General features: G+C 55.2%; 99 protein-coding genes, 7 tRNA genes, 1 other RNA gene and 3 pseudogenes (2 of these 110 only partly in view). 37 read left to right on the forward strand and 73 right to left on the reverse strand.

What is annotated here, in order from left to right:
* On the reverse strand, positions 1-209 hold the start of the coding sequence (gene pdxB / locus ACMGGH_RS21630; protein ID WP_232948394.1) for a 4-phosphoerythronate dehydrogenase PdxB. It extends 928 nt beyond the left edge of the window; the window shows 209 of its 1137 coding nt (coding positions 1-209); its start codon is at positions 207-209; its stop codon lies off the left edge, out of view.
* 113 nt (positions 210-322) lie between these two features.
* On the opposite strand from pdxB, the gene flk reads away from it, so the two are divergent.
* Entirely contained in the window at positions 323-1327 is a 1005-nt protein-coding gene (gene flk, locus ACMGGH_RS21635) for a flagella biosynthesis regulator Flk (protein WP_192971254.1), read from the forward strand.
* An 80-nt stretch (positions 1328-1407) separates the two neighbouring features.
* On the opposite strand, the gene ACMGGH_RS21640 is transcribed toward flk, so the two are convergent.
* Both ACMGGH_RS21640 and fabB read right to left on the reverse strand, forming a co-directional pair.
* The gene (locus ACMGGH_RS21640) at positions 1408-2586 is read right to left on the reverse strand and encodes an MFS transporter (protein ID WP_232948393.1); all 1179 of its coding nucleotides are present in this window, start codon (positions 2584-2586) and stop codon (positions 1408-1410) included.
* 67 nt (positions 2587-2653) lie between these two features.
* Positions 2654-3871 carry a beta-ketoacyl-ACP synthase I gene (gene fabB, locus ACMGGH_RS21645; protein ID WP_023336433.1) on the reverse strand — a complete coding sequence of 406 codons (1218 nt, stop codon included), beginning with the start codon at positions 3869-3871 and terminating at the stop codon, positions 2654-2656.
* 158 nt (positions 3872-4029) lie between these two features.
* Here fabB and mnmC point away from each other — a divergent pair, with 158 nt between their 5' ends.
* Positions 4030-6027, forward strand: a complete 1998-nt coding sequence (gene mnmC, locus ACMGGH_RS21650) for a bifunctional tRNA (5-methylaminomethyl-2-thiouridine)(34)-methyltransferase MnmD/FAD-dependent 5-carboxymethylaminomethyl-2-thiouridine(34) oxidoreductase MnmC (RefSeq protein ID WP_232948392.1) — start codon at positions 4030-4032, stop codon at positions 6025-6027.
* 90 nt (positions 6028-6117) lie between these two features.
* Here mnmC and ACMGGH_RS21655 read toward each other — a convergent pair.
* From ACMGGH_RS21655 to prmB, 7 genes and pseudogenes are all read right to left on the reverse strand, one after another.
* Positions 6118-7260, reverse strand: a pseudogene (locus ACMGGH_RS21655) (IS481 family transposase).
* Between the two features lie 119 nt (positions 7261-7379).
* A complete protein-coding gene (locus ACMGGH_RS21660; protein WP_028013966.1) occupies positions 7380-7655 on the reverse strand; it encodes a YfcL family protein in 276 nt (91 codons plus the stop codon).
* 13 nt (positions 7656-7668) lie between these two features.
* Positions 7669-8214, reverse strand: a complete 546-nt coding sequence (locus tag ACMGGH_RS21665) for an elongation factor P hydroxylase (RefSeq protein WP_045259677.1) — start codon at positions 8212-8214, stop codon at positions 7669-7671.
* Positions 8214-9023 (reverse strand): sulfite exporter TauE/SafE family protein, encoded by an 810-nt coding sequence (locus tag ACMGGH_RS21670; RefSeq protein ID WP_041908882.1) that lies wholly within the window; start codon positions 9021-9023, stop codon positions 8214-8216. The genes ACMGGH_RS21665 and ACMGGH_RS21670 overlap by 1 nt, the downstream gene beginning before the upstream one ends.
* The gene (gene mepA, locus ACMGGH_RS21675) at positions 9023-9847 is read right to left on the reverse strand and encodes a penicillin-insensitive murein endopeptidase (protein WP_232948887.1); all 825 of its coding nucleotides are present in this window, start codon (positions 9845-9847) and stop codon (positions 9023-9025) included. Before mepA ends, ACMGGH_RS21670 begins: the two co-directional genes overlap by 1 nt.
* Before the next feature lie 2 nt (positions 9848-9849).
* Positions 9850-10935, reverse strand: a complete 1086-nt coding sequence (gene aroC, locus ACMGGH_RS21680; protein ID WP_028013970.1) for a chorismate synthase — start codon at positions 10933-10935, stop codon at positions 9850-9852.
* Between the two features lie 60 nt (positions 10936-10995).
* A complete protein-coding gene (prmB, locus tag ACMGGH_RS21685) occupies positions 10996-11928 on the reverse strand; it encodes a 50S ribosomal protein L3 N(5)-glutamine methyltransferase (protein ID WP_023312578.1) in 933 nt (310 codons plus the stop codon).
* Positions 11929-12073: 145 nt separating this feature from the next.
* On the opposite strand from prmB, the gene smrB reads away from it, so the two are divergent.
* Entirely contained in the window at positions 12074-12625 is a 552-nt protein-coding gene (smrB, locus tag ACMGGH_RS21690) for an endonuclease SmrB (RefSeq protein ID WP_232948888.1), read from the forward strand.
* A gap of 46 nt (positions 12626-12671) precedes the next feature.
* Here smrB and sixA read toward each other — a convergent pair whose 3' ends face one another.
* The 4 genes from sixA to ACMGGH_RS21710 form a co-directional block, all read right to left on the reverse strand.
* Positions 12672-13157: a phosphohistidine phosphatase SixA gene (sixA, locus tag ACMGGH_RS21695; protein ID WP_003861375.1), complete on the reverse strand. Its 486-nt coding sequence runs from the start codon at positions 13155-13157 to the stop codon at positions 12672-12674.
* A gap of 209 nt (positions 13158-13366) precedes the next feature.
* Complete coding sequence (fadJ, locus tag ACMGGH_RS21700; RefSeq protein ID WP_047364131.1) at positions 13367-15514, reverse strand: fatty acid oxidation complex subunit alpha FadJ; 2148 nt, start codon at positions 15512-15514, stop codon at positions 13367-13369.
* A complete protein-coding gene (gene fadI, locus ACMGGH_RS21705) occupies positions 15514-16824 on the reverse strand; it encodes an acetyl-CoA C-acyltransferase FadI (RefSeq protein ID WP_126345370.1) in 1311 nt (436 codons plus the stop codon). Before fadI ends, fadJ begins: the two co-directional genes overlap by 1 nt.
* A 246-nt stretch (positions 16825-17070) precedes the next feature.
* Positions 17071-17355: a YfcZ/YiiS family protein gene (locus ACMGGH_RS21710; protein ID WP_028013973.1), complete on the reverse strand. Its 285-nt coding sequence runs from the start codon at positions 17353-17355 to the stop codon at positions 17071-17073.
* Positions 17356-17727: 372 nt separating this feature from the next.
* Here ACMGGH_RS21710 and fadL point away from each other — a divergent pair, with 372 nt between their 5' ends.
* Entirely contained in the window at positions 17728-19008 is a 1281-nt protein-coding gene (gene fadL, locus ACMGGH_RS21715) for a long-chain fatty acid transporter FadL (protein WP_041908871.1), read from the forward strand.
* 44 nt (positions 19009-19052) lie between these two features.
* On the opposite strand, the gene mlaA is transcribed toward fadL, so the two are convergent.
* The gene (gene mlaA, locus ACMGGH_RS21720) at positions 19053-19805 is read right to left on the reverse strand and encodes a phospholipid-binding lipoprotein MlaA (protein WP_041908870.1); all 753 of its coding nucleotides are present in this window, start codon (positions 19803-19805) and stop codon (positions 19053-19055) included.
* A gap of 315 nt (positions 19806-20120) precedes the next feature.
* Between mlaA and ACMGGH_RS21725 the strand changes: the two genes are divergently transcribed.
* Positions 20121-21050, forward strand: coding sequence for a formate/nitrite transporter family protein (locus tag ACMGGH_RS21725; RefSeq protein ID WP_041908869.1), 930 nt, complete (start codon positions 20121-20123; stop codon positions 21048-21050).
* 75 nt (positions 21051-21125) lie between these two features.
* Positions 21126-21197, forward strand: a tRNA-Arg gene (locus ACMGGH_RS21730).
* 51 nt (positions 21198-21248) lie between these two features.
* On the opposite strand, the gene ACMGGH_RS21735 is transcribed toward ACMGGH_RS21730, so the two are convergent.
* The 27 genes and pseudogenes from ACMGGH_RS21735 to tssB all read right to left on the reverse strand — a co-directional run bounded on the left by ACMGGH_RS21735 (position 21249) and on the right by tssB (position 53256).
* Complete coding sequence (locus tag ACMGGH_RS21735) at positions 21249-22583, reverse strand: VasL domain-containing protein (RefSeq protein WP_232948889.1); 1335 nt, start codon at positions 22581-22583, stop codon at positions 21249-21251.
* Positions 22584-22627: 44 nt separating this feature from the next.
* Positions 22628-23872: a GIY-YIG nuclease family protein gene (locus tag ACMGGH_RS21740; RefSeq protein ID WP_048959653.1), complete on the reverse strand. Its 1245-nt coding sequence runs from the start codon at positions 23870-23872 to the stop codon at positions 22628-22630.
* A gap of 75 nt (positions 23873-23947) precedes the next feature.
* A complete protein-coding gene (locus ACMGGH_RS21745) occupies positions 23948-24346 on the reverse strand; it encodes a hypothetical protein (RefSeq protein WP_167401636.1) in 399 nt (132 codons plus the stop codon).
* 65 nt (positions 24347-24411) lie between these two features.
* Positions 24412-24882 carry a hypothetical protein gene (locus ACMGGH_RS21750; protein ID WP_232948890.1) on the reverse strand — a complete coding sequence of 157 codons (471 nt, stop codon included), beginning with the start codon at positions 24880-24882 and terminating at the stop codon, positions 24412-24414.
* 14 nt (positions 24883-24896) lie between these two features.
* Complete coding sequence (gene tssE, locus ACMGGH_RS21755; RefSeq protein ID WP_048959654.1) at positions 24897-25352, reverse strand: type VI secretion system baseplate subunit TssE; 456 nt, start codon at positions 25350-25352, stop codon at positions 24897-24899.
* Positions 25352-25897, reverse strand: a complete 546-nt coding sequence (gene tssJ, locus ACMGGH_RS21760) for a type VI secretion system lipoprotein TssJ (protein WP_063437052.1) — start codon at positions 25895-25897, stop codon at positions 25352-25354. Before tssJ ends, tssE begins: the two co-directional genes overlap by 1 nt.
* Positions 25875-26960, reverse strand: a complete 1086-nt coding sequence (gene tssG / locus ACMGGH_RS21765) for a type VI secretion system baseplate subunit TssG (RefSeq protein WP_063155677.1) — start codon at positions 26958-26960, stop codon at positions 25875-25877. The genes tssJ and tssG overlap by 23 nt, the downstream gene beginning before the upstream one ends.
* Positions 26924-28678, reverse strand: a complete 1755-nt coding sequence (gene tssF / locus ACMGGH_RS21770) for a type VI secretion system baseplate subunit TssF (protein ID WP_063437050.1) — start codon at positions 28676-28678, stop codon at positions 26924-26926. The genes tssG and tssF overlap by 37 nt, the downstream gene beginning before the upstream one ends.
* 84 nt (positions 28679-28762) lie before the next feature.
* Complete coding sequence (locus tag ACMGGH_RS21775; protein WP_100169918.1) at positions 28763-29014, reverse strand: hypothetical protein; 252 nt, start codon at positions 29012-29014, stop codon at positions 28763-28765.
* Positions 29015-29319: 305 nt separating this feature from the next.
* Positions 29320-29577 (reverse strand): annotated as a pseudogene (locus ACMGGH_RS21780) (PAAR domain-containing protein); the annotation flags it as partial.
* A 53-nt stretch (positions 29578-29630) separates the two neighbouring features.
* Positions 29631-31232: a type VI secretion system protein TssA gene (tssA, locus tag ACMGGH_RS21785; protein WP_232948891.1), complete on the reverse strand. Its 1602-nt coding sequence runs from the start codon at positions 31230-31232 to the stop codon at positions 29631-29633.
* Positions 31232-34414: an ImcF-related family protein gene (locus ACMGGH_RS21790; protein WP_416172906.1), complete on the reverse strand. Its 3183-nt coding sequence runs from the start codon at positions 34412-34414 to the stop codon at positions 31232-31234. The genes tssA and ACMGGH_RS21790 overlap by 1 nt, the downstream gene beginning before the upstream one ends.
* Before the next feature lie 388 nt (positions 34415-34802).
* The gene (locus ACMGGH_RS21795; RefSeq protein ID WP_193066313.1) at positions 34803-36014 is read right to left on the reverse strand and encodes a hypothetical protein; all 1212 of its coding nucleotides are present in this window, start codon (positions 36012-36014) and stop codon (positions 34803-34805) included.
* The gene (locus tag ACMGGH_RS21800) at positions 36014-36280 is read right to left on the reverse strand and encodes a PAAR domain-containing protein (RefSeq protein WP_232948893.1); all 267 of its coding nucleotides are present in this window, start codon (positions 36278-36280) and stop codon (positions 36014-36016) included. The genes ACMGGH_RS21795 and ACMGGH_RS21800 overlap by 1 nt, the downstream gene beginning before the upstream one ends.
* Positions 36281-36282: 2 nt before the next feature.
* Entirely contained in the window at positions 36283-37260 is a 978-nt protein-coding gene (locus ACMGGH_RS21805) for a DUF6708 domain-containing protein (protein WP_232948894.1), read from the reverse strand.
* 58 nt (positions 37261-37318) lie between these two features.
* The gene (locus tag ACMGGH_RS21810; RefSeq protein WP_232948895.1) at positions 37319-38296 is read right to left on the reverse strand and encodes a DUF6708 domain-containing protein; all 978 of its coding nucleotides are present in this window, start codon (positions 38294-38296) and stop codon (positions 37319-37321) included.
* Between the two features lies 1 nt (position 38297).
* Positions 38298-40883: a T6SS effector BTH_I2691 family protein gene (locus tag ACMGGH_RS21815; protein ID WP_420299201.1), complete on the reverse strand. Its 2586-nt coding sequence runs from the start codon at positions 40881-40883 to the stop codon at positions 38298-38300.
* A 1-nt stretch (position 40884) separates the two neighbouring features.
* On the reverse strand, positions 40885-41745 hold the full coding sequence (locus tag ACMGGH_RS21820; protein WP_232948897.1) for a DUF4123 domain-containing protein: 861 nt from the start codon (positions 41743-41745) through the stop codon (positions 40885-40887).
* Positions 41746-41754: 9 nt separating this feature from the next.
* A complete protein-coding gene (locus tag ACMGGH_RS21825; RefSeq protein WP_416172907.1) occupies positions 41755-42411 on the reverse strand; it encodes a DUF2345 domain-containing protein in 657 nt (218 codons plus the stop codon).
* Positions 42408-44127 (reverse strand): annotated as a pseudogene (gene vgrG, locus ACMGGH_RS21830) (type VI secretion system tip protein VgrG); the annotation flags it as partial. The gene ACMGGH_RS21825 and the pseudogene vgrG, both read right to left, overlap by 4 nt.
* Positions 44124-46778 carry a type VI secretion system ATPase TssH gene (gene tssH, locus ACMGGH_RS21835; RefSeq protein WP_232948899.1) on the reverse strand — a complete coding sequence of 885 codons (2655 nt, stop codon included), beginning with the start codon at positions 46776-46778 and terminating at the stop codon, positions 44124-44126. The pseudogene vgrG and the gene tssH, both read right to left, overlap by 4 nt.
* Before the next feature lie 159 nt (positions 46779-46937).
* Positions 46938-47429, reverse strand: a complete 492-nt coding sequence (gene hcp / locus ACMGGH_RS21840; RefSeq protein ID WP_028019678.1) for a type VI secretion system effector Hcp — start codon at positions 47427-47429, stop codon at positions 46938-46940.
* A gap of 5 nt (positions 47430-47434) precedes the next feature.
* The gene (locus ACMGGH_RS21845; RefSeq protein WP_048959739.1) at positions 47435-49141 is read right to left on the reverse strand and encodes an OmpA family protein; all 1707 of its coding nucleotides are present in this window, start codon (positions 49139-49141) and stop codon (positions 47435-47437) included.
* Entirely contained in the window at positions 49138-49827 is a 690-nt protein-coding gene (gene tssL, locus ACMGGH_RS21850; RefSeq protein WP_041908837.1) for a type VI secretion system protein TssL, short form, read from the reverse strand. Before tssL ends, ACMGGH_RS21845 begins: the two co-directional genes overlap by 4 nt.
* Positions 49824-51164: a type VI secretion system baseplate subunit TssK gene (tssK, locus tag ACMGGH_RS21855; RefSeq protein WP_232948901.1), complete on the reverse strand. Its 1341-nt coding sequence runs from the start codon at positions 51162-51164 to the stop codon at positions 49824-49826. Before tssK ends, tssL begins: the two co-directional genes overlap by 4 nt.
* A 17-nt stretch (positions 51165-51181) precedes the next feature.
* The gene (gene tssC, locus ACMGGH_RS21860; RefSeq protein ID WP_047368046.1) at positions 51182-52726 is read right to left on the reverse strand and encodes a type VI secretion system contractile sheath large subunit; all 1545 of its coding nucleotides are present in this window, start codon (positions 52724-52726) and stop codon (positions 51182-51184) included.
* 32 nt (positions 52727-52758) lie between these two features.
* Positions 52759-53256, reverse strand: coding sequence for a type VI secretion system contractile sheath small subunit (gene tssB / locus ACMGGH_RS21865; protein ID WP_041908834.1), 498 nt, complete (start codon positions 53254-53256; stop codon positions 52759-52761).
* Positions 53257-54048: 792 nt separating this feature from the next.
* Between tssB and lpxP the strand changes: the two genes are divergently transcribed.
* Positions 54049-54969 (forward strand): kdo(2)-lipid IV(A) palmitoleoyltransferase, encoded by a 921-nt coding sequence (gene lpxP / locus ACMGGH_RS21870; RefSeq protein WP_100169914.1) that lies wholly within the window; start codon positions 54049-54051, stop codon positions 54967-54969.
* 358 nt (positions 54970-55327) lie between these two features.
* Complete coding sequence (ypdK, locus tag ACMGGH_RS21875; RefSeq protein ID WP_099458937.1) at positions 55328-55399, forward strand: membrane protein YpdK; 72 nt, start codon at positions 55328-55330, stop codon at positions 55397-55399.
* 50 nt (positions 55400-55449) lie between these two features.
* On the opposite strand, the gene alaC is transcribed toward ypdK, so the two are convergent.
* Complete coding sequence (gene alaC / locus ACMGGH_RS21880; protein ID WP_028013978.1) at positions 55450-56688, reverse strand: alanine transaminase; 1239 nt, start codon at positions 56686-56688, stop codon at positions 55450-55452.
* A gap of 386 nt (positions 56689-57074) precedes the next feature.
* Here alaC and ACMGGH_RS21885 point away from each other — a divergent pair, with 386 nt between their 5' ends.
* Both ACMGGH_RS21885 and ACMGGH_RS21890 read left to right on the forward strand, forming a co-directional pair.
* On the forward strand, positions 57075-58781 hold the full coding sequence (locus ACMGGH_RS21885) for a LytS/YhcK type 5TM receptor domain-containing protein (protein ID WP_420299202.1): 1707 nt from the start codon (positions 57075-57077) through the stop codon (positions 58779-58781).
* A 1-nt stretch (position 58782) separates the two neighbouring features.
* A complete protein-coding gene (locus tag ACMGGH_RS21890; RefSeq protein ID WP_028013980.1) occupies positions 58783-59514 on the forward strand; it encodes a LytR/AlgR family response regulator transcription factor in 732 nt (243 codons plus the stop codon).
* Positions 59515-59552: 38 nt separating this feature from the next.
* Here the strand turns inward: ACMGGH_RS21890 and glk are convergent, their stop codons facing one another.
* Positions 59553-60518 carry a glucokinase gene (gene glk / locus ACMGGH_RS21895; RefSeq protein WP_028013981.1) on the reverse strand — a complete coding sequence of 322 codons (966 nt, stop codon included), beginning with the start codon at positions 60516-60518 and terminating at the stop codon, positions 59553-59555.
* 205 nt (positions 60519-60723) lie between these two features.
* On the opposite strand from glk, the gene ACMGGH_RS21900 reads away from it, so the two are divergent.
* On the forward strand, positions 60724-61959 hold the full coding sequence (locus tag ACMGGH_RS21900; RefSeq protein WP_041908826.1) for an ion channel protein: 1236 nt from the start codon (positions 60724-60726) through the stop codon (positions 61957-61959).
* Here ACMGGH_RS21900 and ipdC read toward each other — a convergent pair whose 3' ends face one another.
* Complete coding sequence (gene ipdC, locus ACMGGH_RS21905) at positions 61960-63618, reverse strand: indolepyruvate decarboxylase (protein WP_126300778.1); 1659 nt, start codon at positions 63616-63618, stop codon at positions 61960-61962.
* Positions 63619-63803: 185 nt separating this feature from the next.
* On the opposite strand from ipdC, the gene mgrA reads away from it, so the two are divergent.
* Both mgrA and ACMGGH_RS21915 read left to right on the forward strand, forming a co-directional pair.
* Positions 63804-64802: an L-glyceraldehyde 3-phosphate reductase gene (gene mgrA / locus ACMGGH_RS21910; protein ID WP_028013984.1), complete on the forward strand. Its 999-nt coding sequence runs from the start codon at positions 63804-63806 to the stop codon at positions 64800-64802.
* A 127-nt stretch (positions 64803-64929) separates the two neighbouring features.
* Positions 64930-65286 (forward strand): DUF2502 domain-containing protein, encoded by a 357-nt coding sequence (locus tag ACMGGH_RS21915; RefSeq protein WP_049138779.1) that lies wholly within the window; start codon positions 64930-64932, stop codon positions 65284-65286.
* 32 nt (positions 65287-65318) lie between these two features.
* Here ACMGGH_RS21915 and ACMGGH_RS21920 read toward each other — a convergent pair whose 3' ends face one another.
* On the reverse strand, positions 65319-66557 hold the full coding sequence (locus tag ACMGGH_RS21920) for an Nramp family divalent metal transporter (RefSeq protein WP_232948902.1): 1239 nt from the start codon (positions 66555-66557) through the stop codon (positions 65319-65321).
* Positions 66558-66903: 346 nt separating this feature from the next.
* On the opposite strand from ACMGGH_RS21920, the gene ACMGGH_RS21925 reads away from it, so the two are divergent.
* The gene (locus ACMGGH_RS21925; protein WP_008501591.1) at positions 66904-68091 is read left to right on the forward strand and encodes a NupC/NupG family nucleoside CNT transporter; all 1188 of its coding nucleotides are present in this window, start codon (positions 66904-66906) and stop codon (positions 68089-68091) included.
* A gap of 43 nt (positions 68092-68134) precedes the next feature.
* Here ACMGGH_RS21925 and ACMGGH_RS21930 read toward each other — a convergent pair whose 3' ends face one another.
* From ACMGGH_RS21930 to ACMGGH_RS21940, 3 genes are all read right to left on the reverse strand, one after another.
* Positions 68135-70324, reverse strand: a complete 2190-nt coding sequence (locus ACMGGH_RS21930) for an EAL domain-containing protein (protein ID WP_232948903.1) — start codon at positions 70322-70324, stop codon at positions 68135-68137.
* 214 nt (positions 70325-70538) lie between these two features.
* A tRNA-Ala gene (locus ACMGGH_RS21935) sits at positions 70539-70614 on the reverse strand.
* Between the two features lie 41 nt (positions 70615-70655).
* A tRNA-Ala gene (locus ACMGGH_RS21940) sits at positions 70656-70731 on the reverse strand.
* A gap of 217 nt (positions 70732-70948) precedes the next feature.
* Here ACMGGH_RS21940 and ACMGGH_RS21945 point away from each other — a divergent pair.
* Both ACMGGH_RS21945 and ACMGGH_RS21950 read left to right on the forward strand, forming a co-directional pair.
* The gene (locus ACMGGH_RS21945; RefSeq protein ID WP_028013988.1) at positions 70949-71311 is read left to right on the forward strand and encodes a YfeC-like transcriptional regulator; all 363 of its coding nucleotides are present in this window, start codon (positions 70949-70951) and stop codon (positions 71309-71311) included.
* A gap of 1 nt (position 71312) precedes the next feature.
* Positions 71313-71696 carry a YfeC-like transcriptional regulator gene (locus ACMGGH_RS21950; RefSeq protein ID WP_032644902.1) on the forward strand — a complete coding sequence of 128 codons (384 nt, stop codon included), beginning with the start codon at positions 71313-71315 and terminating at the stop codon, positions 71694-71696.
* Positions 71697-71748: 52 nt separating this feature from the next.
* On the opposite strand, the gene gltX is transcribed toward ACMGGH_RS21950, so the two are convergent.
* On the reverse strand, positions 71749-73164 hold the full coding sequence (gene gltX, locus ACMGGH_RS21955; protein WP_045631029.1) for a glutamate--tRNA ligase: 1416 nt from the start codon (positions 73162-73164) through the stop codon (positions 71749-71751).
* Between the two features lie 258 nt (positions 73165-73422).
* Here gltX and ACMGGH_RS21960 point away from each other — a divergent pair.
* The 6 genes from ACMGGH_RS21960 (at position 73423) to ACMGGH_RS21985 (ending at position 74419) form a co-directional block, all read left to right on the forward strand.
* Positions 73423-73498: transfer RNA gene (locus tag ACMGGH_RS21960), tRNA-Val, on the forward strand.
* A 41-nt stretch (positions 73499-73539) separates the two neighbouring features.
* Positions 73540-73615, forward strand: a tRNA-Val gene (locus ACMGGH_RS21965).
* Between the two features lie 29 nt (positions 73616-73644).
* Positions 73645-73720, forward strand: a tRNA-Val gene (locus tag ACMGGH_RS21970).
* 4 nt (positions 73721-73724) lie between these two features.
* Positions 73725-73800: transfer RNA gene (locus ACMGGH_RS21975), tRNA-Lys, on the forward strand.
* A 26-nt stretch (positions 73801-73826) separates the two neighbouring features.
* Positions 73827-73955, forward strand: a non-coding RNA gene (locus tag ACMGGH_RS21980) — RtT sRNA.
* Positions 73956-74080: 125 nt separating this feature from the next.
* Positions 74081-74419, forward strand: a complete 339-nt coding sequence (locus tag ACMGGH_RS21985) for a FlxA-like family protein (protein ID WP_232948904.1) — start codon at positions 74081-74083, stop codon at positions 74417-74419.
* Here ACMGGH_RS21985 and ACMGGH_RS21990 read toward each other — a convergent pair.
* Positions 74416-75351, reverse strand: a complete 936-nt coding sequence (locus ACMGGH_RS21990; RefSeq protein ID WP_041908810.1) for a LysR family transcriptional regulator — start codon at positions 75349-75351, stop codon at positions 74416-74418. The genes ACMGGH_RS21985 and ACMGGH_RS21990 overlap by 4 nt on opposite strands.
* An 89-nt stretch (positions 75352-75440) precedes the next feature.
* Between ACMGGH_RS21990 and ACMGGH_RS21995 the strand changes: the two genes are divergently transcribed.
* Positions 75441-76436 (forward strand): bile acid:sodium symporter family protein, encoded by a 996-nt coding sequence (locus tag ACMGGH_RS21995; protein WP_232948905.1) that lies wholly within the window; start codon positions 75441-75443, stop codon positions 76434-76436.
* On the opposite strand, the gene ACMGGH_RS22000 is transcribed toward ACMGGH_RS21995, so the two are convergent.
* The 3 genes from ACMGGH_RS22000 to zipA all read right to left on the reverse strand — a co-directional run bounded on the left by ACMGGH_RS22000 (position 76433) and on the right by zipA (position 79715).
* The gene (locus tag ACMGGH_RS22000; RefSeq protein ID WP_003861328.1) at positions 76433-76648 is read right to left on the reverse strand and encodes a DUF3820 family protein; all 216 of its coding nucleotides are present in this window, start codon (positions 76646-76648) and stop codon (positions 76433-76435) included. The two genes, ACMGGH_RS21995 and ACMGGH_RS22000, sit on opposite strands and share 4 nt — an antisense overlap.
* 1 nt (position 76649) lies before the next feature.
* The gene (gene ligA, locus ACMGGH_RS22005; RefSeq protein ID WP_232948906.1) at positions 76650-78665 is read right to left on the reverse strand and encodes an NAD-dependent DNA ligase LigA; all 2016 of its coding nucleotides are present in this window, start codon (positions 78663-78665) and stop codon (positions 76650-76652) included.
* Positions 78666-78737: 72 nt separating this feature from the next.
* Positions 78738-79715 carry a cell division protein ZipA gene (gene zipA / locus ACMGGH_RS22010; RefSeq protein ID WP_232948907.1) on the reverse strand — a complete coding sequence of 326 codons (978 nt, stop codon included), beginning with the start codon at positions 79713-79715 and terminating at the stop codon, positions 78738-78740.
* 230 nt (positions 79716-79945) lie between these two features.
* Here zipA and cysZ point away from each other — a divergent pair, with 230 nt between their 5' ends.
* From cysZ to crr, 5 genes are all read left to right on the forward strand, one after another.
* The gene (gene cysZ, locus ACMGGH_RS22015) at positions 79946-80707 is read left to right on the forward strand and encodes a sulfate transporter CysZ (RefSeq protein WP_028013995.1); all 762 of its coding nucleotides are present in this window, start codon (positions 79946-79948) and stop codon (positions 80705-80707) included.
* Positions 80708-80870: 163 nt separating this feature from the next.
* Complete coding sequence (gene cysK, locus ACMGGH_RS22020; protein ID WP_028013996.1) at positions 80871-81842, forward strand: cysteine synthase A; 972 nt, start codon at positions 80871-80873, stop codon at positions 81840-81842.
* Positions 81843-82159: 317 nt separating this feature from the next.
* Positions 82160-82417 carry a phosphocarrier protein Hpr gene (gene ptsH, locus ACMGGH_RS22025; RefSeq protein WP_000487600.1) on the forward strand — a complete coding sequence of 86 codons (258 nt, stop codon included), beginning with the start codon at positions 82160-82162 and terminating at the stop codon, positions 82415-82417.
* Positions 82418-82461: 44 nt separating this feature from the next.
* Positions 82462-84189: a phosphoenolpyruvate-protein phosphotransferase PtsI gene (ptsI, locus tag ACMGGH_RS22030; protein WP_008501604.1), complete on the forward strand. Its 1728-nt coding sequence runs from the start codon at positions 82462-82464 to the stop codon at positions 84187-84189.
* Between the two features lie 40 nt (positions 84190-84229).
* Positions 84230-84739, forward strand: a complete 510-nt coding sequence (gene crr, locus ACMGGH_RS22035; protein WP_003861316.1) for a PTS glucose transporter subunit IIA — start codon at positions 84230-84232, stop codon at positions 84737-84739.
* Positions 84740-84783: 44 nt separating this feature from the next.
* On the opposite strand, the gene pdxK is transcribed toward crr, so the two are convergent.
* The 10 genes from pdxK to ACMGGH_RS22085 form a co-directional block, all read right to left on the reverse strand.
* Positions 84784-85620: a pyridoxine/pyridoxal/pyridoxamine kinase gene (gene pdxK / locus ACMGGH_RS22040; RefSeq protein WP_025758776.1), complete on the reverse strand. Its 837-nt coding sequence runs from the start codon at positions 85618-85620 to the stop codon at positions 84784-84786.
* Positions 85621-85625: 5 nt separating this feature from the next.
* Positions 85626-86537 (reverse strand): cysteine synthase CysM, encoded by a 912-nt coding sequence (gene cysM, locus ACMGGH_RS22045; RefSeq protein WP_028013998.1) that lies wholly within the window; start codon positions 86535-86537, stop codon positions 85626-85628.
* Positions 86538-86604: 67 nt separating this feature from the next.
* Positions 86605-87699, reverse strand: coding sequence for a sulfate/thiosulfate ABC transporter ATP-binding protein CysA (gene cysA, locus ACMGGH_RS22050; RefSeq protein ID WP_008501607.1), 1095 nt, complete (start codon positions 87697-87699; stop codon positions 86605-86607).
* The gene (cysW, locus tag ACMGGH_RS22055; RefSeq protein ID WP_232948908.1) at positions 87689-88564 is read right to left on the reverse strand and encodes a sulfate/thiosulfate ABC transporter permease CysW; all 876 of its coding nucleotides are present in this window, start codon (positions 88562-88564) and stop codon (positions 87689-87691) included. The genes cysA and cysW overlap by 11 nt, the downstream gene beginning before the upstream one ends.
* A complete protein-coding gene (gene cysT / locus ACMGGH_RS22060; RefSeq protein ID WP_088205026.1) occupies positions 88564-89397 on the reverse strand; it encodes a sulfate/thiosulfate ABC transporter permease CysT in 834 nt (277 codons plus the stop codon). Before cysT ends, cysW begins: the two co-directional genes overlap by 1 nt.
* Complete coding sequence (locus tag ACMGGH_RS22065) at positions 89397-90410, reverse strand: sulfate ABC transporter substrate-binding protein (protein ID WP_047368059.1); 1014 nt, start codon at positions 90408-90410, stop codon at positions 89397-89399. The genes cysT and ACMGGH_RS22065 overlap by 1 nt, the downstream gene beginning before the upstream one ends.
* Positions 90411-90585: 175 nt before the next feature.
* Positions 90586-91485: a Dyp-type peroxidase gene (locus ACMGGH_RS22070; protein ID WP_420299203.1), complete on the reverse strand. Its 900-nt coding sequence runs from the start codon at positions 91483-91485 to the stop codon at positions 90586-90588.
* Positions 91486-91577: 92 nt separating this feature from the next.
* The gene (locus ACMGGH_RS22075) at positions 91578-92153 is read right to left on the reverse strand and encodes an RpoE-regulated lipoprotein (protein WP_028014004.1); all 576 of its coding nucleotides are present in this window, start codon (positions 92151-92153) and stop codon (positions 91578-91580) included.
* 63 nt (positions 92154-92216) lie between these two features.
* A complete protein-coding gene (locus ACMGGH_RS22080; RefSeq protein ID WP_041908792.1) occupies positions 92217-92666 on the reverse strand; it encodes a DUF2919 domain-containing protein in 450 nt (149 codons plus the stop codon).
* Positions 92653-93078 (reverse strand): GNAT family acetyltransferase, encoded by a 426-nt coding sequence (locus ACMGGH_RS22085; RefSeq protein ID WP_003861292.1) that lies wholly within the window; start codon positions 93076-93078, stop codon positions 92653-92655. The genes ACMGGH_RS22080 and ACMGGH_RS22085 overlap by 14 nt, the downstream gene beginning before the upstream one ends.
* 212 nt (positions 93079-93290) lie before the next feature.
* Here ACMGGH_RS22085 and amiA point away from each other — a divergent pair, with 212 nt between their 5' ends.
* The gene (gene amiA, locus ACMGGH_RS22090) at positions 93291-94166 is read left to right on the forward strand and encodes an N-acetylmuramoyl-L-alanine amidase AmiA (protein WP_232948909.1); all 876 of its coding nucleotides are present in this window, start codon (positions 93291-93293) and stop codon (positions 94164-94166) included.
* On the forward strand, positions 94166-95065 hold the full coding sequence (hemF, locus tag ACMGGH_RS22095) for an oxygen-dependent coproporphyrinogen oxidase (RefSeq protein WP_232948910.1): 900 nt from the start codon (positions 94166-94168) through the stop codon (positions 95063-95065). The genes amiA and hemF overlap by 1 nt, the downstream gene beginning before the upstream one ends.
* 64 nt (positions 95066-95129) lie before the next feature.
* On the opposite strand, the gene maeB is transcribed toward hemF, so the two are convergent.
* Positions 95130-97409, reverse strand: a complete 2280-nt coding sequence (gene maeB / locus ACMGGH_RS22100) for an NADP-dependent oxaloacetate-decarboxylating malate dehydrogenase (protein WP_028014008.1) — start codon at positions 97407-97409, stop codon at positions 95130-95132.
* Positions 97410-97655: 246 nt separating this feature from the next.
* Between maeB and tal the strand changes: the two genes are divergently transcribed.
* Entirely contained in the window at positions 97656-98606 is a 951-nt protein-coding gene (gene tal, locus ACMGGH_RS22105; protein ID WP_028014009.1) for a transaldolase, read from the forward strand.
* 19 nt (positions 98607-98625) lie between these two features.
* Complete coding sequence (tkt, locus tag ACMGGH_RS22110; RefSeq protein WP_028014010.1) at positions 98626-100614, forward strand: transketolase; 1989 nt, start codon at positions 98626-98628, stop codon at positions 100612-100614.
* 23 nt (positions 100615-100637) lie between these two features.
* Here the strand turns inward: tkt and ACMGGH_RS22115 are convergent, their stop codons facing one another.
* Together ACMGGH_RS22115 and nudK are read right to left on the reverse strand one after the other, a co-directional pair.
* On the reverse strand, positions 100638-101681 hold the full coding sequence (locus ACMGGH_RS22115; RefSeq protein ID WP_041908786.1) for a DUF1176 domain-containing protein: 1044 nt from the start codon (positions 101679-101681) through the stop codon (positions 100638-100640).
* Between the two features lie 109 nt (positions 101682-101790).
* Positions 101791-102381: a GDP-mannose pyrophosphatase NudK gene (nudK, locus tag ACMGGH_RS22120; RefSeq protein ID WP_041908784.1), complete on the reverse strand. Its 591-nt coding sequence runs from the start codon at positions 102379-102381 to the stop codon at positions 101791-101793.
* 236 nt (positions 102382-102617) lie between these two features.
* On the opposite strand from nudK, the gene narQ reads away from it, so the two are divergent.
* Together narQ and acrD are read left to right on the forward strand one after the other, a co-directional pair.
* Positions 102618-104312, forward strand: coding sequence for a nitrate/nitrite two-component system sensor histidine kinase NarQ (gene narQ / locus ACMGGH_RS22125; protein ID WP_232948911.1), 1695 nt, complete (start codon positions 102618-102620; stop codon positions 104310-104312).
* Positions 104313-104454: 142 nt separating this feature from the next.
* Entirely contained in the window at positions 104455-107568 is a 3114-nt protein-coding gene (acrD, locus tag ACMGGH_RS22130; RefSeq protein ID WP_045631020.1) for a multidrug efflux RND transporter permease AcrD, read from the forward strand.
* A 109-nt stretch (positions 107569-107677) separates the two neighbouring features.
* On the opposite strand, the gene ypfM is transcribed toward acrD, so the two are convergent.
* Positions 107678-107737 carry a protein YpfM gene (gene ypfM / locus ACMGGH_RS22135; protein WP_015572204.1) on the reverse strand — a complete coding sequence of 20 codons (60 nt, stop codon included), beginning with the start codon at positions 107735-107737 and terminating at the stop codon, positions 107678-107680.
* Positions 107738-108124: 387 nt separating this feature from the next.
* On the opposite strand from ypfM, the gene ACMGGH_RS22140 reads away from it, so the two are divergent.
* Genes ACMGGH_RS22140 through ACMGGH_RS22150 form a run of 3 tightly spaced genes read left to right on the forward strand, consistent with a single transcriptional unit; the run spans position 108125 to position 109834 of the window.
* Positions 108125-108481, forward strand: a complete 357-nt coding sequence (locus ACMGGH_RS22140; RefSeq protein WP_045261161.1) for an ArsC family reductase — start codon at positions 108125-108127, stop codon at positions 108479-108481.
* A gap of 3 nt (positions 108482-108484) precedes the next feature.
* A complete protein-coding gene (gene dapE, locus ACMGGH_RS22145) occupies positions 108485-109612 on the forward strand; it encodes a succinyl-diaminopimelate desuccinylase (protein ID WP_028014016.1) in 1128 nt (375 codons plus the stop codon).
* Between the two features lie 24 nt (positions 109613-109636).
* The gene (locus tag ACMGGH_RS22150; protein WP_013098222.1) at positions 109637-109834 is read left to right on the forward strand and encodes a YpfN family protein; all 198 of its coding nucleotides are present in this window, start codon (positions 109637-109639) and stop codon (positions 109832-109834) included.
* Positions 109835-109872: 38 nt separating this feature from the next.
* Here the strand turns inward: ACMGGH_RS22150 and ypfH are convergent, their stop codons facing one another.
* The 5 genes from ypfH to bamC all read right to left on the reverse strand — a co-directional run.
* A complete protein-coding gene (gene ypfH, locus ACMGGH_RS22155) occupies positions 109873-110568 on the reverse strand; it encodes an esterase (protein WP_232948912.1) in 696 nt (231 codons plus the stop codon).
* Between the two features lie 73 nt (positions 110569-110641).
* The gene (locus ACMGGH_RS22160) at positions 110642-112588 is read right to left on the reverse strand and encodes a tRNA(Met) cytidine acetyltransferase TmcA (protein ID WP_420299213.1); all 1947 of its coding nucleotides are present in this window, start codon (positions 112586-112588) and stop codon (positions 110642-110644) included.
* Complete coding sequence (locus ACMGGH_RS22165) at positions 112588-113454, reverse strand: neutral zinc metallopeptidase (protein ID WP_028014019.1); 867 nt, start codon at positions 113452-113454, stop codon at positions 112588-112590. The genes ACMGGH_RS22160 and ACMGGH_RS22165 overlap by 1 nt, the downstream gene beginning before the upstream one ends.
* Positions 113455-113574: 120 nt before the next feature.
* Complete coding sequence (purC, locus tag ACMGGH_RS22170) at positions 113575-114288, reverse strand: phosphoribosylaminoimidazolesuccinocarboxamide synthase (protein ID WP_023332985.1); 714 nt, start codon at positions 114286-114288, stop codon at positions 113575-113577.
* A 109-nt stretch (positions 114289-114397) separates the two neighbouring features.
* Positions 114398-115343: the 3' portion of an outer membrane protein assembly factor BamC gene (bamC, locus tag ACMGGH_RS22175; RefSeq protein WP_028014020.1), read on the reverse strand. 89 nt of this gene lie beyond the right edge of the window; the window shows 946 of its 1035 coding nt (coding positions 90-1035); its start codon lies off the right edge, out of view; it ends in the stop codon at positions 114398-114400.

Raw genomic sequence — 115343 nt, forward strand, 5'->3', positions numbered from 1 at the left:
TCGGTCCCTGCCGTTGCGGTTCCGACAAACTTAATCGCTTTACCGGCAAGCAACGCCTCATTTACTTTGGTCACCGAGCGCACCATCAGCGCGTCTGCGTCATCCAGTTCGTTAACCGGGATCGGGCGACCAGGGACAGCCTTAACGTCGCCGAGGCGGCTAAACAGCTCGTGGGCATAAGGCATATTTTCATCAACGAGGATTTTCACGTCTGAGTACCTGTTTGAGAGGAAGAAAACCTGCCAAGTGTGCCATAATCTGGCCGCCAGGCATATACGTATGCCGGGTTTACGCTGAGTTTTGACTTTAAGGATTTTTGACGATGCAGCCCATTTCAGGTACGCCGCCACGCCCTCCGGGTGAAGGCCCTGTCACGCCAAACGTTGCCGGTGAACAGCCACTATCCACGCAACAGCGCACCGTGCTGGAGCGACTGATCACGCGCCTGATAGCGCTGACTTCGCAGCAAAACGCGGAAGTCTGGGCCGGGGTAAAGCATGATTTAGGCGTGAGGAACGACGCACCGCTGCAGTCGCGCCATTTCCCTGCCGCCGAGCAAAATCTCAACCAGCGTATTACGACCGCGCAGCAGAACCACACCACGCGTCAGATTGTCACGCAGTTGACCGAGCTGCTGGGCCAGGGAAATAACCGTCAGGCTGTCAGTGACTTTATCCGTCAGCAGTATGGCCAGACCGCCCTGAGCCAGCTGACGCCAGACCAGCTTAAAACCGTGCTGACGCTGTTGCAGAACAATCAGTTGTCTATTCCGCAGCCTCAGGTGCGCCCCTCAACCGAGCGCCCGCTGCAGCCTGCCGAGCACAACACGCTGAACCAGATGGTGACCAAACTGGCCGCCGCCACCGGCGAGTCGACGAAGCTTATCTGGCAATCCATGCTGGAACTGTCCGGCGTGAAGGCGGGCGAGCTGATTCCGGCCAAACAGTTTACCCATCTGGTGACCTGGCTCCAGGCGCGCCAGACGCTCAGCACCCAGAGCGCCCCTACCCTGCATACCGTTCAGGCGGCGCTTAAACAGCCGCTGGAACCGCACGAGTTCGAGGTGATTCGGGATTACGCCCAGCAGAACTGGCAGGCCACGCCGCAAACGGTACTGACCACCGCGCAGGTGCAGGATCTGCTGAATCAGATCTTTGTTCGCCGCGCCGAGCGGGAAGGCGGCGTGCCGGAGGTAAGAAACGTTCAGCCGATCTACAGCCCGCTGTTTGCGCCCGTTGTGGAGACGTTCAGAACGCTCTCTGCCCGTCCGGGATTAATGTTGATTGCATTATTGATTGCGCTGGCGATTTTCTGGCTGGTTGCCTGAGGATTTGCCCGGTGGCGCTACGCTTACAGCGGCTCGAACCGTAGGCCGGGTAAGGCGCAGCCGCCCCCCGGCGACAACAGTTAATTTCTGCGAAACGCCACCAGCGTCACCACGATCCCCACCACCGCAGAAACCGCGCCGGCCAGGAAGACGGACGGGTAGCCAAACGAGGTGGCTAACAGACCCGCCAGCGGCCCGGTTACGCCGTATGAGATATCCTGAAACGCCGCATAGCCGCCCAGCGCCGTACCGCGGACCTGCGGCGCCACGCGCTTAACCACCTCAACGCCCAGCGCCGGGAAGATCAGCGAGCAGCCGCAGCCGGTTAACGCCGCACCCAGCAGCGCAACGGAGGCGACCGGCGCCTGCCAGAGCAGCACCAGCCCAACGGTTTCAATCACCAGCGACGCCACCGCCACCTTCACGCCGCCAAAGCGATCCGGCATCCAGCCGAACAGGACACGCATCAGGACAAACGCGCCGCCAAAGGCCGTCAGCGTAAAGCCCGCCATTGCCCAGCCGCGGCTCATGAAATAGAGGGAGACGAAGGTGCCAATCACCGCGAAGCCTACTCCCTGAAGCGCCAGCCCCAGCCCTGGCTGCCAGATTTGCCCCACCACGCTCCACAGCGAAGGACGTTCGCCTTTATGGGCGGGCACCTTGCGTACCGAACCGTTAAAAGCCCACGCCAGCAGCGGTAATACTATGGTGGTTGCTGCCAGTACCGCAAAACCAAACTGGCTGTGGATCAGCAAACCCAGCGGCGCGCCTGCAGCCAGTGCGCCATAAATCGCCATCCCGTTCCATGACATCACTTTGCCGGAGCGCGCAGGCCCCACCAGCCCCATCCCCCAGGTCAGGGTGCCGGTCAGCAGCTGGCTTTCACCGAAGCCAAGGATTAAACGGCCCACCACCAGCAGCGCAAATTTATACGCGGCGTCGACCGGCAGGAGAGCGGCCAGCAGCCACGCGCCCCCCGCCAGACTGCAGGCAAACATGCCCTGCAGCGCCGAGCGTTTTGCACCGTGCTGATCGGCCAGCCGTCCTGCGTAGCCGCGGGTTAATACCGTGGCTAAAAACTGAATGCCCACAGCAATGCCGACCATAGTGTTGCCATAGCCGAGTTCCTGATGAACGAACAGCGGGATCACCGGCAGCGGCAGGCCAACGGTCATGTAGGTCAGGAATACCGCAAAGGCGATGCGGAAAAGAGAAAGGTTCCCGGAAGGAGTGCCCTTCTCGGGGGTAACAGCCTTCATGCATAACTCCGTGTTCAGGCATAAAAAAGGGAGCCTTCCGGCTCCCTTCCATTATACATTCAAACGCTTATGCTTTCAGCTTGCGCATAACGAGTGTGGCGTTGGTGCCGCCGAAGCCGAAGCTGTTGGACATCACGGTGGTCAGCGTCGCTTCCGTTGGTTTGGTCACGATGTTCAGGCCAGCCGCCTGCTCGTCCATCTCGTCGATGTTGATGCTTGGGGCGATAAAGCCGTTTTCCAGCATCAGCAGAGAGTAGATCGCTTCCTGCACGCCCGCCGCACCCAGAGAGTGACCGGTCATGGCTTTGGTGGCAGAGATAGCCGGGCTGTTGTCGCCGAACACTTCACGGATCGCACCCAGCTCTTTCACGTCACCTACCGGAGTAGAGGTACCGTGGGAGTTCAGGTAGTCGATTGGGGTATCAACACCGTGCATCGCCATCTTCATGCAGCGCACCGCGCCTTCGCCGGACGGAGCAACCATGTCGGCGCCGTCGGACGTTGCGCCGTAGCCCACGATCTCAGCGTAGATGTGCGCGCCGCGCGCCAGCGCGTGCTCCAGCTCTTCAACCACAACCATACCGCCGCCGCCCGCGATGACGAAACCGTCACGGTGCGCGTCATAAGTACGGGAGGCTTTGTCTGGGGTTTCGTTGTACTTGGTGGACAGTGCGCCCATCGCGTCGAACTCACAGGCCATTTCCCAGCCCAGCTCTTCGCCGCCGCCAGCAAATACGATGTCCTGTTTGCCCAGCTGGATCTGCTCAACCGCGTTGCCGATACAGTGTGCGGAAGTCGCACACGCGGAGCTGATGGAGTAGTTCACACCGTGAATTTTGAACGGGGTCGCCAGGCACGCGGAAACCGCAGAACCCATGGCTTTAGTCACCACGTACGGACCTACCGCTTTCAGACCACGCGGGCTGCGCATGGCGTCAGCACCGAATACCTGCGCTTTAGAGGAACCGCCGGAACCGGCAATCAGGCCCACGCGCGGGTTGTTCTGATAAACCTCTTCGCTCAGGCCGGAATCTTTGATCGCTTCCTGCATGGAGAGATAAGCATAAATAGAGGCATCGTTCATGAAACGAACCACTTTACGGTCAATCAAACCGGTGGTGTCCAGTTTGACGTTACCCCATACGTGGCTACGCATACCTGAATCTTTAAACTCTTCAGAGAAAGTGATCCCGGAGCGTCCTTCACGCAGAGATGCCAGGACTTCCTGCTGGTTATTACCGATGCTGGAAACAATGCCCAGGCCAGTAATCACTGCACGTTTCATTCAATACCTCTGTAAGTCGCACTATAAAAAGTTTCGAGTCGCACAATAGCGTACACTTGTACGCCGAACAAGTCCGATCAGACATTTTCTGCGGAAATTTGCACCGATGGACTCACATCGTTAAGATCGTGCCACTGCCTGTCAGACGAGTAACTTACGTGAAACAAAACGCTATACAACCCGCCAACCTCGAATTCAACGCTGAGGGTACACCTGTTTCCCGAGATTTTGATGACGTCTATTTTTCTAATGATAACGGACTCGAAGAAACCCGCTATGTTTTCCTCGAGGGAAACCAGCTCAGCGCCCGCTTCCCTGCGCACCCGCGCAGTCTGTTCGTTGTTGCGGAAAGCGGCTTCGGAACCGGACTAAATTTTCTGACTCTCTGGCAGGCGTTCGATCGATTTCGCGCTGCACACCCCGAGGCTACGCTACAAAGATTACATTTCATCAGTTTCGAAAAATTTCCGCTTACCGCGCACGATCTGCGGCTCGCCCACCAGCGCTGGCCGGAGCTTGCAGCCTGGGCGGAGCAGCTTCAGGCGCAGTGGCCGCCGCATATCGGCGGCTGCCACCGTCTGATTCTGGACGGCGGACGGGTGACGCTGGATTTATGGCTAGGCGACATTAACGACCTGACCGATACGCTTGACGACGCGATGAACCAGACGGTGGACGCGTGGTTCCTTGACGGCTTTGCGCCCGCCAAGAACCCGGACATGTGGAGCCAGCATCTGTTTAGCGCGATGGCCAGGCTGGCGCGTCCCGGCGCAACGCTCGCCACCTTTACCTCGGCCGGCTTTGTTCGCCGCGGCCTGCAGGACGCGGGCTTTACCATGCAGAAGACCAAAGGCTTTGGCCGCAAGCGCGACATGCTGGTCGGCACGATGGAACGGACGCTGGACATTCCCGCTCGGGCTCCCTGGTTTGCGCGCAGCGCCAGCGCATCGCGCGAAGTGGCGATCGTTGGCGGAGGGATCGCCAGCGCCCTGCTCTCTCTCGCGCTGCTGCACCGGGGCTGGCAGGTGACGCTCTACTGCGCTGACGAGGCACCAGCCAGCGGCGCGTCCGGTAACCGCCAGGGCGCGCTTTACCCGCTTTTAAGCGCGCACGACCCGGCCCTGTTCCAGTTTTTCCCCGCGGCCTTTACCTTCGCCCGTCGCCTGTACGACGCGCTGCCAGTGGCATTCGACCACGACTGGTGTGGCGTGACGCAGCTCGGCTGGGATGAAAAGAGCCAGCAAAAAATCGCCCAGATGCTGTCGCTGGGTCTGCCGGAGGAGATTGCCCGCGCGGTCAGTGCGCAAGAGGTGGCAGACACCGCGGGCGTGGAAACCGGCTGTGGCGGCATTCAATATCCGCTCGGCGGCTGGCTGTGCCCGGCTGAACTGACCGCGGCGGCGATTAGCCTGGCGCAGTCACGCGGGCTGAGGGTGCATTATGCTCATAAGGTTGAATCGCTTAGCCGGTCAGAACGGTGGACTCTGCATTTTGCTGATGGCAAAGCGGCACACCATGCCAGCGTTGTGCTGGCAAACGGACATAACATCAGCCAGTTTATCCAGACCGAGACGTTGCCGGTTTATCCGGTCGGCGGCCAGGTAAGCCATATCCCGACCGCGCCCGAACTGAGCAAGCTGCGCCAGGTGCTGTGCTATGACGGCTATCTGACGCCACAAAATCCGTCTAACGGACATCACTGCATCGGCGCCAGCTACCATCGTGGCGAAGCGGATATGCGCTACAGCGAAGCGGATCAGCAGCAAAACCGCCAGCGCCTGATTGACTGCTTCCCGGACGCGGCGTGGGCGAAAGAGGTTGACGTGAGCGAGGGCGAAGCGCGCTGCGGCGTGCGCTGCGCGACCCGCGATCATCTGCCGATGGCGGGAAACGTGCCGGACTACGACACGACGCTTGAGGCCTATCAGGATCTGGCAGAAAACAAGGAAACGGCGCTAAGTGCCCCGGTTTATCCGGAACTGTTCATGCTGGGCGGATTAGGATCGCGAGGATTGTGCTCCGCGCCGCTGCTGGCTGAAACGTTAGCCGCGCAAATGAGTAATGAGCCTGTTCCGCTGGACAGAACCACGCTTGCGGGGCTGAACCCGAATCGACTGTGGGTACGGAAACTGCTGAAGGGGAAAATGGTTAAGTAGGGTGCGGTCTGGTGCCCTCACCCCGGCCCTCTCCCTGTGTACAGTCCGGGGACATGGTAGACAGGTGTTCGGGGACATGGTGAACACTTTTTAACATCCTTTACCCATGGTGATCGACTTTTTCTTCAGGTCGATCACCCCCACTTTCGTGCTGTACCACCACACTTCATAGCAGCCGTCATCCTACGTCTCCCTCAGCCCGACCCGTTCTCCCCTGAACGCCTTGCCTGCGCTCAGACTGACACCCTGTATGCTCAGCTTTCCGCTGACATCCACTTTCCTGACCTTCACCCCTTCATCGTATTCAGGTGGCGTTACGCTGCCGCTGTACTGCCGGGCAGACGGCTGATAACGCGAGGCCGGTACCGCCATATCCAGCGCCTCGTGCGGGCGTTCAAGGTTGTACACCGTGCGCCAGTGATCAAAAGCGCGTTGCAGCTCTCCGCTGTCCGCGAACCATTTTCCCTGCAGCAGTTCCGCCTTCAGGCTGCGGTGAAAACGCTCCAGCTTGCCCTGCGTCTGCGGATGATAAGGCCGGGAGTGCCCCACCCGGATACCGTGGCGCATCAGCCACAGCTCCAGCGCCGTCCAGGTGCCGGTGGTGTCGCCCCACGGTGAGCCGTTGTCCATCGTCATCCTGTCTGGCAGGCCGTAGCGTTCAAACGCGCTGACCAGCTGCTGCTGCACGGTCTCGCGCCGTTCATCGGTACAGTGCGCCAGGCACAGGGAAAAACGGGAGTGGTCGTCCAGCAGGGTGAGCGGATGGCAGCGGCCACCGCCAAAGGGAAAGTGGCCCTTAAAATCCATCTGCCAGAGCCGGTTCGGCGCGTCATGTTCGAAGCGTCCCGTAGCCGGAACGCCCGGTGATGCGCCCGGCAGCAGACCGTGACGGGCCATCAGATTATGGACGGTGCTGAAGGCGGGCATACGGTGCCCCTGGTCTTCAAGCCAGCGCTTAATCTTGCGGGCGCCCCAGCGTTGATGACGGTCATGCGCCATGCGCAGCAGGGCCGTGATGTCGTCAGATGAGCGGTTCGGGGAATGATGAGGTGCGCGGGAGCGGTCCTGAAGACCGGAGGCACCTTCCTCAGCCCAGCGCTGAAGCCACTTGTAGCCGGTGGCAGGAGAAATGCCGAACTGACGGCAGAGGAAACGGATGTTCGCCCCGTCCTGCGAGGCGAACAGCACAAACTCGGTACGTAATGACATGGTATCTCTCGCATCCCAGGGCATAAGCGACTCCATAAACGGGTTCTTATGCCTCAGTTGTAAGTGTCTACCATGTCCCCGAACAAGTGTTCACTATGTCCCCGGACCGTACACCCTGTGGGAGAGGGAGATGACGCACTTACTTAGCGTTTAGCCTGCTGGAATAAATTGTCCCACATCCCCAGCACCAGAGACTGGTCGCGCGGAGAGAGCTCCCCGGCCAGAATGGCTTTTTCCAGGCTGCGCGTGACTTCAGCGTGAACGGCGTCGGCAGAGTGATCGTCACCTGCTTCCAGCTCGGCTACCGCCAGCGTCAGGTGACCACGCAGATAACCGCTGGCGAACAGCTCATCATCACTGGCGTGTTCCACCATGTCATCAATTAACGCCAGAATGCGTGATTCAAATTCTGCGATCATCTTCTTTCCTCTGTTAAAGATCTTCCGGCCAAGGGAAGCATTCCGCCGTGATCTCCGGCGTGTGGTAATAATTCTGTAAAGCCTCGATCAGGCGCGCCGGACGTTCCGGGATGCCTTTCTCAAGATACTCCATCACCTGCGCATGCACGCGGCGCTGGAAGACGATACGGTCTGGCTCAAAGTCACCTTCAAGGTTGTCACAGCTCACGTTGAACGGGAAACCCGCCGCCACGCAGAACAGCCATTCCAGCGCCTGCGGCTTCACTTCCACGTCCTCAAACTGGCCCTGGGTGGCGGCGTCGCGCCCGTCCGGACAGTACCAGTAACCGAAGTCCACCAGCTCGCGACGCGCTTTCCCCGCGATGCACCAGTGCGAAATCTCGTGCAAACCGCTGGCGTAAAAGCCGTGGGCAAAGACGATGCGGTTGTACGGAACCTCTGCATCAGCAGGAAGATAGATCGGTTCGTCGTCGCCTTTAATCAGACGGGTATTAAAATCATCAGCAAAACAGCTATCGAAGATCTCAATCAGCTGTTCGTATTTATGCGTACTGTTCATTAGTTCATCCCCAACCAGGTGAGGATCTCCTGTCCATGGCTGTCATAAAGAAGTTTGGCGCTCATCACCGCCGAGACGACAACAATCATCGGGCGGATCAGCTTTTGCCCTTTGCTTAATACCAGACGCGAGCCTGCGCGCGCGCCCAAAAACTGCCCTGCCATCATCACAAACCCGGTTGCCCAGATAACCTTGCCGCCAATGATAAACAGCAGCAGGCCGCCGACGTTCGAGGTCGCATTCAGCACCTTGGCGTGGGCGGTGGATTTGGCGAGGTTAAAGCCGGCTAGCGTCACGAACGCCAGCGCGTAAAACGAGCCTGCCCCCGGGCCAAAGAAGCCGTCGTAAAAGCCGACGCAGCCACCGGCAATCAGCGCAAATGGCAGGCCGTGCAGCCGCCGCGCCCGGTCTTCCTCACCGAGCTTAGGCATCAGCAGGAAATAGAGACCGATGCAGATAACCAGAATCGGCAGGATCTGGCGCAAAATATCCGACTGCACGTGCTGCACCAGCAGCGCTCCCGACGTTGAGCCGATAAAGGTCATCAGGATATTGAGCTTCTGGTCGGCGAGATTCACCACCTTGCGGCGGATAAAATAGAGCGACGCCGAAAGCGAGCCGCCGCAGGCCTGCAGCTTATTGGTGGCAAGCGCCTGCGCCGGGCTCATGCCCGCCGCCAGCAGCGCGGGCACGGTTAACAGCCCGCCGCCGCCCGCGAGTGCATCGATAAAACCGGCCAACATGGCCACAAAGAACAGCACCACCAGCAGCAGCGGTGACACCATAAACAGATCGACGAAGTTATCCATTAAAGTACATGCTCATCCAGTAGCGCCTGGCAGGAAGGCGGCAACGGAGGCGGTGTCTTCTTCTCAGGCTTAGAGGTTCCAGGTTTTGCCGGCTCAAACCAGCTTTGCAGTTCGTAACCACAGCCATCACCTGGCGGAGGTAACGGCTGATCTTCACATTCCAGGCTGTTCGCCGGGCAGCGCAGACGAACGTGCATATGCGCACGATGCTGGAACCACGGGCGCACTTTGCGCAGCCAGTCGCGATCCGTCCCCGCATCCAGGCAAAGCTGCTGCTTGATCGCCGGGTTCACAAAGATCCGCGTGACGTCGTTATCTTCTGCCGCCAGCTTGATCATACTGGAAACCTCCCGCGTCCACAGCGAGGGCACCACGCTTTTGCCGTCGCGCGACACCAGATCCAGCGCCTGCGGTTTTAGCAGCTGCGAAGACGTCCAGCGCGTTTTCGGCAGCTGCAGGAAGATGTCGACATCCAGCCCGGTCTGGTGGCTGGCGTGCCCGCCGTTAAAGCGGCCACCGGCAGGCATCCCCATATCGCCAATCAGCATCGTCCCCAGCCCCAGGTTATGCACCTGGTTCCCCAGTCGCTGAATGAACAGCACCAGATCAGGGTGGCCGAAGTAACGACGCTGGTCGGTACGCATCACCTGATAGGTATCTGATTGCAGCGGCAACTCCTGCGCACCCACGATACAGCCGTTAGAGAAGGCGCCGATGGACTGCGCGCTTCCCGCCACCGGATGGGTGATTTTTTGCCACGGCGTGGCGGCCAGACTGGCTCCACTGGCCAGCAGCGCCAGCAGAGCAATTGCGGTTTTTTTCATGTTTACCAGCGTGGAATGGTGGTCGTCACGTCCGCGTTCTGCGCGCGCTGGCGCAGGAAGTGATCCATCAGCACGATCGCCAGCATCGCTTCCGCGATCGGCACCGCGCGGATCCCCACGCACGGATCGTGACGACCTTTGGTGATCATCTCAACTTCTTCGCCTGAGCGGTTAATCGTGTGGCCCGGCACGGTGATGCTTGAGGTCGGCTTCAGCGCGATGTTGGCAATAATCTGCTGTCCACTGCTGATACCGCCGAGAATGCCGCCCGCATGGTTGCTCTGGAAGCCCGCTTTCGTGATTTCGTCGCGGTTCTGGCTGCCGCGAAGCGCCACCACGTCGAAGCCGTCGCCAATCTCGACGCCCTTCACCGCGTTGATGCTCATCAGCGCGTGGGCGATATCGGCGTCGAGACGGTCAAATACCGGCTCGCCCCAGCCAGCCGGGACGCCATCTGCCACCACGGTGACTTTCGCGCCAATGGAGTCGCCCTCTTTTTTCAGGCCGCGCATCAGTTCGTCCAGGGCGTCAAGCTTATCCGCATCGGCGCAGAAGAACGGGTTTTGCTCGACCTGATCCCAGTCCTTGATCGCCAGCGGAATGTCGCCCATCTGGGTCAGACAGCCGCGAATGACGATGCCAAATTTCTGCTGCAAATACTTTTTAGCAATCGCGCCAGCGGCCACGCGCATCGCGGTTTCACGCGCGGAAGAGCGTCCGCCGCCGCGATAGTCGCGAAAGCCGTACTTTTGCTCGTAGGTGTAGTCGGCATGGCCCGGGCGGAACACGTCCTTGATAGCACCGTAGTCCTGAGAGCGCTGATCGGTGTTTTCAATCAGCAGACCAATGCTGGTGCCGGTGGTGCGGCCTTCAAAAACGCCGGAGAGAATTTTGACCTGGTCCGGCTCGCGACGCTGCGTGGTGTAGCGAGAGGTGCCCGGACGACGGCGGTCAAGGTCGTGCTGTAAATCTGCTTCGGTCAGTTCGATGCCTGGCGGTACGCCATCAACGATACAGCCCAGCGCCAGCCCGTGCGACTCGCCAAAGGTGGTCACGCGGAATAACTGTCCAATACTGTTTCCTGCCATCACGGCTCCGATGTTGTTGTTTGTGTTTGAGCGTTGTGAAACGGGCCGAAGCCCGCTGGATTAATCTTTATAGATGCTGAAATGCTCGCGCGCGTCGAGCAGCTGCGCTTTGGTCAGCATAAAGACGCCGTCACCGCCGTTGTCGAACTCAAGCCAGGTGAACGGCACATCCGGGTACTGCTCTATCAGATGTACCATGCTGTTGCCCACTTCACAAATCAGAACGCCGTCATCGGTCAGGTAATCCGGCGCGCAGGCCAGAATGCGGCGGGTCAGCTTCAGGCCGTCCGAGCCTGACGCCAGGCCCAGCTCCGGCTCGTGACGATATTCGTTCGGCAGATCGGACATGTCTTCTGCATCGACGTACGGCGGGTTAGTGACGATCAGATCGTACTGCAGCGTCGGCAGGTCGCGGAACAGGTCAGAGCGGATTGGCGTGACGTGATGGATCAGGCCGTGCTCTTCAATGTTGTGTTCGGTCACGGCCAGCGCGTCGGTGGAGATATCGACGGCGTCCACTTCCGCTTCAGGGAAAGCGTAGGCGCAGGCAATAGCGATGCAGCCGCTGCCGGTGCACATATCGAGAATGTGCTGCGGCTGATGGTTAATCAGGCCTTCAAAGTGGTTGTTGATTAGCTCACCAATCGGCGAGCGCGGTACCAGCACGCGTTCATCAACGTAAAACTCGTGGCCGCAGAACCAGGCTTTGTTGGTCAGGTAAGCCACCGGAATGCGCTCGTTTACGCGACGGATCACGCGCTCAACGATGCGGTGTTTTTCGCTGGAGGTCAGGCGCGCGGTGCGCATGTCTTCCGGAATGTCCAGCGGCAGGTAAAGAGACGGCAGCACCAGCTGAACGGCCTCGTCCCACGGGTTATCGGTACCGTGACCGTACCAGATATTAGCGGCGCTGAAGCGGCTAACCGACCAGCGCAACATGTCCTGTATGGTATGCAGCTCGTTTACTGCTTCATCGACAAATATTTTATCCACTCTTTCCTCCAGGGCATGCTCGCATAATTTTCGGCGGCTAGTTTGCCATGAAGACGGCGATAAATCAGCAATGACGCGTACCGCTTGAGGTTAAAAAATGCGTTTAGTCGGGTACACTATCGGAAATACGAGATGAGAATGACGAATGAAAAAGAAAACATCGCTCAGCGAGGAGGATCAGGCTCTCTTCCGCCAGCTGATGACCGGGACGCGTAAAATCGCGCAGGACACGATTGTCCACCGTCCGCAGCGTAAAAAAATCAGCGAAGTCCCGGTCAAACGGCTGCTCCAGGAGCAGGCGGATAACAGCCACTATTTTTCAGATGAATTTCAGCCTCTGCTCAATACGCAAGGGGCTGTGAAGTACGTGCGCGAAGACGTCAGCCATTTTGAGCTGAAAAAGTTACGACGCGGAGATTATTCGCCGGAGCTGTTTCTCGATCTGCACGGCTTAACCCGGATGCAGGCGAAACAGGAGCTGGGGGCGTTGATTGCCGCCTGTCGCCGCGAACATGTTTTTTGCGCCTGCGTGATGCACGGCCACGGTAAACACATTCTGAAGCAACAGACGCCGCTGTGGCTGGCTCAGCACCCGCACGTGATGGCGTTTCATCAGGCACCGAAAGAGTACGGCGGCGATGCCGCATTGCTGGTGTTGATTGAAGTTGAGGAGTGGCAGCCGCCAGAATTGCCCTGACAGAAGGGCGGGAAACACGTAGTACCCCGCCCTGTCACACGTCACGTCAGATGGCTTTTGCCATCTTCAGGTTGCACGGGCTCATTTGCCAGTTGAAGACCCCTTTGCCGGTTTCGTCGAGAGTGACGTTGGCAATGGCGGAAGTGGTGAACATTGGCGGCGTTTCGCCCGGGCACAGCTCAGATACCAGATAGCCGACCAGCGGCAGGTGGGAAATGACCAGTGCGGAAGCGACACCTTCATTGCACAGCGCCTGAAGGTAAGCGCTGACAAGACCGACATCGCCGCATGGCGTCAGCTCAGGGAGAACGTCCACGCTGGATGGCAGGTTCATACACTCCCCTACCACGTCCAGCGTCTGTTCTGCACGCAGGAACGGACTCACCAGAACGCGTTCAATGTCCACTTTTTGACCTTTAAGCCACGTCGCCATTTGACGGGATTCGTCACAGCCACAGACGGTTAAAGGACGTACTGAGTCACTGGCGGCATCGAGTGCCGCGTCGCCGTGACGCATGATAAAAACTTGCATATTGCACCGCTTTTGTTAACCAGAATCACCGGCGTTAACTACCCGCGATTAATGCTCTGAGGTAGAAAACCCGATGGCCGGGCATTGTGCCTGATCCATTCGGTGAATGAAACGCTGTTTTTTACCTCAATGGCGTAAGTATAGTCAATCTCTGTTTACAAAATCGCCAGAACAGGTTCATTCACCTCAGGATTTACCCTTCTTTGACTTCAGTTTACGAAATCAGTTTCCCTTGCAGGCCAGAATGTCTGGCCCCGCTCCGCCATCTGCAATAATTCGTCACACGGTGTGAACCGCGGACCGTATTGCGAGGCCAGACGTTGCAAAATGACAACCACTTCACCCGCACCGAGCGTATCCATGTAACGGAACGGGCCGCCAAGGAACGGCGGGAAACCAATACCAAATACCGCGCCGATGTCGCCATCGCGTGCGCTCTTGATCACCTGTTCACCAAAGCAGCGCGCCGCTTCATTGAGCATCATCATCACGCAACGTTCTGCGCACTGAACGGCAGACAGTCTTCCCTGACCGGTGGCCGAAATAAGCCCATAAACCGAAGGGTCGACCTGTTTCTTGCTTTTACGCCCTTTCGCGCCGTAAAGATAGAAACCGCGTTCATTTTTTCTGCCTTTGCGATCGTCCTTCAAAATTGCAGAAACAATGTTTGCAGGCGGGGTAAAACGATCGCCATAAGCCGCTTCCAGCACAGGTATAATTTTAGTGCCGGTGTCTATTCCCACCTCATCCAAAAGTTGGATTGGACCGACGGGGAAGCCAAACTTTACGAGCGCCTCGTCGACGTGCTCGATTTTCTCCCCTTCCGTCAGCAGCCGCATCGCTTCGTTGATATAGGGTGCCAGAATACGGTTGACGTAGAAGCCAGCCTTGTCCGCGACCACAATCGGGGTTTTACCCTGTTTTTTCGCCAGCTTCACCACGGTGGCGATGGTCTGCGGGCTGGTCGTGGCGTGCGGGATCACCTCCACCAGCGGCATTTTTTCGACCGGACTGAAAAAGTGCAGACCAATGACCTGCTCCGGACGAGCAGCTTTCGCCGCGATATCGCCAATCGGTAAAGACGAGGTGTTTGAGGCAAAAATAGTGTGCGGCGCGCAATGCTGCTCTACGTCAGCCACCATCTGCTGCTTAAGCGCCAGGTCTTCGAATACGGCTTCAATCACCAGGTCCCGGTGTGCAAAACCGCTGTAATCCGTCGTGCCGGAGATCGTCGCCAGGGTTTTATCACGCTCGCTTGCCTTGATATGGCGGCGTTTGACCTTCCGATCAAGGTTCTGCCAGCTGTACTGCAGCGCGTGGTTGATGCCCTTTGCGCTGATGTCTTTGATACGCACGGGCAATTTGCCTTTGCTGGCGGTAACAAACGCGATTCCGCCGCCCATCAGCCCACCGCCCAGCACGCCAACGGCGCGCAGCGGAGCAGGCTCTGCCTCGCTGCCCGGATCTTTTTTCACCTCAGTACTGGCGAAGAAGATGCTGCGCAGCGCCTGCGACTGCGGCGTCATCGCCAGTTCACCAAAGGCTTTGGCCTCAGCGGCATAGCCGCTGCTGCTGCCCTGCGACAACCCGGTTTCCATCACTTCCAGAATGCGCTTTGCCGCCGGATAGTTGCCTTTGGTTTTTTGCTCGGTTTTTTTGCCTACCATGTTGAACAGGAGCGCGCGCCCCAGTGGCCCTGCCAGCACGCGCTCGCGTACAGGGAGAGGACGTTTTGTCTGACGTCCCTTCAGCGCCAGCTCAACGGCAGCGTCCAGTAAAATGGTGTGCGGAACGACGTCGTCAACCAACCCCACTTTCAGTGCCTGACGGGGGCGTAGCTGCTTGCCGGTTAAGATCATCTCCAGGGCGGTGCTAACCCCAACCAGACGCGGCAGACGCTGTGTTCCACCCGATCCCGGCAGCAGGCCTAACTGCACTTCTGGCAACCCTAAAACGGTTTTCGGATCGTCAGTGCAGATACGGCTGTGACAGGCCAGCGCCAGCTCCAGCCCGCCGCCCAGGCAGGCACCGTGGATCGCGGCAATAACCGGAATCGGCAGAGCATTGATTTCAGCCATCACCTGCTGTCCCTGACGCGCCAGATCTTCAGCTTCCTGCGCGCTTTTCGCTCGGGCGATCATGTTGATATCGGCCCCGGCAATAAAGTTATCCGGCTTAGCCGAGATAAAGACCAGACCACGAATCGCTTTATTTTCGCGGATCTGCTTAAGCATGGCGCGAACCTGAGTGCCGAATTCAGCCTTCAGGGTATTCATCTTTTCATCAGGCACATCAATAGTGATAACCGCGACGTTATCGAGGCGAACTGTCAGATTAAATGCAGATGGCATATCCATTATTCAGCCTCCAGAACCATTGCTGCGCCAAGGCCGCCCGCCGCGCAGGCGGTGACGAGACCAAACCCACCGCCGCGGCGACGGAGTTCGTGTAGTGTCTGGGTGATCATTCGCGCGCCCGTGGCCGCAAACGGATGGCCGTAGGCGATCGACCCACCCAGCACGTTGAATTTGCTCTGATCCACTTCGCCGGTGGCATGGGCGCGGCCCAGCACGTCGCGTGCAAAACGCTCGCTTGCCAGCAGCTGCACGTTTGCCAGGGTTTGCGCGGCAAAGGCTTCGTGCATATCAATCAGGGTTAAATCCGCCAGGGTTAGCCCCGCGCGATCCAGCGCCAGCGGCGTGGACCACGCCGGACCTAACAGCATGTCCTGCCAGACATCAATGGCGGTAAAGGCATAGCTGCGCAAATAGCCCAGCGGCGTGATGCCCAGCTCTTTTGCACGCGACTCCGTCATCAGGATCACCGCAGCAGCACCATCGGTCAGCGGCGTACTGTTGGCCGCCGTCACGGTGCCGTGCTTGCGGTCAAACGCCGGGCGCAGTTTGGCGTAATCCGCCAGCGTCGAGGTGCCACGAATATTGTTGTCTTCAGTAAGAGGCTCTCGATAGGGAGGCGTGTAGGCGGTCATGACCTCGTCGGTGAGTTTGCCCTCCGACCAGGCTTTCGCTGCCAGCTGATGCGAGCGATGCGCCAGCGCATCCTGCTGCTCGCGGGTGATGCCGTAGGTTTTGGCCATCTGCTCGGCGGTATCGCCCATTCGCAGGCCAGTCGAATATTCCGCGACGGCAGGTGGCACGGGCAAGAGATCGCGCAGGCGTAAACGCGAGAAGAGTTTGAGCTTCGCACCGGTGGTGCGGGCTTTATTAGCATCCACCAGAATGCGGGCCAGCTTTTTACTGACTCCAATCGGCAGTACGGAGGAAGAATCGGCGCCACCTGCGATCCCGGCGCGAATGGTGCCCGCCATCAGACTTTCCGCCACGTTTGCTACCGCCTGGAAGCTGGTCGCGCACGCGCGGCTAACGCTGTAGGCATCGGTATGAACGTTCATGCCGGTACCGAGAACAATCTCACGCGCAATGTTAGGGGCTTCAGGCATCTGCACCACCTGGCCGAAGACCAGCTGTTCGATGACCTCAGGCGGAATTTCGCTGCGAGCCAGCATCTCCCCCACTACCATTTTCCCCAGATCGACAGCCGGTATACCGTGAAACGCCGTCGCCTGACGTGCAAACGGCGTACGCAGACCGCTGACAATGGCAATGCGGTCACCTTGTCGGGTGATTAGCGGTAATGCCTGACTCATAACCTTCCCCTGTGAAAAATTTTACATGACTATAAAGTGGTCTGACCTGATAACAGTCTTAACCATTTTTTTACATTCAGCCAATCGGGGAAGCTTAAAAATGCGAGGTAAAACACAGAGAAGAAAAAGAAAATGCCCCTGCATGGCAGAGGCAATTGTGCGGTTTGTTGCCGGGTGGCGACGGTGCCTTACCCGGCCTACACGATCGTAGGCCCGTGCAAGCGAAGCGCCGCCGGGCAAAAAGGATTAACGCAGACCGAGCTGGAAAATCAGCGTTTCAGCTTCGCAGGCAAACACAAAATCGATATCCAGCTTCACGCCGCCGTCCACTTCTGTGAAGGTAGATTTGATTTCACACGGATCGGACTCCACATCACGCGCGCGCTTGCTCAGCGCGGCCAGCGTTTCTTCGGCTTCGGCGCGGTTGGTGAACACACGGCTGTAAGACGCGGTGCAATCGGTGTTGTCCATGATGGTGCCAACATCCATACAGCAGCAAACCGGGGTTTCATCAGCACTGCATTTACTCATAGCTCAATTTCCTCTGTATTCGCGCAGCGCGCGAGATAAACACGATGCTGATATTTTACGCCCCAGCGCTGGCTCTCTCCAGCCGTTAATGGCGCAAAATCGGATAAGTGACCGATATCACACTAAAAAATGATCTAAAACAAAAACCACCCTTTTGGGTGAGCCGCGATGGTCACAATTTTGCCAACCAGATCTCGTTTCAAGAAACATGTTTGAAAATATTAATAAACAAACTTGCAACATTCAGGCTGGTCGGACCTATACTCTGGCCACTGGTCTGATTTGTCTGTCATACCTCAGACCCTACACTTCGCGCTCCTGTTACGGTATGTAACAATTATTGAATAAAAATAACTCAATGAGGTTATGGTCATGAGCCAGAAAACCCTGTTCAACAAGACTGCGCTGGCAGTCGCAGTGGCAATCGTCTCTACTTCCGCCTGGTCAGCGGGCTTTCAGCTAAACGAATTTTCTTCCTCTGGCCTTGGCCGCGCGTATTCAGGGGAAGGTGCAATCGCTGATGATGCGGGTAACGCAAGCCGTAACCCTGCATTAATCATGATGTTCGATCGCCCGACCTTCTCTGCTGGTGCGGTGTATATCGATCCTGATGTCAACATTTCCGGCACGTCACCTTCTGGTGCGAGCCTGAAAGCAGATAACATTGCGCCAACGGCGTGGGTACCTAACCTGCACTTCGTTGCACCAATCAATGAACAATTTGGCTGGGGCGCATCCGTCACGTCTAACTATGGCCTTGCTACCGAGTTCAATAACAACTACCCGGCAGGCGAATACGGCGGTAAAACAGACCTGACAACGCTAAACCTGAACCTGAGCGGTGCTTATCGTCTGAACGACAGCTGGAGCTTCGGTCTGGGCTTTGATGCCGTCTACGCCGATGCAAAAATTGAGCGTTACGCCGGTGAACAAACGGCTCGCCTGCCGAAAAACAGCAACAAAATTGCCAGCCTGAAGGGCGATGAGTGGGGCTATGGCTGGAACGCCGGTATTCTGTACGAGCTGGACAAAAACAACCGCTGGGGCCTGACCTATCGTTCCGAAGTAAAAATTGACTTCGACGGTGATTACAAGAGCGGCATCCTGACGCCGGTCAACAGCCTGGTCCCTGGTGCGGGTACCACTATCCCGTGGGGGACTTCCGGTCAAACTGTCCCTGGCTCACTGTCACTGCATCTGCCAGAAATGTGGGAAGTCTCGGGTTACAACCGCGTAGCGCCACAGTGGGCTATTCACTATAGCCTGGCCTATACCAGCTGGAGCCAGTTCCAGGAGCTGAAAGCGACCGGCACCAACGGTCAAACGCTGTTCTATAAGGACGAGAGCTTCCACGACGCCTATCGCATTGCGTTGGGTACCACCTATTATATGGATGATAACTGGACATTCCGTACCGGTATCGCATTCGATGACAGCCCGGTACCGGCTGATAAGCGCTCCATTTCCATTCCGGATCAGGACCGCTTCTGGGTGAGTGCTGGTGCAACCTACGCGTTCAACGAGAATGCTTCTGTCGATGCGGGCGTATCTTATATGCATGGCCAGAAAGTGACCTTCAAGGAAGGCCCGTACGAATTTACCTCTGAAGGTAAAGCCTGGCTGTTCGGTACTAACTTCAACTACGCGTTCTAATCGCGCAGGGATCAAAAAAGGTGAGCGTTGCTCACCTTTTTTATTTATTCCGAATCAATATCTTTGAGTTCGTTTTCAATTGCCTTCGCGTTTGGATTATCTTCCGGCTTCAGCTTGCCGCCGTTGGCGATAAAGTCATGATTCTGGAAGTACGCTTCACGCACCATAATGTACGGATCGGACGACTGGCGCAGCAGACCGTCTGAATCAAGCAGTTGCGCACGGGTTTCAATCCCTTCCACCGTCCATTTACCCACCGACAGCGGCCAGGTCAGCCACGACAGAACCGGATACAGCGTATCGACCATATCGCCGCCATCATCACGCACGGTGAAGCTGCCATAGAACGGCAGATGGACGTAAGGACCGTAACCGACACCATAATGCCCCAGCGTACTGCCGAAACGGTGCGGCTGTTCACGCTGCAGTTTCGGGTTTGCCATACCTGCAACATCGATAAAACCACCCATACCCAGCAGGGAGTTCAGGAAGAAGCGCGTAAAGTGCACCATCCCCTGATACGGATCGCCCTGCAGGAAATAGTTGACCATCACCGCAGGCTCTTCGAGGTTGCTGGTAAAATTGCTTAACCCATTACGCGCGGGCTGTGGAACATAATCGCGCCATGCTACTGCCACCGGGCGAACCACATACGGGTCCAGCACGTTGTAGTTGAAGCTATACATAGAGCGGTTAAATCCTTCGAGAGGATCGGAGCGTCCCGTTTGCTCCCCGGAGCTGGCGCAGCCCACAAGCATCGTCGCGCCCAGCGCAAGCGCCGACAGCCGAAGTTTCATAAATATCTCCCTGTTCAGTATGGCTATCGTTGATTGCCATCCGTAACGGAGCATCTGGCGCTCCGTCTGAAAACGTGCAAGTGATTGTAACAGCACGTTTACCGATGTCTATGAGTACAGTTACGGGCAGTAATCACCATGACTCTGATCTCAGCATAGCCTGACTTTTGGAATTCGTTTCGCTGGCAATTTTATAATGTCTTTGAACAAGATGTATCACCTTTGTTGTCATTCCCGCCAATTTAAGAGCATCCCCACAGGCATCCCGATAAAAGCCGCTACGCTTAAAAGAAAGATCAACCTCCGGGAGCAGATATGAAAGAAGTGGGTGAAGACAAAATTGGCGAAAGTAATGAGGAACATGAAATTGAAAGCGAGGAGAAAGCGCGCGGTGAGGAGATAGAGATTGATGAGGATCGCCTCCCCTCCCGCGCGATGGCAATTCACGAACATATACGCCAGGACGGCGAAAAGGAGATGGAGCGCGATGCCATGGCCCTCTTCTGGTCAGCAATCGCGGCTGGACTGTCAATGGGCGCCTCGCTGCTTGCTAAAGGGATATTTCATGTGCAGCTGGAGGGCGTTCCTGGCGGATTTTTACTGGAGAACCTCGGCTACACCTTCGGCTTTATTATCGTCATCATGGCCCGCCAGCAGCTATTTACGGAGAACACGGTGACCGCCGTACTGCCGGTGATGCAAAACCCCACCCTCGGCAATTTTGGTTTATTGATGAGGCTCTGGAGCGTGGTTCTGCTGGGAAATATCATCGGCACGGGCATCGCGGCCTGGGCATTTGAATATATGCCGATATTTGATGAACCCACCCGGGACGCGTTTGTGAAGATCGGTATGGATGTGATGAAAAACACGCCGGTCGAAATGTTTTCTAATGCCATCATCTCTGGGTGGATTATCGCCACAATGGTGTGGATGTTCCCTTCTGCCGGTAGCGCTAAAATCGTGGTGATCATACTGATGACCTGGCTGATTGCGCTGGCGGATACCACGCATATCGTGGTCGGTACCGTTGAGATACTTTACCTGGTCTTTAATGGCACGCTTCACTGGAGCGATTTTTTCTGGCCGTTCGCCATTCCGACGCTGGCGGGGAATATCTGCGGTGGAACGTTTATCTTCGCGCTGTTAAGCCATGCCCAAATCCGTAACGACATGTCGAATAAACGCAAAGCCGAGCTTAAGGCGCAGGCAGAAAAGGATAAAGCAGCAAAAAAATCAACCTGAATGGTGACTCTTTGAGCAGTCAGGCGGCAACGCGCTTAACGCAAAGTGTAAATAACGCTATACTCGTGCCGCCTCGTCCCCTTAGTTAAATGGATATAACGAGCCCCTCCTAAGGGCTAGTTGCAGGTTCGATTCCTGCAGGGGACACTTTTATCTTCCTCTGTTTTTAACCCAAATTAGTCTGTTCGCTGCAAAAACTCATTGAGCAGAAGCATCCTGCTTTATTTGAGCATAACGCGTTGCCAGTTGCTTTAGGTGAAGCTCAAGTTGGGTCTTTTCTGCTTCAGGGAGCGCACTTCCTGCAGGATACTGCGACAGGCGCCTGAGCTGCTCTTCAGCGGGTATCGCATGGTTAAATGACTGCATAGTCGAAAAAACCACGGATTTAAGCTCACTCACGGTTATATATTTTCCCTTTTGCTCATCCAGACTACTCAGCCGATCACTCAGTTGCTGAAGCGTCATCATCCCCTGATACCAGCTGTTCATTGCGTCTACAGGCAACGCCGTCGCGTTAAACTTTTTTTGCCACTGTACTATCAGCGCTTTAGCCTCTTCGGGCCGTAATGTCTGGAGCTGCTTTAACAGCTGTAGGCTGTAGGAAATATTCCAGTCAGGAGACAGTTTATCCAGCCGTGCAAGCTGCTGCTGCGTATCTGAAATAAACGTAGACGGTAACGTTCCTCGCTGCGTTAACGCGTCTTGCTGAACAGGTGTAAGCACTTCAGGTAACGGCGCCAGCGAAGCAATGGCCTGAGTCGTTAAGGGATCGGGTCTGGACAGAAAGCCCCATCCCCACGCTACGGCGACGCAGGCCAGCAGCGCAGAACACGCCCCAGCGACAAAAGGTTTCCATGGTCTGACAGACCCGTGAGCCACCATACGGTCCTCACTCTTCGGCTCGGTTTCCTGCTGCGCAACATAGACCCATTTCACCGCTTCGATTGGCTCTGTCCTCTCCGGAGGCGATTCACTGCCGGGCCCGCTCCCATTCAAGTCTGTCATGCCTGTACTGGTTTCCAGCCTTGCTGCGCTTGAATGTATCACCATTCGTAACGTATCAAACTGGCTAAGGTGTTTGAGCTCAAGGCGCTGAAGCACCTCGCCCAGGCGTGTAAGCAACGCTTCAGCGCTATAAAGTTCGCGAAGATTACCGTTATTTAATGGAAGCATACGCATGCGCTGCTGCAGTCGCTGGCTCAGGCTGCTAAGGATTTCCATACGAACCTGCAGCGACTGCGGCCAGAGAACATCCCACTGACGACTAATCAGCGCCTCCAGGATAGCGAGCCCTTCATTCAGACCAGCTAATCCAGACAGGTGCGTACGGGCAAGGGTGTACCAGGCTGCGGTCTGCAACTCAACGCCGTTTTGCTCGAATAATGAAAGGCAGCGTTTTTCAACGTATACCCAGTTCACATCCGGGCGCGCTGGATGGCTTAGTTTATTCAATTCATTACGAAGGGAGGTATATTCCGGAAGCGTGCGCGGGTCGCCGCCGGTTTTTATTTTACGCGGGGTGATGTCATTCATGACCAGGTATTCCTTTTACTTGAGGAACTATGGCGAATTATCGTTTATGCTGCTTCGCTTTCTGCATATTCAAGACTTTGCAGATACTGTAGGGCAACAGGGTCTGCAATATATTCAACCTGACCATGGTGACGTTCTACCTCATCGATAATTTTGCTGAGCTCGACACGGAAAAACTCCTTACGCAGGTTAATTCTGTTAATCCGGTAGCTTTCCAGATGGTCATGCAGCGTCTTTTCAAGCGCGGGGGCGTCATCGCAGGAAATCATGGCGTGAACGTCAAAATCAAAAGGCACGGCGGCACCACTCAGTTCTTTTACGCGCTCCATGGGCTCCAGTCGTCGGGTCATACCGATTTTGAAGACGTTTTCACCGAAAGAGCCGATATTCGAAATCACATACACATGTCCCTGTTTTGTAAGCTGGGCCATGGATTTGGCGCGTTCATACTGCTGGTGGACGTCCTGAATTTTCTGCTCCAACTCCAGGCGCTGTCTTTCCAGTTCTTCCCTGTGAGCACCTTCAGCGGCAAGTAGAGCTTCCTCCAGTAAACGCTGTTGTTCAGCAAGGCGTTGCTCTTCCTCTTCCGCTTCGTGCTGCTGCCTGTCCAGTTCGTCCTGACGCTGCTTTTCTTCTCGCATCTGACGTTTGAGCTCGGCCTGAAATTCTTTTTCTTCCTGCGCTTTTTCCAGCAGGGCGACCTTATCCAGAAATTGCTGTTTTACGCTTTCCCAGTCGGCGTTATCCTCAAGCTCGAGAAAATTGATTTTTTCACTGATAGCTGAGTAAGCCTCTCTCTCCTTCCTGAGCTGGTCGTACTTGCTTTGCCAGTTATTTACCGTGGTGCCGGAGAGCAGTGTTTTGACTTTGAATTTATATGCTGTGTCCACAATACGCTGCAGTGCCCGAGAGGCTTTTTTTCTGGCATTGTGAAATTCCTCCCACTGACCCGAAAGCTGTTTCTTTTCCTGATACAGGCCGCGAGCCACTTCAGCACTGACCGTTTCTTCAAAGGCTTTCTCTTTCTGTGCCAGGTCAAACACGGCCCGTTCAAGCTCCGCTGTTCTATTACGGAAGCCCCGGTAAATGAAAATCCGTATTATCAATGCAACGGCTATCAGCAAGCCAAAGAACAGAGCGATTATCCCTGCTGGATTCGACACAGATTCAATAAATCGCTCATTCAAATTAATTAATGCTCTTACTGCGACATAAATACCCCACGCAATTACACCAATAATAACCAGAATAATTCCCGCGGCATTGTTATCTTTTTTTCTTCGTGCCATTTTTATTTATTTCCTTTCTTCTTGCAATCCAGTTTATTCAATCCACACCGTGGCAAAGAATCTCTTTCACATGGATTAATACTGATTCCCTGAACAAATCGGTAAATGAGTGAAGCCGGGCTTGTTTGCCATATAGAGAGGAGCGCATGTGGGCTGACGGGGTTGCGTACTGACCGGCTCGTCGCTTTCTGCCAAGGCCTGTTGCTCCTTCTTTTTCTGAGTTACCGTCTTTTTCGTCCGTGTTTTACTGGCGGGAAGGGAAGGCTTTTCCTGCTGGTGAGTTATGGCGTTACCGTACCCGGAGCAGAATCGCTTCGACTGGCTAAAACTGCCGTCGTTACAGACAAAACGACCATCCGAGGTGCAATGTGCAATTCCTCCTTTTGAACCTGAACAGGGCTGTCTTCCTCGTGCAGCCTCAGCCTGTAAGGTAAAAAACACACTCAACATTAGAAAGAGGCTGAGTTTTTTCATTATTGCTTCCATGATTGTTTCGCGGTCCAGTGCTGAGTAACTAATAAAGGGGGTGAATATTAACGCTATGGCAACAGCGCTAAAATCAGACCGAAAAAAATAGCTTCATCAAATCGTTGTCCAGACTCAGGCGATGTATCAGGGGGACTATAAGTCCAGTTACTCACTCCCCTAACCCGCATGAACAGGCGGCCTTGAGAAATAACATTTTTCCCGGAACAGAATGTTATCTCGACACAGCCAGCCACACCCTGACCATACAAAAATACCGGCATAAATTTTACTGCCCGGTTGTCATAACGCAGAACGATACCGGAAATCTCGAAAGCCCCTCCCTCCACCAGCAGGTCCGAAACGGAAGCAGAGACAGTGCTCACATTCAGTCCGGTACCTGTGAGCCACTCATCCATCTGCGTCTGAAGTTGCTCCATTCGCAGGCGAAACTCAGCTATGTCCATCTGACTCTTGCTGCAAGGCAAAGCCGGCGTAGGTTGTCTGGCCTGCAATTTTTTCAAGAACTGTGATTTTATTGACATTGTGCTAACTGACCTCATATACGCGTTGACGTGTCGAGATACTGCTGTTGCCTGAGGTGCCTCAACAGAACCCGTCCTTCGGGCATAAACTCAGTGCCATAGCGCACCAGGCCAATGCCCTTGAGTTCAGCGTCAATGGCATAGCGCAGTTCGCCTGGAACTTTTTGGTCCAGCAGAACAACATCTATCTTCTTCAGTCGAGGTTCATATTTGAGCAAGACAGTCGACAGCGTGCTCATAAGTTCATGGGCCGTCCCTGGCATACCCTGAAGGATTTTCGTCATATCGGGCAAGCCGAAGTCAGGGAGATGCGCGAGCGTGCCGGCGCGACAGTTGAGAACGCGCTGCATATTATCCAACACTGAGAGGATGACCTGATTTTCTTCACTCACCTGGTTGAGGTTGAGGCCACCGGAAAAATTTCCGGTTAGCATTTCATACAGTGAAGGCGTGTTATGTCCGTGGGGCATCAGTTGTCCTTAAGCGGTTGCAGCGTCAGATGATTCTCGCCAGCTTCCAGAGTACGCGGTTTATCCGGATCCAGGTCGCTGCGTTTAATAACCTGCTTCCAGGTGCTGTTGACCTCATCCGGATGGCGGAACAGCCCCACCACAGCCACAAACTGCGCAGCTTCTTCCATCGGCATATCAAGGCTTGCATCACCGCCTGGTTTTACCACGACATCACGGCTCGCTAGCATATCGTCTTTCAGAATGCTGCTATCATCCTGAAGCAGTTGCATATAAACCGTCTTATCAAAGATTTTTCGATCTTTAAGCTGGTAAACCCGCACCACGACTGGTTCAGAAAGCGGATTACTTTCTCGGGCATCAATGTTCAGCGCCTCACGTGCAGTGAAATCCAGATGCAGTATTTTAATCTTTTTATAGAACACAGAATTAAACGCCGATTTGGTGCCGTCGGTGACGCTCTGCGCCACGCCGCAGCCTGTCAGGCTAATCGCCATAAAAGGTATAATCCAGCGCATGGTCTTAATTAAACTTGTAGGTAACACGTCGATTTCCTTGTTGCGGTTTCGCAGGCTCCAGCCCGCGGTAATCACCCAGTTCTGTCGTAAAGGTATCGGGTATTTCATCCGAAAGAGTATCACCCTCTACTCCCAGCACACCGTTCATTCCCAGCCAGAAAGGGCTTTCGCCCAGCGGTGGAACGGCCAGCAGCCGGACTGAAGTGGTCAATGTAATTCTGGCCTTGAACCGCCAGCCCAGGTACACCCGGAGCATGACCAGGAAATCCTGATACAGCTGGCCGTCCGGCTTCCAGCCCTGCGCCTCCTGTTCGTTTTCCGTCGCGAGCGCAACCAGCAACTGGCTGCTGGCATCCATTGCTTCGTCACCCAGCGGGGTATTGCCGTCCAGTTGAAAATCGTCATCACCGTAGAAGCCCAGTTGCTGACTGACCTCCACCGGTCGAAGGCAGTATGGACTGACCTTCACGAGAGTATCCGGGGCCAGCAGTGTCACCAGGGCCTGCATCCCCTCCTGGGTTTTGCCCGGCTGCTGCAGAACCCCGAGTAACGCCAGAAAGCGGGACACCGGGGTGGCAATGTGGTTTGCGGTTCCCGGTATGCCCAGCCCTACCAGCCCCAGCAGCGACTGTGAAATGCTGTCCGTTCCCCCCGGCTCAAACGTTGCGGGATAGGAGTATTTGCGCCAGATGCGGTAAAACTGCGTCAGGATGCGATGGCTGAAGATATCCAGAAAACCCTGCAGCGCTTCATACCCTTCACGACGCTGAGTGATATCATCGAGATAGGCCGTCGGCAGAGGTGAGTCGACACCGTACATCCCCATAAAGGTTGTGCGGATGAGCGGTGGTCTGCTGTCATCATCCTCGGCATACTCGACAGCCTTTAGCTCACTGGATGGGAATCCCATCCCCGAGTGCGGTGCAAAACGTACCGGGTCATCGGCGGGATGGCTGGTCGAGCCCATCAACGGCTTACCTGGATTGCGCTTCTCCAGCAGTTGACAGAAACGGTAAAAGTTAATGCGGTGAAGATCCGCCTCCAGCCGTGGGCTCAGCCGGGAATACGGCGGTTGTGCTTCTCTTGCCATTCCAGGCGTTCTCCGGTCGGTTGCAGAATGATAATCAGGCGGTTAAACAGATAGATATCGGTGTAGAGCGCGAAGAAGCGGCTTAGCATCTCGCCGAAGAGACAGATGTCGCCACGCCCGGCAAAGCCGTAGCTGTCCAACGTCACCTCAATCTGCACCCCGCGCACCAGGTACCCCTGCTCAAAGCGTTCGGTTTCACTGTGCTTCACGTCAATGATGGCTTCCAGGCGACGGCGGTTCATCTCGCTGTCGGTCCACTCGTACAGCGCCAGGGTGCCGCGCAGCACGTCGGCATTATCCATCATCGACAGGAAGCCGCTGCCAAGATGACTCAGTACACGCCAGTGAAAGCGATCCTGCGCCGGGGGATAACAGGGCAGCGTTGGCGCACACAGGTTACGCACGGCGATACTGGCCGAGGTGGTTTTCATCACCGTATCGAGTACGGTACTCTGCAGCGCACGCCGTGGTAGCTGGCCGTTGGTGCCCGTGAGCGTCAGGGACAGACTTTCATCTTCTGGTACCGTGTGGTTATCAAACGCTTCGCCGCCCAGAATAAGCCAGGTGTTGTACAGGCCTGACGGGCCGCGCCGCACACGAGTGTGATAATAATATTCCGGGGCTTCATGACGCATCATGCCGCCTTTGTGACGGAAGCTCGAGAATGGCACGTAGGTATGCTGGCTGGATGACATCACCGAGTCCACAGAGTAAATCTCGGTATGGCCGTCCTGCACCCGCATCGGTCGCAGCATGTATTCGGTCTGCAGGGAGTTGAGCGTCAGCGGGTCAGATTCCAGCGGGAACAGGTTGATCACCGGCACACAGTTCAGGCGCAGATGCTTTTCGGTAAAGCTGAAATCATGCTCCCAGCGTTCTGCCAGCACCACGTCGATTTCAAACCAGGGGAGTTCAGCCGGAAAGACTACGGTCTCCAGCCCACGCAGGCCGGTAAACATGAATTTCTCACGGAAGGTGAAGTACTCCAGCAGCAGCTGATAGCCGCTAAAACTACTGCTCCCCTTCGGCCAAAGGTCGTCATCATCGTCAAATCCCAGCACAGCGAAATAGCCGTCAAGCGGTCTTCTGTCTATATCACCCGGCATCCGCAACCACAGGCGCGCCGTGTTCATGGTAAAGGCTTCATGCATGGCGCAGGCTAGTGGTGCGTCTGCGTTGAAGTAGAACGGGAGCTGGCTGAGATCGATACGGCTCCAGTCGGCGAGATGGCTGCAGTTAAACCGCAGGCTAATAACCGAACGCCCGTCAGGGTCAGTCGACAGGCGGACGTGCTCAAGCGACAACGGCTGGAGAGTAATCTCTTTAGTTGTGGTATACCGACAGCGCGTGCCCTTCTCACCGATCGGCCTTGAGTTCACCTCAAAGCCTTTGACGATGCGCATCTGCTCTTTCATCTCACGCCAGTCAGGGGTGAACTCCACCACCGACATCGACGGTATGGTGCGCAGGTAATGCGGCCAGAGCAGGCTGACCAGCCCTTCTGTCAGTTCAGGCAGGTCGTCATCAAGCTTTTCACGCAATCGCCCCATCAGGAAGGCAAAGCCCTCAAAAAGGCGTTCCACGTACGGGTCGCGCGCGCCAGCTTTATCGAGGTTGAGCATTGCTGCCTGCTCGGGGTGAGCGCGGGCAAATTCTTCGCCGGCTTCCAGCAAGTAGCGCATTTCAGCGTCGTAGTAACGCAGGGTTAAGTCGTCCATAGATAACCAATATGATTGAATGTTTAACAGTGTTAGGAATAAAGGGAAGCCATGACAGCCTGCAACTTATTGATATAATATCGACTAATATTTCTTGCTTACTCGCTTAAACACCATAAGAGAGATAATATAAATAACAACAAAAGCAATATTCGAAGAACCATAAAACAGCCAAACCATGGAGTAGGTTTCGTCAACCAAATAATCCAGACTTGTTCCAATTAACACGGTTTCAAAAGTGTATTTGATATCCATGAGTGAAAGGGAAAGAATTGTTGTACTGACCAGTAAAAACAAAACTACAGGCACAAAAGCTAGCAGTAGACGCTTAATCATTCTCAATTCCCTGGGATTGGCTGAATGTTGTGGGGGCATAACCGCTCGAGCCTTTTTCCTGTGAGCCCACTTCCTTTGCCTATTGCCCCGGCAGTTTCATTACCGCTGCCTGCACCTTGGGTTTCTGTCCAGAGGAAAACGCCATCACTCAGTTCATTCGGTTCTGCAATACACACTCCCGCAAGGTCATTTTGACCAGACTGGCTACTATCAATGCCAGGAGCAAATATCGTATCAGCCCGTGAGCCAGCCAGAAACGATGTCTTTCCAGCTCCTCCTGCAGTTGAAATTGTACCAGCCGAACTCTTCTCGTACGTATCATTCATCATCGACGGAATAAACTTTGCCTTACAGGGGCATGAACTGTAGCTGTCGAGAGTCCCGGCCATTCGTCTGCCGTGAATGATATCGTTATCGATGTCACCGGCTACCTTGTAAATTCCTACAAATTTACCGCAGGTTACGCCGTCCTGTTCCCGGGCAACAGGTTTACCAAACAGAGTGTGATCTTCTGCGCCCGTGATAATTCTCCCGCCGCAGGTTGTTTTGTCACCCTGCACCAGTTAAAAGCCTTTTGTTGGCATACGTTTTTCCTTTTCGCTGAATTCAGTCCTGGTTACCCGCAAAGCACCGCACTGCCTGCCGGGTCAAGCGCAATCAGACCGGCCAGAAGCTGATCCATCTCGGGCTGAAGCCGAGATTTATCGGTTTCGCTGCGGGTGGCTTTCATGCGCAGCAGTCTGAGACGGCGCGATTTGACTTCAAATAGCAGCGCTGGGGTCCACTGCGTGAGGGTGATGGACTGTGCAGCGCCATCGAGTTCCCCCAGCAGATGCAGAGCCAGTTCGTTCTTACCCTTTTGTTCCGCCACGCGGGCCATTAGCAGGCGCAGCAGCCATTTGTCTTTCGTGGAGTCGTTGCCCGGGAGAGTCTGCAGCCAGTGAAGTGTGGCATCCAGGCCATCCGTGTCCGCCTTCTCAAGCGCTTCCTGCTCGAGGGCCAGAATATCGTTGTCCGTCTCACCGTCAGTACTGACTCGCTCATCACGCCAGCCGGACATATCGTCCAGCACGCTCTGATTTATCCAGTTCAGCGTGACCTCATCAGCAAACGGCGTACCGTCATTAAAGGCCAGCGTTTCAAGCCCAGTGAGGCGGCGTAGCAATCCTTTCAGGTCAGCAGCGATGATATCAGCCAGTACATCCTGCCCCAATTTAATCAGGGCCTGGTGGATATACCACTGCAAATCCAGCCAGAGGTGGTTGGCGCCACGGGAGAAAGTGCTGTCCGCGTGCTCCAGTATCTCCAGCCAGCTCTGCTGCAGGTACAGACGTTTGAGCATGGCCCGCTGGTCAGCCCGCGGTGGTTCGATGCGCGTTTTCCCTTCTGCATCAGGAGCCGGGATAGCGCTCAGCGTGTCATGACGTAGGCTTTTCATCAGCCGGTGTGCGGCAAGCCATCCATCGGGCTGCTCACGCAGATAACCCGTCAGGGTCCGGGCCTGGGCCAGTAAATCCTGACCTGACGAAATGCGGCTCAGGACGGGCGCATCATGTTCTGTCACGTGCGATAAGATCTGTGGCTGAGACGAGTCACTGGCGTTCTGAGGAACCAAAGCATCTACGCCACCAGCCTTCATCAGGCGGGATTCCAGCGCGCTGAACAGCGCATTCAGTTCTGGCCGTGACGTTTCCGGCTCTGTCTCCAGACTGTCGCGGATGAGCAACAGCGCACCGGCAGTGCGCTGAGCATCGCTGCGCACTACTTCAGGCCAGAGGGAGAGGCTGTCGAGCAGACGAGAGCCTGCGAGCCACTCCAGCGCCGGTTTACGGCTTCGCTCCCGCTGCGGATGAAGCTGCACTCCGTAGCGCTGCAGCAATCCTGCCAGCAGTTCAAGCCCTTCGGCAAAGCCGGTTTCCCCGTCCTGGTGCAGACGCGCCCAGCAGTAATAGGTGGCAATCCGGATATCTTTGGCGGTGGTGGTCAGCAATTTTTCGGCAAGCGTACAAATCAGCCCGGTATCGATGCCGGAGAGTTTATTCACCTCCTCTCTGATACGCTGGAAATCATCGTCATAACCCGGATCTTCCCCTGTAGGATTGGTGTCGCTGACAGGAGCAAGCCAGGGCCGCCAGCTTTCTGTTCGTACCTGCGCCTTCTGTCGTAGTTCAATTTCGTCCGCCTGACAGGCGGCAACCAGATTCTGAAGAGTGCTCATTATTCGATTCCATCCATGTCACTATTTTCCGTGTTGGCCATCAGCGCCTGAGCCGTGGCCGCGCTGTCAACGCTGAAGATCTGATCCGGCAGCGTGAAGCCGTGCAGTGCCAGTAATGCCAGCGGCCCGCTGCCCAGTTGTGAACGCAGTACCCATTGCAGAGTACGACCATCCGGGGCGGTGAAACTTACCATCCACTGGCTGCGGTCAAGCTGCTGCCGCTTGCCCTGATCCAGCCAGCGAATAAAGCCCCAGGTCCCGCTGTAATCCCCAAACAGACGCGCTCCGGTGTTGACCGAGGTCCAGGTCAGCATTGTTCCTGGTTTGTATGTGTCTCCCGGCCAGCGGAAGGACTGCCAGTCGGCCATCTGGTTAAAGTAGTGCAGCTTTTGCCCATCAATGGTCAGCTGCGTCTCCACCACCTGCGGCACAGGACGCGCCTGCAGCTCAAAAGTGATGCCCTGGCTGCCATCGGTAAACAGAATGTCCGACAGCTGGCTCAGTTGGTTAATGGCCCGCAGGAAGGCCGGGTTAAAACTCAACCCCTGGCTGTTGACCTTATCCGGCACCCACTGGCTGCCCTCTTTGTGCAGCACACCGCTGAGTTCAGTCGTCAGGAAGCGTTCAATACGCCCGCTGTCCTTACGTATAAATTCGGCCAGCATGGGCAAAGAGGCATCACTCTTGTTCGCGGCGAACGGGAAGCGCCCGTCAAATGCCGTATGCCAGTTAGCCACAACTGAGCGACTCCATTTGTCATTCAGACTTGCTGCCGACGGCTGAAGCACGGTCTCCCAGGCCTGGGTCAAAGGCTGCACAAACATCGTGCTGCCAAAACCGCTCCACTCTTCGCCAAGGCTTGCCGAAATGAGGCTGCCGTACTGCTGGGTGTCGGTCAGATCCACACTTTTGCCCTGGAATACGGTTTGCGCCAGGGTCTGCATCATCTCCTGCGGGTCTGAGGCGCTGGCCACCTGCTGCAGGCGCAGGCGCACGCGGGTGATACGGGTCAGATAGGTCTGCAGGCTCAGAGAGTTGTCAGCCGACATGACGTTACTGCCGTTGTTTTTACCCAGAAGCTGAAGCAGCGGGCCGAAGGTTTCATCCAGAGGTCCCTGTGGGCCTGACGCTGACTGGTCAATCGCAGGTTTGTCTTTCCCGCCTACGAGGTCTTTAGCCGATTTGATGATTGAGTCTGAGAGGCCTTCGCTTTTCTGGCCGGTCTGCCCCTGCCAGGCGAGTGTATTCATCAGGGCAATCAGCGGCGACTGGCGGACATCGCTCATCAGCGTCAGTTGGTCGGTGACATCGGCAATATTGTTCGTTGGATTTAATCGCAGGCTGTTGAGGAAGTTCAGCCAGCTGCCGGCAAAGTCAGTAAAGTAACGCTCTGTCAGGCGCGCTTTGAGCGCTTCCGGGGAGAGATCCGCCGATATGGCTTTGCGGGAATCGCTCAATACCCAGTCAATTTCATCCTTGCGCGAGGTTGCCGCCTTCTCAATGGCCTGCTGGATACCGCCTTCCCAGGCCTGTCGGGTAAACATACCCGGCACCACTTCTTCGGTGGTGAACAGCCGACGGGCATCGGTACCGCTGGTCATGTCCTCCAGAGACACATCGGCGAAATTACGGCGTACGGATTTGAGCATGTTCTCATACAGGGTACTTTCTGCATTGCGGTGGCCAATTTGCTGCAACAGCACCTGACGGCTCTGGCTGACCAGCTGCGCGTCCGGGGTGATTTTCCACTGTGGCTGCTTTGGCAATTCGTTAATGTAGAAAGCCCATAAATCCGGCGACAGACTCTGCCATAGCCCGGTTGAGATGCCCATACGCGTCGGCTGCACGGTTTTCATCGCTTGCGCGTAAAATGCACCGTCGGCTTTATCCGGACGAACCATCATCAGCCAGGCTTTCAGCTGGTCATAACCCGGTTTCGCCAGCTGCGCCCGCTGGTCGCTGTTTGGCGCTGAACTGACCAGCGCTGTGAGCTTTTGCACCAGGGCGGCGTTCGCCGGTTCGCGTATAAGGCGGTTGTTCGCCACGCCGTACCAGGGCAGCATCGCGTTTAGCAGTTGCTGATTATGGTCAAGACCGAAGCGCTGATACCAGGGCGTGCCTTCCTGAATATTGTGCAACATGCGCCCGGCGTCGTTTCGCAGTGCATGCAGCGCCGTCAGCTGATAGTCGGATACCGAAGGATGTTCAACCAGATTGCGGGCTTTTCCTGCTACTGAGGTAATTTGTCCATAGTTCAGCATAAACGAGACCAACAGCCCCGCCCCCCAGAGACCAATGATGGCCGCCAGCGTCCAGGCGAGCGTCTGTTCCCATGCCATACCGACCCGGCGGCCGCGGATACGGGTGCAGTCGTCAACGATCCCCTGCCATGTCACCGGCAGAGTCAGGGCATGGCGTTGTGACTCTGGAACATATTTCTCAGCGTCGGCTTTTCCCCCTGACGTATCAGCAGATTTATTCTCCGGCAGGCTGAACATCAGGCCGCGCAGCGGAACGCGCTGCTGAGCGTCGGAGAGCCATGGCAGCAGTTGCTGAGCCCAGCGGGGGATACCGCCGTCTTTGAAATGCTGGCCAAGACGCAGCAGGAAATCGTGGTTGTTATTCTCCAGTATCTGGTTCACGCCCTGCGCCCGTAGTTCGGGCAGCATCATTTCAAGCTGTCGGGTAATGTCGTCGGCTCTGGCACGGATCGGGAAACTGGCCCCGACCGGCTGTTCAGTGCGTTTAGCCTGCGACCATTTACTGTCGCACAGTTGCCATAACCAAACCGGCGCGGAATAGCGCAGCAGTTCGCTGATTTTTTCAAGCCCGCGTAAATCGTTATCGCTGATTTGTGGAGTCAGATTAAGCGACTGGGGCAATACGCGTACAATACCGTCCAGCGGGCGTCCGCGGCGCAGTTTACGTAGCGCGGTGTATTTCTCTCGGTCAGGCTCAGAGGTCAGACTTCCGCCGTAAATCAGCACGGTACGGTTGCCTTCAAGCCACTGCTGCTGTTGCAGGCCTGGAATAAGCTGTTCGATCGCGGCATCATCACCAGAGATTAGCAAGAGACGGATTTTATGGTGCCAGAAGAAGGTATATCTACGGCGGAGGGAGGTTCTGAGAGTTAAATACTCATTCCAGTATGTATTATCCTTTTTCTTTTCAACCTGAGCCATTACTTCTTTTCCGGTTGAAGCAGCCTTAATAGCTTTATAGTTTTTCTCACCGAACAGGCGAGTGACAATAAAAAATAGAATAATAAATAACACCAAACCGCCAGTCAGCAACGCACAAGTAAAAAACCAATATCCTTGCTGTACAGAGCCGTCCGTCACTCCCAGCGTTTCGGGAGAGAATTCAAGTAACCAGAAAACTGTCGTTCCCACTACAAAAAGAAACAAAAGAATCAGCCATAGCTGGAACGTTGTATTTTTAAATATTGCCAAAAGACGCGTCACTTCAGTGCACTCCGATCAAAAAGCTGATGGCAGTTTTATCAGTCGTGGGAAAACTGGAACCGAAAGTAAACTCATCGGTTCACAGACAATGGATAATGCTGGTGAGTTATTTCGCTACAGGGCAAACAATCATAAACCAGGGATATTTACTTTCGTCCGGAACGTACATAACAAGCTGTGATGATTCAGACTGTCCAGCCTGGTCAGCGGCAACAGCTATCGCAAGCCAGGGTGAAACATTCCTCGTCAGTCCTGTTTTTAAATCAATATCACATGGTTGTCCGGCAACAGGAAATCGAACACCAGAGGTTGAGAGCAAGGCTGTTGCTTTATTGCTGACACCCGTGCCCGTTAACCAGATGTGTTTTATCTCTTCTGGAGCAGACTCTCCCCAGTGTAATGACTGCATAAGCGCGCTACTCATATCCTGCGTAGTCTTCATCTTTTCAGGTCTATGGACCTGAGCCACAACGTTCCGGTTTACCTCGGGTCTTTCAGGTGAACTCATCAAAAGTGCTGCCGCCGCTTCCCCGGTACCATCTATGATTTTTTCCGTAAGATTCAGAGTAATAACAAGCAGCGTCTGCATCACATCTGGTCTATCAAGCCACACATCAATCGTCTGTAATCCTTCCCCGCTGATAAAAGTAATATTGAAAGGGAAACCAATGCTGTTTTGCACTAATTGCTGTATCGCGGCGAGCTCTTCGCGTGAAAAAGATATATCCGGGCTGAACTGAAATAATACAGCAAGGGGAGAATTTTGGGGTATACGTTGAAACGCATTTTGTAGCGCAGTCTCCCTTAGCAAGGAGTTTATCCGTGCTTTTACTCTCACCAGTACAGGCAATCCCATATCGCTAAAACTGGCGTGGTGAATAAGCAACTCGCCAGTCTCGTCCACCTTTGTAGGCAATGTAATACCTTCAGGTATCTGCATCTGTTGAGAAATGGATGCAGACGAAATGACATGCGGCAGATGAACTACGTAACCTAACATACCGAGATTACGCTGACCGCACCGAATATCCTGAGCAAGATCCCACTCCCTGGCCGCATCCCAGCCATCTGCCAACCATTCTCCGGCAAGATAAATCAGCCAGCGAAACGCAAATGCAACCCCACCGATGGTCGAGGGGATTCCAAAAAAACAAAACCAGAACATAGCCGTATTAGTGGGCGAACTGGTAGGCCAGAAATAGGCTGTGATCCCCGCTCCGGCAACAATAAGTACAAACAGGAGTATCACCCAGCGCTTAAAAGAAGGTGCAGATTGTCGTTTTGCACGGGCTGGAATACAGGTAAGATCAACGGGCATTATTTACTCGTAGTCGCATTACTTAAAGAAGTAATCAGTGTGCATCCACAGGTACATTTATATCCGTGAAACGCAACTGGTACGCCATTATCTTTCATAGTTGGATGCCCTTCAGCGATAAAAGAAGGGCTGTGGCCTAATATCGGGCAACTGACAGGATCGCCTTTACGCGCCACACCAATACCGGCAAATTTCATTTTCTTTGAGCCATCCATAACCTGACCGCTCCCGGTAGTTTTATCACCGATACGAATGATACCTTTCATTTTTATTCCCTGTTATTTGCTGATGGTTTCCTGAAAAGATTCCGCCACGGATGCTCAGGATTACCAGAAGCATCGACAAGATAAGGGTCATCTTTATCAAACCGGCACAGTGACTCAATACTCTCCGGCCAGACGGGCACCCTGCTTGTCACCATCGCCAGGTAGCGCGGAACGCTGAAAATAAAGGCCAGCGCAAACAGGAGCGGAAACAGAAATAACGGTGCGCCGTTAAAGCCGGATAAAAGATAGAGCAGACCAAAGCGATAGCCTTCGCGTTTTTTTGTGATGGGCAGGCAAAAATCAACAACCCCAACGACGGACTCAGGCCCTTCCTCCATGTAACGCCGGACAAACTCCCAGTGCCTTTCAAGCTGTTTCCTGTCCGAATGCGTGGCCGGCAGACAGAAGGTGTCAATCACGGTTTCATTATCATCCGCCAGCACATGACCGCTGATGTAGTAGTCTTTGTTCGCATCTTTTCTGTGGCTCAGTCCTGTGGTGAAAAAAACGCTATCCCAGGGAACGCTGTAGGCTGAACCATTTAACCGGAATACGTGCACCAGTCTGTTTTTTCTGTCAAAGCGAATGGGGTAATGTGTCCAGGCAAACCATTCAGTTTTAAGGACTTTGAATGTCATTATTATGGTTGGAATACAAATCAAACTCATCGACAGAAACATTTTTTCACTCGTCGAGAATTCCCAATCAATATAGGGAATACTCTTAATTATCACAGTAATATAGAGCAATGAAAATCCCATAAAAGCAAATGCAGCGATTAAACTAAGAAATCCTTTTGCTGAGTAATATTTGTCAATCAACTCCAGATAGTGAGAATTTAGTGTTATCACTTTCATATCAGGAACTAAAGATTGTCCATCCATTTCAGTTGTCTGGTGTTGTTTTAGCTGATGCTCTCTCTCTTCATCATTAAGAGAACGGTTTAATTTAAACTTAGGAAAAAGACCGTAATAATCCATTTTGTTCTACACCCCGGAGCCAATTTAACCTCATCCCATTCCAGCATACCTTTCATCTTTATTCCCTGTTATTTGCTGATGGTTTCCTGAAAAGATTCCGCCACGGATGTTCAGGATTACAAGAAGCATCGACAAGATAAGGGTCATCTTTATCAACCCGGCACAGTGACTCAATACTCTCCGGCCAGACAGGCACCCTGCTTGTCACCATCGCCAGATAGCGCGGAACGCTGAAAATAAAGGCCAGCGCAAACAGGAGCGGAAACAGAAATAACGGTGCGCCGTTAAAGCCGGATAAAAGATAGAGCAGACCAAAGCGATAGCCTTCGCGTTTTTTTGTGATGGGCAGGCAAAAATCAACAACACCAACGACGGACTCAGGCCCTTCCTCCATGTAACGCCGGACAAACTCCCAGTGCCTTTCAAGCTGTTTCCTGTCCGAATGCGTGGCCGGCAGACAGAAGGTGTCAATCACGGTTTCATTATCATCCGCCAGCACATGACCGCTGATGTAGTAGTCTTTGTTCGCATCTTTTCTGTGGCTCAGTCCTGTGGTGAAAAAAACGCTATCCCAGGGAACACTGTAGGCTGAACCATTTAACCGGAATACGTGCACCAGTCTGTTCTTTCTGTCAAAGCGAATGGGGTAATGTGTCCAGGCAAACCATTCAGTTTTTAGAAGCTTGAATGAAAACAGAATGGCGGGAATCAACATTAAAGTAAAAATCAAAAGTTCTTTTTCACTTCCCGAAAACTTCCATCTGAGATAAGGAATAGTTCCAATAAGCACAACCAGGTAATATAATGTAAATGAAAAAAAACCAAACGCAGCGATTAAACTAAGAAACCCTTTTGCCGAGTAATATTTGTCAACCAACTCCAGATAGTAGGAATTTAGTGTTATCACTTTCATATCAGGAACTAAAGATTGTCCATCTAGTTCAGTTGCCTGATGTTGTTTTAGCTGATGCGTTCTCTCTTCATCACTAAGAGACCGGTTTAATTTGAACTTAGGAAAAAGACCGTAATAATCCATTTTATCCCTCCACTCCCAGAGCTAACTTAAGCTCATCCATTTCCATTTTCATGGTTGGCCATATAGGCAGTTCGGCAGCTTCTATCTGCTTATATTGTTCTTGTTTTTCACGTATTTTATCTGTATCAACAGGTATCCTTCGCCATAAGCACTGCATTAGCCATTTCTGAATATTATCGCGATTATGAAACGCCAGATATATTGCTGTGCCTATTAAAATCGCAACTGCAATAAACGTTCCTATTACAGGAAGAGAGGCAGCAACTGCAACTGCAAGCCACAAACCAGCGATCCCTGAAAGACCGTAAGCAACAGCCAGTCCGGTATGTCCTTTATTAAATTCATTAATGCTATGATATAAGTCATATCCCGCAGCAATCACTCCAGCCACCACACCCAATGCTTTCCCCACGTAGCCAACCCATCTGAGAAAGGTTTCAGAGCTGAAAACCCGGAGCCTCGACGCAGCATTGGAAAATAACCGAAATTGTTTAATACCGGTCTCGATAATGCCTAATATCGTACTTCCAAGACCTAATACGCCCGCCCAAAATCGGGAATGCGCTTCTTCCTGATCGGCAGTGAGCGTTTTTTTATTGTGAATATCAGCAGAAATAAAAAGTGCTGCAACCTGAAGAATCCCGGAACATACCCCCAATGTAAATGGCATAGCCTGTCCGGCTTTTGTGACTCCACGCTGGACAGCCCCCTTCCAGCGGCTAAATTGCTGAGCTTCAACATCTGCCGAGGTTCGAAGTAATTTACTCAATGCAATAGCACGCTCTTTGGGTGGCAGCGATGCCATCTCGTGTACTTTGTCAATATCAACCATGACCAGAAATTTTTTTGTTTCCTCAACTTCCATTGGCAACCCGTCGATTCTGAGTCGTCTCAACTCCCGTCTAACATAATGTCGTAAGCTGTCTTTATTTGCTCTGCTGTCCAGTCCGCTTTCCTTAGCCAGTTGCGTGACCACTTCAGAAACAAACTCTTTATATTTCCCTGTTTTTTCTAAAGGAACCAGTGCTTTATTTGTTATTGCACCCATCGCAACTAAACAGCCGTAGACTTTGTTTGATTCTAATGCCTGTGCGATCTGTTTTGTTAATATACCTGAAAGTAACCCAATGAATATTCCTGCCACACCGGCAGCATTATCACGCATTTTTTCGATACAATCTTTAAAGGCATCGGAGATCCCATTCCAGGGAATGGCAAACCAGTCCGAAAAGCCTTCAGTAGCTTTAGCTAACTTTTCAGCCAGAACATCCTGATTTAATATTAAAGCACGAGCCAGTATATTTGTTACATCTGTAGGTGTCCCTGACAACAAATCATTGAAATGACGAATGACCCCCACTTTGTCCTGCATCCCGGCAATGCAGTAATTCAGCGTCTGGACATATTCAATACCGCTTTTCAATTCCTGGGTATCAAAATTATGCTTAAAATATTCGAGCAATACGCTGCCCTTTATCCACTCAAGATACATTTCGGTGCGTGGACTTACGACACTGTCGTTATATTGCTGTAAAATTTTATTAAATTTCTTCTGAAAGTCAGCTACTTTTGATGGTTCATAGTATTGTTCATACTTCGCCCACTTCCTGGCTGCTTCAGACTTCATTTTTTTATCGCCGATCGAAGTGTACATATTATCCGGAACATCGCTATTCCCGGCGTAGCCAAAGGGACCATAAAGCGCCACACGCTCTTCGCTCTCACTCTTCTCTATAGAGTCCCGCTCAAACTGGCGATTCATCGATTCTTTCAAACCAGTAATTGCAGAAGCCAGAGCAAGCTCCCGTTGATATTTCGCATTTTTATAGATATTTTTTTGCAGCTCATAGTCTATAAGGGCGGAGAGATCCTGCAATACTGCAGGTGGATCCTGCAGCACTATCATTGCGCCTTTATTTGGGTAAAGCTTGTCCGCCGATTTTTTGATTAAACGGGCTTCAAATATCGTGGCCGCTTTCCAGGGGGCGCGGGACCATATTCTGGCACTGCAGCTTTCTCCTGATTTACTGTATTCCGCCACTGTTTCTGTCAGCGCTGACATTGCAATAGTCTGGTCAGCCTTGCCGCTATTAATCCAGGCATCCATGTCAAAACGTTGCATATACTGGATGCGATATGACACATCTTCATGTTTTGTGCGAACCGCAGGTGTCCATTCCACTTCGGACCAGCAGAACCAGAACACGCCGTTTTTCATACCTAAGGGCTTTACCGGTAGCGTTATCAGTGATGCACTCGCCAGTTCTTCTGGCTGAGTAACGCATGGCTTAGACTTGCCATTTGCAATATCAGGAGGCACATCTCCATTTTCAGGCAGAGGGTAATAATATCCTTCGCAAGTGACAAAATAATTTATCCAGCGGTTACCTGACTCAGACCAGATGTATAAATAGCCCTCACGCAGCAAGCGTCCCGTCCATGCAGTTTCGCCCTTTGCTACTGCAGGTAGGGTGACGCTACCTGGCAAAAGAGGTAATGCATCATCCTTTGCCACAACCGCCGGGCGAACGGGTAAAATTGGCAACCCATAGCGAATACAGAATTTACAGCCTTTTTGTGTACTCATATTAATTGTTCCATGCATTATTATAGGGCTGCATTTGGGTCATCTCCTGCCAGAGATTTTCATCCCAGTTACTGGTTACATCACGATAATAGTCAGGAGCCTGTTGGGACAGTGCCAGGAATGCAGCCATCTTCGGAGCCATCCAGAAACCTTCTGGCTGCACTAATCCATGCAGCGCAAATGCAATACGATCTTCCTGGGTCGGCAGTCCACATATCATCGCCTGCACAAGCAAAGCATCTATTTTGCGACTGCTCTCCTGGCGCTGCGCCATATCGACATTGGGTGGCAATTTTTCCAGGGCAAGGTTTATCTGCCCACAACGCTGTAATTGCGCCAGCGGAATTTCTGTTTGGTCTCCGGGCTGGCAAGAAACTCGAGCCGGGAAAGCCAGTGTGTGCCACTCTCCCTCCAGCCAGAATGTCCAGTACGGTATTTCCTGGGCGGGTAGATGGTTAAACAATTGCCATGGGCTCAACATCCAGTGCAGATGAAACAACACTCGTGGATCGTAATAACGCAGGATATGTCCCTGTTGGTTTGTATCCTTTAAAAACAGCGCATTGACCAGCAGATTACGTACAATATTTGTTGGGCGTGGGCTGGACAGTAAAAGGACACTCGTCGGCGGTGAAGTTGGATCTGCGCATCGCGAAAGGTCAGCCATCAACGTCCTCCACTCAACAGATGGAAGCCCATGCAACGGTATCAGCCACGGGTAAAGATGGGCTTGTGGTGCCAGCATCGGCGAAACCAGTTCGATAAGCGGCCAGCTTTCCGGCAGTTCTGGCACCCGCATACGGTCAATAACTGCATATTGATGGTCCGCCAATTGCAAAGGCTGCTCCAGGTAATTAATCATCAGTCGTCCTTAGCTCAACGGTATGGTCGCATCACCCTTGCCTGAAGCTTCTGAAGCCATGGATTCGCAGGCGGTAAATTTCGGATAGGGAACGTCCAGTTTCGCTGGCCCCGCATAGTCAAAATCAGCACTTTTTACTTTAAAGCAACCATTGGTGCCGTGTTCAATTTTGGCCGGTTCAATCGTCAGATAAGAACCACCGCACTGCACGGTAATTTTCTTTTTCGCCGAGATAAGGATTTCATCTTCTGTACTGGTAATGGTTAATCCTTTCGCTGCTGTAATTTCAACCCCGTCAGTTTGGGCCTGCATTTCGATTTTCCCTGCCGCCGCAATCAGTTTCATTCCCATCTCATGTGCAAACACCACCACTGCTTTTTTAGCAACTACGGCAATACGTTTTAGCGCTGATATTTCCGTATTCCCACCTGCAGTTAATATCTGATTCTGGTTAGCACTGAACTGAATATGCTGAGGCGTGGAAAGTGCAATTCCCGCTGGTGCACCCGCCACAATCACAGGCTGTTGCAGGGTATCCACACTTTGCTGTAAGAAACTTTGTTGTGTGTCATTATCCAGTGAATCGATATTTGCAGTTTCCAGGAGACTGGAGAGTGATTCAGCCAAAGACAGGGCGTCGGATAGCTGGCGCTTAACCGCTGCCATATCCAGCACCTGGCCCTGCGCCTTCGTCTGACCGTCCGCCGAAATGAATATCCCTTTCTGCGCACGGATGGCACCCCAGCTGTCCGTCCGGAGCTCAAACCCCTCACCGCGCTGCTGTTTTTCGCTGTCGACCAGGTGACCCAGATTCAGCTGGCTCTTGCCACCGTACTCCGTGCTGACCTTGATATGCTCTTTTCCGCGCTCATCATCGAGGCGGATTTTGTTGTTCGCCGGGGTGCGCAGGACGTTGCGTTTGTAATTCTGGATAGTGACGTGGTCGCCGTGCGCCGAGTCATGCAGCACGCCGGCAATGTACGGCCGGTCCGGATTGCCGTCCTCAAAGCCGACCGCTACCTCGGTGCCCGCCAGCAGCGGCAGGTGCAGGCCGTAAGTGTCCCCGGCATACGGGCGTGACTGGCGCACCCACAGGCTTTCGAATCCCGTCTCCCAGCTGTCACGATCAAACAGCATGTTGACGCGGTAGCGCCCGTCTTTATCGATATGGCCGTATGTGTCATTTTCAGTGGTACTGGTGACGCGGGCCGGCAGCGTACCGGCCATCACCGGACGTTCTCCCGGCTCGGGGCGGAAGCTGAAATCCGGGCTGTCCGGAATACCGTCAAAACGAAGGCTGAAGTCTTCATCCCGCCGCGCGTGGGTCTGCATCGCCGTGATGACCACGCCCTGCGCAAACACCTCCGCCACTTCATACCCGCCGGTGACTTTGAGCAGCATCCCCGGAGAGAGCGCCGGACTGCTGGTGATGGCCCGGGTCCGCGTCTGGCCGTTCAGGTAGCGCTCGTGCCGGATGCGGGCATAAAACGCCCCGGACTCGGGTGCCGGATTACGCTCATACGCGCTACCCGGCGTCAGATAATTGTCGGCATAGTGATACGCTTCTCCGTACGTGGTCGCGTCCCCCCGGGTGACGTCAACCAGCGTATTCATATCCTCTGTAGCCTGACGGTAGTTGTAGTCCCGGGTGCTGACCTGCTTCTGCACCACGTTGTGATGGCTCTCCATCCCCCACACCGAATCCACGCCATGCGAGTGCTGGCCTGACGGCGGCACCGACGGCAGGGTCAGGCCTTTCTCGTACCCCTGCTGGCTGTCGTAAAACTCCACCACGTCGATGTTCAGGCGCGTGTCGGTGGTGAAGCGGAACCAGATACCGACCTCACCCAGCAGGCGGGTGATGAAGTGCAGGTCATTCTCGCCGTACTGCATCACCTGCTCACGGCGCGGATACTCTTTAGTGAGCGAGAACAGAAAATCCTGGCCGCGCATACCGTGACGTTCGCGCAAGATTTTTTCCACGATTTGCGGGACCGACATGTCCTGGTAAATGGCGTTCTGGTGCGAGCGGTCGAGCAGCGCCAGGCGTGGCCGGAGCGTCAGGGCATAACGGGTTTCGTCTTTTGATGTGCTGAGGCGTTCAAAGCCGGTCACCACCCCCTGAAGGGTGCGCACGGCCTGCTGCACTCTGATGCCGTAACCCTGGTCTACCGGGGCCTGCAGCGTCAGGGAAGCCCCTTTCATCAGCATCATCTCTTTGCTGATGGCGTGGTTACCGCTGGTGAATTCAATACGGTAGCGGAACGGTGTGCTCAGGGCTTCATCGCCTTCAAACGCCAGCACGTCGAGCGCGGACTCACAGCCTTTCACCGCCAGCAGGTGGTGGTTATGGCTGAACTTTAACGGAGGATTATTACTCATGCGTCCACTCCCTCCTGAACGTCAAATTCCAGGCCAATGCCCTCTTCTTCGCTCCAGCTCAGGTGTAACGACCGTGGTTTTTGTCTGTCGGCCATACGGGTCAGCAACTGCTGGCTCAGCACCGGCAGAATTTGTTGATTCAGCAGGCTGTCGATATTGCGCGCCCCGGTATCCGGCAGCAGGCAGGCGGCGGTCAGCGCGTCATACAGGCTCTCATTAATCTGCGTGATCAGGCCGTAGTGGCGATGCAAGCGCTTGCTAACCTGTAACAGCTTCATTTCCACGATGGTACGCATGGCCGCTTCCGCCAGCGGGCGGTAAATCACGGTCTGGAAGCGGGCCAGCAACGCCGGCTGGAAGTGGTCACGCAGTATCGGGCGCAGCAGTTCGTGCAGATCGCCTTCGGTGGATTCAGGTTGTTCGTCCAGCAGCTGCATCAGGTGGTCGCTGCCGAGGTTGGAGGTCATCAGAATAACGGTGTTGCGGAAGTCGACTTCACGACCTTCACCGTCGCGCATAAAGCCGCGGTCAAACACCTGATAGAACAGGTTCATCACGTCACGGTGGGCTTTTTCGACTTCATCGAGCAGCACCACGCTGTACGGTCGCTTACGCACGGCTTCGGTGAGAATGCCGCCCTGACCGTAGCCAACGTAGCCCGGAGGGGAGCCCTTCAGCTGGGAAACAGTATGAGGCTCCTGGTACTCGGACAAGTTGATGGTAATCATTGATTTTTCACCGCCGTACATCACGTCCGCCAGAGCCAGGGCGGTTTCGGTTTTCCCCACCCCACTCGGGCCCACCAGCAGAAATACGCCCTGAGGGCCATTCTCAGATGTAAGACCCGTTTTTGCCGCACGCAGGCGCTGCGCGATGGCCGCGAGCGCCACATCCTGCCCGACCACACGTTTGCCAATTTCATCTTCCAGGGTAAGCAGTTCGGTCTGCTCATCTTTCATCAGCGATGACAGCGGAACGCCTGTCCAGTCAGCAATCACATTGGCAACGGTGCGCACATCCACATCTAGCGAGAGCAGCGGGTTGCTGTGCTGCATGCCGTGCAGTTCCTGCTGCAGCGCGTGCGTCTCGCTCTGACGGGAGATGTCCTGGCGGCTTTCCAGCAGTTGTTCGGTGAGTTTCAGTTCCTGCCCGTATTGAGTTTCAAGCTCGTCGAGAGCAACGATAAGATCGTTCTCTTCCTGCTCAATGACGGTCAGGCGTTCACCATGGCTCTGATTGCCGACAGCAATATCTTCCAGCAGTGCCTGCTTCTCCATTTCAAGAGAGGTGATCTGCGAGCGAATGCAGGTCAGCTGCTCCGGCACGGTGTCGAGGCTCATGCGGACGCGCGCTGCGGCGGTGTCGAGCAGGTCAACCGCCTTGTCCGGCAGCTGGCGGCCCGTCAGATAGCGACGAGAAAGCGTAACTGCCGCGCGCACCGCATCGTCGGTAATGTGCACGTTATGGTGCTCGGCGTAGCGGGATTTCAGACCACGGAGCATCAGACAGGCTGTGTCGTCATCCGGCTCGTCCACTTTGACCATCTGGAAGCGGCGCTCCAGTGCGGCATCGCGTTCAAAGTACTGCTTGTACTCACTCCAGGTGGTGGCCGCAATGGTACGCAGTTCACCACGCGCCAGCGCTGGTTTCAGCAGGTTCGCTGCATCGGCGCCGCCTGCCTGGTTGCCTGCGCCGATGATGGTATGCGCTTCATCAATAAACAGCAGGACCGGGGACGGTGATTGCTGCACCGCATCGATGATGTTTTTCAGCCGCTGTTCGAACTCCCCTTTCACGCCAGCACCGGCCTGCAGCAGGCCCAGGTCGAGGGTACGCAGAGTGACCGTTTTCAGGGATTCAGGCACATTACCCTCGGCAATACGCAATGCCAGACCTTCAACCAGTGCGGTTTTCCCCACGCCCGGCTCGCCGACCAGAATCGGGTTGTTTTTGCGGCGACGAGAAAGGATGTCCACCATCTGCCGGATTTCTGTGTCACGGCCAAACACAGGATCGATCTTCCCTTCCTTCGCTTTGGCGGTGACATCGAGGGTGAATTTGTCCAGCGCGTTCTGCAGTGCAGGACTCAGTTCCCCCTCTTCCATTTCCTCACCAGCCGGATGCCCGACAAACTCCACTTCACCGCCGTGGTTCTGTGACAGCTCAGCTTCGCGCTGCATTTCCGGACGCTCATCCGATTGCGCATCCAGCAACGGTCTCAGGCGCTCCAACTGGCTCTGGCCAAGCGTTAACAACGGCCAGAGGCCGTCACAACGAGCCAGTTTTGGTTTTTCCACCAGCGCCATCAGCAGATGGACGCTGCGAATGTGCTCTTCACCATTGAGTGAGGCCAGTAGCCAGGCTTGCTGCATCAGAGTCTGGATGTCTTCTGAGAGCTGGGGCCGATGGCGCACGGAGCGAGGTTGTTTATCCAGCCAGCCGAGCAGATCCTGCCAGATGCCATCCATATCCCACTCGTAGCGGCGTGCCAGCACAGTGAGATCCCCCTCGCCTTGCTCCAGCAGCTTCAGCAGCCAGTGTTCCGGTAGAATTTCGGCATGGGCACGGGTCTGGCAGAGCGATGCCGCCCCTTCCATCGCGCGGGCGCAGTAAGGGTTCAGACGACGTAACAGGATGGCTGGATTTTCCATGAGATTCTCTCTTTGTCGGTTCCTGGACACGCTACCGCCCCTCGCTGTTCACCAAAGCGCATAAGGTCAGGCAGGCAGGTTGTGTTTTCTTTGCTGAGCGCCCGCGTCTCAGGCGCTCAGCAAAAAACTGCGGGCAGGAAAAACCTGCCCGCATCAGGATTACGCGGTGGCGCGTTCGTTCCAGGAATCGGAATGAATGATGTTGCCGTCTTTGTAGGTCCAGGTGATTTTTTCGTAACGCAGCTCGATCTGCTCAAGGTGGTTATGCTTCTCGAAAGAAGGATCCTTGATGTCGTGCATTACCGGGTTCACTTTCACCACCTTGACGTTTTCAAGTTTGGTGTTGAAGTACTCCACTTCCTGGCCCGCATCGTTGATTTTGTACCACTTGAACTCAGCGGATTTCAGGGTCTGACCCGTGGTCACCGCCTTGTACAGGTACGGGCTGGAGGAGTCGATTTCCTTAGTGAACAGGAACGGCGTGTGGATACGGGTCCCGGTCAGCTTGCCGGTGTTGTTATCGGTCGGGATGTACAGGTTGTGCTGCTGTGCCACCACTTCGATGCTGCCTTCACGATCCTGAACGTCCACAGACCCTTTAATGTCCGCGCCGCCGTCGTCCTTCAGCCAAAGATAAACAGGAATTGCCATGTTAATTACTCCGTTTTATTTTCTGAGACGCCATCATCCTGCGATGACGCCGGGTGTTTGCCGGGTATCTGACAGGCATTGGCCTGCGGTACCAGACTGATTTCGACACGACGGTTGAGCGCCCGCCCTTCCGGAGTGTCGTTGGTTGCGGCAGGACGGCTTTCGCCATAGCCCTGTACCGCAAAACAGCTTTCCGGCACGTCGCCGGTGTCACGCATCCAGTTGCGTACCGCTTCGGCACGTTTAAGGGACAGCGTCTGGTTCAGTTGTGGATTGCCGGTGTTATCGGTATGCCCTGACACAACAATCAGCCAGCCCGGTTTTGCTTTGATACCGACCAGGGAATTGACCAGCAGCTTCGTCGAACCGGGTTTAAGGTCGTATCTGCCGGTATCGAACAGCGACATGCTGTCGAGGCGCACAATTTTCGGTACTGGTTTGGGCTGCGGCTGAGGTTTGGGGGGCGGAGGAACATACGAACGGATGGCCTCCAGCACCGGCATCCGGAGTCGCTCCCCCTGATAAAGCCCCAGGCCTAATCGGGCCGGTACGCCGTTACGCGCCTGGTCATCCAGCAATGCCGCATCCTTGTGCAGGACGGCAACGGCGTCGGCTTTCGGACCGTAGTCATCCATAGAAATGCGATCGTAACGGACAATATCGAAGCTCACGCGATGCAATAGCTGGCGATTATTCCAGCCACTACAAAGCAGCGCGGTGATAGCAGCCAGGGTGAAAATGCCAAGGACGCAGCGCCAGGTCCGGGCACGGGGAGTGAGTCCTCCCCCTTCCGGTAGCTGTGGCAGGATGAAATCCGGAAGTGGGGAGATCACCGTACTGTCCGTTCCCACCGGGTGCCAGCCAGACACCTGCTGCATGGCGGTATGACGCGACAACCACGCCGTCCAGGCCGATGACGCAAGGCTTCCGGCAAGAATCGGCCCCATTCCCCACAGCATTGCTGCAGGTGCAATGGCCGGAACATCAGGATTATCATCGATGAATACCGCCTGGACATGCTGATGGAACCAACTCATCAGGCTATTCATCAGCACCTGCTGCTGCATCACAGGCGCACCGCCGGTGGTGACCCATGCGGCAATTGAACAAGGCGCATTCGACTCACGCCAGACAGTCCACCCTTCACCCGGAATAGCGGCCTGCCAGAGCATGTCATCCGTCATCGCACTGCCAATCTGACCATTTAGAATCAATGGCACAGAATGTCCCGTTTCTTTACGCAACTGACTAATTTGCCAGCGCAAAGCCAACAGACGACTTGTCAGGGCTTCGCTGTCGACGTGTTTCTGCGGACAGACACTGACCATCACCGACAGCTGACGCCCCCAGTCCGGGCGCTGCAACAGTACCTGACGGGCAACCTGCTCCAGATCCTGATGATCCTCAACGCGGATCCAGCATCCCTGCGTGACGGTCAGTACCGGTGACTGTTGCGGCCAGGTCAGAGGCATATCACCACAAACCAGCACCACAGGTTGACGGTAAGTGGTTTCAGGAAGGTCATCCAGACGCAGGCTGGCGTCATGCTCCGCACGAGGTCTGGCGATATACCAGAACGCGACGATAACCCCGATCATCGCCAGCAGAACGAGCACTGAAGCCAGCCGGGATAACGGCAAAAAAGCCAGGCATACCACAGCACTTAGCAGGGCGGCCCACAGCGCAAGCCCGCGCTGTTGTACAGGACTCATTTTATGACTCCCGGCAACAGGGTCAGCAGCATCTGATCGAGCCATTGATCCAGTCCCCACCAGAGCGCGGCAAGAACAATCACGCTCAGGCCGATACGAGCGGGCCATGACGCCAGCCAGCCTCCCGTCCCCCGTCCGGTGCGACTCTCTGCCAGAACAGGGTGAGTCTGCGGATAGCTGAACGGCGTAACACGTTCATTGAGGGCGCTGACCAGCTTCTGACGCTCAGGATCGCTTAGCGAGCGGTAACTACCCAGAAAACCGAGCATCATTACCCGCTGAAAGCAGGTCAGTACGGCATTGTCTGGTGCAGGTTCACGCAGCACATCGCGCATCCTGTCACACAAGGTGTCACCGGCGTCCATCGTGCCGAGGAAGTGTCCCTGCAAAGGAATGTCATACCACTGCACACAGGCATCATCCTCTACACCGCGGCCTTTTACCGCTTCATCAAGCAATGCACATTGTGCAGTGAGGATATGCCTACAGCTGGCTTCATCGAGTTCACTCGCTTTTAGTTCACGCTGAACGCGCTCTACATCAGCGATACAGCGTTCCCATAAGACCCGACCTTCACCTTCCTGAAACAGCGGGCCATGGCGAAGGCTGATGACCTGAAGCCAGGTATCCTGCAGCAGTGCGTCAATATCAACAGGCACGGCAATGCCGCGTTTACGCTCACTCATGTTCTCAGTACCGCAAAGAGTTCAAGTTCAGGCTCACCAAGCATGCCCGGGACGTAAAACATGCATGTCCCGCTCTGGAGCATTTCGGCCGCCAAAGGATGCGAGAGGTCGAGACTGAAATACTGATTTTCCAGGCGCAGCGGAATGGCGGCTGGCACATGACGCAGCGGCATCAGCGGTACACCCACGCGGGATGAGTTGACGATCCCACGCACATGGTCAGGACTGCCCACCTTACACTGGCGCGGGAACTGTTCCTGCAACTGCGCCACCGGTATCGGCGACCTTACAGAAAGATAGTAATCCGCTCCTTCGCGCAGACGCGGGTCATGCAGGCGAGCCTGCCAGAAGTGCAATCGTGGGTCATAGTCGAGCGTCAGAGCCACCACGCGGGACGGCAGACTGGCTTCAAGCAGATCGCTAAGTAAATCAAACAACGGCGGAAATACCGCGTTGAGTTGCTCATGATGCCAGACCGGAATGGCGTTCACCTGGTGCTCCAGAGAAAATGTCAGCAAGCTCCCCGCCAGGCGAGAAAGCTCCGGATACAGACGTTCCGGCGGGCTTTGCAGGTTACGCTGAAACTGACCCAGTACGGGCTCAGCGCTATTCAGCGCGTTGAGCAGCCAGAACAGAGAGACATCAGCCACGGCAAAGTCCGCCATACGCTCATTGCTTTCGCGCCGCATTGCCATCAGACGACAGAGTCGGGCCCGTAACTGGGTCATGAGCTGTTCCAGTTGGGTTACCAACCAGGGGCTACCCTGAATGGTCAACAGAGGGGGGAGAAACGTCTCATCTAATTGCCATAACCCCTGCGAATCTTGCTGCAGGCGGGCGACCGGACAAGTCAGATAATCACTGTTGTTCTGATGGTCAAAACGCAGCGTCAGTTCCGGTTGCATCACCGCAATCTGACGGGTGTCTTCCCCAAATGCATTGCGCACATCCCGCCAGCGCTGGCGATAACGCACCGGGCGCTCGGCCACTTCATCGGGTTTAAGGCAGTTACCGCCATTCGCCCGCAGTAGCGGAAGCGCCAGCATCACCGTCACCTCCTGCGATTCACTTTCAAGCGACAACACAGGCGGCAGAGAATCTGCATTGTCTGTATCAATCAGCGTTCCGTCCTGAAAACGGATATGCAGATGACGGGCCTGGAGACGTCCAAGCTTGAGAGATTCCGGTTCGAAAGTGGCGTCAATGACCCCCCAGGGTGAGATGAGTCCCAGCCGGGCAATACATTCGGCAGACCAGGCCGCATACGCGACCTGTTGCTGAAAATGCTGGGGAGAAACCATAATGCCCCTACCCCATAACGGTTGTTCCGTTTTCATCGGCTTCCTGCCTGTTTTTACGCTTTCGCTTTCGGCATCTGGGAAACCAGCGACAGGTTGACGTCCATACCTTCCACCTGGAAGTGCGGAATCGCATACAATTTCACGCGGAAGAAGCCTGGGTTGTCCTCAATGTCTTCCACCACTACTTTCGCGTCACGCAGTGGGTGAGACGCCTGAAGTTCATCGCCCGGATCGGTCATTTCGGTCACCAGGCTGCGGACCCAGGTATTCAGTTCCAGCTCAAGCAGTCGGCGATCCTTAGTGGTTCCGATGTTTTCGCGCTGAATCAGCTTCAGGTAGTGGGCGATACGCGACAGCAGGAAGATGTACGGAAGACGCGCATTGATGCGGCTGTTCGCCGTTGCATCTGCGGTGTCATACAGCGCCGGTTTCTGCGTGGAGTTAGCCGAGAAGAAGCAGGCGTAGTCGCGGTTTTTGTAGTAGGACAAAGGAATGAAGCCCAGATTCGCGAATTCGAATTCACGGGTTTCAGGAATCATCACTTCGCTCGGGATTTTTACCTGATTGCCAGTACCGAGATCGTACAGATGGATAGGCAGGTCCTGAACCGCACCACCAGCCTGTGGCCCACGGATTTGTACACACCAGCCATTATTGATAAAGCTGCGCACCATGTTGGACGCAAAGGCAAACGATGCGTTGGTCCACAGGTATTTGTCGTGATCCGGACCTTTGACTTCTTCGACATAATTGAAGCTGCGAACCGGAACGGTATCCGGACCATACGGCAAACGTCCCAGTACGCGGGGCATCACCAGACCGATGTAGCGCGCGTCGTCCGTATCGCGGAACGATTTCCACTTGATGTACTCGGCGCGGTCAAAATAGTTACCAATATCTTTAATCGCCGCAACGTCTTCCATTGACTCCTTGAGGAAGAATTTCGGGCCTGCCGAGCCGATAAACGGCATATGTGCCGCAGCAGAGACTTTAGAGATATTGCGCAGCAGAGCGACATCCTGCGCTGAAGCGTCGAACTCGTAAGCGGAAATCAGCGCCGCAATCGGCTCGCCGCCTGGGGTATCATATTCGTCGATGTAGGTGTGTTTATACAGACCACTCTGGATCACCTCCGGACAGTCTTCAAAGTCCTGGCGCAGGTCTTCTTTAGACATACTCAGAAGCTCAATTTTCACATTCTGGCGAAAATCGGTTTTATCCACCAGCGACTTCACCCCACGCCACAGGCTCTCAACCGCCTGAAATTCATCATGGTGCATTACAGCGTCCAGCTGGCGGCTGATCTGAAAATCAAGCTCAGCGATATGGTGATCAATCAGGCTTTTATCCAGTTTTTCGACTTTCGAGCCTGCTTTGGTCAGACACTCCAGAAAGACCTGCATACCTGCAGTCAGACGTTCATCGGCGGTGGCATCCGACATTGCCTGCGCATCTTGCCAGATATCCAGCGCGCTCAGCTCAGAGACCGGGCTCAGATTGATTTTCTCAAACAGGGAAGCGTAAACCCCACCCGCTGCTGGGCGCTCCAGCACCACGCTTTCACCGCCAGTAATATTATTTTGTACAGACATGAGCATTCCTTGATTAATCCGTTAAAACAGCCTGATGGTTACGATTTTTTTGACGCCAGTGCGGATAATTCATTTCGCAACTCAGCGCTAAGCGACTGGTCAAGAACGATTTTTTCCAGCTCTTTTCGGAAAGTCTGGTTGTCCAAAAGGTTGGCTTTCAAATCACGGAGCAAGTTGCGCATCGCCAGCATCGCCTTCAGTTGCGGTATCTGAGCAGCCACCTGCTCTGGCGTGAAATCTTTCATGCTCTGGAAAGTCAGCTGAATGTTGTCCTCACCGCCATCATCAGCCAGCGTATTTTTAACGGTCAGATTAACTTTTGGGGAATATTCGGAAAGAACGCTATCAAAATTGTTCTTCGTGATATTAACCTTTTCGCGCTCAAATATTGGCGCTGTGTCCTGCCCATTACTAAAATCACCCGCAACAAGCAATTTCAATGGTAATTCCATTTTCTTGCTTGCTCCGCCAGTATGCAGGTCAAGCTTTAGGTTAATACGTGCCTTAGGCACTTCATTCTGAAAACTGTCAGCCATCTCATCATCCCTCTTTGGTTTTGCTATGCCAACTTCACGGTATCGCGTTGATGCGCAATCATAGAATAATGATCGACACAAAATCAAATACGCAGATCATTAACCCGCAGTGAGAAATTTCTTAAGAATTTTCTGCTAAACTATTATTGTGTAATGCCCTGCCAAGGCAGAAAAAGGAACTACTCTTTTCGCGCAAACCAAATATTTATATCGTTAAAAGGATCGCAACCAGTGAGATACTAATAAAAACAACTTATTTTGATTTGCATCACGACACTTTGTCAAAAAAGCATGAATTAACTGAAAGAAGCTATTGAGGGACGCAAAAAAGAAGAGACGAAAGAAGTATGAAAAGTGAATATTTTATTGATGGCATGAATAATATATAAGATTTTTCCTTATGAAAATTCTTATTTATTATATGTAGTAAAAAATTCATTTCCGGATACTTAACGAGTCGTCAATCATTAATACCGTGCTTGCTCGTGAATTGACTTTATCCTTGCACAGAGGCTTCTGCTCGTCGCGCAAGAAGGAGGGATGCTCTCAATGCGGCTGTTTATAAAATCTGTAAAATCAAACACCTCCTGGATCGTCGCTTTTTTAATCAAAAACGAGTAATAGCACATATCGTATAACGGTGTTACATTATACCGCCCACCCAACGTCAGCTATGGCCAGGTAACGCCGTAAAGATCGGTAAAGCCTGCAACCATGACCTTGTACTACGGTCTAATAGGCACGTGGTATCGCACTAAGCGTTACTTTCACCGGCTCTACATAGGTTTCTCTATTTTGTCTCAATCCAAATTTCAACGCGCGTTTTTACACCCGCGTTACTGGTTTACATGGTTTGGTCTTGGCGTTCTCTGGCTGCTGGTACAGCTCCCCTACCCTGTGCTGCGTATGCTGGGGTCGAAACTGGGCAGCGCATCCCGCTATTTCCTGAAGCGTCGCGAATCTATCGCGCGTAAAAACATCGAGCTTTGCTTTCCTCAGTACAATGCTGAAGAGCGCGAAAAACTGATCTCTGAAAACTTTAAATCCATCGGCATGGCGCTGCTTGAAACCGGCATGGCCTGGTTCTGGCCGGATGAACGCGTCCGCAAATGGTTTGATGTAGAAGGACTGGACAACCTTAAACGCGCTCAGCTGCAAAAACGCGGCGTGATGGTTGTTGGCGTGCACTTTATGTCCCTGGAGCTTGGCGGGCGCGTGATGGGCCTTTGTCAGCCAATGATGGCAACCTACAGACCGCACAACAGTGCACTGATGGAGTGGGTTCAGACGCGAGGCCGCATGCGCTCCAATAAAGCGATGATCAACCGTAACAACCTGCGCGGTATGGTTGGCGCCCTGAAGAAAGGTGAGGCCGTCTGGTTCGCTCCTGACCAGGATTACGGACGTAAAGGCAGCAGCTTTGCCCCCTTCTTTGCCGTGAAGGATGTAGCGACGACCAACGGGACTTTCGTCATTTCGCGTTTGTCAGGTGCCTCCATGCTGACCGTGACGATGGTGAGAAAAGCGGATAAGTCGGGCTACCGTCTGCACATCTCTCCGGAAATGGCTAACTATCCGGAAAACGAGTGTGAAGCGGCAGCGTTTATCAATAAGGTCATCGAAACTGAAATCATGCGCGCACCGGAGCAATATCTCTGGATGCATCGCCGTTTCAAAACGCGTCCTCTTGGCGAAGCCTCCCTCTATATTTAAGCCCTGCATGAAGGTTAGTTTCGCTAAGAAACTAACCTTTTCAATCACCTGTCATCTCACTGCAAAACCGTCTTTGATGGCGTCGCCCAAAGTGAATTTATTGCGCTGTGAAATCAAACTGTCGCCGTTCCACGACACTCGTAAGTGGCGGAAATTATTTAAAAAAATCCCTCTTGTCACCCCTCATTTTTAAGCGTACATTAGCGCCGTCTGGCACCAGGAAAGCACAGAATTCTGAGCGGGAGTCATCGGCGTAACGGGAAAATTCTCATTTCTGTTTAGCCGGGATTTCAGTTCTCTATAATCAGTTGGACTCTGTTTTTAAATGCGTACCACAAGATACGCGGAGCGATGAAACGTGAAATATTTCTTTATGGGCATTTCGGTGATCGTTTTAGTCTGGGCCGGAACCTTTGCCCTGATGATCTAGTGAGAACATGCAGTCAAAAAAACAGGAGCCATTTGGCTCCTGTTTTTTTGTCATGAGGACACGGGGTTTTCAGCAACGCTCTTTGCCGAGAGCAGGCCATCGGCCCGGAACATACTCTTGATGCCCCTCACCGCCTGACGAATACGGTCGCTGTTTTCGATTAAAGCAAAGCGCACGTGGGTGTCGCCATAATCACCAAAGCCGATGCCCGGGGACACACACACCTTCGCGTCCTGCAGCAGCTTTTTAGCGAACTCCAGCGAACCCATCGCTGCGTACGGTTCCGGAATTTTCGCCCAGACGTACATGGACGCTTTCGGCATCTCCACCATCCAGCCAGCCTCATGTAACCCTTTTACGAGTACGTCGCGGCGGCGTTTATACTGAGCCGCAATGTCGTGAACGCACTGCTGATCGCCCTCCAGAGCGGCAATAGCGGCAACCTGCAGCGGCGTGAAGGTACCGTAATCGTGATAACTCTTGATGCGCGCCAGTGCACTTACCAGCGTTTTGTTACCCACCATAAAGCCAATACGCCAGCCCGCCATGTTGTAGCTTTTCGAAAGGGTAAAGAACTCCACCGCCACGTCACGCGCGCCCGGAACCTGCATTATCGACGGGGCTTTCCAGCCGTCATAGACGATATCGGCGTAGGCTAAATCATGAACCACCAGCACGTCATAACGCTTGGCCAGAGCGACAACTTTCTCGAAGAAATCAAGCTCCACGCACTGGGCCGTTGGGTTCGACGGGAAACCGAGGATCATCATCTTGGGTTTCGGGTAGCTTTCGCGAATGGCACGTTCCAGTTCGTTAAAGAAATCGACGCCTTCCACCAGCGGAACAGAGCGCACCTGCGCCCCGGCAATCACCGCGCCGTAGATATGGATTGGGTAACTTGGATTGGGTACCAGCACCGTATCACCGTGATCCAGCGTGGCCAGCATCAGATGTGCCAGCCCTTCTTTCGAGCCGATGGTGACAATCGCCTCACTTTCAGGATCGATATCAACCTGATAACGATCCTGATACCAGCGCGAGATCGCGCGACGTAACCTGGGAATACCGCGCGAGGTTGAGTAGCCGTGCGTATCCGGGCGCTGGGCAACCGTGCAGAGCTTTTCAACGATATGCGGTGGCGTTGGGCCGTCAGGGTTACCCATGCTGAAATCGATAATATCTTCGCCGCGCCGACGCGCAGCCATCTTCAGTTCAGCAGTGATATTGAAAACATAAGGGGGGAGACGATCGATACGCGTAAAACGGCGTTCAGGACTGAATTCAGCCATAGATTCCTCAGATTAACGTTAGCGCCCGGACCGTCCGAGCGACGCTGCCACCGATGTGGCGTGCTTAGAAAATAACCTGAAAAAAATCACCCTGTCGAGAGGGAAATGAAAAAAAAGCGCCCGCGTGAAAACCGGAACACTGCAATGCCTGAAAGTGGAAGCAGGGTTCTGATATTGGCTTTCCGTTAGCAGTTATTTAACACAATGATATCAAAACAGTTACCTGGTGATTTGGCGCTGAGAAAAAATCGGGTAGCATCAATCCTCACCTGACAATCCCCTTTGTAAAATATGGTTTTTCCTCATTTGATAAACCCGACGGATAGCTGGTCAATACGCCCCAGGTTTTTTATCATGGTTCTTTCCCGTTTGCCCAGGTCTGCTCCGTGCACGAGATATTCACTATGCTGCTGGCGGTTTTTGACCGTGCGGCATTAATGCTGATTTGCCTGTTCTTCCTGATTCGCATTCGCTTGTTTCGCGAGCTTTTGCATAAATCCGCACACTCGCCGAAAGAGCTGCTGGCCGTTACCGCCATCTTTTCTCTGTTCGCACTGTTTAGCACCTGGTCCGGGGTGCCGGTAGAGGGTTCGCTGGTTAACGTGCGCATTATCGCCGTCATGTCCGGCGGAATTTTATTTGGCCCGTGGGTGGGTGTCATCACCGGCGTGATTGCCGGGACCCATCGCTACCTGATTGATATCGGTGGCGTAACGGCAGTGCCATGCTTTATCACCAGCATTATCGCCGGGGTGCTTTCCGGCTGGATCGGCCGCAAGATCCCCAAAAAACAGCGCTGGCGCGCCGGGATTGCTGCGGGCATGGTGTGCGAAACGCTGACCATGATCCTTGTCGTCGCCTGGGCCCCCACCACCGCGCTGGGGCTGGATATCGTCTCGAAAATCGGTATTCCCATGATCCTGGGCAGCGTCTGCATCGGTTTTATCGTGCTGCTGGTGCAGAGCGTTGAAGGGGAAAAAGAGGCCAGCGCCGCCCGTCAGGCCAAGCTGGCGCTGGATATTGCCAACAAAACGCTGCCGCTCTTTCGCCACGTTAACGCGGAGTCGCTGCGCCAGGTCTGCGAGATCATCCGCCACGACATTCACGCTGACGCCGTCGCCATCACCAATATCGACCACGTGCTGGCCTACGTAGGCGTCGGGGAGCACAACTATCGCGACAGTGATGACACCATTAGTCCGACCACCAGACAGGCGATTAACTACGGAAAAATCATCATTAAAAACAATGATGAAGCTCACCGAACGCCGGAAATTCACTCGATGCTGGTGATCCCGCTATGGGAAAAAGGCGTTGTGACGGGCACGCTGAAAATTTATTACTGCCACGCGCATCAGATCACCTCCACGCTGCAGGAGATGGCCATTGGCCTGTCGCAGATTATCTCTACTCAGCTTGAGGTCTCCCGGGCAGAACAGCTGCGTGAGATGGCAAATAAGGCAGAGTTGCGCGCGCTGCAGAGCAAAATTAATCCCCATTTCCTGTTTAACGCGCTCAACGCTATCTCCTCTTCCATTCGTTTGAATCCGGACACCGCGCGCCAGCTGATTTTTAACCTGTCGCGCTATCTGCGCTACAACATCGAACTGAAAGATGACGAGCAGATCGACATTAAAAAAGAGCTTTATCAGATCAAAGACTATATCGCGATTGAACAGGCGCGCTTTGGCGACAAGCTCACGGTGATTTACGATATTGATGAAGAGGTCAACTGCGTGATCCCGAGCCTGCTGATCCAGCCGCTGGTTGAAAACGCGATTGTTCACGGTATTCAGCCCTGTAAAGGCAAAGGTGTGGTCACCATCAGCATCACCGAAAGCGGCAATCGGGTGCGAATTGCGGTACGCGATACCGGCCACGGGATTGACCCAAAAGTCATTGAGCGCGTGGAGTCTAACGAGATGCCCGGGAATAAAATCGGGCTGCTGAACGTGCACCACAGAGTCAAGCTTCTCTACGGCGACGGGCTGCATATTCATCGTCTTGAACCAGGCACTGAAATCGCTTTTTACGTCCCGAATGAGCGCTCCCCTGTTCATGCGGCGACATCTTTATTACCTCAGGGTGAGTAATATGAAAGTCATCATCGTTGAAGATGAATTCCTGGCTCAACAGGAACTAACCTGGCTTATCAAAACCCACAGCCAGATGGAGATTGTGGGTACGTTTGATGATGGTCTGGACGTGCTGAAGTTTCTGCAGCATAACCGGGTTGACGCGATTTTTCTGGATATCAATATTCCCTCGCTGGACGGCGTGCTGCTGGCGCAAAATATCAATCAGTTTGCCCATAAGCCGTTTATTGTGTTCGTTACCGCATGGAAAGAGCATGCCGTAGAAGCCTTCGAGCTGGAGGCATTTGACTATATTCTGAAGCCTTACCAGGAGTCGCGAATTGTCAGCATGCTGCAAAAGCTGGAGGCCGCATGGCAGCAACAGAGCGCTCCGGCTACCGCCAGCCCGACGATACGGGAAAACGACACCATTAATCTGGTCAAAGATGAGCGCATCATCGTGACCCCGGTCAACGATATCTACTACGCCGAAGCGCACGAAAAGATGACGTTTGTCTATACGCGGCGGGAATCGTATGTCATGGCGATGAACATTACTGAATTCTGCAGCAAGCTTCCGGCAGCCCACTTTTTCCGCTGCCACCGTTCGTTTTGCGTCAATTTAAACAAGATCCGCGAGATCGAACCGTGGTTTAACAACACCTATATTTTGCGCCTGAAGGATTTGGATTTTCAGGTGCCGGTGAGCCGCAGCAAAGTGAAAGAGTTCCGCCAGCTGATGCACCTGTAACGAAAGAGCCCTCTCCCGCGGGAGAGGGTAATGATACATCAGAGGATTTGACCGAGAACCTGACGCAGATGGGCACCCGAACCCAGCAGGCCTGGGTTATCATGCACGATGAGATAAACGGGAATGTCCTGTACGTAGCTTCTGAAACGCCCTTTATCTTCAAACCCGCCGCGGAAACCGGAGGCTTTAAAGAAGTCGAGGAAGCGCGGCACGATCCCGCCCGCAATATAGACCCCGCCAAAGGTGCCCAGCGTTAGCGCCAGGTTGCCGCCGAACCGTCCCATAATAACGCAGAACAGCGAAAGAGCGCGACGGCAGTCGATGCAGCTGTCCGCCAGCGCGCGTTCAGTGACGTCTTTCGGCTGCAGGTTTTCCGGCAGACGACCGTCCGATTTCACAATCGCACGATACAGGTTCACCAGCCCCGGCCCTGACAGGACGCGCTCGGCGGAAACGTGGCCGATCTCCGCGCGTAACTCTTCGAGGATAATGCCCTCTTCTTCGCTGTTTGGCGCAAAGTCCACATGACCGCCTTCACCCGGCAGGCTCACCCAGCGCTGAGCAACATGCACCAGGTGCGACACGCCCAGGCCGGTACCGGCCCCGTAAACCGCAATCGGCTTGCCTTCGACCGGTTCAGCGCCGCCAAACTGGATCAGGTGCTCCGGCTTCAGCATCGGGATCGCCATGGACACCGCGGTGAAGTCATTGATGATTTCCAGATGCGCAAAACCGAGATTCTTTTTCATCTCTGCGATGGAGAATGCCCAGGTATGGTTGGTCATTGCGACCCAGTCGCCGGTTATCGGGCAGGCAATGGCGATGCAGCCGTCTTCGACGCTCACCTGATGCTCTTCCAGATAGACGCGAACAACGGCCTCAAGGCTTGGGTAATCCAGCCCTGAGTAGGTTTTCGCCCGGGAAATTTCACCGCTACTTACATCGCATAATGCGAGACGCGCGTTCGTGCCGCCCACATCGCCTACCAAAGCATACTTTGTCATTCTTCTACTGCTCCGCTAAAGTCAGAATAAATCTTTCGGACACTGTAAATTCAAGGCGTGATAACAACAACGACCGGAAGGTGAATGCCCGTGGATTATCGATCTTCGTCACAGAATAACTTTACCGTTTCAGCACCTTTTGCACTATTGCCATAAGGCTTAATATGCAAAGTAACGTCATTGCATTTTGTACAAGGAAATCATCATGCTCCATCCGCGAGCCAGAACCATGCTGTTGCTGGCAATTCCGGCGCTGATCATTGGCGTGGCCTCAAGCCTGGTCCTTATCGTCGTGATGAAAATCGCGTCGGTGCTGCAAACTCTCTTATGGACAGCGCTTCCGGCAAAACTGGGGGTCACCGCGGATTCTTCGGCGTGGATCATCCTGATGCTGACGTTAACCGGTATTGCGGTGGGTCTGGCGATCCGTTTCAGTCCCGGCCACGCCGGACCGGACCCGGCGCTGGAACCCCTTATTGGCGCCCCGGTTCCCCCCTCTGCACTGCCGGGGCTGATCGTCGCGTTGATCGTGGGCCTGGCGGGCGGCGTCAGCCTGGGTCCCGAGCATCCGATTATGGCGGTGAATATTGGCCTGGCGGTGTTCCTCGGCGCACGCATTCTGCCTCGCGTCGGCGCGCTGGACTGGACCATCCTCGCCTCCGCAGGCACCATCGGGGCGCTTTTTGGCACGCCTGTCGCTGCTGCCCTGATCTTTTCTCAGACGTTGGCCAGTGATAACGACGTCCCGCTCTGGGATAAGCTGTTCGCTCCGCTGATGGCCGCGGCTGCCGGCGCGCTGACGACAAGCCTGTTTTTCCATCCCCATTTTTCCCTCTCTCTGCCGCACTACGGAGAGATGCGGATTGCAGATATATTCAGCGGCGCCATCGTCGTCGCGATCGCCATCGCGCTGGGCATGGTGGCGGTATGGTGTCTTCCGCGCCTGCACCGGCTGGTGCATAAACTCAAACATCCGGTATTGATTCTGGGAACAGGGGGGCTAATCCTCGGTGTTTTAGGAGCAATTGGCGGAACGGTGACCCTGTTCAAAGGTCTGGACGAGATGCAGCAGCTGGCCTTCAGCCAGGTATTTAGCGTGTCCGATTACCTGTTGTTTGCCGTCATAAAGCTGGCGGCGCTTGTCGTTGCTGCAGCGTGCGGTTTCCGCGGCGGGCGTATCTTCCCGGCGGTGTTTGTCGGCGTGGCGCTGGGGCTGATGCTGCACGAGCATGTCGACGCGGTTCCGGCGGCGATTACCGTATCCTGCTCTATTCTGGGGCTGGTACTGGTGGTGACGCGCGATGCATGGCTGAGCCTGTTTATGGCGGCGGTGGTGGTGCCGGATTCGACGCTATTCCCGCTGCTCTGCATCGTGATGTTGCCCGCCTGGCTCCTGCTGGCGGGCAAACCGATGATGATGGCCTGGCGAAACGACAAATAATCAGGCGCTATTGCGCGCTTCCAGCGCTTTGGTGAGCGCCCCCAGCAGCGGCGGGATATCGGCTTTTGGCAGCATCACCTCAATCAGCGAGAGCCGCTCGTGGTGCGCCACTTTTTCCAGCACGTCCGCCAACTGCTCCGCTTCACTGACTTGCCAGCACTGGGCCTGAGGATCGAGGCTCAGGGCCTGCGGGATTTGCGTCCAGTTCCATAGCGCAATGTCATTGTAACGCTGTTCCGGCCCGTGAATTGCCCTTTCAACGGTGTATCCTTCGTTGTTGAGCACCAGAATGATGGGATGTTGTTTATCACGCAACATTGACCCGAGCTCCTGAATGGTCAGCTGTGCCGCGCCATCCCCCGTCAGCACAATCACCCGCCGGTTCGGGCATGCCGTTTGCGCACCGAACGCCGCGGCCAGGGTGTAGCCGATCGAGCCCCACAGCGGCTGGACGATAAAATTCACGTCGGCAGGCAAACGCAGGTCAATCGCGCCGAAGGCCGAGGTGCCCTGATCGGCCAGGATGATGTCTCCCGGGCGAATAAACGTTTGCAGCGTTTGCCAGAAATTCTCCTGCGTAAGTGAGCCGTCCGGCTGAGGGAAATTCATCGCGCTGTGCGATGCCGGAACAGGCTTATCGTGAATATGCTGTTTGCACAGCTCCAGCAGCGCTTCAATGGCCTGGGCCATCGGGATGCCGGTAAACCAGATATCGCCGACGCGGGCGGCATGAGGCTGGACTTCTATCGTCTGTGCAGGCGTTAACTGATGGGTAAACCCGGCCGTCAGAGTATCGGTAAAACGCGTGCCAATGCACAGCACCGTATCCGCCCCCTCTATCGCCTCTTTTACCGGACCGGCACTGGCCGAACCGCTGTAGGTGCCGTAAAAACCGGCGTTACGTTCGTCGAATATGCCTTTGCCCATCAGCATCGTGGCATGCGCCATCGGCACATCCTTCACCCACTTCTGCAGCGCGTTCTTCAGCCCATGGCGCAGGACAAGAAAATCCGCTAAAAGCGCGGTACGCTTACTCGCTGCCAGTTGACGCTCCGCAGCATCCCGGAACGCTTTCAGGCAGGCGCTATCGGCATGCGCATGCCGGAGCGTGAGAGCGTTTACAGGCGGCGTAGCGGCTTTTTTTGCCACGTCGGCAGGCAGCATCAGATAGCCGGGGCGACGTTCCCGGAGCATGGTCGTTAACACCCGGTCGATTTCATAACAGGCGTTTTGTTCGGTCAGGATCGCCTGTGCAACGGTGATCGGCTCGCTCATATGGTAAAAATGACGGAACTCACCATCGCCCAGCGTATGGTGCAGCAGTTCCCCCCTTTGCTGAGACGCCATCCCTGGCGCGCCAACAATATGCAGCACCGGAACGTGCTCGGCATAGCTGCCCGCAATGCCGTTCATGGCACTTAATTCGCCGACGCCAAACGTCGTCAGCAGCGCGGCGAAGCCCTTACAGCGGGCATATCCGTCAGCGGCATAAGAGGCGTTTAACTCGTTGGCACAGCCCACCCAGCAGATATCCGGGCTGTCTATTACGTGGTCGAGAAACTGCAGGTTATAGTCGCCCGGCACGCCAAACAGATGATCGGCTCCACAATCTGTAAGACGGTCCAGCAGGTAATCGGCGACGCAGTACGGGGTACGCATAAACAGGTATCCTTCTGATGTTGACCTCACTTTGAGTATTAAATAAGCGTGATGGCTGTCCAGAATTGGCGATAAGAAGGCTATGGAAAGAATGCTTTACAAAAAATGCTGGGCTATGCTGCTTTTTTTCACGTTAATGTAAACGTATACACTGATTTTTCTCTTCAGCACGAGAGGTCATACGAATGGGTTATCAGCCGGACAAAAATCGTTATCAGACAATGGAGTATCGCCGCTGTGGACAAAGCGGACTCAGGTTGCCCGCGGTCTCGCTGGGGCTGTGGCATAACTTTGGTGACGCCACGCTCATCGAAAATAGCCGTCAACTTTTACAGCGCGCGTTCGATCTGGGTATTACGCATTTCGACCTTGCCAATAACTATGGTCCCCCGCCGGGGTCCGCCGAGCGTAATTTCGGCCGTATTTTGCAGGAGGATTTCCTGCCCTGGCGCGACGAATTGATCGTCTCCACGAAAGCGGGATATACCATGTGGGACGGCCCTTACGGCGACTGGGGATCGCGTAAATATCTGCTGGCAAGCCTCGATCAAAGCCTGAAGCGCATGGGGCTGGAATATGTCGATATCTTCTATCATCACCGTCCAGACCCGGAAACACCGCTACAGGAAACCATGAAAGCGCTTGACCATCTGGTGCGCCAGGGTAAAGCCCTGTACGTCGGGTTATCCAACTATCCTGCCGAGCTGGCGCGAAAAGCGATTGATATCCTTAATGACCTGGGCACGCCCTGCCTGATCCACCAGCCGAAATACTCGATGTTCGAACGTGCGCCGGAAGAGGGTTTGCTGGATGTTCTGCAGGAAAAAGGGGTCGGCTGTATTCCCTTCTCGCCGCTGGCAGGGGGACAGTTGACCAACCGGTATCTTAACGGTATTCCCGCCGATTCCCGTGCGGCAAGCGGCAGTCAATTCCTTAACCCGGAACAGATCACCGAAGAGAAGCTTGAGAAGGTGCGCCAGCTAAACGCCCTGGCAGAAAGCCGCGGCCAGAAACTCTCGCAGATGGCGCTTGCCTGGGTATTACGCCATGAGGAGGTCACGTCGGTGCTGATCGGAGCCAGCAAAACGGCTCAGATTGATGATGCCGTGGGTATGCTGGAAAACCGCCAGTTTACCGCAGAAGAACTTTCTCTAATCGACCAGATCCTGAGCAGTTCAAAATAAAACCACTTTTAGCAAAAAGTGCTCTCCCTCGGGAATTCGGAGTTGAGGCGATGAAACGAGCCTTTACCAACTCGTAATATTGCGTTAACAGGCCCCACGAAGGCCCCGATCGTGAAGGAGAAAGAGTATGTTCAGGTCACTGATTCTTGCAGCGGTATTACTGGCTTCGGCCCCGCTCGTCGCCACTGCGGGCGAAATCACCCTGTTGCCATCAGTAAAATTACAAATTGGCGATCGTGACGACTACGGCAGATACTGGGACGGTGGCTACTGGCGCGACCGTGATTACTGGCACCGTCATTATGAATGGCGGGGTGACCGCTGGCGCAGGCACGATAACGGCCTGCATCGCGGCTGGTATAAAAACAACGCCTATGAGCGCGGCTACCGCGAAGGCTGGAAAGATCGTGACGACCGCCGCGGCGGCTGGGGTCACGGCGGAAAAGGACGCGGTGGTCACGGTCACGGTCACGGTCATCATTAATGCAAAAAGGAGCCTCCCGGCTCCTTTTTCTTTTATAGCCCCAGCGCGGTGCCAATCAACAGCCACAGATTTAGCGCTACGACGACCACCACGATGGCCCATCCGGTCCGTTTCACCAGCGTCGAGTTGACCAGTTCCCCCATCAGGGTTTTGTCGCTGGTAAAGATCAGCAGCGGCACCAGCGCCAGGGCGATACCAAAGCTCAGCAGCACCTGGCTCATCACCAGAATTCGCGTTGGATCGAGCCCCATCATAATCACGATAAACGACGGAAGCATGGTGATAAAACGACGCACCCACAATGGAATATGGAAGCGAACAAATCCCTGCATCACCACCTGCCCTGCCAGCGTCCCCACCACCGTGGAGGAGAGACCGGCGGCAACCAGGCTCAGACCAAATATCGTGGCAGCAGCATGGCTCAGTAACGGCTCGAGCGTGAGGTAAGCCTGGTCGAGATCGGCGACGCCAGTATGACCGTTAAAGTGGAAAGCGGCGGCTGCGGTGGCCATCATCGCCAGATTCACAAAACCCGCGATGGTCATGGCGATTGCCACATCCCATTTGGTTGCCGAGTAGCGTTCTTTACGCGTCCCGCCGTGCAGATGCTGGGTTAACGAGGAGTGCAAATAAATGACATGCGGCATAATGGTCGCCCCAAGGACCCCGGCGGCCAGGAAAACCGCTTCCGAGGTTGGCAGGCTTGGGATCACCATGCCTTTTGCGAGCTGCGCCAGATTCGGCTGTGAGAAAATCAGCTCGACGATGTACGCCGCAGCAACAAACAGCAGCAGGCCACCAATGACCTTCTCCAGCGGTTTTTGACCGCGACGTTGCAGCATCAGGATCAGGAATGTGGCAATCCCGGTCAGCACCGCTCCCTGTAACAGCGACACGCCCAGAATCAGCTTAAAGCCAATCGCAGCCCCGATAAATTCAGCCAGATCGGTTGCCATGGCGATAATTTCCGCCTGAACCCAGTAGAGCCACACCGCCGGACGGGGATAATGGTCGCGAATTTGCTCCGCCAGGTTTTTACCCGTGGCAATCCCCAGTTTTGCAGAGAGCATCTGAATCAGCATCGCCATCAGGTTTGCCCAGACGACCACCCACAGCAGCTTATAGCCGAAACTGGCCCCGGCCTGAATATTGGTCGCAAAATTTCCCGGATCGATATAGCCGATGGCAGCAATAAAAGCAGGTCCCATTAATGCGAACCGCAACTTGCGCGCGGCTCTACCACTGCTACCCTCTACGCGACTGTTTGTCATTATCTGCCTCTGGAAATATAGCCTTTGCTATGTTTAATGCTATCAAAATGAGAATGATTATCAAGATCATTTAGGGAGTTTCAAATGATTTCTCTGATAGCTAAGAACAATAGATGGGCAGGTGGTGCGACATCACAGAATGTGAAAATGCGCGGTCATTTGTGAAGCGTAGCACACAAACTTAACTTTTCACTCATTTACCTAACATAACAAAAATGTATTGTGGATCACTAATTTTGAGACTCGTCACAGGATGTAACTATAGTGTGTCCCTGATCTCGTTTTCTTTTCGCTTGTTACATAGAATGTGCACGAAAATTAAACCTGCCTCATATTTGGAGCAAATATGGACCGCGTCCTTCATTTTGTCCTGGCACTTGTTGTCGTTACTGCACTCGCATTGCTGGTCAGCACAGACCGCAAAAAAATTCGTATTCGTTATGTTGTCCAGCTGCTGGTCATTGAAGTTTTACTTGCGTGGTTCTTCCTGAACTCCAACGTAGGCCTCGGCTTCGTGAAAGGCTTCTCCGAAATGTTCGAAAAACTGCTCGGATTCGCCAACGAAGGGACAAACTTTGTCTTCGGTAAAATGAACGACGAAGGTCTGGCATTCTTCTTCCTGAAGGTACTGTGCCCAATCGTCTTCATCTCCGCGCTGATCGGTATTCTGCAGCACATCCGCGTTCTGCCGTTCGTTATTCGTGGCATTGGTTTCCTGTTATCCAAAGTAAACGGCATGGGCAAGCTGGAATCTTTCAACGCCGTAAGTTCCCTGATCCTCGGTCAGTCTGAGAACTTCATCGCGTATAAAGATATCCTCGGCAAAATGTCCCGTAACCGCATGTACACCATGGCGGCAACCGCGATGTCTACCGTTTCCATGTCTATCGTGGGCGCATATATGACCATGCTGGAGCCAAAATATGTGGTTGCAGCGCTGGTTCTGAATATGTTCAGCACCTTTATCGTTCTGTCGCTGATCAACCCGTATCGTGTTGACGCCAGCGAAGAGAACATCCAGATGTCTAACCTGCACGAAGGTCAGAGCTTCTTCGAAATGCTGGGTGAGTACATCCTGGCAGGTTTCAAAGTGGCGATTATCGTTGCCGCGATGCTGATCGGCTTTATCGCCCTGATCTCCGCACTGAACGCCCTGTTCGCCGCAGTGCTGGGCATCTCCTTCCAGGGCATCCTGGGCTACATCTTCTACCCTGTCGCATGGGTGATGGGTGTTCCAGCTCACGAAGCGCTGCAGGTGGGCAGTATCATGGCGACCAAGCTGGTTTCTAACGAATTCGTTGCGATGATGGATCTGCAGAAAATCGCCAGCACGCTCTCTCCACGTGCGGAAGGCATTCTGTCCGTATTCCTGGTCTCCTTCGCGAACTTCTCGTCCATCGGTATTATCGCCGGTGCGATTAAAGGCCTGAACGAAGAACAGGGTAACGTGGTTTCTCGCTTTGGCCTGAAACTGGTTTACGGCTCCACCCTGGTGAGCGTCCTGTCTGCTTCTATCGCTGCGCTGGTTCTGTAACGTTTAGCGTAAAAAAAAACCGGGAGACTTGCTCCCGGTTTTTTTATGCCCGCAATTCTTCCAGCGGTTTGGGTTTGCCTATCAGGTAGCCCTGGAGATAGTCCACGCCGAAGCGTAGCAGCATCTCCCGCTGCGCTGGCGTCTCAACATATTCGGCCACCACGCACAGTGATTTCGTCTTCGCCAGATTACATATCGACTGGACGATCATTGCGTCCATATCATCAGTACAAATATCTTTCACGAAACAGCCGTCAATTTTAATGATGTCTGCCTGCAGGCGTCTCAGACGCTCGTAGTTGGCGTAGCCGGTACCAAAATCATCGATGGCAATCCTGAAACCGTAATCCCGCAGCTGCTGAATGTTGTGGATGCTGCAGCCGGAATTGGAGAAGGCCTGCTCTTCGGTGATCTCAATCACGACAGCCTGAGGCGCAACGCCGTACCGTTCAAAGAGCGCACAAATCTCAGTCGCCACCTCATTTTGCATCAGCGTAAGCGGCATCAGATTGACAGAGAAACGGGTGCCAGCCTGCGTCGCTGGGTGATCGCGCAGCCACAGCAGTAATTTTTCCATGACGCACATATCAAACCGGTGGCTGAGGTTGAACTGGGCAATCAGGGGAATAAAGCGGTCAGGGGTGATGATCTCGCCCTCGCTCTCCATACGCGCCAGAATTTCGTAGTACCCGCTACCGTCCGCCTTCTGGATCGGCTGCGCATACAAATGGAACTGCCCCGCCTCCAGGGCGTGCTTAATCCGCGCCAGCATCAGGACACGCTCCGTTGTTTGTCCTGATGCAGCTTCCAGGCTATTCGTCAGCGCAAGAACGTTGTGCGCTCCGCAGGATTGCTCGGCCAGCCAGCTCAGTTGCCCCAGCGTGTGGTGCAGTTTCTCACCGTTTTCGACCATTCCCCAGGACGCGCCAAATTCGATATCCAGCCCGGTATTGTTCCAGAAAATCTTACGGCTGTTCAGCCGATCAACCATATGCTGGAGGCGCTCGGCCGTTTCCTGCCCAAGCAATACCAGCACCAGCTCGCTTCCCGGCAGCTGGAAAAGCGTCTCATCTTTTTGCAACAGCGGCTGGAGAGAGGACGTGATCATTCGTTTGCAGTGCACCCGCATGAGAATGCCGTAATGGCGGCTCAAAAACTCCAGATTATCCATTCTCAGGCAACACACTTTGGCATCCGGGTGGTCGAGGAGAAAATCTTCCAGCGCACGAATGTTGGGTAATCCGGTCAGCGGATCGGTGAGCGCTCTGTCCTGCCAGCCCTGCTTCAACCATTCGCTTCGCTGATAGATACGCGACATATAAAGCAGGCAGATAGCAAAAGAGATCAGTACCGACAGGATAAAGGAGAGCGAATGGCCCGACTCCACTCCGTTAAGAAAGTTGTAATTGTAGGTCAACAGCAGAAGCGCAGAGGTGGCCCACAGCAGAGAGATAAGCGCGTAGCTCAGACGGCTAATCGCTAACGTAAAGAGAATGAAAATAATCGGCATCAAATAGCCCGCAATAACAGGCGACTCAAAAGGCGCACATAAAATTGCGATGATGGCTATTAACAGCATCAGCCAGACGAATATATATAATGATTTCTTGTGTAAAAACACGGGCTTCACACTTCGCCGCCAGAACTTGATGGCATAACGAGGATTAATAATCATTCTTAACGGATAATAGAACATCATGGTAAAAATCATCGCCGCGCATATCAGGCTTTGAATATCAACAACGTTATAAATTACCGTTCCTTCGCCGAAGAAAGTTGAGATTGTGACCGGAAAATCAAAGAAATAGCCAGCGAGATACATCGACATTTTAATGCCTAGCGGCACCATAAAGCCGAGCCAAAATATGCGTAACCCAATGTGCCTGTTGGGCATACAGTAGCGCCAGCGCCGGCCCAGCAGAAGGCGCAGAACACCGCAGGCAGCGAATACGGAGAAAGTCTGACAGAACAGTAATACTGAATATTGTAGCGGTGCTAAATTAACGTTAAATATATTAGCAACCATAAAACTTATCAGAATAGGCAGAATACCGCGGCGCCCCAATAACAGCATAATCGCCAGCATAACGCTTAACGGGAGCCACGCTAAATAAACGTCGTGTTCATTAACAATTGCACGCGGGGAGAGATAACGGGAAACGGGAACCGCAATCAGACAGATCGCCAGAGCAATTATAAATATCTTTACATTATTATACGATTTTCTATTCATTAAGCTGGGGAGATTATTATCCGTTCATATCATTGACCGCATGGATAATAGGTTTATTAATTACGCGAATCAAGTTGAAGTCTATTTATAGACTGATTTATTGATTTCGGTTGAGGTGAGATATGGAAAAAAACCATTTTGGCAACAAAATACGTTTAGGGGTGTTACAAAAACATAAAAAAAACCCTCGTCCTTTGACGAGGGTTTAAAATTTTGGTGGAGCTAAGCGGGATCGAACCGCTGACCTCTTGCATGCCATGCAAGCGCTCTCCCAGCTGAGCTATAGCCCCACATGTGACTTTACTAACCACACTCTGTTGGGTTCAGAGTTTGGTGGAGCTAAGCGGGATCGAACCGCTGACCTCCTGCATGCCATGCAGGCGCTCTCCCAGCTGAGCTATAGCCCCATCGTAAAGCTGTCATGTTGACGGGCGGCATAATATGAATTCCGCCGCGGAGTGTCAACGGCAAAATCAATAGCCGCGGTTCAATCGCCGAAAAATCATGCAAATGAATCACTTTGCGAGCCTGCTCGCAGTCATGAGTTAAGCCTGTCACGTTTTCACGTAAAACGGTGCTATAAAATGAGCCGTTAATTAACCCCACGAATATTCAGGAAATTGCATGATCAAGGAACGAATGACGCCGGAAGAGTTAGCCCTGCTCACTGGCTATAGCCGACAGACCATCAATAAATGGGTACGCAAAGAGGGTTGGATAACGTCGCCCAAGCCCGGTGTCCAGGGGGGTAAAGCGCGCCTGGTGCATGTGAACGAAAAGGTGCGTGACTTTATCCGCAGCGCACGCCGGGCAACGGAAACATCCGCTATGCCTGACGGCATCAGCACTGACGGTTCGCTTCATACCCTACTCCTGACGCTGGCCAATGAAATGACGCCGGAAGAGCAGAAGCAGATGACATCGCTGCTATTGCGGGAAGGGATTACCGGTTTGTTGCAACGTTTAGGGATTCGCGACCAGAATTAATATGAAAAGACTGCGTAGCAAAATGACCACGGAAGAGCTGGCGGAGAATTTGGGTGTTGCCAGACAAACGGTAAATCGCTGGATACGGCAGCAGGGGTGGAAAACCGAAGGACTCAATGGCGTAAAAGGCGGTCGGGCGCGGCTCATTCACGTTGATGCACGCGTGAAGGAGCATATTATGAGCCTCCCGGCTATCCGTAACCGCCAGGCGGTTTATCATCTGGCTGAGGTGGCCTCATCCTACAATGAACAGCCTTCACGTCTGCGTCCGGGCATTATCGAAACGCTGGAGAGTATGACTGAGCTTGAACAGCAGCGTCTGGATACCTTACTGAAGCGCGAAGGCATACGCGGTTTTCTTGCTCGTCTGGGTATTGCCGAATAAAAGGCAAAAAAAACGGCAGGATACCCTGCCGTTTTTCTTATAGATGGCTTAATTACTGCTGATTTTCACGTTCTGCAATAAAATCCAGCGCCTTGTTGATGCGCGCCACGCTGCGTGACTTGCCGATGGCATGAACAGTCACATCCAGCGCCGGAGACTGACCCGCGCCGGTCACCGCAACGCGCAGTGGCATACCGACTTTGCCCATGCCCACTTCCAGTTCGTCTGCGGTCGCCTGAATGGCGTGATGCACATTCTCAGCGGTCCACTCGGTGAGCGCAGCCAGCTTGTCGCGCACCACTTCCAGCGGCTGACGCGCAACCGGGCGGAGGTGCTTCTTCGCGGCGTCGGCGTCGAACTCATCAAACTCTTCATAGAAGTAGCGGCAGCTTTCGGCAATTTCTTTCAGCGTTTTGCAGCGCTCGCCGAGCAGTTTTACCAGGTCCGCCAGCTCAGGGCCAGTGCGGGTATCAATGTTTGCCTGCTCAATGTGCCACTGCAGGTAAGTCGCCACATATTCCGGCGGCATGGTATTGATGTAGTGATGGTTGAGCCACAGCAGCTTGTCGGTGTTAAATGCGCTGGCAGATTTGCTCACAGAGCTCAGAGAGAACAGTTCGATCATCTCTTCGCGGCTGAAGATCTCCTGGTCGCCATGAGCCCAGCCCAGACGCACCAGATAGTTCAGCAGCGCTTCCGGCAGATAGCCGTCGTCGCGATACTGCATGACGCTGACCGCACCGTGACGTTTAGACAGCTTTTTACCGTCGTCGCCGTTGATCATGGAGACGTGCGCATAGACCGGAACAGGTGCATTCAGCGCTTTCAGGATGTTGATCTGGCGTGGGGTATTGTTGATATGGTCTTCACCACGGATAACGTGGGTAATTTCCATATCCCAGTCATCAACCACGACGCAGAAGTTATAGGTTGGGGAACCGTCGGTACGGCGTATGATCAGATCGTCCAGCTCCTGGTTGCTGAATTCGATCGGGCCACGGATCTGGTCGTCGAAAATCACCGAGCCATCCTGCGGGTTAGCAAAACGCACCACGCATGGCTCATCAGCGGCATGCTCGCTGTGGTCGTGGCGGCAGCGGCCGTCATAACGCGGTTTTTCACCGTTCGCCATCTGCTCTTCACGCAGCGCATCCAGACGCTCTTTGGAGCAGTAGCACTTATACGCCGTGCCCGCGACCAGCATCTCATCAATAACAGCGTTATAGCGGTCAAAACGTTTGGTCTGGAAATACGGGCCTTCATCCCACTGCAGGTTCAGCCAGTTCATACCATCCATAATGGCTTCAATTGCTTCCGGCGTGGAGCGCTCAAGATCGGTATCTTCTATACGCAGCACGAACTCACCTTGGTTGTGGCGTGCAAAAAGCCAGGAATAGAGAGCAGTACGAGCACCACCGACGTGCAGATAGCCTGTCGGGCTCGGCGCGAAGCGAGTTTTGATTTTCATGAAATGGCCTTACGTTATAAAGATGCCGGCAATCGGCAAATCCCGGGGAAAAAACGATGGGCAATATTCTATCACTGTGGGGGGATTCCTCAATGTCGATCCCTTTATCGTGGCGGAGTTTGCTGTTTTTGTTTAGAAATCATGCGCCACCGCCCGTTTTGCGATCGTTTTGTTTAATTTTACGACGAACGAATAAAAACTTTAGAAAATGCGTTGACTCATTTTCAACTCTCCCTATAATGCGACTCCACACAGCGGGGGTGATTAGCTCAGTTGGTAGAGCATCTCCTTTACACGGAGGGGGTCGGCGGTTCGAGCCCGTCATCACCCACCATCTACTTCGGTAGACTCGCAGTGTAGATAAGAATTGAGATTGGGCGATTAGCTCAGTTGGTAGAGCATCTCCTTTACACGGAGGGGGTCGGCGGTTCGAGCCCGTCATCGCCCACCATTCTCACCTTATCAAAGCAGTACCGAAATGGGCGATTAGCTCAGTTGGTAGAGCATCTCCTTTACACGGAGGGGGTCGGCGGTTCGAGCCCGTCATCGCCCACCATTTCGGGTCGTTAGCTCAGTTGGTAGAGCAGTTGACTTTTAATCAATTGGTCGCAGGTTCGAATCCTGCACGACCCACCAATGTAAAAAAGCGCCCTAAAGGCGCTTTTTTGCTATCTGCGATCTGGATGATTCGAACCTGCAGCAGGTTCGAGCCGAACGCAGTGAGGCACCGGAGCCGTTTACGGCGACGGCCCGAAGGGCGAGCGAAGCGAGTCATCCTGCACGACCCACCAATATAAAAAAGCGCCCTAAAGGCGCTTTTTTGCTATCTGCGATATAAAAATGTGAACCTGCCGCATTTTCCTCAAGCTAATCCCGTCGGTGCCGATACCTCTGTTTTAAAACGCGAGGAAAAAGTATGACGACCATTCAGGCTTCAACCCAACAGATTCAAACCAGCGGCGCGAGTGGCTCTTCGAGCAGTAACGATATCTCTGCGCAAATCACCCGCATTCTCGACAAGATCAAAAAGCTGACCCAGCAGTTAAAAGAGCTGGCAAACAGCCCCGGCAGTGCAGATGAGAAGAAGAAGCAGCAGGAACTGATTCAGACCCAGATCAAAGTGCTGCAGGCACAGCTCGCCGCACTGCAGCGCCAGCAGGCCGAAGAAGCTCAGAAGAAGCAGGATCAAAAACTGGGCAAAGTAGAAGGCGTGAATAGCCCGTCAGACACTAATCAGATTGATATCTTCATCTAATCGTCTGATGCGTTAAACAGTGGATCGCGTATGCGGGCCTCGGTTAATCGTTGTGCCTGGATACGCACCACTTCCCAGATGGCCTGCGCCGCACCCGAGAGCGAACGATTTTTTCGCCGCACCAGCATAAGCTTTCGTTCGACAACGGGCGTCAGCCGCTTCACCGCCAGCTGGCTTCCCTGCGGCAGGGGAAGCGCCAGAGCGGGCAACACGCTGATGCCAATTCCGGCTTCCACCATCGGAAACAGCGTGGCCGGATGACCAATCTCCTGCACGATCGTTGCCTTAACGCCCTGATTCACCAGCGCGGAATCAATCAGCGGACGGCTGCCTGAGGCATAATCCTGTAAAACCAGGTTCGCCCCCTGCAGGGACTGCCAGCTGACCTCGAGCAACGCTGCCAGCGGGTCGTCGTCACGGCAGAGCAGCAAAAAAGGCTCAGAAAGAACGCTTTCGCATTCCAGATCGCTCACCTGGCCAGGATCGATCACAATACCAAAATCCACATCCCCCTGGCGGATGCTCTCCAGCACCCACTGCTGCGGTCTGTCATGCAGGACAAAATCAATATCAGGATAGCGATGGTTTCCCTCGGCAATACATTGCGGGATAAGGTGCGCGGATATCGTCTGGCTGGCCGCAACCCGCACGGTGCCCGACAGCTGCTGCCCCAGCCTCCCCACGTCTCTGAGCGTGCTGTTCAGCTCATCAAGCAGCCGTTCAAGACGCAGGGCCAGCTGCTGCCCGGCTTCGGTCAGGACCACTTCGCGCGTGGTGCGATCAAGCAACCTAACGCCGGTCTGGTTTTCCAGCTCCTTCACGCTGTGGCTGACCGCCGACTGGCTCAGGCCAATCATCTCCCCTGCCCGGCTAAAGCTGCGGGCATGGGCGACGGTGACGAAAATGCGAAGCTGGCGTAGGGAATAATTCATCTGTTTAATTCATGAATGGATGCAATAAATCAATTTTATTTCTCAAATGGAAAAAAGCACAATAGCGACATCTGTTTTCAGGAGTCATTATGAAACTATTTCGTATTCTTGATCCGTTTACACTTACCCTGGTGGCCACCGTTTTACTGGCCTCGTTCTTCCCTGCTCGCGGCGGTTTCGTCCCTTTTTTTGAGGGACTGACGACAGCCGCCATCGCACTGCTGTTCTTTATGCACGGCGCAAAGCTCTCCCGCGAAGCGATTATCGCTGGCGGTAGCCACTGGCGACTGCACCTCTGGGTGATGTGCAGCACGTTTATTCTGTTCCCGATCCTCGGGGTGCTGTTTGCCTGGTGGGCACCGGTTAACGTCGATCCGGCGCTCTACACCGGTTTCCTGTATCTCTGTATTCTCCCTGCCACCGTGCAGTCTGCCATTGCCTTTACCTCTCTTGCCGGAGGGAACGTTGCAGCCGCGGTCTGCTCCGCATCGGCATCCAGCCTGTTGGGGATTTTCGTCTCCCCGCTGCTGGTGGGCCTGCTGATGAACATGCACGGCGCGGAAGGTAACCTTGAACAGGTCGGCAAAATCTGCCTGCAGCTGCTGCTGCCGTTTGTCCTGGGCCATCTCTCGCGTCCGTGGACCGGGGCGTTCGTGGCGAAGCATAAGAAATGGATCTCCAAAACCGACCAGTCGTCGATTCTGCTGGTGGTCTATTCCGCCTTCAGCGAAGCGGTCGTGAACGGGATCTGGCATAAGGTGGGCGCAGGCTCGCTGCTGTTTATCGTGGTGGTCAGCCTCGTTCTGCTGGCAATTGTCATTGCGGTGAACGTTTTTGTGGCGCGCAAGTGCGGGTTCAGCAAAGCCGATGAGATCACCATCGTCTTCTGCGGCTCCAAAAAGAGCCTGGCGAACGGTATCCCGATGGCGAACATTCTGTTCCCCACCTCGGTGATCGGGATGATGGTGCTGCCGCTGATGATTTTCCATCAGATCCAGCTGATGGTCTGCGCGGTGCTGGCACGTCGCTACAAGCGCCAGACGGAAAAGCTGGCGCAGGAAAAGACCCGCGCCGCGAAGGCTTAAGGACGCTTCAGGGGCTGTACCAGCTGGGTCAGCCCCTCGGTTTTGATCAGTAACGTGATAGCCATCAGCTCGCCCAGGCGCCCGGCGGGGAATTCGTCCTTACGGGCGAACCACAGCAGGTACTCCTCCGGCAAATCGATCAGCCTGCGGCCCTTATATTTACCGAAAGGCATTTCCGTATTGGCGATCTCAACGAGCTGCTCTTTCTCCACGTTACTCTCCTAACAGGCGCATCATTTCCGCTTCGTCGATAACCTCAATGCCGAGCTCCTGGGCTTTCGCCAGCTTCGAACCCGCAGCTTCGCCGGCAATCACCAGGTCGGTTTTCTTCGACACGCTGCCCGCCACTTTGGCCCCCAGCGCCACCAGACGCGTTTTTGCATCGTCGCGTGAAAGCTGGCTAAGGCTACCGGTTAGCACCACGGTTTTACCGGCAAATGGGCTATCAATTTCTTCGGCGTTGACCACCACCGGCGCGGGCCATTTAATGCCCTCTTCCAGCAGCTTGCCGATGACCTCGCGGTTGCTCTCTTCGGCAAAGAAGTTAAAGACGTGCGTGGCGACGACGATGCCGACGTCCGGCACTTTCTGCAGCTCGTCGATGCTTGCCTTTTCCAGCGCCTCCAGCGTACCAAAGTATGCGGCTAAACCTGCCGCCGTCGCTTCGCCGACTTCACGAATGCCCAGCGCGTACAGGAAGCGGGCGAAGGTCGTCTCTTTCGCTGCTTCCAGCGCGTTAACCACGTTCTGGGCTGACTTCGGCCCCATGCGATCCAGACCGGTCAGTTTGCCCGCCGTGAGCCTGAACAGATCCGCTGGCGTATGGACATACTCTTTCTCAACCAGCTGATCGATAATCTTGTCGCCCATGCCGTCAACGTCCATTGCGCGACGGGAAACAAAGTGCTTAAGCGACTCTTTACGCTGCGCGCCGCAGATCAGGCCGCCCGTACAGCGGGCCACCGCTTCGCCTTCCACACGCTCTACGTCAGAGCCGCATACCGGGCAGTGGGTCGGGAAAACGACCTCGCGCGTATCAGCAGGACGCTCTGACTCAACAACGTTCACCACCTGCGGGATAACATCGCCCGCGCGGCGAATCACCACTTTGTCACCGATGCGCAGGCCGAGGCGTTCGATTTCATCGGCGTTGTGCAGCGTAGCGTTACTCACCAGCACGCCTGCGACCTGCACCGGCTCCAGTCGAGCGACCGGAGTAATAGCGCCCGTACGGCCCACCTGAAACTCCACGTCGCGAACGAAGGTCATCTGCTCCTGGGCAGGGAATTTAAACGCCACCGCCCAGCGCGGTGCACGCGCCACAAAGCCCAGCTGCTCCTGCAGCGCCAGCGAATTGACCTTGATGACAACGCCATCGATATCAAAGCCGAGCGACGGACGGTCCTCTTCCACTTTGTGGTAGAACGCCAGCACCGCTTCCGGCGAGTCGCAGAGCTGAACGCGGTTGCTCACCGGCAGGCCCCAGGCTTTAAACTGCAGCAGACGCCCGAGGTGCGTATCCGGTAACTCACCACCTTCCAGAATACCGACGCCGTAGCAGAAGAAAGTAAGCGGTCGCTTCGCGGTGATGCGCGGGTCAAGCTGGCGCAGAGAGCCTGCCGCCGCGTTACGCGGGTTAGCAAACACTTTCCCGCCGGTGCGACGCGCCTCTTCGTTAATTTTCTCGAATCCCGCCTGCGGCAGGAACACCTCGCCGCGCACTTCCAGACGCGCGGGAATGTTGTCACCCTGCAGCTTCAGCGGGATCGCGCGGATGGTTCGCACGTTGGTGGTGATGTCTTCACCCGTCGTACCGTCGCCACGCGTGGCGGCGCGCACCAGCACGCCGTTTTCATAGAGAAGGCTGACCGCCAGGCCGTCGAGCTTCAACTCGCAGCACCAGGTGAGGGAATCGCTGCTTTTCAGACGGTCCTGCACGCGCTTGTTAAACGCGAGGAAGCTCTCTTCATCAAAGACGTTGTCCAGCGACAGCATCGGCACTTCGTGACGCACCTGGCTGAAAGCCCCCAGCGGCTCGGCGCCGACGCGCTGGGTAGGAGAATCTGGCGTAATCAGTTCCGGGTGCTGCGCCTCCAGCTCGCGCAGCTCGCGCATCAGCCGGTCATACTCCGCATCAGGCACTTCCGGTGCGTCCATAACATGATAGAGATATTCATGATGGCGAAGCGTGGTTCGCAGTTCAGTGAGTTGTTGTTCGATTGAGTCCATATCGCACCATCAATGAGAAAAAACCCCCGACAGGCGGGGGTTGTTGAGGAGGAGTTGAAGTAAACGCGACAATTACGCGTTAGCTTCCTTTACTTCGCGGATGCGGTCCTGATACTCGCGCAGCTTCTGCGGGGTCATCATTCGACGCTGATCGTCGAGCACCACACCACCCACTTCATCAGCGATGTGCTGAGCGGACTGCAGCATCAGCTTGAAGTTTTGCAGCTCGTCGCCGTAGGACGGCACCTGCATAAAGATAGTGACACCCGGCGTCACGAAATCACCGGTCATTTCCGGGTCAAAGGTGCCTGGGTTGACCATATTGGCCAGGCTAAACAGCGCCGGACCACTACCGTCAGGGCTCAGGTGGCGATGGAAAATATTCATATCGCCAAACTTGAAGCCTGCCTGTTGAATACTGTTGAGCAGCACGTCACCGTTGAGATGGCTGCCGTGATGCGCGGCCACGTTCATGATGATCACCGCTTCTTTACGCTGCGGCTTTTCAACAACCGGTTCAGGCTCGACGACTGGCTCTGGCTCAACGTGCGGAGCCGGAGCGGGCTGCGGCGCAGGCTGTACATGAACAGGCTGCTGTGGCTGCTGGTGCACAGGTTGCTGTTGCACGGGCTGCTGCACAGGTTGCTGTTGAACCGGCTGTGGCGCAGCGGGCTGCTGTTGGACAGGCGGTTGCGGCGGCTGACGTACAGGTTCTTCCACTGGCTGTGGCGCTGGCTGGCGCGGCTGGGCAGAGGCATACGGCGGTTGATACTGGTGCTGCGGAGCGCGGGGGGCTTCATGCTCCCCATGAGCCGCGCCGGGCGCAGTATTGACCCGATGAACACGAACTTCACCCACGCCGTCGTCGTCGCTACCGGTGATGTCATCTTCAGTGTCATCATCATCACGACTGGACTTCATGCGCTTCAGTGGGCGATCGCGAAACATCGAGGAACGCTCTTTACGGCTGGTCCAGAAACCATGTACCAGTAAAGCGATTATGGCGATCGCGCCAACAATGATTAATATCAGACGCAAATCCTGCATCATTATATTCTCTGTTGTTCTAACACCTTGCCACCACGGCAAACATTTACTCACTAAGAGTATTTGCCGTTTACGTCAAGTGCAAGTGTGTGCAGAGCATTCGCAGCATAAAGATGAAGTAAATCGTGCTTTTTGCTGGTTTTTCGAACATTTCCGAACTGGTCATTGGTCCGCAAGTGGATAATATAGGCGGGCAATTCCACTGGTTGTGAAAAAAGGAGTACAGCCTGGTTATGGTTTCAACATCGTCTTCTCCCCCGCGCAGCGGCGTCTGGTATTTTTCTCAGGGCTGGAAGCTGGTCTCACTGCCAGGTATCCGTCGCTTCGTCATTCTGCCGCTGCTGATCAACATTATTCTGATGGGCGGCGCGTTCTGGTGGCTGTTCACAAAGCTCGAAAGCTGGATCCCGTCGCTGATGAGCTACGTGCCGGACTGGCTGCAGTGGCTTAACTACCTGCTCTGGCCGGTGGCGGTCATCTCCGTGCTGCTGGTATTCGGCTATTTATTCTCAACGATCGCGAACTGGATAGCCGCGCCGTTTAACGGCCTGCTGGCGGAACAGCTGGAGGCGCGACTTACCGGCGCGACGCCACCGGACACGGGCGTGCTGGGGATCGTGAAAGATATCCCGCGCATTATGAAGCGCGAGTGGCAGAAGTTTGCCTGGTACCTCCCCCGCGCGGTTGTACTCCTTGCCCTCTACTTTGTCCCCGGCATTGGCCAGACGGTTGCGCCGGTGCTGTGGTTTCTGTTCAGCGCCTGGATGCTGGCCATCCAGTACTGCGACTATCCGTTCGATAACCACAAGGTGCCGTTTAAAGCGATGCGCACCGCCCTGCGCACCCGGAAGGTCGCTAATATGCAGTTCGGCGCGCTGACCAGCCTGTTCACCATGATTCCCTTCCTTAACTTGTTCATCATGCCGGTTGCGGTTTGCGGCGCGACGGCGATGTGGGTGGACTGCTATCGTGCTAAGCACGCGTTATGGAAATAATGCAAAAATGTGTAAAGCAGGGGTGGCTTATGCCGCCCCTTATTCCATACTGATCCCCATTATTTCCTTGCAGTATATAGATATGCGAATTCCTTACTTCCCCCTACCTGCTTAGCAGGTATGCTGGGTCGGTATCCCAATTTCATACAGTTAAGGACAGGCCATGAGTAAGATTTATGAAGACAACTCGCTGACTATCGGTCATACGCCCCTGGTTCGACTGAACCGTATCGGTAATGGACGCATTCTGGCGAAGGTCGAATCACGCAACCCGAGCTTCAGCGTAAAATGCCGCATCGGTGCAAACATGATTTGGGATGCTGAAAAACGCGGCGTGCTGAAGCCAGGCGTTGAGCTGGTGGAACCGACCAGCGGTAACACCGGTATCGCTCTGGCCTATGTTGCTGCCGCACGCGGCTACAAGCTGACCCTGACCATGCCGGAAACCATGAGCATCGAACGTCGCAAACTGCTCAAAGCGCTGGGGGCGAACCTGGTCCTGACCGAAGGCGCGAAGGGCATGAAAGGTGCCATTCAGAAAGCGGAAGAGATCGTGGCCAGCGATCCGGCGAAATATCTTCTGCTGCAGCAGTTCAGCAACCCGGCTAACCCTGAAATTCACGAGAAGACCACCGGCCCGGAAATCTGGGAAGATACTGACGGCCAGGTTGACGTATTTATCTCCGGCGTCGGCACCGGCGGCACGCTGACCGGCGTGTCTCGCTATATTAAAGGCACAAAAGGTAAAAAAGAGCTGATTACCGTTGCCGTTGAACCTACCGACTCCCCGGTTATCGCTCAGGCGCTGGCGGGTGAAGAGCTTAAGCCTGGCCCGCATAAAATTCAGGGCATCGGCGCGGGCTTCATTCCGGGTAACCTGGATCTGAAGCTGATCGATAAAGTCGTTGCCATCACGAACGAAGAAGCCATCTCTACCGCGCGTCGTCTTATGGATGAAGAAGGCATTCTGGCGGGTATCTCTTCCGGTGCGGCCGTTGCGGCAGCGCTCAAACTTCAGGAAGATGAAGCCTTTACCAATAAGAATATTGTGGTTATCCTTCCTTCCTCGGGTGAGCGTTACCTGAGCACCGCACTGTTTGCCGATCTGTTCACGGAAAAAGAGCTGCAACAGTAGTGCCAGTATGTTAATAACGCGTAAAAAAGCACCTTTTCGGGTGCTTTTTTGTGGCCTGCTTCAAACTTTTGACCCTCCTGGCATTGCTTCACCCCGATGTGTCTGGTATTTAAACCAGCAATTATTTTGAAGCGTGAAATTAATCAGTGAACGAAATACCCTTGCTGAATCGATTTTATGATTTGGTTCAAGTCTTCCTTTCGCTGCATAATGTTTAATGACGATTGAAACGTCAGCGCTAACAATACAGGCTAAAGTTAAGCCGCCAGGCTAGACTTTAGTTCCACAACACTAAACCTATAAGTTGGGGAAATACAATGTTCCAGCAAGAAGTTACCATTACCGCTCCGAACGGTCTGCACACCCGCCCTGCTGCTCAGTTTGTTAAAGAAGCGAAAGGCTTCACTTCTGAAATCACTGTAACTTCCAACGGCAAAAGCGCTAGCGCAAAAAGCCTGTTCAAACTGCAGACTCTGGGCCTGACTCAGGGCACCGTTGTTACCATCTCTGCTGAAGGTGAAGACGAGCAGAAAGCAGTTGAGCATCTGGTTAAACTGATGGCTGAGCTCGAGTAAGTTTCCGGGTTCTTTTAAATATCAGTCACAAGTAAGGTAGGGTTATGATTTCAGGCATTTTAGCATCCCCGGGTATCGCTTTCGGCAAAGCACTGTTGCTGAAAGAAGACGAGATCGTCATCGACCGGAAAAAAATTTCTGCCGACAAGGTTGATCAGGAAGTTGAACGTTTTCTGAGCGGTCGTGCCAAGGCATCTGCGCAACTGGAAGCGATCAAAACTAAAGCTGGCGAAACTTTCGGTGAAGAAAAAGAAGCCATCTTCGAAGGGCATATCATGCTGCTCGAAGATGAGGAGCTGGAGCAGGAAATCATAGCCCTGATTAAAGATAAAGGCATGACGGCCGACGCGGCTGCGCATGAAGTTATCGAAGGTCAGGCAACTGCCCTGGAAGAGCTGGATGATGAATACCTGAAAGAGCGTGCGGCTGACGTACGTGACATCGGTAAGCGCCTGCTGCGCAACATCCTGGGCCTGGCCATTATCGACCTGAGCGCGATTCAGGATGAAGTGATCCTGGTTGCCGCTGACCTCACCCCGTCTGAAACCGCACAGCTGAACCTGAAAAAGGTCCTTGGTTTCATCACCGACGCGGGTGGCCGTACCTCCCACACCTCAATCATGGCGCGTTCTCTGGAACTGCCTGCCATCGTGGGCACCGGTAGCGTCACCTCTCAGGTGAAAAACGGCGACTATCTGATTCTGGATGCCGTAAACAATCTGGTTTACGTCAACCCAACTAACGAAGAGATCGAAAAACTGCGCGCGGTTCAGGAGCAGGTTGCGACTGAAAAAGCGGAACTCGCTAAGCTGAAAGACCTGCCAGCCATCACCCTGGACGGCCATCAGGTAGAAGTGTGCGCAAACATCGGTACCGTACGCGACGTTGATGGCGCTGAGCGCAACGGTGCGGAAGGTGTTGGTCTCTATCGTACAGAATTCCTGTTCATGGACCGCGACGCGCTGCCAACGGAAGAAGAGCAGTTTGCTGCGTATAAAGCCGTCGCAGAAGCGTGTGGCTCACAGGCGGTTATCGTCCGTACCATGGACATCGGTGGCGACAAAGAGCTGCCGTACATGAACTTCCCGAAAGAAGAGAACCCGTTCCTGGGCTGGCGTGCCGTGCGTATCGCGATGGATCGTAAGGAGATCCTGCGTGACCAGGTTCGCGCTATCCTGCGTGCCTCCGCTTTCGGTAAGCTGCGCATCATGTTCCCGATGATCATCTCTGTTGAAGAAGTGCGTGCACTGAAGAAAGAGATCGAAATCTACAAACAGGAACTGCGCGACGAAGGTAAAGCATTTGACGAGTCAATTGAGATCGGCGTGATGGTGGAAACACCAGCAGCGGCGACCATTGCGCGTCATTTAGCCAAAGAAGTTGATTTCTTTAGTATCGGCACCAATGATTTAACGCAGTACACCCTGGCAGTTGACCGTGGTAATGATATGATTTCACATCTCTACCAGCCAATGTCACCGTCCGTACTGAACTTGATCAAGCAAGTTATTGATGCTTCTCATGCAGAAGGTAAATGGACTGGCATGTGTGGTGAGCTTGCAGGCGACGAACGTGCTACACTTCTGTTGCTGGGTATGGGTCTGGACGAATTCTCTATGAGCGCCATTTCCATCCCGCGCATTAAGAAGATTATCCGTAACACGAACTTCGAAGATGCGAAGGTGTTAGCAGAGCAGGCTCTTGCTCAACCGACAACGGACGAGTTAATGACGCTGGTTAACAAGTTCATTGAAGAAAAAACAATCTGCTAATCCACGAGATGCGGCCCAAATTACTGCTTAGGAGAAGATCATGGGTTTGTTCGATAAACTGAAATCTCTGGTTTCTGATGATAAGAAAGACTCCGGAACTATTGAGATTGTTGCTCCGCTCTCCGGCGAGATCGTCAACATCGAAGACGTGCCGGATGTAGTGTTTGCTGAGAAAATCGTTGGTGATGGCATTGCTATCAAACCAACTGGCAACAAAATGGTTGCTCCAGTTGACGGCACCATCGGTAAAATTTTTGAAACCAACCATGCGTTCTCTATCGAATCTGATAGCGGTATCGAACTGTTCGTTCACTTCGGTATCGACACCGTTGAACTGAAAGGCGAAGGCTTCAAGCGTATCGCGGAAGAAGGCCAGCGTGTTAAAGTTGGCGACCCGGTGATTGAATTCGATCTGCCACTGCTGGAAGAAAAAGCCAAGTCTACCCTGACGCCGGTTGTTATCTCCAACATGGACGAAATCAAAGAACTGATCAAACTGTCTGGCAGCGTCACCGTGGGCGAAACCCCGGTTATCCGCATCAAGAAGTAATTCTTGCCGCACAGAAAAATGGCGCCTTCGGGCGCCATTTTTGTTTATGCAGGGAGGATAAGCTCGTCGTAGCCTTTCGACTGGGTATAAAGCATCACGTCAGTCACCCGATCGCCGGCCATGCGAATGGCATCAGCAACGGTTTTCCCCTCAACAATTCCGCTCACCAGCTCTGAACAGAACAGATCCCCCGTCCCTTTCAGATCGGTTTCTACGCGCGGATGCGCGCTGACGGTCACACCCTCACGCGTCACCAGCACCACGTGGATGTTTTGCGGGTCATCGGCCACCGGCGCGCTGGTGATCGCCACCCATTTCAGAGTGTCAGAAAGCAACCCCTGCGCGGCGGCAATAGCGCTTTCCGGCGTCCGGCACGGCTTACCGCTTAACACTTCCAGCTCATAGACGTTTGGCGTAATCCCCTGCGCCAGCGGCAGCAGGTGTTCCCGGTAGGCTTCCGGGATATCCGGCTTCACGTACATTCCGCTGTCGATATCGCCGATAACCGGGTCGACCAGCACCAGCAGGTCAGGATGCTGCGCTTTGACCGCTTTCAGCCACTGCGCCAGCAGCGCGATCTGGCTGGCGCTGCCCATATAGCCGGTAGTGACCGCTTTAAGCTCGCGCAGGATCTCGCGCTCTTCCAGCGCCTTCAGGTAGCCGCTGAACCACTCGTCGGGGATCACCCCGCCGTAGAAGGTATCGTAGTGCGGCGTGTTGCTAAATAGCACCGTCGGCACGGCGGTCACGTTCAGCCGGTGGGTACGAATATTTGGCACCGCAATGCTGTTCCCCACGCTGCCGTAAACCACCTGCGACTGCACCGCGACAATGTCGGTTTGCTGCGCCCGGGTGTTATCCCGGAATAGAATCATCTCCATGACGCTTAAATCCCCGCCCCCTGCGAATAACTCTCTTCACCAAAGACGCCGGTAGACAAATAGCGATCGCCGCGATCGCAGATAATCGCCACCACGACCGCACCGGGATTTGCCTGCGCCACGCGCAACGCCCCCGCTACCGCGCCCCCCGAGCTGACCCCGCAGAAGATGCCTTCACGCACGGCCAGCTCACGCATGGTATTCTCCGCCTCGCGCTGATGAATATCCAGCACCCGATCCACCAGCTGCGCATTAAAAATGCCCGGCATATACTCCGCAGGCCAGCGGCGAATGCCCGGAATGCTGCTCCCCTCTTCCGGCTGCAGACCAACAATGGTGACCGGTTTCTCCTGCTCGCGCAAAAAACGGGACACGCCGGTAATGGTGCCGGTGGTGCCCATGCTGGAGACAAAATGGGTGATGCGCCCGCCGGTTTGCTGCCAGATTTCCGGCCCGGTGGTGGTGTAGTGCGCGTACGGGTTGTCCGGGTTATTGAACTGATCGAGCAGTTTACCTTCTCCGCGCTCGGCCATCGCTAACGCTAAGTCTCGCGCCCCTTCCATCCCCTGCTCTTTGGTTACCAGAATCAGCTCGGCCCCGTAGGCGCGCATCGCGGCGCGGCGCTCCTGGCTCATGTTGTCCGGCATCAGCAGCTTCATGCGGTAGCCTTTCAGCGCCGCAATCATTGCCAGCGCAATACCGGTGTTGCCGCTGGTAGCTTCAATCAGCACATCGCCTGGCTTAATTTCACCGCGTTTCTCGGCCTGGACAATCATCGACAGCGCCGCACGGTCTTTCACCGACCCTGCCGGGTTGTTGCCTTCGAGTTTGACCCAGATTTCGCTGCCGTTGGCACATCCCATGCGCTGAAGCTTGACCAGAGGGGTGTTGCCGATGGTGTGTTCGAGTGTATTCACGATTTTTACTCAATAAAAAGCCCGGTAAGCATCACGCCACCGGGCGAAAAACATACTCAGTAACCTATCAGGCTGACTCCGCCAGAGCAATATCCTCGCGCGTCTCAATCCGCTCCTTACCGTGATAGATGCGCGCATGCTGCAGCCCGACAAACAGGCGCTCTCCCCGGTGCGGCGGGACGTCGTCGCGCATGACCACGGTCAGCGGCTCGGTATACCAGCCCAGCGGCTGTACCACCAATTGGGTGTAGTGTCCTTTAGGGCTAGCTTCCAGCACCTGCACCGGCAGTGGGGAATCCAGGCTGGTGCGGCGGCTGACGTCCACTTCCCACGGGCGCAGGAACAGATCGACCGGCCCCTGATGTGCGGAGGTGTAGCCCAGCGGCCAGCGGTGCGCGCCCACGTGGAACTGACCGCCGCGAATGGTGCCCTGCAGTCGGTTCACCTCGCCCATAAACTCCAGCACGAAGCGGGTCGCCGGCTCGCGCCAGAGCTGTTCCGGCTCGTCAACCTGCTCGATGTTGCCCTGGCTCATGACCACCACGCGGTCCGCGACTTCCATCGCCTCTTCCTGATCGTGGGTCACGAAGACGCTGGTGAATTTCAGCTCTTCATGCAGTTGGCGCAGCCAGCGACGCAGCTCTTTGCGCACCTGCGCATCCAGCGCGCCGAAGGGTTCATCCAGCAGTAGTATTTGCGGCTCAACGGCCAGCGCACGTGCCAGCGCCACGCGCTGCTTCTGCCCGCCGGAAAGCTGCGCCGGGAAACGGTCCGCCAGATGCGCCAGCTGCACCATCTCCAGCAGTTTGGTTACTTTCGCCTTAATAGTTGCTGCATCCGGGCGTTCACGACGCGGCAGCACCGTCAGGCCAAAGGCGATATTGTCGAAGACGGTCATGTGGCGGAACAGCGCATAATGCTGGAAGACAAAGCCGACTTTACGATCGCGGGCGTGCAGGCGGCTCACGTCGGTGCCGTGGAAGCGGATGTGCCCGCTGGTCTGATGCTCAAGCCCGGCGATGATCCGCAGCAGCGTCGTTTTACCCGAGCCAGACGGCCCCAGCAGCGCCACCATTTGTCCGGAAGGGATATCCAGTGAGATATCATTCAGCACCTGGGTGCGACCAAAAGACTTCTTAATATTGGCAATCTCAATGCTCATGATTTCCCTCCTGATGCTGACGTTTTTCCTGATTCTCTAAACGCCACTGCACCACACTCTTCAAAAACAGGGTCAAAATCGCCATCAGCGTCAGCAACGCTGCGGCAGTAAAGGAACCGACGGTGTTGTAGTCCTGTTCCAGTAATTCAATCTGCAGCGGCAGTGACAGCGTTTCACCGCGAATCGAGCCGGATACCACCGACACCGCACCAAACTCACCGATGGCGCGGGCGTTGGTCAGCACCACGCCGTAAAGCAGCGCCCAGCGGATATTCGGCAACGTCACGCGGCGGAACATCTGCCAGCCGGATGCGCCAAGCAGAACGGCCGCTTCGTCTTCATTGCTGCCCTGGCTTAACATCACCGGCACCAGCTCACGTACCACAAATGGGCAGGTCACGAAGATGGTCACCAGCACCATGCCCGGCCAGGCGAACATGATCTGCAGGTTATGTTCATCCAGCCAGCCGCCCAGCGGGCCGTTGGAGCCGTAAAAGAGCAGGTAAACCAGACCGGCAACAACAGGCGACACGGCAAACGGAATATCCAGCAGAGTCAGCAGCAGCTGACGTCCCGGGAAGTTAAAGCGCGTCACCAGCCAGGCCAGCAGCGTACCGAAGACCAGGTTCACCGGCACGGTGATCAGCGCAATCAGCACCGTCAGCCAGATGGCGTGCAGCATGTCCGGGTTCGCCAGGTTCTCCAGCGCGGGTATCAGCCCCTTGCTGAACGCCTGGACGAAGATATAAACCGTCGGCACGACGAGAATGAGGGCGGAAACCAGCACGCCCACACCAATCAGAAACCATTTACCCCAGTTGATGCGGGGCGCATCGTATCGCTTCAATTGCGTAACTTCCGCCATCAGTGACCTACCACACGTCGACCAAAGCGACTTTGCAGAGTGTTTATCGAATACAGCAGCAGCAGCGAGGCCGCGAGGATCACCGAGGCAATCGCGCTCGCCGCCGGATAATCAAACTCCTGCAGGCGGATGAAAATCATCAGCGAGGTGACTTCCGTTTTCCAGGCGATGTTCCCGGCGATAAAAATCACCGCGCCGAACTCACCCAGACTGCGGGTAAACGACAGCGCGACGCCTGCCATCAGCGCCGGAGAGAGCTCCGGCAGAATCACTTTACGGAAGCTCTGCCAGCGCGTGGCGCCCAGCGTTTCCGCCGCTTCTTCGTATTCCGGACCCAGCTCTTCCAGTACCGGCTGCACGGTACGCACCACAAACGGGATGCTGGTAAAGGCCATCGCCACCGCGATCCCGAGCCAGGTATAGGTCACCTTGATGTCAAATTTCGCCAGCCACTCGCCGTACAGCCCGTTCACGGAGAAGAGCGACGCGAGGGTTAAGCCCGCAACCGCCGTCGGCAGCGCAAACGGCAGATCCATCAGGGCATCAAGCAGCGTACGGCCCGGGAAGCGATAGCGGGTTAAGATCCACGCCATCAGCAGGCCAAACACGCCGTTAAAAATGGAGGCAACAAACGCCGACAGCAGCGTCACCTTATAGGCCGCCACCACCTGCGGGTTGGTGACCACGTCCCAGTACTGCGCCCAGCTCATCTGAGCAAGCTGCATCACCAGCGCGCTGAGCGGCAACAGCAGGATCAGGCAGACGAACAGCAGGCTGGTCCCGAGGCTTAAGGTAAAGCCCGGCAGCACGCGTTTAGTCGAGACTGCAAACATTACTTACGCCCCGCCGCCAGCAGTTTGTCTAACTCACCGCCGCTGGCAAAGTGCGTTTTCATCACCTCAGGCCAGGAGCCGAAATGATCTTCCACGCGGAACAGCGCGGTCTGCGGGAATTTGTCCTTCAGTTTGTTCATTACGTCGGGGTTGTTCACGCGGTAGTAGTAATCGGTGATGATGGCCTGCGCCTGCGGGCTGTACAGGTAGTTGAGATAGGCTTTTGCCGCTTTCTCGGTGCCGTTCGCCTGCACGTTTTTATCCACCCACGCCACCGGGAACTCAGCCAGGATGTTGGTTTTCGGAATAACCACCTCGAAGCCCTGCGCTTCGTACTGCTTGCGAATGTTGTTCACTTCGGATTCGAAGCTGATCAGCACGTCGCCCAGACCACGCTCGGCGAAAGTCGTGGTCGCGCCGCGGCCGCCGGTATCAAACACTTCGACGTTTTTCAGGAACTGGGTCATGAACTGCTCGGTCTTCGCTTTATCCTTACCGTCAGCCTTGTCTGCCGCGCCCCACGCGGCTAAATAGGTGTAGCGCGCGTTACCTGAAGTTTTTGGGTTCGGGAAAATCAGCTTCACGTCGGAACGCACCAGGTCGCTCCAGTCGTGGATGTTCTTCGGGTTGCCCTTACGCACCAGGAAGCCCATGGTGGAGTAGAACGGCGAGCTATTGTTTGGCAAGCGGCTCTGCCAGTCAGCCGGGAGCAGTTTGCCCTTGTCGTGCAGGATCTGCACGTCAGTCACCTGGTTGTAGGTCACGACATCTGCTTTCAGCCCCTGCAAAATCGCCAGCGCCTGCTTGGATGAACCGGCGTGGGACTGCTTGATGGTCAGCTTATCGCCATTGTTTTCTTTCGCCCACTGCTGCTCGAACGGTGGGTTAAGGGCGGCAAACAGCTCGCGGGAGACATCATACGAGCTGTTCAGCAGCTCGGTCGCCTGCGCCTGGGCCACCAGCAGTAAACCTGCCAGCGCCAGAGTTCCTTTTTTCAGTACAGTAACGGCCATTGCGCACCCTTATAAATGTGATGACTATCTTATAGTCATAATATTTATAACGGGGATGAAAGGAGTAACGGTTTTATATACCGTTTGGTGATTTACAAGCAGAAAAGGGAATAAGGGTGCGGGGAAAATTGCCGGGTGGCGCTAACGCTTACCCGGCCTACGTATGGGGAGCGTTTTACAGCGTCAGCAGGCGCTCAACGGACGGCGCAAAATAGTAGCCGCCGGTTACCGGGCGGGTGAAGCGCAGCATGGCGTCGCGCTTGCCGTCAGTGTCACCGAACATGCTCAGCAGCTGCTGCTCAATATTGTGCAGCCGCGCGCAGTAGGCGCAGAAGTAGAGGCCGTGTGTGCCGCTTGCCGTGCCGTACGGCAGGCTCTGACGAACAATTTTGAGCCCCTTGCCGTCTTCCTTAAGGTCAACGCGGGACAGGTGCGAGGTCGCCGGGCGCGCATCGCCGTCGATCTCTTCGTTGGCTTCTTTGGTGCGGCCAATCATCATCTCCTGGTCGTGCACGCTCATGCGGTTAAGCTGCTTGAGGTTGTGCTCCCAGCGCTGGACGAACACGTAGCTGCCGCCCGCGTCCACGCCGTCTTTGATGACCGCCACGTCGCGACGAACCTCTTCACCCGCCGGGTTTTCGGTGCCGTCAACGAAGCCGCTCAGATCGCGCTCTTCCACCCAGCGGAAGCCGTGAACCTCTTCCTGCACGTCGATGCTGTCGCCAAACGCTTCAACCGCCGCCTGAGCAACGGAGAAGTTCACGTCGTGGCGCAGAGAGAGGATGTGGATCAGCACGTCGTATTGGGTGGCTGGCGCCAGGCCTTTGCCGTAAGGGATAAAGTCCTTCAGCTCTTCCGCGCCTTCGCCGTCGCTCAGCTGACGCCAGACGTTATTGCCGAAAGCGACAACGGCCCCCAGATGGGCGTCCGGGAATTTGGCCTGGAAGGTGGCCAGTTTATCAACGAAAACTTTGCTGGCCGCGCGCAGGGCATCCACGTCCCCTTTAACATTGGCTTCAATCCAAATCGCCGCGCGGCAATGTTCTGGCAAAATGCCACTCTGAACCTGAGACATCGCTCCTCCTGAAATAAAGATGCCACGTCAGCGTGGCATTGATGGCGGCTATTATACCCGGATTTCAGCGAGGCGGTTTGTTCAGGCGCAAATTACTGCTTCCAGAGTATTTTGCTCACTTTCCAGCTCTTCAGCGTGTCGTCAGAGGGCATCAATCCTTCCGGACCGCTCCAGGTTCCGGTGAAGACATAGCTGATGTGCTGGCTGCCTTCCGCCTTACATTCCACCGCCACGCCATCGTCTGAAGGGGCGCTGCTGCAGTTGCCAAAGGCCTGTTTATAAAGATCGCTAAACGGAGTGCCCACCTTTACGCCGCTGGCGGTCGGAATATCTTCGTCCATCACGGCAATGCGGTTCACCGTCCCTTTATCACCGTTAATCACCAGCGCCAGCTTGTCGCCCTTTAGCGCTTCAAAGTAACGCACAATGTTGCCATTCTCGGTTTTCATCCCGCTACGCAGGCGATAGTCACTGCTCAGGGCATCCTGAATAGCGTCCTGATCGAGCGCCGTTGACGCGGTAATTTTTCCTACGCCCTGCTCGGTCACTTCGGTGGAAGAGCCAAACCAGTTCCACGGATACGCGGCGGACCAGTTAATGGAGGAGAGCGTCGAACAGCCGGTTAACGCCAGCGGGAGAGCGCATAAAAGTAAACGCAGCGATTTCATTGAAACGTCCTTTCTAATTAAATCAACGCTTGTTGGAGTGCGGCATCGGCAAAAAGTGCCGCGCTAATCTGACTCTTGCGTAAAACAGGCGCGTAAGCGGGGATTCGTCAGCAGCCACATCAGCGCCACAATATCCGCCACCACCAGCGCGATGCCAATACCGGAAAGCGGTTCACCCAGCCACCAGAGCACGGGTTGCCAGAACAGCAGCGCGATCTGGGCGAGGATCAGCAGCCAGCGAAGCGCACGCCACAGACGCGGGATTACATGCCGTCGACCGCTGCACAAAAAAGCCACTACCGCCGGTACGCCCGGCAGTAAGCCGAGCCAGAAGGCATCGTGGTCGGGATAAAAGAGATTCAGCAGCGTATCGCCCTGCCCGCGCGACGCACCGGCCATCACAAACAGTACCCAGGTACGGGCCTGGAGGAGCAAAACGCACCAGAACAAAAACGGCAGCCTGACGCGGCCCTGCGCGTCATAGTCAGCCGGGTGGATCTCAGTACTCTTCATCTTCGATCAGGCGCTTACCCAGCGTCAGCACGTCGGCGTGCTCGTAGCCCAGACGCTCATACATGCCCAGCACCACGTCGTTATCTTCCCGCACCATGATCTGGATTTTCGGGCAGCCGCGGGCGATGAGTTTCTTTTCCAGACGATTGAGCAGCGCGTTGGCGATGCCACGCGCCCGGTATTCCGGGTGCACGCCCAGATAATAGGCCGAGCCGCGGTGGCCGTCATACCCGCCCATTACCGTCCCAACCACCTCGCCGTTCACTTCCGCGACCAGAAACAGGCTAACGTCGTGATTCACCTTACGTTCGATATCCATTTCAGGATCGTTCCACGGACGCAGCAGATCGCAGCGCTCCCAAAGGGTGATCACCTCTTCGAAATCTTCCTGGCGAAAAACGCGTATCTCCATGGTATTAACCGCCTTTTCGGGTTTAAAAACAGTGATTATGGCGTGAACGGGGCGTTTAGCCAATAACCGGGGAAAATCTCGCCAAAATTTGGCATAATGTCACTTTGTCACGTATTGAAATGAAAAGTAAAACAATTCTCAATAAGGACTGTCGTAACGGGAAACACGATACGATATAACACCAGGACCCCATTTTTCAGTATTCAGGCCGCATGAGCACATTCAAACCATTAAAAACACTCACATCGCGTCGTCAGGTTCTCAAAGCGGGGCTGGCGGCCTTAACGTTAACGGGCATCGCTAAGCAGGCTCAGGCAAAAGACGAGAGCACGCTCAAAACCAGTAACGGACACAGCAAACCGAAAACCAAAAAGCCGGGCGCAAAGCGTCTGGTGATGCTCGATCCGGGCCACGGCGGTATTGATACCGGCGCCATTGGCCGAAACGGTTCGAAAGAAAAACACGTCGTGCTGGCAATTGCAAAAAATGTGCGATCGATTTTACGCAGCAATGGCATTGACGCCCGCCTGACGCGCACAGGCGACACGTTCATTCCGCTGTATGACCGCGTCGAGATCGCCCACAAGCACGGCGCCGACCTGTTTATGTCGATCCACGCGGATGGCTTCACAAACCCTTCCGCCGCGGGCGCGTCGGTGTTTGCCCTCTCCAACCGCGGCGCCAGTAGCGCTATGGCGAAATACCTTTCCGATCGCGAAAACCGGGCGGATGAAGTGGCCGGTAAGAAAGCCACGGATAAAGATCATCTGTTGCAGCAGGTGCTGTTCGATCTCGTGCAAACGGACACCATCAAAAACAGCCTGACGCTCGGCTCGCATATCCTCAAGCGGATTAAGCCGGTGCACCGTCTGCACAGTAAAAGCACGGAACAGGCGGCGTTTGTGGTGCTGAAGTCACCGTCCATCCCGTCCGTGCTGGTGGAAACGTCCTTTATTACCAATCCGGAAGAAGAGCGCCTGCTCGGCACCACGGCGTTTCGCCAGAAGATCGCCAACGCCATCGCCTCCGGCATTATCAGTTACTTCAACTGGTTCGATAACCAGAAAGCGCACTCCAGGAAACGCTGATGAAACCTAATGCACAGCTGGTCAAAACGTTCCTGCTGCAGCTGCAGGATGAGATATGCCGGAAACTGGCCGCCGCAGACGGCGGTGAATTCAAGGAAGATAGCTGGCAGCGCGAAGCGGGCGGCGGCGGGCGCAGCCGCGTGCTGCGTAACGGCGGCATCTTCGAACAGGCGGGCGTGAATTTTTCCCACGTTCACGGCGACGCCATGCCCGCGTCCGCTACCGCGCACCGCCCTGAACTGGCGGGCCGCAGCTTCGAAGCGATGGGCGTCTCGCTGGTGATCCACCCGCATAACCCGTTTGTTCCGACCAGCCACGCCAACGTCCGCTTTTTCATCGCGGAGAAGCCAGGAGCCGATCCGGTCTGGTGGTTTGGCGGCGGTTTCGACATGACGCCCTACTACGGCTTCGAAGAGGATGCCGTGCACTGGCACACCACCGCGCGGGACCTTTGCCTGCCGTTTGGCGAAGACGTTTACCCGAAATATAAAAAGTGGTGCGACGACTACTTTTACCTGAAGCACCGCGACGAGCAGCGCGGCATCGGCGGGCTGTTCTTTGACGATCTCAACACGCCGGATTTTGATACGGCATTTAGCTTTATGCGCGCGGTGGGCGAAGGGTTCACCGACGCGTACCTGCCGATTGTCGAACGCCGTAAAAACACCGACTACGGCGTGCGCGAGCGTGAGTTCCAGCTTTATCGTCGCGGGCGGTACGTGGAGTTCAACCTGGTGTGGGATCGCGGGACGCTGTTCGGCCTGCAGACCGGCGGACGCACGGAGTCGATTCTGATGTCGATGCCGCCGCTGGTGCGCTGGGAGTACAGCTACGAGCCAAAAGAAGGCAGCCCGGAGGCTGCCTTGAGTGAGTTCCTTAAAGTACGCGACTGGATTTAACTGCCGGATGGTGCTGCGCTTATCCGGCCTACTCAATCCCCAGGTCGGGTAAGCACACGCGCCCTTACAGCGGCTGCGTCTGCGCCTCAACCACCGCCAGCGCCACCATATTCACGATACGGCGCACGGAGGCAATCGGCGTTAACACGTGCACCGGTTTTGCCACGCCCATCAGCACCGGTCCTACGGTCACCCCTTCAGAGCTGGAGACGCGCAGCAGGTTGTAGCTGATACGCGCCGCTTCCACGTTCGGCATAATCAGGATGTTCGCCGATCCCTTCAGCGGGCTGTCCGGCATACGTTCGTTGCGGATGCTCTCCACCAGCGCGGCATCACCGTGCATTTCCCCGTCAATCATCAGCTCCGGCGCACGCTCGCGCACCAGTTCCAGAGTCTGGCGCATTTTGCACGCCGCCGCGGATTTAGACGAACCAAAGTTTGAGTGCGACAGCAGCGCCACCTTCGGCTCAATACCAAAGCGACGCACGGTCTCGGCGGCCATCACGGTGATCTCCGCCAGCTCGTCCGGGGTTGGATCGTCGTTCACGTAGGTATCGGCAATAAAGGTGTTGCCGCTCGGCAGCAGCAGCGCGTTCATCGCCCCGGCGGTGTGCACGCCGTCGCGATAGCCGAAGATCTCCTGCACCACGCTGAAGTGCTCGTGGTAATCGCCGATGGTGCCGCAGATCAGCGCATCCGCCTCGCCGCGATGGACCATGATCGCGCCGATGACCGTAGTATTGCTGATCACCGCCCGCTGCGCCTGCTCCTGGGTGATCCCGCGACGCTTCATGATCGCGTAATATTCGTTCCAGTACTCCTTGAAGCGCGGATCGGATTCGTTGTTAACGATCTCAAAGTCCACGCCCGGTTTAATCTGCAGGCCCAGCTTCTGAATGCGCATCTCGATCACGCTCGGACGACCAATCAGGATCGGCTTCGCCAGCCCTAAGGTGATCAGCTCCTGCGTGGCGTGCAGCACGCGCGCCTCTTCCCCTTCCGCCAGCACCACACGCTTCGCGTCTGCGCGAGCCTGAGAGAAGATCGGCTTCATAAACAGGTTAGTTTTGTAGACGAACTCGGTGAGTTTATCGACGTACGCGTCGAAATCCTGAATCGGACGCGTCGCCACGCCGGAGTCCATCGCCGCTTTGGCAACGGCTGGCGCAATTTTGACAATCAGGCGCGGATCGAACGGTTTTGGAATGATGTAGTCCGGGCCAAAGCTCAGATCCTGATCCCCGTAGGCGGAGGCGACCACTTCGCTCTGCTCAGCGTGCGCCAGCTCAGCGATGGCGTGAACGGCGGCCAGCTTCATCTCTTCGTTGATCGCCGTCGCGCCAACGTCCAGCGCCCCGCGGAAGATGAACGGGAAGCAGAGCACGTTGTTCACCTGGTTCGGGTAGTCCGAACGGCCGGTACAGATAATGGCGTCTTCGCGCACCGCCTTCGCCAGCGGCGGCAGGATTTCCGGTTCAGGATTCGCCAGCGCCAGGATCATCGGCGCGCGCGCCATTTTCTGCACCATTTCCTGGGTCAGCACTTTCGGGCCTGAACAGCCGAGGAAGATATCCGCGCCGTCAATCACGTCCTCAAGCGTGCGCTTGCCGTCATCTTCCACGGCATACGCCGCTTTGGTTTCCGCCATGTTCGGCTCGCGGTCTTTGTAGATAACACCCTTAGAGTCGCAGACCACGATGTTGTGTTTCTGCATCCCCAGCGCCACCAGCAGGTTCATACAGGCGATGGCCGCCGCGCCCGCGCCGGAGACCACCATGCGCACGTCGGAGAGATTTTTCTCCACCACGCGCAGGCCGTTGAGAATGGCAGCGGTGCTGATAATCGCCGTGCCGTGCTGGTCGTCATGGAACACGGGAATGTTCATACGCTCGCGCAACTTCTGCTCGATATAGAAACATTCCGGCGCTTTGATGTCTTCCAGGTTGATCCCGCCGAAGGTCGGCTCCAGCGCGGCCACCACGTTGATGAACTTATCGGGATCGAGTTCGTCCACTTCGATATCGAACACGTCGATACCGGCAAATTTCTTAAACAGAACGCCCTTCCCTTCCATCACCGGTTTACCGGCCAGGGCACCAATGTTGCCCAGGCCCAGCACCGCCGTACCGTTAGAGATAACGGCGACAAGGTTGCCGCGCGCGGTGTATTTGTAGGCCGCCAGCGGATCTTTTTCGATCTCCAGACATGGCGCAGCCACGCCCGGCGAGTAGGCCAGCGCCAGATCGCGCTGGGTCGCCAGCGGCTTGGTTGGGGAGACCTGAATTTTACCGGGGACAGGGAACTCGTGAAAATCGAGGGCACTCTGTTTTAACTGATCGTCCATCTTGTTATTCCTTTTACGTATCGGTCAGATAGTATCGCCGCTGAGCAGCGCATAAACTTTGAAGGCTGCCAAACTCTCACCATCACACATTAAAAATTGTTATCAATTTATAACAGCCATGTTACCCGTCTCAAAAGCAATGCCTGCCCCGTCTGCTATGCTTTTTTGTTAAGTCCATCATGATTTTCTCAGAAGTGTGAACTAACGCACTCATCTAACTCTTTTATTTCCAAGGAGTAATTATTTATGAACCAGCTAGACGGCATCAAACAATTCACCACCGTGGTTGCAGACAGCGGCGATATCGAGTCGATTCGCCACTATCAGCCAGAGGACGCGACCACCAACCCTTCGCTGCTTCTGAAAGCGGCGGGGCTTGCCCATTTTAGCCATCTGATTGACGACGCGATTGCCTACGGTAAACAGCGCGGGAAAACGCAGGAGCAGCAGGTTGCAGAAGCCAGCGACAAGCTGGCGGTTAATTTTGGTGCGGAAATTCTGAAAAGCATTCCGGGGCGCGTGTCGACCGAAGTGGATGCCCGCCTCTCATTCGATCAGGAAAAGAGTATTAACAAAGCGCGCCGCCTGGTGGAGCTCTACCAGGAACAGGGGATCGATAAGTCACGCATTCTGATCAAGCTCGCGTCCACATGGGAAGGCATCCGCGCGGCAGAGGTTCTGGAAAAAGAGGGGATCCACTGCAACCTGACGCTGCTGTTCTCCTTTGCCCAGGCGCGCGCCTGTGCCGAAGCGGGCGTGTTCCTGATCTCGCCGTTTGTCGGGCGCATCTACGACTGGTATCAGGCGAAACAGCCGATGGACCCGTACGTGGTGGAAGAGGATCCGGGCGTGAAGTCGGTGCGTAATATCTACGACTATTACAAGCAACACCGCTACGAGACCATTGTGATGGGGGCCAGCTTCCGCCGCACCGAGCAGATCCTGGCGCTCGCAGGGTGTGACCGTCTGACCATCTCCCCTGACCTGCTGAAAAAGCTGCAGGAGAGCGACGAAACGGTGATCCGCAAGCTGGTGCCGACCTCTACCGTACTGCCAAAACCGAAAGCCATGACCGAAGCGGAGTTCCGCTGGGAGCATAATCAGGACCCTATGGCCGTGGAAAAACTGGCGGACGGCATCCGCCAGTTCGCCGTCGACCAGCGCAAACTCGAAGATCTTCTCGCCGCCAAACTTTAACCTTGCCACGGAGTGAACTATGTCCCGTAAAGAGCTCGCCAACGCCATTCGCGCCCTCAGCATGGATGCCGTACAAAAAGCCAATTCCGGCCACCCTGGCGCCCCGATGGGGATGGCCGATATTGCCGAAGTGCTGTGGAACGACTTCCTGAAGCACAACCCCACTGACCCAACCTGGTACGACCGCGACCGTTTTATTCTCTCCAACGGCCACGCCTCGATGCTGCTCTACAGCCTGCTGCACCTTTCCGGCTACGACCTGCCGCTTGAGGAGTTAAAAAACTTCCGCCAGCTGCACTCCAAAACGCCGGGCCACCCGGAGATCGGCTATACGCCGGGCGTGGAAACGACCACCGGCCCGCTGGGCCAGGGGCTGGCGAATGCCGTCGGCCTGGCAATTGCCGAGCGTACGCTGGCCGCGCAGTTCAACCAGCCCGACCACGAGATTGTCGATCACTACACCTACGTGTTTATGGGCGACGGCTGCCTGATGGAAGGGATCTCCCACGAGGTCTGCTCGCTGGCGGGCACGCTGGGGCTCGGCAAGCTGATTGGCTTCTATGACCACAACGGCATCTCCATCGACGGGGAAACCGAGGGCTGGTTTACCGACGACACGGCAAAACGCTTCGAGGCCTATCACTGGCACGTGGTGCACGAGATTGACGGCCACGATCCGGAAGCGGTAAAAAAAGCGATTCAGGAAGCGCAGAGCGTGAAGGACAAACCGTCCCTGATTATCTGCCGTACCACCATTGGCTTCGGCTCGCCGAACAAAGCGGGCAAAGAAGAGGCGCACGGCGCTGCGCTGGGCGAAGAGGAAGTGGCGTTAACCCGCCAGAAACTGGGCTGGAAATATCCGCCGTTTGAGATCCCGAAAGAGATCTACAGAGCATGGGATGCCCGCGAAGCGGGTGAAAAAGCGCAGCAGGCCTGGAACGAAAAATTTGCCGCCTACAAAAAAGCGCACCCGGAGCTGGCCGCCGAGTTTTCACGCCGCATGAGCGGCGGCCTGCCGGAAGACTGGGACGATAAAACCCAGGCGCTGATTGAAAATCTGCAGTCCAACCCGGCGAAAATCGCTACCCGTAAGGCATCGCAAAACACCCTGAACGCGATTGGCCCTCTCCTGCCTGAGCTGCTCGGCGGCTCGGCGGATCTGGCGCCAAGCAACCTGACCATCTGGTCAGGCTCTAAATCCCTGAAGGAAGACATTGCCGGGAACTATATCCACTACGGCGTGCGCGAGTTCGGGATGACCGCGATTGCTAACGGCATCGCCCATCACGGCGGCTTCGTGCCTTACACCGCCACCTTCCTGATGTTCGTCGAGTACGCCCGAAACGCGGCGCGTATGGCGGCGCTGATGAAGGCCCGGCAGATCATGGTCTACACCCACGACTCCATCGGGCTGGGGGAAGATGGCCCAACGCACCAGGCGGTAGAGCAGCTGGCAAGCCTGCGCCTGACGCCAAACTTCAGCACCTGGCGTCCGTGCGACCAGGTGGAAGCGGCGGTGGGCTGGAAGCTGGCCGTTGAGCGTCATAACGGGCCCACGGCGCTGATCCTGTCGCGCCAGAACCTGGCGCAGATCGAGCGCACGCCGGAGCAGGTAAAAAACATTGCCCGCGGCGGGTACATCCTGAAAGACAGCGGCGGCAAGCCGGACGTGATCCTGATTGCCACCGGTTCCGAGGTGGAAATCACGGTGAAAGCGGCGGAGAAGCTGACCGCCGAAGGTCACGCGGTGCGCGTGGTATCTCTGCCTTCAACGGATATTTTTGACGCCCAGGACGAGGCGTATCGGGAATCGGTGCTGCCTTCCAGCGTTGCGGCGCGCGTGGCGGTGGAAGCGGGTATTGCCGACTACTGGTATAAGTACGTGGGGCTGAAAGGGGCTATTGTGGGCATGCGGGGTTACGGTGAATCCGCTCCTGCCGACAAGCTGTTCCCGTATTTCGGCTTTACCGTTGAGAATGTGGTGGAGAAAGCGCTGAGCGTGTTGTAGTGCGACAGCGCCATCCGGCAAAACTAGCGAGTGATCCACAGCGTGGGCCAGGCGTCTGGCCCATTCCAGCTATCGCAGCTTGGCTCTTCCGCGTAGCGTACCAGGCGAAAACGCTGGCCGTCAAAACGCCAGCGCGTCTGGATCCCGCAGTCTCCAATACCGCGTCCCAGCGCCAGCGTCGTCAGCTCGCGCGTTTTCTCATCAAAGCGGGCGTTCATCAGCTCCATATCGCTGCTCTGGCTGGAGGGGGTGAACGGCAGACGTAACCTGACGCTACGGGCGGCGAACGGTTTTTTACGCGAGACCTGCCACGCCAGATCGACCGTGTTATAGGCCCCCGCTTCACAGCTGACGATCAACAGCGCTTTGTCATCCGTTAATGCAGTGACGCGCACTTCACGACGGTTAGGATCCAGCGAGCACTGGCTGTTGTTCATCCGCCACGTCCCATAATCCAGCAGATCGTTCAGCTCGCTATGCGTCAGCGGCGTCGGCGTCGGGTTCACCACGGCCACCTTTTTTAATGCCGGTGCTGGAGGCACGCTCAGCGGCGGGCTATCTCCTTTTTTAATCCATGCCGTTTCGCTGCCAACGCGCTTCTGCTGGGCGTCGATAAACAACAGCGCCGCCTTCAGACCGACCAGCGAGATCGTCTGCTTCCCCCCGCGCAGGGTAAGCGCCTGCCCTTCCTGAATGGTTTTCAGAAACGTGGTGATAGTACCCGCATCGTCAGTTTTGAGATGCCAGGGGGTTAACTGCCAGTGCTGCGAATTGAGCTTTAACGGAACGTTGTCGAGCAGCAGGCGCGGGGCAATGTCAGGCTCTTTAACTGGCGGGGCCGAAAGCCCGCCGAGATCGATGCGCAGGCTGGCGTCCGTTTTTGCGCCTGCGCTACGGCTCAGCGTCATGACCAGACCGCGATGCTCGCCGGTATTCCGGGCAACACAAAAATTCTGGTTATTGCAGGTAACCTGCCAGTCTGAAAAAGACTGCTGCGCGGGCGCAGCCCACACCAGAGGTGCGGGTAGCACGCAGAAAAAGAAGAGAAGCAAAACGCAGTAGCGCATGAATGGCACAGCCCCGGAAACGAAAAGGTCAATCTGGGGCGTATCTTCGTGCCCAGGGCGGGCGGGCTCAATCGGATTTATCGGATAGATTTATCTGAAATACACCTTATCACGACATCGGTTTAGGGTTCATTAAGCCGCTGGTTTGCAGATACTGTAACAGGATCACCGCTTTACCGTCGCGGATCTCGCCGCTTTTCACCATCTCAACGGCCTGGGTGAAAGGCATTTCCAGCACTTCAATGTCTTCATCCTCCACGCCGCCGCCGCGATGCGTGCGCTGGGCATCGGTGTATTCCGCAATGAAGAAATGGACCAGCTCGGTCACCCCGCCAGGGGACATGAAAAGCTCAAAGACTTTTTGCACCTCGCCCACTTCAAAACCGGTCTCCTCAACGGCCTCCTTGCGGATGCAGACTTCCGGCTCATCGTCATCAAGCAGGCCGGCGCAGGTTTCAATCAGGCGCCCGTCCGCATTGCCGTTGACCCAGGTCGCGACCCGAAACTGGCGAATCAGCACTACGCTTTGCTTTTCACGGTTATACAGCAGAATGGTTGCGCCATTGCCCCGGTCGTAGACTTCGCGTTTGTGGCGAATCACGTCACCGTTCTTACGGGTTAAATCGTAAGTGATGTTACGCAGGACAAAGTAATTTTCAGAAAGGATTTTGTCTTTGATAACGGTAATGTTCAGGGACATACGGGCTCCACGGCTAAATGAGTCTGTTTATACTACTCCGTGAAGCCCGCTTTGTCGTCCGTCGGCTCAGGCGGCGCGTTACTTCTCGCCAGATTTCAGGTTAATGCCCAAAGCGGCTTTTGGATCAATAACCTTATCTTTAGTATGAATAAGCTATTTGCTCGCTACCGCGTTATCAGGCAATGTACAACTGCCCATGACCTGTGGCTGAGCCATTTTATGCAGAGATCCGTTCCGTGACCGTTAAACGCCCCGTTTCCGGAAGCCTTGCCTGGGCTTTCTTTTCGATCATTGCCCTGTCCGTGCTGACCAGCACCGTCGCGCTGCTGACGCTTGCCAGCAGCCAGCGTGACGCCGAAGCTATCAACATTGCGGGCTCGCTGCGCATGCAGAGCTACCGCCTCGGCTACGAGATGCAGCGCAACAGCCCCTCCCTTATGGCGCATCGTGAGAACTGGCAGCGAACGTTAAGCGCGCCTTCCCTGGAGAAGCTGAACCGCTGGTACGTCCCGGACAACGTCAAGGCGCGCTATCAGCAACTGCATGTGGCCTGGCTGGACATGGACAAGCACATCGCCCGCGGCGACAGCGCATGGTATGACGCTCACATTGAGGATTTTGTCGGCCGCATTGATGCCTTTGTGCTCGCCCTCCAGCACTACACCGAAAATAAAATCCAGACGGTGACCCTCCTCTCTCTGGCTGGCGCGCTCGGGATCCTGCTGCTGACGCTGTTTACCCTGCGGCGCATCCGTCGCCAGGTGGTGTTGCCGCTGAACAACCTGGTGGCCGCCAGCGAACGCATTGAGCGAGGGGAATTTACCACCCCGGCGCCGGACACCGCGCTCCCCAACGAGCTGGGCCAGCTCTCCCGCGCCTTCAACCATATGTCGGGCGAGCTACATACTCTCTATCGGTCGCTCGAAGCCTCCGTCGCGGAAAAGACGCGGCATTTGCATGAAGCCCACCAGCAGCTCGACATGCTGTTCAAATGCTCCCAGGCGCTGAATACCGGGCAGATAGACAGCCTGTGCTTCCGGCATATTTTGCAGATTGTGCATGAATACACGCAGATGAATTACCTGGAGCTACGCACCAGCGACGACTGGCGGCTGTGTGAAGGAACAGAGGTGAGCGGCATTTCTCTGCAAACCCTGCCGGTGCTGATGCAGGATACCCTCTACGGCGAGCTGCGCTGGCAAAGCGAGACGGGCAGCGTTCCTCTTCCGCTGATGAGAAGCGTGGCGACCATGCTCGGACGTGGGCTGTACTTTAACCAGGCGCAGAAGCATTACCAGCAGCTGCTGCTGATGGAGGAGCGCGCCACCATCGCCCGCGAGCTGCATGATTCGCTGGCGCAGGTACTCTCCTATCTGCGGATCCAGCTCACGCTGTTTAAACACGCCGTGCCGGCGGAAAATGCCTCCGCGCAGACGATCATCACCGACTTCTCCCGCGAGCTGAACAACGCCTGGCAGCAACTGCGCGAGCTGCTGACCACCTTCCGCCTGACGCTAAACCATGCGAATTTACCCGCGGCGCTGCAGGAGTCTCTCGATGCCCTGCAGAGCCAGACGCAGGCGAAGCTGCACCTCGACTGCCGCCTCTCCACCCTGGCGCTTGACGCGCAGAAGCAGGTGCATTTGCTGCAGATCGTGCGGGAGGCCGTCCTGAATGCGATTAAGCACGCGCAGGCCAGCGAGATCACCGTCAGCTGCGTGACCGCCGTGGACGGCACGCACAGCGTCAGCATTCGCGACAACGGCATCGGGATTGGCGAGGCCAGCGAGCCGCCGGGACACTACGGGCTGAACATTATGCGAGAACGCGCGCAACGGCTCGGCGGAATGCTGCACTTCTCCCAGCCGCAAAACGGCGGTACGCAGGTCAGCGTGACGTTCCCCGCACCCGCGCCGTTAACAGGTAAATAACGGTAAAGGGGGAAGCGCCGGGAAAAGCGCATGATAATTTACATTATCTCCTTTATTTCTCCACGTTTGGCCTGGGCCTTACCGCTAAAGTGATGCGGGCAATAAACAATAATGACGTGCAGCAAAACGAGGTCACACTTTCATGGCGAATTTTTTCATCGATCGCCCCATTTTTGCCTGGGTGCTTGCCATCCTGTTGTGTCTGACAGGTGTCCTGGCGATTACTTCTCTTCCCGTTGAGCAATATCCCGATCTGGCACCGCCTAACGTGCGTGTCACAGCAAACTACCCCGGCGCGTCCGCACAAACGCTGGAAAATACCGTGACGCAGGTTATCGAGCAGAACATGACGGGTCTGGATAATCTGATGTACATGTCCTCCCAAAGCAGCGCCACGGGACAGGCTACGGTTACCCTGAGCTTTGAGGCGGGCACCGACCCGGACGAAGCGGTGCAGCAGGTACAAAACCAGCTGCAGTCGGCCATGCGTAAATTGCCCCAGGCCGTGCAGAACCAGGGCGTCACCGTGCGTAAAACCGGTGATACCAACATTCTGACCATCGCGTTTGTCTCCACCGATGGCTCAATGGATAAACAGGACATTGCGGACTACGTCGCCAGTAATATTCAGGACCCGCTCAGCCGTATTAACGGCGTGGGGGATATCGACGCCTACGGCTCACAGTACTCGATGCGTATCTGGCTCGATCCCAACAAGCTGAACAGCTATCAGATGACGGCAACCGACGTGACGGACGCCATCAAAGCACAGAACGCCCAAATTGCCGTGGGGCAACTGGGAGGCACGCCTTCCGTCGATAAACAGGCCCTGAACGCCACCATTAATTCGCAATCTCTGCTTCAGACCCCGGACCAGTTCCGCAACATCACCCTGCGCGTGAATCAGGATGGTTCAGAAGTGCGTCTGGGCGACGTTGCTAAGGTGGAAATGGGTGCGGAGAAATACGATTACCTGAGCCGCTTTAACGGCAACCCGGCCTCTGGACTGGGAATTAAGCTGGCCTCCGGCGCAAACGAAATGGCGACGGCGAAGCTGGTATTGGACCGTCTGGATGAGCTGTCGCAGTATTTCCCGCACGGGCTGGAGTACAAGGTCGCCTATGAAACCACCTCCTTCGTTAAAGCCTCGATTGAGGACGTAGTCAAAACCCTGCTGGAAGCGATCGCCCTGGTGTTCCTGGTGATGTACCTGTTCCTGCAAAACTTCCGCGCCACGCTGATCCCCACCATTGCCGTCCCGGTGGTGCTGCTGGGCACCTTTGCGGTGCTTTACGCGTTCGGCTACAGCATCAACACCCTGACGATGTTTGCCATGGTGCTGGCGATTGGCCTGCTGGTGGACGATGCCATTGTGGTAGTCGAAAACGTCGAGCGCATCATGAGCGAAGAGGGGCTTTCCCCGCGTCAGGCGACGCGTAAATCGATGGGACAAATTCAGGGGGCGTTGGTCGGTATCGCGATGGTGCTGTCGGCGGTCTTTATCCCGATGGCCTTCTTTGGCGGTACAACCGGGGCGATTTACCGTCAGTTCTCAATCACCATCGTCTCGGCGATGGTGCTCTCCGTGCTGGTGGCGCTGATCCTCACCCCCGCGCTCTGCGCCACCCTCCTTAAGCCGCTGCACAAAGGGGAACATCACGGCCAGAAAGGGTTCTTCGGCTGGTTTAACCGCATGTTCAACCGCAACGCCGAGCGGTATGAATCTGCCGTCGGCAAAGTGCTACACCGCAGCCTGCGCTGGATGATGATTTACGTTGTGCTGCTGGGCGGCATGGTGTGGCTGTTCCTGCATCTTCCCACCTCGTTCCTGCCGCAGGAAGACCGGGGGATGTTCATCACCTCGGTGCAGCTCCCGAGCGGATCCACCCAGCAGCAGACGCTAAAGGTGGTTCAGAACGTTGAGCAGTACTTCTTCACCAAAGAGAAAAATAACGTTGTTTCGGTCTTCTCTACCGTCGGCTCCGGCCCGGGCGGGAACGGGCAGAACGTCGCCCGCATGTTTGTTCGCTTGAAAGACTGGGACGAACGCGATGCCAGAACGGGAACCTCGTTCGCCATCATTGAACGCGCAACCAAAGCGTTTGCCCGCATTAAAGAGGCGCGCGTCTTTGCCAGCAGCCCGCCCGCAATCAGCGGCCTGGGCAGTTCCGCCGGTTTTGATATGGAGCTACAGGATCACGCCGGCGCGGGCCACTCGGCCCTGATGGCCGCGCGCGATAAGCTGCTAGAACTAGCAGGGAAAGATCCCGGCCTGACCCGCGTTCGTCACAACGGTCTTGACGACAGCCCGCAGCTTCAGGTGGATATCGACCAGCGTAAGGCGCAGGCGCTGGGCGTGTCGATCGACGATATCAACGACACCCTGCAAACCGCATGGGGCTCAAGCTACGTAAATGACTTTATGGATCGCGGCCGCGTGAAAAAAGTGTATGTCCAGGCAGCCGCGCCGTTCCGCATGTTGCCGGATGATATTAACCGCTGGTTTGTACGCAATAATTCTGGCGGAATGGTCCCCTTCTCCGCCTTTGCCACGTCGCGCTGGGAGAGCGGTTCGCCGCGTCTGGAGCGCTATAACGGCTATTCCGCAGTTGAGATCGTCGGGGAAGCCGCGCCGGGCGTCAGCACCGGTACCGCCATGGACACCATGGAAAAACTGGTGCAGCAGTTGCCTGCCGGTTTTGGTCTGGAATGGACGGCCATGTCTTACCAGGAACGCCTCTCCGGGGCGCAGGCCCCTGCCCTCTATGCGCTTTCTTTGCTGGTGGTCTTCCTCTGCCTTGCCGCGCTGTATGAGAGCTGGTCGGTTCCGTTCTCGGTCATGCTGGTGGTGCCGCTTGGGGTTATCGGTGCGCTGCTGGCGACCTGGCTGCGCGGCCTGGAGAACGACGTTTACTTCCAGGTGGGGCTACTTACGGTGATCGGCTTGTCGGCGAAAAACGCCATTCTGATCGTTGAGTTTGCCAACGAGATGAATGCCAAAGGCCACGAGCTGATGGCCGCCACGCTGCACGCCTGCCGCCAGCGCCTACGTCCGATCCTGATGACCTCACTGGCGTTTATTTTTGGCGTACTGCCGATGGCAACCAGCACGGGTGCAGGCTCAAGCAGCCAGCATGCGGTGGGTACCGGCGTCATGGGGGGGATGATTTCGGCCACCATCCTGGCGATTTATTTTGTGCCGCTGTTCTTTGTGCTGGTGCGTCGTCGCTTCCCGCTCCGGGAGCGACAGGAATAACCCGCAGTCATAAAAAAAGGCGGCTTAATCGGCCGCCTTTTTATTGTGTGATTAATTCACACTATGGTTATTTTACTTATTTTAGTGCTCTTGCAATTCTTACTGAATGTCATTTACGAAGCATGCCTTCGATAAAATCTTTCCAGTTCCCCAGTTCACGTTCAATCATAACAACCTCTCTTATTATTATGCGCATTCTACGAAAACGTATCATCATTGTGAAGACTGTTTAACCAATCACTGTGATTGTACCCCGCCACCGTTGGGGATTTATGATAAATATGAATGGAGGAGTTTAAATTTTGTGTGACGACCAGCAATATTTTGAAATAACCCTACGAACGGGTGAGTTTTATTTTACGCGCTGAGTTTATTCAGAATTTAAACACGGTGGACATCTATGCTTAAATGGTGAAAGTATATTCAGCGTACAAGTGTGAGTTGAATTAAGAAGAAGTGTAAATCCAGAGCATTCTTGAGTGTGTTATATTCCACCTAAAGATATATCTTCGAATTTACTGAACGTTTAATCGCCATAAGAGCAAAAGGATTCAACATGGTTGTGATGTACGGCATTAAAAATTGCGACACCATCAAAAAAGCACGCCGCTGGCTGGAAACTAATAACGTCGAGTACCGCTTCCACGATTATCGTGCCGACGGGCTTGATGCAGAATTTCTGCATACCGCCATTAACGAACTGGGATGGGAAGCGCTGCTGAATACCCGCGGCACCACCTGGCGTAAGCTGGACGAATCCGTGCGCGCCAGCATCGTTGACGCTGACAGCGCGGCAAAGTTAATGCTCGACATGCCGGCAATTATCAAACGCCCATTGCTCTGCAAGCCAGGTCAGCCTATGCTGCTGGGTTTCAGTGAAACCCTTTATTCTGACTTTTTCGTAGAGGTGTAGTGTATGTCATGCCCGGTCATTGAGCTGACTCAACAGCTTATTCGCCGTCCCTCCCTTAGCCCGGACGACGCAGGTTGTCAGGCATTAATGATTGAGCGCCTGCGCGCCATCGGTTTTACCGTTGAGCGCATGGATTTTGGCGACACCCAGAACTTCTGGGCGTGGCGTGGCCAGGGCGAAACGCTGGCCTTTGCCGGGCACACTGACGTCGTTCCCGCGGGTGACGCTGATCGCTGGATTAATCCGCCGTTTGAGCCGACCATCCGCGATGGCATGCTCTTCGGCCGCGGCGCGGCAGACATGAAAGGCTCGCTGGCGGCGATGGTTGTGGCGGCAGAGCGCTTTGTGGCTCAGCATCCGAACCACAAAAACCGTCTCGCGTTCTTGATCACCTCCGATGAAGAAGCCAGCGCCCATAACGGTACCGTGAAGGTCGTTGAGGCGCTGATGGCGCGCAATGAACGTCTTGACTACTGTCTGGTCGGCGAGCCGTCCAGTACCGAAGTGGTGGGTGATGTCGTCAAAAATGGTCGCCGCGGCTCGCTGACCTGTAACCTGACCATACATGGGGTTCAGGGGCATGTGGCTTACCCGCATCTGGCCGATAACCCGGTCCACCGCGCCGCGCCAATGCTGAACGAACTGGTAGGCATCGAGTGGGATAAAGGCAACGAGTTCTTCCCGCCGACCAGCATGCAGATCGCCAACGTCAAGGCCGGAACCGGCAGTAACAACGTCATCCCGGGAGATTTCTTCGTCCAGTTCAACTTCCGCTTCAGTACCGAACTGACCGACGAGACGATCAAAGCGCGCGTTGTCGCTCTGCTGGAAAAATACAACCTGCGCTACACCGTTGACTGGTGGCTTTCCGGCCAGCCGTTCCTGACGCAGCGCGGCAAGCTGGTGGATGCGGTGGTGAACGCCATTGAGCACTATAATGAAATTAAGCCGCAGCTGCTGACGACGGGCGGCACCTCAGACGGACGCTTTATCGCCCGCATGGGTGCACAGGTTGTCGAACTGGGTCCGGTTAACGCGACGATTCACAAAATCAACGAGTGTGTGAACGCAGCCGATTTACAACTGCTGGCCCGCATGTATCAACGTATTATGGAGCAACTCGTCGCCTGACGAGCGCTCAGAGAGGAATAGCGAATGGATTGGCTTGCAAAGTACTGGTGGATTCTGGTGCTGGTGTTTCTGGTCGGCGTACTGCTGAACGTGATTAAAGACCTTAAGCGCGTTGACCACAAAAAGTTTCTCGCGAATAAGCCGGATCTCCCGCCGCACCGTGATTTTAACGACAAGTGGGACGATGACGACGACTGGCCGAAGAAAGACCAGAAGAAGTAATCGGTCTGTATCCCCTCTCCTGTGGAGAGGGGATAACCTCACATAAATTCAACAATATCATCATCATTCGGCTTACCGCCGCTGAGCGCTTCATCAAAGTAGTGCTTCGGCACGGTATAGCGCAGATGGTCGAGCGCAAACTGCATGCTGCGGTCGTCGATCGCGTGGCCCAGATCGTCAACAATATCCAGCGTCACATCCCCGCCCTCACGCACCAGCGCTTCCTGGGCAGCTACCGCATGCGAAAGCTCAATCACCCGATCTTCACCACCGTGAATGAGATGGATGGTGGTCTGCGTGGTCGCGCTTGTCGGTAGCGTTGCATAACGCCCGTTAAAAGCGATGACGCGTGAAGCCAGACCGGGCTGCGCTTTTACGCTTTCCAGCGACATGATTGACCCCTGCGAGAAGCCAATCAGCGCCGTTGCGTCAGCGCCTACGCCGCTCTGCTGCTGCCAGTAGCGCACGATGTCGATAAACGTGGGCATGATCGCATCAATGCGCGCCTGACGGTTCTCCTCCGTCACGGCCTGAACCGGGAACCACTGCCGTCCGTCTGGACCGCACGGCTCCACGCCGCCGATGCTGACGATCAATGCTTCCGGAAAAACGGGCGCAAACCAGCGGCCAATCTGTCCCATATTGACGGCATTATCGCCCACGCCATGAAACAGGAGCAGTAACTGTTTAGCCGGTTTGTCAGGGCTTTGAACAACAAAATGGTCGTGTTTCATGGCGGTCTCCTTAATTGATGAGCAGGATTTTACGCCTCTGCGGGGTAATGACCATGCCACTTTACTGAAGAAGTCATTGAAAAAATTGCCATTGCAAAATGTCGGCTTTCAGCTGCTGGCAGCGGGAATAATCAAGGCTCTCAAGCGCTTGCGCGGTTTCACTCCGCAGTTTAGCCAGTAGCGCTTTTCGCCCCTTCTCCTCCGTCTTACCCTCTATTTTCCCGCGCAGCGCCGGGAGCGGCATGTCTGTAGCAAACACCAGCCGCGTCAGGGCAGCAACCGAGGTTGAAAATGCCCGGTGCGCAAAGGCAAACCCCGCCAGCTCCAGCCAGTCGTCACTATTAAGGGTAGCTTCCCAGGCATCGGTCACCGGGATCTTTTCGCCGTTCCAGGCTGAAAGAACGCGCATATCACGACACAGGCGCTGGTGCTCCTGCGCGCACAGGTGGTGCCCGGCCTCGCTATGCGGCAGTAAGGCCATCGCCGTGTAGCACCCGCTGCTGGCTTCCCGATGGCTGCCCATTCGCACCAGCACAAAGCCGCACTGCCGCCAGAAACGCCACAGCTCGTCGGTATAGCCAAAACTTACCGAGAGATAATCTTCACCGCTGACGCTGCGAATAAGCCGCTGGCCGATGCCTTCCCGTTGACGGTGGGGATGCACCGCAATGCGGCTAATCCGCCGCCCCTTCAGCGTCGCCGCAAGAGGCGACCCGCCGTGCGCCGCCAGTGACTGCGCCACAAGGTTCCCGCGAGGACGACGAAAGCCCGCCCACACCGCGCGGCTCAGATCGGGGGGTAATCCCCCCTCTTCCACCAGCCAGAGCGCGCCCGCCATATCCGCACCCGCGTGTGCAACCGCAAAGTGCTGGCCGGGGGCGTCCATCATCCGGCGTAAATCGAGCGGGGACGTCCGGTAGTGCGCGGCACACAGCAGTTCATACACGCTTGCCACGCGCGCCGGGTCGCTCTCCCACATCTGCGGCTCCAGCAACCGTATACGCACATCACCTTCCGGTTTGCGGTCAATAAGCACGTCGTCAAACAGCAGCGTATTCGCCACTATCCGCTCAAGCGGACACCCGGCCGCCCAGCGAATGGGGGTGGTTAAGGTATAGCGCCGCAGCCCGCTGAACCGGGCGCAGAACTTAAGCAGAAACCCCCTGCCCGTGCCTTCATAACCCTGGACCGTGGTGGTCAGCAATACGCGGGGAAAGCGCGACACCAGCTTGTCCAGCAGCGGGCCGGGGATGGCTGCGGCTTCATCAACAATCAGCCAGTCGGCTTCTGTCGTGGAGGCCAGCAGCGCATCCGGGGCCATAAAGTGAAAACGCTCGCCAGCGAAGCGCGCAATGACATCCGTTGCCCCTTTGGCCGGTGCAGTGACCACCGCACTCCCCTGAATGCTGTTGAGCAGCATCCCCGCGAGGGCTGACTTTCCGCGCCCCCGCGGTGCCGTCACGGCAGCGACGCCCGCAGGCATGGTCAGAAGCGCGTCGAGGATCTCCGCCTGCTCGCGCTGCGGCTCGCCGCTGGCTGGCTGCCAGGCGGGCGAATCCGGCGCAGCGGGAAGAGAGAGAGGACGGTGCTGTTGCCAGACGATCGCATCCGCATCGGCGGCAAGCGTCCGGCAAAAATGGTGAACGAAGCGCGGGGTGGCGATGGGTTCCGCGCTGTCGCTCCAGCGCACGGAATCGCCGTCGGGCCTGTCGGCCCAGTCAGCGAGAGGCGGCACCAGCAGCACCAGCAGGCTTCCGGCGCGCAGCGTCCCGCTGAGTGCGGCAAAGGCTGAAACATCAAACCCGGCACGCGCATCAAAAACGGCGTGCAGGTATTCGCGCCCCAGCATCCCGCTAACGGCTTTTGAGGGATTCTCCTCCAGCCACAGCCAGTCTCCCGGCAAGGCATCACGCAGGCCAGCCGCCTGGCTCAACGTCCATTGTTCATCGCCAGTGAGCACCACCAGACGGCGGTGCCCGGTACGCTCAAGCTCTCGCGTCAGATGTTCAAACGACACCATCACATGGCTTTGCCGAAGGTATTACACTGGGCCGGATCGCCGCTGTCAAAGCCGCGCTTGAACCAGCTGTAGCGCTGCTGTGACGTACCGTGAGTGAAACTGTCCGGCACGACATGACCCTGGCTCTGCTGCTGCAAACGGTCGTCGCCGATGGCCTCAGCCGCGTTTAATGCCTCTTCAAGATCCCCGGATTCCAGCACGCCCTGCTGCTGCATGCTGTGGCCCCAGACGCCCGCGAAGCAGTCCGCCTGCAGTTCCATTTTGACGGAAAGGCGGTTCACTTCGGCCTGAGACGCGTTCTGCTGCAGCTGGCGCACTTTGGGCTCAATCCCCAGCAGCTTTTGCACGTGATGGCCGACTTCATGCGCGATAACGTAGCCCTGAGCAAAATCACCGTCAGCGCCAAGCTTGCGTTTCATGTCATCGTAAAAAGAGAGATCGATATAGACGGTGCCGTCTGCCGGGCAATAGAACGGCCCCATAACAGATTGCCCGGTACCGCATCCGGTGCGGGTTGCGCCCCGGTACATCACCAGCTTCGGCTGCTGGTAGGTGCGCCCCATCTTCTCGAACTGCTGACTCCAGGTGTCTTCAGTTGTGGCGAGAATAACGGAGGTAAATTTGGCCGCTTCATCTTCATTCGGGCTGATGGAGTGCTGAGACTGTTGCTGCTGTAGCGGTTGACCGGTCATCAGACCGGTGAGGTCGACGCCGTAATACCCTGCGACCAGCACCACAATCAGCAGGATGATACCGCCCTTGCCGCTGGGTAAGCGGAAGCCGGGCCCGCCCATTGAAGGACCGCCGCCACCATCACTGCGTCTGTCTTCTACATTGTCACTTTCACGACGCCCTTGCCAGCGCATAACCACCTCGAACTATTCCATTAATAATAGCTATGATCGTAGGCGGTTAACGGCAAGATTACCATAGGAAACAAAGGTAAGACGCCAAAGGATGCGAACATCCTTTGGCAACTGAGGGACTTAGTCGAGCTTAACGCCTAAACGGTGAGCTACCGCCTCGTAGGCTTCAATCAGGCCACCCAGGCTCTGACGGAAACGGTCTTTGTCCATTTTATCCAGGGTTTCTTTATCCCACAGGCGGCTGCCGTCCGGGGAGAACTCGTCGCCCAGCACCACTTCACCTTTGAACAGACCAAACTCCAGCTTGAAGTCGACGAGGATCAGGCCCGCGTCATCAAACAGCTTTTTCAGCACGTCGTTGGCTTTGTAGGTCAGTTCCTGCATGCGCGCCAGGTTCTCTTTGCTCACCCAGCCGAAGGTTTCGCAGTAGGATTCGTTGACCATTGGGTCGTGCATGGCATCGTTTTTCAGGAACAGGTCGAACAGCGGTGGATTCAGCTCGATACCTTCTTCAATGCCCAGACGCTTCACCAGGGAGCCTGCCGCACGGTTACGAATCACGCACTCAACCGGAACCATATCCAGTTTTTTCACCAGACATTCCGTATCGGACAGCAACGCTTCCATCTGGGTCGGGATACCCGCTTCGGCCAGTTTGGTCATAATGAAGTGGTTGAACTTGTTGTTCACCATGCCTTTACGATCGAACTGCTCAATACGGGCGCCATCCCCTGCTGACGTATCATTGCGGAACTCGAGCACCAACAGATCCGGGTTCTCCGTGCTGTATACGGTCTTCGCTTTGCCACGATACAACTCAGCTTGCTTCTGCATCTTCATTACTCCTGGTGTGATAATTTGCGTTCAAAACGGGGTATATTATGCCACGCACACGTTTGCGTAGCACGAAAATAAAAAGGGCGGGATTAACCCGCCCTCCTATTTATTTGCTGAATGCTGCCTGGAAGACAGCGACCAGCGCATCGTTCTGCGCCTGGGTCAGCGTGTGACCTTTTGGATCGATAAACTGCAGGCTGCTGCGGTTATCGAGGTCACCTACCTGAATCTTGTAATCACCGGAGGCAAGCTGAGGATCTTTGGCGCCCAGCTCCTGCCACGCGCTGTCGGACAGCGGCTTATAGGTCGCCGTCATGCTGCCGGTTGAACGGGTGCTGTCGGTCACTTTCATGCCCACTTTTTCCAGCGTCGCTGGCAGGCGCTGCCAGGTCTGGTTAAACGGTGCACGCACCACCAGCATTGGCAGGCCGGTGTCATCCGCGCCGCTCTGAACGTCGTAAGTGACGCCGTTACGGTTCTGCGCGGCGTTGGCGGCATCGGTAGCGGTCTTATCCAGACCTGCGGCGATCACGTTCAGCATTTCAGTGCTGTAACGCTGCATAGAGGCGGCATCCGCAACCGGTTTACCCGCCTGCTCCAGGTTCAACAGCTTAACGTTAACTGCCTGCTGGTAACCCTGTGGTTTCACGGAGACCTGATAGCGTCCACGGTACTGCTGATCTTCATCAAGACGGTTCCACTCGATCCAGTCGGTGGTTAACGTCTGGCTGGCGTCATCGCGCTTATCAATGGTGTAATTCTTCGCCTGAATAACGCTGACGACCTGTGGCCACAGATTGCTTCCGCGCGCGCTTTCAACCAGCAGAGACGCCGTGTCACCGGTGAACTGGGTACGCGCCCCGCTTACCAGCGCCAGAGGCTGTGCTGGCGGACGAATATCAAGCGCTTTACCAACCAGGCCGCTGCCGTTGGTCACGGGAATATTATAATCGCCGTTTTGAATCGGCAGGATCATACCAGCCGGTGCATGAAGTTCAGCAAGCGGGGTCGCATCCAGATAGGATTCATCACCGCTCACCTGGCGCTTGTAG

The sequence above is a fragment of the Enterobacter sp. BNK-16 genome, assembly GCF_048684955.1.
Taxonomy (GTDB): Bacteria; Pseudomonadota; Gammaproteobacteria; order Enterobacterales; family Enterobacteriaceae; genus Enterobacter; species Enterobacter bugandensis.

Excerpts from the sequence above, each read along its gene's own strand:
- tkt (WP_028014010.1), top strand. The coding sequence starts at position 98,626 with ATGTCCCGTAAAGAGCTCGCCAACGCCATTCGCGCCCTCAGCATGGAT.
- ACMGGH_RS22150 (WP_013098222.1), top strand. The coding sequence starts at position 109,637 with ATGGATTGGCTTGCAAAGTACTGGTGGATTCTGGTGCTGGTGTTTCTG.
- ipdC (WP_126300778.1), bottom strand. The coding sequence starts at position 63,618 with ATGCGTACCCCGTACTGCGTCGCCGATTACCTGCTGGACCGTCTTACA.
- ypfH (WP_232948912.1), bottom strand. The coding sequence starts at position 110,568 with ATGAAACACGACCATTTTGTTGTTCAAAGCCCTGACAAACCGGCTAAA.
- fadJ (WP_047364131.1), bottom strand. The coding sequence starts at position 15,514 with ATGGATATGCCATCTGCATTTAATCTGACAGTTCGCCTCGATAACGTC.
- maeB (WP_028014008.1), bottom strand. The coding sequence starts at position 97,409 with ATGGACGATCAGTTAAAACAGAGTGCCCTCGATTTTCACGAGTTCCCT.
- ACMGGH_RS21660 (WP_028013966.1), bottom strand. The coding sequence starts at position 7,655 with ATGATCGCAGAATTTGAATCACGCATTCTGGCGTTAATTGATGACATG.
- cysW (WP_232948908.1), bottom strand. The coding sequence starts at position 88,564 with ATGGCGGAAGTTACGCAATTGAAGCGATACGATGCGCCCCGCATCAAC.
- gltX (WP_045631029.1), bottom strand. The coding sequence starts at position 73,164 with ATGAAAATCAAAACTCGCTTCGCGCCGAGCCCGACAGGCTATCTGCAC.
- crr (WP_003861316.1), top strand. The coding sequence starts at position 84,230 with ATGGGTTTGTTCGATAAACTGAAATCTCTGGTTTCTGATGATAAGAAA.
- tssA (WP_232948891.1), bottom strand. The coding sequence starts at position 31,232 with ATGAGCACTCTTCAGAATCTGGTTGCCGCCTGTCAGGCGGACGAAATT.
- cysT (WP_088205026.1), bottom strand. The coding sequence starts at position 89,397 with ATGTTTGCAGTCTCGACTAAACGCGTGCTGCCGGGCTTTACCTTAAGC.
- hcp (WP_028019678.1), bottom strand. The coding sequence starts at position 47,429 with ATGGCAATTCCTGTTTATCTTTGGCTGAAGGACGACGGCGGCGCGGAC.
- mlaA (WP_041908870.1), bottom strand. The coding sequence starts at position 19,805 with ATGAAACTTCGGCTGTCGGCGCTTGCGCTGGGCGCGACGATGCTTGTG.
- ACMGGH_RS21815 (WP_420299201.1), bottom strand. The coding sequence starts at position 40,883 with ATGAGTACACAAAAAGGCTGTAAATTCTGTATTCGCTATGGGTTGCCA.
- amiA (WP_232948909.1), top strand. The coding sequence starts at position 93,291 with ATGAGCACATTCAAACCATTAAAAACACTCACATCGCGTCGTCAGGTT.
- smrB (WP_232948888.1), top strand. The coding sequence starts at position 12,074 with ATGAAAAAGAAAACATCGCTCAGCGAGGAGGATCAGGCTCTCTTCCGC.
- cysK (WP_028013996.1), top strand. The coding sequence starts at position 80,871 with ATGAGTAAGATTTATGAAGACAACTCGCTGACTATCGGTCATACGCCC.
- ACMGGH_RS21990 (WP_041908810.1), bottom strand. The coding sequence starts at position 75,351 with ATGAATTATTCCCTACGCCAGCTTCGCATTTTCGTCACCGTCGCCCAT.
- ACMGGH_RS21805 (WP_232948894.1), bottom strand. The coding sequence starts at position 37,260 with ATGGATTATTACGGTCTTTTTCCTAAGTTTAAATTAAACCGTTCTCTT.
- ACMGGH_RS22070 (WP_420299203.1), bottom strand. The coding sequence starts at position 91,485 with ATGTCTCAGGTTCAGAGTGGCATTTTGCCAGAACATTGCCGCGCGGCG.
- ACMGGH_RS21790 (WP_416172906.1), bottom strand. The coding sequence starts at position 34,414 with ATGGCTCAGGTTGAAAAGAAAAAGGATAATACATACTGGAATGAGTAT.
- ACMGGH_RS21820 (WP_232948897.1), bottom strand. The coding sequence starts at position 41,745 with ATGATTAATTACCTGGAGCAGCCTTTGCAATTGGCGGACCATCAATAT.
- ACMGGH_RS22075 (WP_028014004.1), bottom strand. The coding sequence starts at position 92,153 with ATGAAATCGCTGCGTTTACTTTTATGCGCTCTCCCGCTGGCGTTAACC.
- tssK (WP_232948901.1), bottom strand. The coding sequence starts at position 51,164 with ATGAAAACGGAACAACCGTTATGGGGTAGGGGCATTATGGTTTCTCCC.
- ACMGGH_RS22115 (WP_041908786.1), bottom strand. The coding sequence starts at position 101,681 with ATGCGCTACTGCGTTTTGCTTCTCTTCTTTTTCTGCGTGCTACCCGCA.
- ACMGGH_RS21995 (WP_232948905.1), top strand. The coding sequence starts at position 75,441 with ATGAAACTATTTCGTATTCTTGATCCGTTTACACTTACCCTGGTGGCC.
- ACMGGH_RS21915 (WP_049138779.1), top strand. The coding sequence starts at position 64,930 with ATGTTCAGGTCACTGATTCTTGCAGCGGTATTACTGGCTTCGGCCCCG.
- ACMGGH_RS22160 (WP_420299213.1), bottom strand. The coding sequence starts at position 112,588 with ATGGTGTCGTTTGAACATCTGACGCGAGAGCTTGAGCGTACCGGGCAC.
- tssB (WP_041908834.1), bottom strand. The coding sequence starts at position 53,256 with ATGGCTGACAGTTTTCAGAATGAAGTGCCTAAGGCACGTATTAACCTA.
- mepA (WP_232948887.1), bottom strand. The coding sequence starts at position 9,847 with ATGAAAAAAACCGCAATTGCTCTGCTGGCGCTGCTGGCCAGTGGAGCC.
- ACMGGH_RS21900 (WP_041908826.1), top strand. The coding sequence starts at position 60,724 with ATGCTCCATCCGCGAGCCAGAACCATGCTGTTGCTGGCAATTCCGGCG.
- ACMGGH_RS21890 (WP_028013980.1), top strand. The coding sequence starts at position 58,783 with ATGAAAGTCATCATCGTTGAAGATGAATTCCTGGCTCAACAGGAACTA.
- ptsH (WP_000487600.1), top strand. The coding sequence starts at position 82,160 with ATGTTCCAGCAAGAAGTTACCATTACCGCTCCGAACGGTCTGCACACC.
- tssF (WP_063437050.1), bottom strand. The coding sequence starts at position 28,678 with ATGGACGACTTAACCCTGCGTTACTACGACGCTGAAATGCGCTACTTG.
- tssG (WP_063155677.1), bottom strand. The coding sequence starts at position 26,960 with ATGGCAAGAGAAGCACAACCGCCGTATTCCCGGCTGAGCCCACGGCTG.
- tssL (WP_041908837.1), bottom strand. The coding sequence starts at position 49,827 with ATGAGTGAGCGTAAACGCGGCATTGCCGTGCCTGTTGATATTGACGCA.
- ACMGGH_RS21925 (WP_008501591.1), top strand. The coding sequence starts at position 66,904 with ATGGACCGCGTCCTTCATTTTGTCCTGGCACTTGTTGTCGTTACTGCA.
- ACMGGH_RS21945 (WP_028013988.1), top strand. The coding sequence starts at position 70,949 with ATGATCAAGGAACGAATGACGCCGGAAGAGTTAGCCCTGCTCACTGGC.
- flk (WP_192971254.1), top strand. The coding sequence starts at position 323 with ATGCAGCCCATTTCAGGTACGCCGCCACGCCCTCCGGGTGAAGGCCCT.
- ACMGGH_RS21750 (WP_232948890.1), bottom strand. The coding sequence starts at position 24,882 with ATGTCAATAAAATCACAGTTCTTGAAAAAATTGCAGGCCAGACAACCT.
- ACMGGH_RS21930 (WP_232948903.1), bottom strand. The coding sequence starts at position 70,324 with ATGAATAGAAAATCGTATAATAATGTAAAGATATTTATAATTGCTCTG.
- fabB (WP_023336433.1), bottom strand. The coding sequence starts at position 3,871 with ATGAAACGTGCAGTGATTACTGGCCTGGGCATTGTTTCCAGCATCGGT.
- ACMGGH_RS21825 (WP_416172907.1), bottom strand. The coding sequence starts at position 42,411 with ATGGCAGCGGTTAAGCGCCAGCTATCCGACGCCCTGTCTTTGGCTGAA.
- ACMGGH_RS22165 (WP_028014019.1), bottom strand. The coding sequence starts at position 113,454 with ATGCGCTGGCAAGGGCGTCGTGAAAGTGACAATGTAGAAGACAGACGC.
- ACMGGH_RS21640 (WP_232948393.1), bottom strand. The coding sequence starts at position 2,586 with ATGAAGGCTGTTACCCCCGAGAAGGGCACTCCTTCCGGGAACCTTTCT.
- ACMGGH_RS21710 (WP_028013973.1), bottom strand. The coding sequence starts at position 17,355 with ATGAGTAAATGCAGTGCTGATGAAACCCCGGTTTGCTGCTGTATGGAT.
- ACMGGH_RS21795 (WP_193066313.1), bottom strand. The coding sequence starts at position 36,014 with ATGCCCGTTGATCTTACCTGTATTCCAGCCCGTGCAAAACGACAATCT.
- nudK (WP_041908784.1), bottom strand. The coding sequence starts at position 102,381 with ATGTCCCTGAACATTACCGTTATCAAAGACAAAATCCTTTCTGAAAAT.
- mgrA (WP_028013984.1), top strand. The coding sequence starts at position 63,804 with ATGGGTTATCAGCCGGACAAAAATCGTTATCAGACAATGGAGTATCGC.
- tssE (WP_048959654.1), bottom strand. The coding sequence starts at position 25,352 with ATGCCCCACGGACATAACACGCCTTCACTGTATGAAATGCTAACCGGA.
- ACMGGH_RS21950 (WP_032644902.1), top strand. The coding sequence starts at position 71,313 with ATGAAAAGACTGCGTAGCAAAATGACCACGGAAGAGCTGGCGGAGAAT.
- pdxK (WP_025758776.1), bottom strand. The coding sequence starts at position 85,620 with ATGGAGATGATTCTATTCCGGGATAACACCCGGGCGCAGCAAACCGAC.
- tssH (WP_232948899.1), bottom strand. The coding sequence starts at position 46,778 with ATGGAAAATCCAGCCATCCTGTTACGTCGTCTGAACCCTTACTGCGCC.
- ACMGGH_RS21735 (WP_232948889.1), bottom strand. The coding sequence starts at position 22,583 with ATGAATGACATCACCCCGCGTAAAATAAAAACCGGCGGCGACCCGCGC.
- ACMGGH_RS21775 (WP_100169918.1), bottom strand. The coding sequence starts at position 29,014 with ATGATTAAGCGTCTACTGCTAGCTTTTGTGCCTGTAGTTTTGTTTTTA.
- fadI (WP_126345370.1), bottom strand. The coding sequence starts at position 16,824 with ATGAGTCAGGCATTACCGCTAATCACCCGACAAGGTGACCGCATTGCC.
- cysA (WP_008501607.1), bottom strand. The coding sequence starts at position 87,699 with ATGAGCATTGAGATTGCCAATATTAAGAAGTCTTTTGGTCGCACCCAG.
- ACMGGH_RS21800 (WP_232948893.1), bottom strand. The coding sequence starts at position 36,280 with ATGAAAGGTATCATTCGTATCGGTGATAAAACTACCGGGAGCGGTCAG.
- acrD (WP_045631020.1), top strand. The coding sequence starts at position 104,455 with ATGGCGAATTTTTTCATCGATCGCCCCATTTTTGCCTGGGTGCTTGCC.
- alaC (WP_028013978.1), bottom strand. The coding sequence starts at position 56,688 with ATGGCTGAATTCAGTCCTGAACGCCGTTTTACGCGTATCGATCGTCTC.
- tssC (WP_047368046.1), bottom strand. The coding sequence starts at position 52,726 with ATGCTCATGTCTGTACAAAATAATATTACTGGCGGTGAAAGCGTGGTG.
- ptsI (WP_008501604.1), top strand. The coding sequence starts at position 82,462 with ATGATTTCAGGCATTTTAGCATCCCCGGGTATCGCTTTCGGCAAAGCA.
- ACMGGH_RS21745 (WP_167401636.1), bottom strand. The coding sequence starts at position 24,346 with ATGAAAAAACTCAGCCTCTTTCTAATGTTGAGTGTGTTTTTTACCTTA.
- hemF (WP_232948910.1), top strand. The coding sequence starts at position 94,166 with ATGAAACCTAATGCACAGCTGGTCAAAACGTTCCTGCTGCAGCTGCAG.
- ACMGGH_RS21665 (WP_045259677.1), bottom strand. The coding sequence starts at position 8,214 with ATGAACAGTACGCATAAATACGAACAGCTGATTGAGATCTTCGATAGC.
- zipA (WP_232948907.1), bottom strand. The coding sequence starts at position 79,715 with ATGATGCAGGATTTGCGTCTGATATTAATCATTGTTGGCGCGATCGCC.
- aroC (WP_028013970.1), bottom strand. The coding sequence starts at position 10,935 with ATGGCAGGAAACAGTATTGGACAGTTATTCCGCGTGACCACCTTTGGC.
- cysZ (WP_028013995.1), top strand. The coding sequence starts at position 79,946 with ATGGTTTCAACATCGTCTTCTCCCCCGCGCAGCGGCGTCTGGTATTTT.
- purC (WP_023332985.1), bottom strand. The coding sequence starts at position 114,288 with ATGCAGAAGCAAGCTGAGTTGTATCGTGGCAAAGCGAAGACCGTATAC.
- ACMGGH_RS22080 (WP_041908792.1), bottom strand. The coding sequence starts at position 92,666 with ATGAAGAGTACTGAGATCCACCCGGCTGACTATGACGCGCAGGGCCGC.
- ACMGGH_RS21740 (WP_048959653.1), bottom strand. The coding sequence starts at position 23,872 with ATGGCACGAAGAAAAAAAGATAACAATGCCGCGGGAATTATTCTGGTT.
- dapE (WP_028014016.1), top strand. The coding sequence starts at position 108,485 with ATGTCATGCCCGGTCATTGAGCTGACTCAACAGCTTATTCGCCGTCCC.
- tal (WP_028014009.1), top strand. The coding sequence starts at position 97,656 with ATGAACCAGCTAGACGGCATCAAACAATTCACCACCGTGGTTGCAGAC.
- ACMGGH_RS22065 (WP_047368059.1), bottom strand. The coding sequence starts at position 90,410 with ATGGCCGTTACTGTACTGAAAAAAGGAACTCTGGCGCTGGCAGGTTTA.
- glk (WP_028013981.1), bottom strand. The coding sequence starts at position 60,518 with ATGACAAAGTATGCTTTGGTAGGCGATGTGGGCGGCACGAACGCGCGT.
- ACMGGH_RS21670 (WP_041908882.1), bottom strand. The coding sequence starts at position 9,023 with ATGGATAACTTCGTCGATCTGTTTATGGTGTCACCGCTGCTGCTGGTG.
- fadL (WP_041908871.1), top strand. The coding sequence starts at position 17,728 with ATGAGCCAGAAAACCCTGTTCAACAAGACTGCGCTGGCAGTCGCAGTG.
- ACMGGH_RS21810 (WP_232948895.1), bottom strand. The coding sequence starts at position 38,296 with ATGGATTATTACGGTCTTTTTCCTAAGTTCAAATTAAACCGGTCTCTT.
- ACMGGH_RS22140 (WP_045261161.1), top strand. The coding sequence starts at position 108,125 with ATGGTTGTGATGTACGGCATTAAAAATTGCGACACCATCAAAAAAGCA.
- ACMGGH_RS21920 (WP_232948902.1), bottom strand. The coding sequence starts at position 66,557 with ATGACAAACAGTCGCGTAGAGGGTAGCAGTGGTAGAGCCGCGCGCAAG.
- ACMGGH_RS22085 (WP_003861292.1), bottom strand. The coding sequence starts at position 93,078 with ATGGAGATACGCGTTTTTCGCCAGGAAGATTTCGAAGAGGTGATCACC.
- ACMGGH_RS21845 (WP_048959739.1), bottom strand. The coding sequence starts at position 49,141 with ATGAGTCCTGTACAACAGCGCGGGCTTGCGCTGTGGGCCGCCCTGCTA.
- sixA (WP_003861375.1), bottom strand. The coding sequence starts at position 13,157 with ATGCAAGTTTTTATCATGCGTCACGGCGACGCGGCACTCGATGCCGCC.
- ACMGGH_RS21985 (WP_232948904.1), top strand. The coding sequence starts at position 74,081 with ATGACGACCATTCAGGCTTCAACCCAACAGATTCAAACCAGCGGCGCG.
- ligA (WP_232948906.1), bottom strand. The coding sequence starts at position 78,665 with ATGGACTCAATCGAACAACAACTCACTGAACTGCGAACCACGCTTCGC.
- ACMGGH_RS21725 (WP_041908869.1), top strand. The coding sequence starts at position 20,121 with ATGAAAGAAGTGGGTGAAGACAAAATTGGCGAAAGTAATGAGGAACAT.